This is a genomic window from Corynebacterium sp. KPL2680 (genome assembly GCF_040225675.1).
GTDB classification, from domain to species: domain Bacteria; phylum Actinomycetota; class Actinomycetes; order Mycobacteriales; family Mycobacteriaceae; genus Corynebacterium; species Corynebacterium rhinophilum.
In genome coordinates, this window is record NZ_JBEHFM010000001.1 from 169,919 (window position 1) to 271,547 (window position 101,629).

Annotated in this window: 98 protein-coding genes, 4 tRNA genes and 4 pseudogenes; 37 read left to right on the forward strand and 69 right to left on the reverse strand. The window is 58.7% G+C overall.

Translation table 11 applies throughout. The features are described 5' to 3' along the window. Window positions 1-235: 235 nt before the first annotated feature. From rplO to rpsH, 6 genes are read right to left on the reverse strand one after another with little or no spacing between them, the layout of a single operon-like run. Complete coding sequence (rplO, locus tag ABRP66_RS00820) at window positions 236-682, reverse strand: 50S ribosomal protein L15 (RefSeq protein ID WP_284770192.1); 447 nt, start codon at window positions 680-682, stop codon at window positions 236-238. A gap of 3 nt (window positions 683-685) precedes the next feature. Then, window positions 686-871 (reverse strand): 50S ribosomal protein L30, encoded by a 186-nt coding sequence (gene rpmD, locus ABRP66_RS00825; protein ID WP_005276997.1) that lies wholly within the window; start codon window positions 869-871, stop codon window positions 686-688. Between the two features lie 3 nt (window positions 872-874). Continuing rightward, the gene (gene rpsE, locus ABRP66_RS00830) at window positions 875-1,498 is read right to left on the reverse strand and encodes a 30S ribosomal protein S5 (protein WP_005276995.1); all 624 of its coding nucleotides are present in this window, start codon (window positions 1,496-1,498) and stop codon (window positions 875-877) included. Between the two features lie 40 nt (window positions 1,499-1,538). Next, entirely contained in the window at window positions 1,539-1,940 is a 402-nt protein-coding gene (rplR, locus tag ABRP66_RS00835) for a 50S ribosomal protein L18 (RefSeq protein ID WP_023016753.1), read from the reverse strand. Between the two features lie 3 nt (window positions 1,941-1,943). After that, window positions 1,944-2,480 (reverse strand): 50S ribosomal protein L6, encoded by a 537-nt coding sequence (rplF, locus tag ABRP66_RS00840; protein WP_005276991.1) that lies wholly within the window; start codon window positions 2,478-2,480, stop codon window positions 1,944-1,946. A 15-nt stretch (window positions 2,481-2,495) separates the two neighbouring features. Continuing rightward, window positions 2,496-2,879: a 30S ribosomal protein S8 gene (rpsH, locus tag ABRP66_RS00845; RefSeq protein WP_005276990.1), complete on the reverse strand. Its 384-nt coding sequence runs from the start codon at window positions 2,877-2,879 to the stop codon at window positions 2,496-2,498. A 453-nt stretch (window positions 2,880-3,332) separates the two neighbouring features. On the opposite strand from rpsH, the gene fdhD reads away from it, so the two are divergent. Both fdhD and ABRP66_RS00855 read left to right on the forward strand, forming a co-directional pair. Further along, window positions 3,333-4,151, forward strand: a complete 819-nt coding sequence (fdhD, locus tag ABRP66_RS00850; protein WP_349838174.1) for a formate dehydrogenase accessory sulfurtransferase FdhD — start codon at window positions 3,333-3,335, stop codon at window positions 4,149-4,151. Further along, entirely contained in the window at window positions 4,148-4,690 is a 543-nt protein-coding gene (locus ABRP66_RS00855) for a hypothetical protein (RefSeq protein ID WP_349838176.1), read from the forward strand. The genes fdhD and ABRP66_RS00855 overlap by 4 nt, the downstream gene beginning before the upstream one ends. An 18-nt stretch (window positions 4,691-4,708) precedes the next feature. Here the strand turns inward: ABRP66_RS00855 and ABRP66_RS00860 are convergent, their stop codons facing one another. After that, window positions 4,709-5,071, reverse strand: coding sequence for a hypothetical protein (locus tag ABRP66_RS00860; protein ID WP_284849838.1), 363 nt, complete (start codon window positions 5,069-5,071; stop codon window positions 4,709-4,711). A 406-nt stretch (window positions 5,072-5,477) separates the two neighbouring features. Between ABRP66_RS00860 and ABRP66_RS00865 the strand changes: the two genes are divergently transcribed. From ABRP66_RS00865 to ABRP66_RS00875, 3 genes are read left to right on the forward strand one after another with little or no spacing between them, the layout of a single operon-like run. Beyond that, window positions 5,478-6,971 carry a pyridoxal phosphate-dependent decarboxylase family protein gene (locus tag ABRP66_RS00865; protein ID WP_284770195.1) on the forward strand — a complete coding sequence of 498 codons (1,494 nt, stop codon included), beginning with the start codon at window positions 5,478-5,480 and terminating at the stop codon, window positions 6,969-6,971. A gap of 36 nt (window positions 6,972-7,007) precedes the next feature. Beyond that, window positions 7,008-8,357 carry a lysine N(6)-hydroxylase/L-ornithine N(5)-oxygenase family protein gene (locus ABRP66_RS00870; RefSeq protein ID WP_284770196.1) on the forward strand — a complete coding sequence of 450 codons (1,350 nt, stop codon included), beginning with the start codon at window positions 7,008-7,010 and terminating at the stop codon, window positions 8,355-8,357. After that, window positions 8,357-10,825, forward strand: a complete 2,469-nt coding sequence (locus ABRP66_RS00875) for a GNAT family N-acetyltransferase (protein WP_284770197.1) — start codon at window positions 8,357-8,359, stop codon at window positions 10,823-10,825. Before ABRP66_RS00870 ends, ABRP66_RS00875 begins: the two co-directional genes overlap by 1 nt. A gap of 55 nt (window positions 10,826-10,880) precedes the next feature. Here ABRP66_RS00875 and ABRP66_RS00880 read toward each other — a convergent pair. The 4 genes and pseudogenes from ABRP66_RS00880 to ABRP66_RS00895 form a co-directional block, all read right to left on the reverse strand. Further along, window positions 10,881-11,663, reverse strand: a pseudogene (locus tag ABRP66_RS00880) (formate/nitrite transporter family protein). Between the two features lie 126 nt (window positions 11,664-11,789). Further along, window positions 11,790-12,134, reverse strand: a pseudogene (rplE, locus tag ABRP66_RS00885) (50S ribosomal protein L5); the annotation flags it as partial. Beyond that, a complete protein-coding gene (locus tag ABRP66_RS00890; protein ID WP_410757419.1) occupies window positions 12,115-12,420 on the reverse strand; it encodes an iron chelate uptake ABC transporter family permease subunit in 306 nt (101 codons plus the stop codon). The gene ABRP66_RS00890 and the pseudogene rplE (ABRP66_RS00885), both read right to left, overlap by 20 nt. Window positions 12,421-12,495: 75 nt before the next feature. Beyond that, window positions 12,496-13,443, reverse strand: a complete 948-nt coding sequence (locus ABRP66_RS00895; protein WP_284781916.1) for an ABC transporter substrate-binding protein — start codon at window positions 13,441-13,443, stop codon at window positions 12,496-12,498. A gap of 128 nt (window positions 13,444-13,571) precedes the next feature. Between ABRP66_RS00895 and ABRP66_RS00900 the strand changes: the two genes are divergently transcribed. From ABRP66_RS00900 to ABRP66_RS00915, 4 genes are all read left to right on the forward strand, one after another. After that, window positions 13,572-14,366, forward strand: coding sequence for a siderophore-interacting protein (locus ABRP66_RS00900; RefSeq protein ID WP_284849836.1), 795 nt, complete (start codon window positions 13,572-13,574; stop codon window positions 14,364-14,366). A 165-nt stretch (window positions 14,367-14,531) separates the two neighbouring features. Further along, on the forward strand, window positions 14,532-14,681 hold the full coding sequence (locus ABRP66_RS00905) for a hypothetical protein (RefSeq protein ID WP_284771294.1): 150 nt from the start codon (window positions 14,532-14,534) through the stop codon (window positions 14,679-14,681). A 485-nt stretch (window positions 14,682-15,166) separates the two neighbouring features. Continuing rightward, window positions 15,167-18,655 (forward strand): choice-of-anchor M domain-containing protein, encoded by a 3,489-nt coding sequence (locus ABRP66_RS00910; RefSeq protein ID WP_284781919.1) that lies wholly within the window; start codon window positions 15,167-15,169, stop codon window positions 18,653-18,655. A gap of 304 nt (window positions 18,656-18,959) precedes the next feature. Continuing rightward, window positions 18,960-19,535, forward strand: coding sequence for a hypothetical protein (locus ABRP66_RS00915; protein WP_284771292.1), 576 nt, complete (start codon window positions 18,960-18,962; stop codon window positions 19,533-19,535). Window positions 19,536-20,233: 698 nt separating this feature from the next. On the opposite strand, the gene rplE (ABRP66_RS00920) is transcribed toward ABRP66_RS00915, so the two are convergent. From rplE (ABRP66_RS00920) to rplN, 3 genes are read right to left on the reverse strand one after another with little or no spacing between them, the layout of a single operon-like run. Further along, window positions 20,234-20,785 carry a 50S ribosomal protein L5 gene (gene rplE, locus ABRP66_RS00920; protein ID WP_349838177.1) on the reverse strand — a complete coding sequence of 184 codons (552 nt, stop codon included), beginning with the start codon at window positions 20,783-20,785 and terminating at the stop codon, window positions 20,234-20,236. A gap of 2 nt (window positions 20,786-20,787) precedes the next feature. Continuing rightward, window positions 20,788-21,102, reverse strand: a complete 315-nt coding sequence (gene rplX, locus ABRP66_RS00925; protein ID WP_005276967.1) for a 50S ribosomal protein L24 — start codon at window positions 21,100-21,102, stop codon at window positions 20,788-20,790. Window positions 21,103-21,106: 4 nt separating this feature from the next. Further along, complete coding sequence (rplN, locus tag ABRP66_RS00930) at window positions 21,107-21,475, reverse strand: 50S ribosomal protein L14 (protein ID WP_121910625.1); 369 nt, start codon at window positions 21,473-21,475, stop codon at window positions 21,107-21,109. Window positions 21,476-21,878: 403 nt separating this feature from the next. Between rplN and ABRP66_RS11685 the strand changes: the two genes are divergently transcribed. Further along, entirely contained in the window at window positions 21,879-22,115 is a 237-nt protein-coding gene (locus tag ABRP66_RS11685; protein ID WP_410755986.1) for an ABC transporter permease family protein, read from the forward strand. A gap of 4 nt (window positions 22,116-22,119) precedes the next feature. Continuing rightward, a pseudogene (locus ABRP66_RS11690) lies at window positions 22,120-22,482 on the forward strand (ABC transporter permease subunit); the annotation flags it as partial. 66 nt (window positions 22,483-22,548) lie between these two features. Here the strand turns inward: ABRP66_RS11690 and ABRP66_RS00940 are convergent. Together ABRP66_RS00940 and ABRP66_RS00945 are read right to left on the reverse strand one after the other, a co-directional pair. After that, on the reverse strand, window positions 22,549-24,576 hold the full coding sequence (locus ABRP66_RS00940) for a sucrose-specific PTS transporter subunit IIBC (protein ID WP_349838178.1): 2,028 nt from the start codon (window positions 24,574-24,576) through the stop codon (window positions 22,549-22,551). A gap of 123 nt (window positions 24,577-24,699) precedes the next feature. Then, window positions 24,700-25,908 (reverse strand): glycoside hydrolase family 32 protein, encoded by a 1,209-nt coding sequence (locus ABRP66_RS00945; RefSeq protein WP_284852593.1) that lies wholly within the window; start codon window positions 25,906-25,908, stop codon window positions 24,700-24,702. A 20-nt stretch (window positions 25,909-25,928) separates the two neighbouring features. Between ABRP66_RS00945 and ABRP66_RS00950 the strand changes: the two genes are divergently transcribed. Both ABRP66_RS00950 and ABRP66_RS00955 read left to right on the forward strand, forming a co-directional pair. Further along, window positions 25,929-26,813 (forward strand): carbohydrate kinase family protein, encoded by an 885-nt coding sequence (locus ABRP66_RS00950; RefSeq protein WP_284852594.1) that lies wholly within the window; start codon window positions 25,929-25,931, stop codon window positions 26,811-26,813. Next, on the forward strand, window positions 26,810-27,205 hold the full coding sequence (locus tag ABRP66_RS00955; RefSeq protein ID WP_284771288.1) for a multidrug transporter: 396 nt from the start codon (window positions 26,810-26,812) through the stop codon (window positions 27,203-27,205). The genes ABRP66_RS00950 and ABRP66_RS00955 overlap by 4 nt, the downstream gene beginning before the upstream one ends. Window positions 27,206-27,247: 42 nt before the next feature. On the opposite strand, the gene ABRP66_RS00960 is transcribed toward ABRP66_RS00955, so the two are convergent. The 4 genes from ABRP66_RS00960 to ABRP66_RS00975 form a co-directional block, all read right to left on the reverse strand. Further along, on the reverse strand, window positions 27,248-28,075 hold the full coding sequence (locus tag ABRP66_RS00960; RefSeq protein WP_284771295.1) for an ABC transporter ATP-binding protein: 828 nt from the start codon (window positions 28,073-28,075) through the stop codon (window positions 27,248-27,250). A gap of 84 nt (window positions 28,076-28,159) precedes the next feature. Beyond that, entirely contained in the window at window positions 28,160-29,194 is a 1,035-nt protein-coding gene (locus ABRP66_RS00965; protein ID WP_284852595.1) for a FecCD family ABC transporter permease, read from the reverse strand. Then, window positions 29,191-30,195 (reverse strand): FecCD family ABC transporter permease, encoded by a 1,005-nt coding sequence (locus tag ABRP66_RS00970; RefSeq protein WP_284781924.1) that lies wholly within the window; start codon window positions 30,193-30,195, stop codon window positions 29,191-29,193. Before ABRP66_RS00970 ends, ABRP66_RS00965 begins: the two co-directional genes overlap by 4 nt. Before the next feature lie 75 nt (window positions 30,196-30,270). Next, the gene (locus tag ABRP66_RS00975; RefSeq protein ID WP_284781916.1) at window positions 30,271-31,218 is read right to left on the reverse strand and encodes an ABC transporter substrate-binding protein; all 948 of its coding nucleotides are present in this window, start codon (window positions 31,216-31,218) and stop codon (window positions 30,271-30,273) included. Window positions 31,219-31,346: 128 nt separating this feature from the next. Between ABRP66_RS00975 and ABRP66_RS00980 the strand changes: the two genes are divergently transcribed. Further along, window positions 31,347-32,141 (forward strand): siderophore-interacting protein, encoded by a 795-nt coding sequence (locus ABRP66_RS00980; protein WP_284849836.1) that lies wholly within the window; start codon window positions 31,347-31,349, stop codon window positions 32,139-32,141. A gap of 71 nt (window positions 32,142-32,212) precedes the next feature. Here the strand turns inward: ABRP66_RS00980 and rpsQ are convergent, their stop codons facing one another. From rpsQ to rpsJ, 11 genes are read right to left on the reverse strand one after another with little or no spacing between them, the layout of a single operon-like run. Then, the gene (gene rpsQ, locus ABRP66_RS00985; protein ID WP_023025182.1) at window positions 32,213-32,521 is read right to left on the reverse strand and encodes a 30S ribosomal protein S17; all 309 of its coding nucleotides are present in this window, start codon (window positions 32,519-32,521) and stop codon (window positions 32,213-32,215) included. Window positions 32,522-32,523: 2 nt separating this feature from the next. Beyond that, complete coding sequence (gene rpmC, locus ABRP66_RS00990) at window positions 32,524-32,754, reverse strand: 50S ribosomal protein L29 (protein ID WP_005276944.1); 231 nt, start codon at window positions 32,752-32,754, stop codon at window positions 32,524-32,526. Then, window positions 32,754-33,170: a 50S ribosomal protein L16 gene (gene rplP, locus ABRP66_RS00995; protein ID WP_005276943.1), complete on the reverse strand. Its 417-nt coding sequence runs from the start codon at window positions 33,168-33,170 to the stop codon at window positions 32,754-32,756. The genes rpmC and rplP overlap by 1 nt, the downstream gene beginning before the upstream one ends. A gap of 3 nt (window positions 33,171-33,173) precedes the next feature. After that, window positions 33,174-33,920, reverse strand: coding sequence for a 30S ribosomal protein S3 (rpsC, locus tag ABRP66_RS01000; protein ID WP_005276941.1), 747 nt, complete (start codon window positions 33,918-33,920; stop codon window positions 33,174-33,176). Further along, window positions 33,920-34,282 (reverse strand): 50S ribosomal protein L22, encoded by a 363-nt coding sequence (gene rplV / locus ABRP66_RS01005; protein WP_005276938.1) that lies wholly within the window; start codon window positions 34,280-34,282, stop codon window positions 33,920-33,922. The genes rpsC and rplV overlap by 1 nt, the downstream gene beginning before the upstream one ends. 3 nt (window positions 34,283-34,285) lie before the next feature. Continuing rightward, on the reverse strand, window positions 34,286-34,564 hold the full coding sequence (gene rpsS / locus ABRP66_RS01010) for a 30S ribosomal protein S19 (protein WP_005276936.1): 279 nt from the start codon (window positions 34,562-34,564) through the stop codon (window positions 34,286-34,288). Between the two features lie 13 nt (window positions 34,565-34,577). Next, a complete protein-coding gene (gene rplB / locus ABRP66_RS01015) occupies window positions 34,578-35,414 on the reverse strand; it encodes a 50S ribosomal protein L2 (protein WP_005276935.1) in 837 nt (278 codons plus the stop codon). 35 nt (window positions 35,415-35,449) lie between these two features. Continuing rightward, window positions 35,450-35,752, reverse strand: coding sequence for a 50S ribosomal protein L23 (gene rplW, locus ABRP66_RS01020; RefSeq protein WP_005276934.1), 303 nt, complete (start codon window positions 35,750-35,752; stop codon window positions 35,450-35,452). Further along, on the reverse strand, window positions 35,752-36,405 hold the full coding sequence (gene rplD / locus ABRP66_RS01025; protein ID WP_239269115.1) for a 50S ribosomal protein L4: 654 nt from the start codon (window positions 36,403-36,405) through the stop codon (window positions 35,752-35,754). Before rplD ends, rplW begins: the two co-directional genes overlap by 1 nt. Next, the gene (rplC, locus tag ABRP66_RS01030; protein WP_284781928.1) at window positions 36,402-37,058 is read right to left on the reverse strand and encodes a 50S ribosomal protein L3; all 657 of its coding nucleotides are present in this window, start codon (window positions 37,056-37,058) and stop codon (window positions 36,402-36,404) included. The genes rplD and rplC overlap by 4 nt, the downstream gene beginning before the upstream one ends. Before the next feature lie 23 nt (window positions 37,059-37,081). Then, window positions 37,082-37,387 (reverse strand): 30S ribosomal protein S10, encoded by a 306-nt coding sequence (rpsJ, locus tag ABRP66_RS01035; protein ID WP_003848085.1) that lies wholly within the window; start codon window positions 37,385-37,387, stop codon window positions 37,082-37,084. 711 nt (window positions 37,388-38,098) lie between these two features. Between rpsJ and ABRP66_RS01040 the strand changes: the two genes are divergently transcribed. From ABRP66_RS01040 to amaP, 6 genes are read left to right on the forward strand one after another with little or no spacing between them, the layout of a single operon-like run. Then, the gene (locus tag ABRP66_RS01040) at window positions 38,099-38,578 is read left to right on the forward strand and encodes an Asp23/Gls24 family envelope stress response protein (RefSeq protein ID WP_005276899.1); all 480 of its coding nucleotides are present in this window, start codon (window positions 38,099-38,101) and stop codon (window positions 38,576-38,578) included. A gap of 5 nt (window positions 38,579-38,583) precedes the next feature. Then, on the forward strand, window positions 38,584-38,931 hold the full coding sequence (locus ABRP66_RS01045; protein ID WP_284781929.1) for a Rossmann-fold NAD(P)-binding domain-containing protein: 348 nt from the start codon (window positions 38,584-38,586) through the stop codon (window positions 38,929-38,931). Window positions 38,932-38,933: 2 nt separating this feature from the next. Beyond that, the gene (locus ABRP66_RS01050) at window positions 38,934-39,128 is read left to right on the forward strand and encodes a hypothetical protein (protein WP_023025176.1); all 195 of its coding nucleotides are present in this window, start codon (window positions 38,934-38,936) and stop codon (window positions 39,126-39,128) included. Next, window positions 39,128-40,258, forward strand: a complete 1,131-nt coding sequence (locus ABRP66_RS01055; RefSeq protein ID WP_284852526.1) for an Asp23/Gls24 family envelope stress response protein — start codon at window positions 39,128-39,130, stop codon at window positions 40,256-40,258. The genes ABRP66_RS01050 and ABRP66_RS01055 overlap by 1 nt, the downstream gene beginning before the upstream one ends. Further along, a complete protein-coding gene (locus ABRP66_RS01060) occupies window positions 40,251-40,817 on the forward strand; it encodes a DUF6286 domain-containing protein (RefSeq protein ID WP_284770914.1) in 567 nt (188 codons plus the stop codon). Before ABRP66_RS01055 ends, ABRP66_RS01060 begins: the two co-directional genes overlap by 8 nt. Continuing rightward, complete coding sequence (amaP, locus tag ABRP66_RS01065) at window positions 40,810-41,385, forward strand: alkaline shock response membrane anchor protein AmaP (protein ID WP_284770913.1); 576 nt, start codon at window positions 40,810-40,812, stop codon at window positions 41,383-41,385. Before ABRP66_RS01060 ends, amaP begins: the two co-directional genes overlap by 8 nt. Here the strand turns inward: amaP and ABRP66_RS01070 are convergent. Further along, window positions 41,374-42,072: a hypothetical protein gene (locus ABRP66_RS01070; RefSeq protein ID WP_284852525.1), complete on the reverse strand. Its 699-nt coding sequence runs from the start codon at window positions 42,070-42,072 to the stop codon at window positions 41,374-41,376. The genes amaP and ABRP66_RS01070 overlap by 12 nt on opposite strands. 347 nt (window positions 42,073-42,419) lie before the next feature. On the opposite strand from ABRP66_RS01070, the gene ABRP66_RS01075 reads away from it, so the two are divergent. The 4 genes from ABRP66_RS01075 (at window position 42,420) to ABRP66_RS01090 (ending at window position 48,123) form a co-directional block, all read left to right on the forward strand. Next, the gene (locus ABRP66_RS01075) at window positions 42,420-43,403 is read left to right on the forward strand and encodes an ABC transporter permease (protein ID WP_349838183.1); all 984 of its coding nucleotides are present in this window, start codon (window positions 42,420-42,422) and stop codon (window positions 43,401-43,403) included. After that, complete coding sequence (locus ABRP66_RS01080; protein WP_502879899.1) at window positions 43,404-44,396, forward strand: ABC transporter permease; 993 nt, start codon at window positions 43,404-43,406, stop codon at window positions 44,394-44,396. It begins immediately after the preceding gene. Beyond that, window positions 44,393-46,276, forward strand: coding sequence for an ABC transporter ATP-binding protein (locus ABRP66_RS01085; RefSeq protein ID WP_284864779.1), 1,884 nt, complete (start codon window positions 44,393-44,395; stop codon window positions 46,274-46,276). The genes ABRP66_RS01080 and ABRP66_RS01085 overlap by 4 nt, the downstream gene beginning before the upstream one ends. Window positions 46,277-46,422: 146 nt before the next feature. Continuing rightward, entirely contained in the window at window positions 46,423-48,123 is a 1,701-nt protein-coding gene (locus tag ABRP66_RS01090; RefSeq protein ID WP_349838185.1) for an ABC transporter family substrate-binding protein, read from the forward strand. Between the two features lie 542 nt (window positions 48,124-48,665). Here the strand turns inward: ABRP66_RS01090 and tuf are convergent. The 15 genes from tuf to rplJ form a co-directional block, all read right to left on the reverse strand. Then, on the reverse strand, window positions 48,666-49,856 hold the full coding sequence (tuf, locus tag ABRP66_RS01095) for an elongation factor Tu (protein WP_005276884.1): 1,191 nt from the start codon (window positions 49,854-49,856) through the stop codon (window positions 48,666-48,668). A gap of 390 nt (window positions 49,857-50,246) precedes the next feature. Continuing rightward, window positions 50,247-52,376, reverse strand: a complete 2,130-nt coding sequence (fusA, locus tag ABRP66_RS01100) for an elongation factor G (RefSeq protein ID WP_023016729.1) — start codon at window positions 52,374-52,376, stop codon at window positions 50,247-50,249. Between the two features lie 318 nt (window positions 52,377-52,694). Then, entirely contained in the window at window positions 52,695-53,162 is a 468-nt protein-coding gene (gene rpsG / locus ABRP66_RS01105) for a 30S ribosomal protein S7 (protein ID WP_023025169.1), read from the reverse strand. 6 nt (window positions 53,163-53,168) lie between these two features. Next, window positions 53,169-53,540 (reverse strand): 30S ribosomal protein S12, encoded by a 372-nt coding sequence (rpsL, locus tag ABRP66_RS01110; RefSeq protein ID WP_005276879.1) that lies wholly within the window; start codon window positions 53,538-53,540, stop codon window positions 53,169-53,171. A 263-nt stretch (window positions 53,541-53,803) separates the two neighbouring features. Continuing rightward, window positions 53,804-54,355, reverse strand: coding sequence for a nucleoside/nucleotide kinase family protein (locus ABRP66_RS01115; RefSeq protein WP_284851476.1), 552 nt, complete (start codon window positions 54,353-54,355; stop codon window positions 53,804-53,806). A 26-nt stretch (window positions 54,356-54,381) separates the two neighbouring features. Continuing rightward, on the reverse strand, window positions 54,382-55,152 hold the full coding sequence (locus ABRP66_RS01120; protein ID WP_284852522.1) for an energy-coupling factor transporter transmembrane component T family protein: 771 nt from the start codon (window positions 55,150-55,152) through the stop codon (window positions 54,382-54,384). Then, window positions 55,145-56,572: an ABC transporter ATP-binding protein gene (locus ABRP66_RS01125; protein ID WP_284852521.1), complete on the reverse strand. Its 1,428-nt coding sequence runs from the start codon at window positions 56,570-56,572 to the stop codon at window positions 55,145-55,147. The genes ABRP66_RS01120 and ABRP66_RS01125 overlap by 8 nt, the downstream gene beginning before the upstream one ends. A gap of 13 nt (window positions 56,573-56,585) precedes the next feature. After that, a complete protein-coding gene (locus ABRP66_RS01130) occupies window positions 56,586-57,200 on the reverse strand; it encodes an ECF transporter S component (protein ID WP_284770904.1) in 615 nt (204 codons plus the stop codon). A gap of 363 nt (window positions 57,201-57,563) precedes the next feature. Further along, window positions 57,564-61,559 carry a DNA-directed RNA polymerase subunit beta' gene (locus tag ABRP66_RS01135; RefSeq protein ID WP_349838188.1) on the reverse strand — a complete coding sequence of 1,332 codons (3,996 nt, stop codon included), beginning with the start codon at window positions 61,557-61,559 and terminating at the stop codon, window positions 57,564-57,566. Between the two features lie 132 nt (window positions 61,560-61,691). Beyond that, window positions 61,692-65,186, reverse strand: a complete 3,495-nt coding sequence (gene rpoB / locus ABRP66_RS01140) for a DNA-directed RNA polymerase subunit beta (RefSeq protein WP_284852519.1) — start codon at window positions 65,184-65,186, stop codon at window positions 61,692-61,694. A gap of 376 nt (window positions 65,187-65,562) precedes the next feature. Then, window positions 65,563-66,576 carry a cell envelope lipid trafficking protein PgfA gene (gene pgfA / locus ABRP66_RS01145; protein WP_284864782.1) on the reverse strand — a complete coding sequence of 338 codons (1,014 nt, stop codon included), beginning with the start codon at window positions 66,574-66,576 and terminating at the stop codon, window positions 65,563-65,565. 76 nt (window positions 66,577-66,652) lie between these two features. Next, window positions 66,653-66,988: a HigA family addiction module antitoxin gene (locus tag ABRP66_RS01150; protein WP_284864783.1), complete on the reverse strand. Its 336-nt coding sequence runs from the start codon at window positions 66,986-66,988 to the stop codon at window positions 66,653-66,655. After that, complete coding sequence (locus ABRP66_RS01155) at window positions 66,963-67,241, reverse strand: type II toxin-antitoxin system RelE/ParE family toxin (RefSeq protein ID WP_284642670.1); 279 nt, start codon at window positions 67,239-67,241, stop codon at window positions 66,963-66,965. The genes ABRP66_RS01150 and ABRP66_RS01155 overlap by 26 nt, the downstream gene beginning before the upstream one ends. Before the next feature lie 173 nt (window positions 67,242-67,414). Beyond that, on the reverse strand, window positions 67,415-67,804 hold the full coding sequence (gene rplL, locus ABRP66_RS01160; RefSeq protein ID WP_005276856.1) for a 50S ribosomal protein L7/L12: 390 nt from the start codon (window positions 67,802-67,804) through the stop codon (window positions 67,415-67,417). Between the two features lie 88 nt (window positions 67,805-67,892). Next, entirely contained in the window at window positions 67,893-68,414 is a 522-nt protein-coding gene (gene rplJ, locus ABRP66_RS01165; protein WP_023025159.1) for a 50S ribosomal protein L10, read from the reverse strand. A gap of 286 nt (window positions 68,415-68,700) precedes the next feature. On the opposite strand from rplJ, the gene ABRP66_RS01170 reads away from it, so the two are divergent. Further along, entirely contained in the window at window positions 68,701-70,041 is a 1,341-nt protein-coding gene (locus tag ABRP66_RS01170) for a cryptochrome/photolyase family protein (RefSeq protein ID WP_349838190.1), read from the forward strand. Between the two features lie 110 nt (window positions 70,042-70,151). On the opposite strand, the gene rplA is transcribed toward ABRP66_RS01170, so the two are convergent. From rplA to ABRP66_RS01205, 7 genes are all read right to left on the reverse strand, one after another. Further along, window positions 70,152-70,856 carry a 50S ribosomal protein L1 gene (gene rplA / locus ABRP66_RS01175; RefSeq protein ID WP_284770898.1) on the reverse strand — a complete coding sequence of 235 codons (705 nt, stop codon included), beginning with the start codon at window positions 70,854-70,856 and terminating at the stop codon, window positions 70,152-70,154. Between the two features lie 68 nt (window positions 70,857-70,924). Next, window positions 70,925-71,368 (reverse strand): 50S ribosomal protein L11, encoded by a 444-nt coding sequence (rplK, locus tag ABRP66_RS01180; protein WP_023016714.1) that lies wholly within the window; start codon window positions 71,366-71,368, stop codon window positions 70,925-70,927. Between the two features lie 170 nt (window positions 71,369-71,538). After that, on the reverse strand, window positions 71,539-72,426 hold the full coding sequence (gene nusG, locus ABRP66_RS01185; protein ID WP_349838192.1) for a transcription termination/antitermination protein NusG: 888 nt from the start codon (window positions 72,424-72,426) through the stop codon (window positions 71,539-71,541). Between the two features lie 130 nt (window positions 72,427-72,556). Beyond that, on the reverse strand, window positions 72,557-72,889 hold the full coding sequence (secE, locus tag ABRP66_RS01190) for a preprotein translocase subunit SecE (protein WP_284770896.1): 333 nt from the start codon (window positions 72,887-72,889) through the stop codon (window positions 72,557-72,559). 173 nt (window positions 72,890-73,062) lie between these two features. Further along, a tRNA-Trp gene (locus tag ABRP66_RS01195) sits at window positions 73,063-73,135 on the reverse strand. Window positions 73,136-73,272: 137 nt separating this feature from the next. Continuing rightward, window positions 73,273-73,344, reverse strand: a tRNA-Met gene (locus ABRP66_RS01200). 48 nt (window positions 73,345-73,392) lie between these two features. Beyond that, window positions 73,393-73,468 (reverse strand) — tRNA-Thr (locus ABRP66_RS01205). Window positions 73,469-73,642: 174 nt separating this feature from the next. Between ABRP66_RS01205 and ABRP66_RS01210 the strand changes: the two genes are divergently transcribed. The 5 genes from ABRP66_RS01210 to ABRP66_RS01230 all read left to right on the forward strand — a co-directional run bounded on the left by ABRP66_RS01210 (window position 73,643) and on the right by ABRP66_RS01230 (window position 79,053). Continuing rightward, window positions 73,643-74,599 (forward strand): sugar-binding transcriptional regulator, encoded by a 957-nt coding sequence (locus ABRP66_RS01210; RefSeq protein ID WP_349838193.1) that lies wholly within the window; start codon window positions 73,643-73,645, stop codon window positions 74,597-74,599. 92 nt (window positions 74,600-74,691) lie between these two features. After that, complete coding sequence (deoD, locus tag ABRP66_RS01215) at window positions 74,692-75,417, forward strand: purine-nucleoside phosphorylase (RefSeq protein ID WP_349838195.1); 726 nt, start codon at window positions 74,692-74,694, stop codon at window positions 75,415-75,417. A gap of 28 nt (window positions 75,418-75,445) precedes the next feature. After that, a complete protein-coding gene (locus tag ABRP66_RS01220; protein WP_349838197.1) occupies window positions 75,446-76,801 on the forward strand; it encodes an MFS transporter in 1,356 nt (451 codons plus the stop codon). An 11-nt stretch (window positions 76,802-76,812) separates the two neighbouring features. Continuing rightward, complete coding sequence (gene deoC / locus ABRP66_RS01225; protein WP_349838199.1) at window positions 76,813-77,472, forward strand: deoxyribose-phosphate aldolase; 660 nt, start codon at window positions 76,813-76,815, stop codon at window positions 77,470-77,472. Window positions 77,473-77,475: 3 nt separating this feature from the next. Beyond that, entirely contained in the window at window positions 77,476-79,053 is a 1,578-nt protein-coding gene (locus tag ABRP66_RS01230) for a phospho-sugar mutase (protein ID WP_349838201.1), read from the forward strand. Window position 79,054: 1 nt separating this feature from the next. Here the strand turns inward: ABRP66_RS01230 and ABRP66_RS01235 are convergent, their stop codons facing one another. From ABRP66_RS01235 to ABRP66_RS01250, 4 genes are all read right to left on the reverse strand, one after another. Further along, window positions 79,055-79,351, reverse strand: a complete 297-nt coding sequence (locus tag ABRP66_RS01235) for a hypothetical protein (RefSeq protein ID WP_349838203.1) — start codon at window positions 79,349-79,351, stop codon at window positions 79,055-79,057. A 231-nt stretch (window positions 79,352-79,582) separates the two neighbouring features. Beyond that, window positions 79,583-80,026 carry a hypothetical protein gene (locus ABRP66_RS01240; RefSeq protein WP_349838204.1) on the reverse strand — a complete coding sequence of 148 codons (444 nt, stop codon included), beginning with the start codon at window positions 80,024-80,026 and terminating at the stop codon, window positions 79,583-79,585. Window positions 80,027-80,196: 170 nt separating this feature from the next. Then, window positions 80,197-80,278, reverse strand: a tRNA-Tyr gene (locus tag ABRP66_RS01245). Between the two features lie 110 nt (window positions 80,279-80,388). Continuing rightward, entirely contained in the window at window positions 80,389-81,393 is a 1,005-nt protein-coding gene (locus tag ABRP66_RS01250) for a polyprenyl synthetase family protein (protein WP_349838205.1), read from the reverse strand. A 98-nt stretch (window positions 81,394-81,491) separates the two neighbouring features. On the opposite strand from ABRP66_RS01250, the gene ABRP66_RS01255 reads away from it, so the two are divergent. Next, window positions 81,492-82,760: a geranylgeranyl reductase family protein gene (locus tag ABRP66_RS01255; protein ID WP_349838206.1), complete on the forward strand. Its 1,269-nt coding sequence runs from the start codon at window positions 81,492-81,494 to the stop codon at window positions 82,758-82,760. 13 nt (window positions 82,761-82,773) lie between these two features. Here ABRP66_RS01255 and ABRP66_RS01260 read toward each other — a convergent pair whose 3' ends face one another. The 6 genes from ABRP66_RS01260 to ABRP66_RS01285 all read right to left on the reverse strand — a co-directional run bounded on the left by ABRP66_RS01260 (window position 82,774) and on the right by ABRP66_RS01285 (window position 90,137). After that, on the reverse strand, window positions 82,774-83,478 hold the full coding sequence (locus tag ABRP66_RS01260; RefSeq protein ID WP_284897144.1) for a demethylmenaquinone methyltransferase: 705 nt from the start codon (window positions 83,476-83,478) through the stop codon (window positions 82,774-82,776). A gap of 11 nt (window positions 83,479-83,489) precedes the next feature. Then, the gene (locus ABRP66_RS01265; RefSeq protein WP_349838207.1) at window positions 83,490-84,689 is read right to left on the reverse strand and encodes a glycosyltransferase family 4 protein; all 1,200 of its coding nucleotides are present in this window, start codon (window positions 84,687-84,689) and stop codon (window positions 83,490-83,492) included. Between the two features lie 67 nt (window positions 84,690-84,756). Further along, entirely contained in the window at window positions 84,757-85,200 is a 444-nt protein-coding gene (locus ABRP66_RS01270) for a DUF3592 domain-containing protein (RefSeq protein ID WP_284770885.1), read from the reverse strand. After that, window positions 85,201-86,823: a 2-succinyl-5-enolpyruvyl-6-hydroxy-3-cyclohexene-1-carboxylic-acid synthase gene (gene menD / locus ABRP66_RS01275; protein ID WP_349838208.1), complete on the reverse strand. Its 1,623-nt coding sequence runs from the start codon at window positions 86,821-86,823 to the stop codon at window positions 85,201-85,203. Between the two features lie 82 nt (window positions 86,824-86,905). After that, window positions 86,906-87,646, reverse strand: a complete 741-nt coding sequence (locus ABRP66_RS01280; RefSeq protein WP_349838209.1) for a hypothetical protein — start codon at window positions 87,644-87,646, stop codon at window positions 86,906-86,908. A 76-nt stretch (window positions 87,647-87,722) separates the two neighbouring features. Next, window positions 87,723-90,137, reverse strand: a complete 2,415-nt coding sequence (locus ABRP66_RS01285) for an excinuclease ABC subunit UvrA (protein ID WP_284611572.1) — start codon at window positions 90,135-90,137, stop codon at window positions 87,723-87,725. Window positions 90,138-90,399: 262 nt separating this feature from the next. Here ABRP66_RS01285 and ABRP66_RS01290 point away from each other — a divergent pair, with 262 nt between their 5' ends. The 5 genes from ABRP66_RS01290 to ABRP66_RS01310 all read left to right on the forward strand — a co-directional run bounded on the left by ABRP66_RS01290 (window position 90,400) and on the right by ABRP66_RS01310 (window position 94,871). Next, a complete protein-coding gene (locus ABRP66_RS01290; protein ID WP_237791547.1) occupies window positions 90,400-92,379 on the forward strand; it encodes an FAD/NAD(P)-binding protein in 1,980 nt (659 codons plus the stop codon). A 178-nt stretch (window positions 92,380-92,557) separates the two neighbouring features. Then, window positions 92,558-92,785, forward strand: coding sequence for a transposase (locus ABRP66_RS01295; RefSeq protein ID WP_349838210.1), 228 nt, complete (start codon window positions 92,558-92,560; stop codon window positions 92,783-92,785). Between the two features lie 293 nt (window positions 92,786-93,078). Beyond that, the gene (locus ABRP66_RS01300; RefSeq protein ID WP_349838217.1) at window positions 93,079-93,309 is read left to right on the forward strand and encodes an IS3 family transposase; all 231 of its coding nucleotides are present in this window, start codon (window positions 93,079-93,081) and stop codon (window positions 93,307-93,309) included. A gap of 797 nt (window positions 93,310-94,106) precedes the next feature. Beyond that, a complete protein-coding gene (locus ABRP66_RS01305) occupies window positions 94,107-94,724 on the forward strand; it encodes a hypothetical protein (RefSeq protein WP_023028242.1) in 618 nt (205 codons plus the stop codon). A gap of 12 nt (window positions 94,725-94,736) precedes the next feature. After that, window positions 94,737-94,871 carry a hypothetical protein gene (locus tag ABRP66_RS01310; RefSeq protein WP_023016690.1) on the forward strand — a complete coding sequence of 45 codons (135 nt, stop codon included), beginning with the start codon at window positions 94,737-94,739 and terminating at the stop codon, window positions 94,869-94,871. Window positions 94,872-95,094: 223 nt separating this feature from the next. On the opposite strand, the gene ABRP66_RS01315 is transcribed toward ABRP66_RS01310, so the two are convergent. Together ABRP66_RS01315 and ABRP66_RS01320 are read right to left on the reverse strand one after the other, a co-directional pair. Continuing rightward, entirely contained in the window at window positions 95,095-96,303 is a 1,209-nt protein-coding gene (locus tag ABRP66_RS01315; protein WP_349838211.1) for an IS110 family RNA-guided transposase, read from the reverse strand. A gap of 482 nt (window positions 96,304-96,785) precedes the next feature. Next, window positions 96,786-97,994, reverse strand: a complete 1,209-nt coding sequence (locus tag ABRP66_RS01320) for an IS110 family RNA-guided transposase (RefSeq protein WP_349838212.1) — start codon at window positions 97,992-97,994, stop codon at window positions 96,786-96,788. 202 nt (window positions 97,995-98,196) lie between these two features. On the opposite strand from ABRP66_RS01320, the pseudogene ABRP66_RS01325 reads away from it, so the two are divergent. Continuing rightward, a pseudogene (locus ABRP66_RS01325) lies at window positions 98,197-99,541 on the forward strand (IS256 family transposase). Here ABRP66_RS01325 and ABRP66_RS01330 read toward each other — a convergent pair. The 3 genes from ABRP66_RS01330 to ABRP66_RS01340 all read right to left on the reverse strand — a co-directional run. Beyond that, window positions 99,492-100,100 (reverse strand): ATP-grasp domain-containing protein, encoded by a 609-nt coding sequence (locus tag ABRP66_RS01330; protein ID WP_349837184.1) that lies wholly within the window; start codon window positions 100,098-100,100, stop codon window positions 99,492-99,494. The pseudogene ABRP66_RS01325 and the gene ABRP66_RS01330 sit on opposite strands and share 50 nt — an antisense overlap. Window positions 100,101-100,379: 279 nt before the next feature. After that, a complete protein-coding gene (locus tag ABRP66_RS01335) occupies window positions 100,380-101,291 on the reverse strand; it encodes a DMT family transporter (RefSeq protein WP_234457548.1) in 912 nt (303 codons plus the stop codon). Between the two features lie 75 nt (window positions 101,292-101,366). Beyond that, on the reverse strand, window positions 101,367-101,629 hold a 263-nt coding region (locus ABRP66_RS01340), incomplete at its 5' end, for a hypothetical protein (RefSeq protein WP_349838213.1).

Below are 101,629 nucleotides of genomic sequence, written 5' to 3' on the forward strand. Positions count from 1 at the left end.
ACGGTCCCACAATCACTGAAGGGTGGAACGCTTTCACGAGCGTTCCACCCTTCTTCTATATCTTGAATACGATCTCGAGCTGATTCCACGGCGCGCGCAGGCAACTAATTGGTCTGGGCTACCTGCGCGGTCCTCGCGTTATCCGGCGGAGATGACAGCGGCAGAGATCGACTACACCCCCTCGCCCCGCACGCTAGGTGCGAGGAAAGGGGGTGTAGCTATTCTCTAGTCCAGATTACTTGGTGTTGGCGGAACCGCCAGCAGCCTCAATCTTTTCTACAGCGGACTTGGAGAACTTGTCTGCGGTGACGTTCAACTTAACGTTGATGTCGCCGCTGCCCAGAACCTTGACCGGCTGGTTAGCGCGGACGAGGCCAGCAGCAGCGATGTCAGCGACGGTGATGTCGCCGCCTTCGGCAAACTTCTCAGCCAAGTCAGCCACGTTAACAACCTGGTACTCAACGTGGTTCGGGTTCTTGAATCCCTTGAGCTTAGGCAGACGCATGTGGATGGGCATCTGTCCACCCTCGAAAGCAGCGGGAACCTGCTTACGAGCGCCGGTACCCTTGGTACCGCGACCAGCGGTCTTACCCTTGGATGCCTCACCGCGGCCGACGCGGGTCTTGGGCTTATTTGCTCCTGCGGTTGGGCGCAGGTCGTGCAGCTTGATGATATCAGCCATGGTTTACTCCCCTGCCACTTCTTCGACGGTGACCAGGTGGCGAACCTTGTGAACCATGCCGCGAATGATCGGAGTGTCCTGCTTAACAACGGACTGACCGATGCGCTTGAGGCCCAGGGCCTCAATGTTCTTGCGGTGGTTCGGCTTGGTGCCCACCAGTCCCTTTACCTGTGTAATCTTCAGAGCCATTGTTTATGCCTCCTGACCTGCGCGCTTGCGCAGCATACGGGCCGGGGTGACCTCTTCGATGGACTTGCCACGGCGTGCGGCAACCTCTTCGGGGCGGACCAGCTGCTTGAGGCCGTCCACGGTAGCGCGGACGACGTTGAGTGCATTGTCGGAGCCCAGGGACTTCGACAGAATGTCCTGCACGCCAGCGCATTCGAGCACCGGACGAGCAGCACCGCCGGCGATGACACCAGTACCAGGAGCGGCAGGCTTCATCATGACGATGCCCGCTGCGTCGCGACCCTCTACCGGGTGGGTGATGGTGCCGGCAACCATAGGTACGCGGAAGAAGTTCTTGCGAGCCTCTTCTGCACCCTTCTGGATTGCAGCCGGAACTTCCTTAGCCTTGCCGTAGCCAACGCCTACCTGGCCCTGGCCGTCACCAACGACGACGAGAGCGGTGAAGGACATGTTGCGGCCACCCTTAACGGTCTTGGAGACGCGGTTGATGGTCACAACGCGCTCGATGTACTTATCGCGCTCGTTGTCCTGCTGGTTACGACGATCGTTGCGACGGCCGTTGCCGCCGCGGTTGTTCTTGTTGTTCTCGGCGGAGCGTCCGCCGTCACGCTGTTCACGGTCCGACATTACGCGATCCTTCCGTTGATGTTTCCGTTGACGATGATCATTAGAACTTCAGACCACCTTCACGTGCGGCGTCTGCCAGCGCAGCGACGCGGCCGTGGTACTTGTAGCCTGCGCGGTCAAAGACGACCTGCTCAATGCCAGCGGCCTTGGCGCGCTCAGCAATCAGTTCGCCCACCTTGGCAGCCTTTGCCTTCTTATCGCCCTCGAGTGCACGGATGTCCGCTTCCATGGAGGATGCGGAAGCCAGGGTGTGGCCTGCCAGGTCATCGATGACCTGGACGTGCATGTGGCGCGAAGAGCGGTGAAGGACCAAGCGCGGGGACTCAGGGGTGCCACGCAGGGTCTTACGGATACGGAAGTGGCGGCGTGCGCGTGCTTCGCGACGACGAGAAGAAATGTCCTTGCCGACTGGAGTGCGCTTCGTGTTTTCAGTGTTTGCCATTGCTTACTTACCCGTCTTTCCGACCTTGCGACGGATCTGCTCGCCTTCGTAGCGAATACCCTTGCCCTTATAAGGATCGTCCTTACGCAGGCGACGGATATTAGCGGCGATCTGTCCGACTAGTTGCTTGTCAATACCGGTAATGGACAGCTTGGTGTTGCCGTCCACTGCGAAGGTGATTCCCTCCGGAGCCTTGATGAGGATCGGGTGGGAATAGCCCAGGCTGAATTCCAGGTCCTGGCCCTTTTGCTGCACACGGTAGCCGACACCAAAGATTTCCATCTTGATGGTGAAGCCCTCGGTCACGCCGATGACGGCGCTGTTGAGCAGCGAGCGGGACAGGCCGTGCAGTGCACGGTGCTTGCGGTGATCATCAGGGCGGGAAACGGTCAAGATGCCGTCTTCCACGTTGATGGTGATCGGATCCGGAACGTTTACGCTCTGGGTACCCTTAGGACCCTTGACCTCAACGTCTTGGCCGTTGATGTTGATTTCGACGCCGTTTGGTACGGCGATCGGTGCTAGACCGACTCGAGACATGTGTCAAACCTCCCTTTACCAGACGTAGGCGAGAACTTCTCCGCCTACGCCCTTCTCCTCAGCCTGACGGTCAGTCAGCACACCGTGGGACGTGGAAATGATAGCCACGCCCAGGCCGCCCAAGACCTGTGGCAGTTCGGTGGACTTTGCATACACACGCAGACCCGGCTTAGACACGCGACGCAGACCAGACAGGGAACGCTCGCGGTTGTTGTACTTCAGCTCGAGGGACAGAGTGTGGCCCTCAACGGTGTAGTCAGCGATGTAGCCTTCCTGCTTCAAGATGTCAGCAATGTTTGCCTTCAACTTGGAGGTAGGCATCGACACGACGTCGTGGTGTGCGTTACTTGCGTTACGCACGCGCGACAGCATGTCGGCAATAGGATCAGTCATAGTCATATGAGTGACCGTGTACCTTTCTCGTTGCGGTTCCCGTGCTCACCAAAGCGTTTTCCGTGTGATTTCGGGCTACTCACGCTCCTCACGGTCAATACCGCAAGGCGCTCGCCACCCTTTGATTCAGACAACGGTCCGCTGTAGCCGGCGAGGGGCCTACAACAAAGTTGATGTTCAATTCTTTTTCGGCTCTGCGTTTTGCCAGTTCAACACGCAAATACAATAAACTTTGCGTGCATACCGGGTGAACCGCAGGCACGCCGAAATATCCTACGGTATATCCTGCGGTTTTCCAAATAGAACCCCGACATTCATTATTGTCGAATACAGCGCCACATGATTGAGGAATAGTTAGATGAGTACCGATAACGATGGTTCGATCCGCACCGCCCACCAGTGGCGTGAAGAAGCCGCGCAACTATTAAAACTCGAACCACACGAGGAAGCGTTGAAATAATGGCCAGACGCAAGAATGCTACCTTTGCTGTCACTAAGGTCCGCCTGGGTGAACACGCGCAGGTTGATACCCGCGCCGATACCGTTGCTGGCGAGGAACCGCTTGAGATTCGCGTGGGCGGACAGACCATCACCACCACCATGCGCACCCCAGGCCACGATATCGAGCTGGCACACGGGTTCCTCCACTCCGAGGGGCATATCGCTGCGCTTTCCGATGTCACCACAGCCCGCTACTGTTCAGGTGCCACCGCCCAAGGCATGAATACCTATAACCTACTGGACCTAGATCTGGTGAAGAATACGCCGCTGAGTTTGAGCGATCTCCGCCTGACTACGACGACGTCTGCCTGCGGCGTATGCGGTACATCATCCATTGCGGCGCTGACAAAGCAGTCGCGCTACCCCATCCCGCAGATCCCTGTAGATCCACAGCTGGTAGTCCAGTTGCCAGAGAAGCTACGGGCCGCCCAGAAGGAATTCCGCAAAACCGGCGGAATCCACGCTGCCGGCGCGTTTACCCTCGCGGGCGAACCGGTAGTCATCCGCGAAGACGTCGGCCGCCACAACGCCGCGGACAAGGTCATCGGCCACCTGCTCATGGAGGGCTTGCTTCCGGCCAGCGATCTCATCCTCGTGATGAGCTCGCGCGCCAGCTTCGAGCTCGTGCAGAAGGCTGCGATGGCGGGCTTCGGCCAGCTCGTGGCGGTATCGGCAGCCTCCTCGCTCGCCGTGGACACTGCCCGCAAAACCGGCATGGCGCTCGTCGGCTTCGCACGCGGCGACCGCTTCAACCTCTACTCGGGAGACCTGAAATGAGCCTTATCGATTTCCTCGTCAACGTCGAGCTGGACACCCCGCGCCCCGACTACCGCGCGCTGCTCATCACCGCACGCAACGTCACTTCCCCGGCTGCCGACACCCCCGCCGCCCCGTCAGCGTTCCAGCCCCATGTCGCCGCGTGGCGCACGGCGTGGCAGAACGCCGGGCTCGATCCCGCGCTTTTTGAGCTGGGCGCCCAGCCTTCCGATGCCCCCGTGGTTGCCCTCGGCAACGCCGTCGCCCGCCGTTTCGAGCTGCCGATCACGACGTTTGCCCTCGATGGCTTCGAGGGCCCAGTGCGCATCGAGGTAGGAACCGCTACCGTGCGCGATGCCGCGGGTAGTGCCGCGCGGCGCTTCCGGCCCGAGCACCGAGTCCAGCCCACGCCGGAGATCACCAGCGTGCTCTATATCCTCGAGGCTCTGGATCCGCTCACGGACGACGATTTGTGCCTGGCGGCCGATGACATCCTCGACGCCCTGCGCACGGCGAACCCTGATGTCGAGGTCGCCCAGCGCATCCTGCGCCCCGAATAACTCCGCGCCGAGTAAGCGCTAGTGTGCAGCGCGCACGTCGAGGAACCCGCGCAGCAGCGCATTGCGGCGGCGGGTGCCGGACTCGAAGGTCTCGGCGTCGTTGCCGTAGGCGGCATCGACTTGCGCGTACACCTCGTCGAGATGCGACATGTCGGGCACTCCGGCGACAAGCTCGGTGTCCCAAGCTCCCGCGATATGTTCGATAATCGACTTGATGCCCTCGGGGCCGCCGCCCAAGCGGTTGGACTCGAACGGGCCTGTGGCCGCGTCGGCGAGTTCTGCGCGCACGTCCGTCATGCGCACCTGCCACCCCGCGTCGACGAAGCGCTGGGCAAACGAGAAACCGATCAGGCCGCCACCTACAAGCAATGCTGTCTTCATGTTTTCTAGCCTAAGCCTCTTGGCTCGCGGCCACACGGTTTGCTGTATGGCCACCGCCACACAAAAGGTCTACAAGAATTAATTTATCCCGCCTCAGCCTTGCCCGGAGCGAAAGACGCGTTTTTACACCCCGACCTCGCCCCGCCCTGCGCCCGCAACTAACCCGTAGAAAATGCACCGCACGCCCATTCTTTGCACTCACCCCTGTGCCACTCCTGCTACGCCCGAGACCTCGGCTGTCGACCCCGCGCACTGCGCATCAGACCAGCGCTTTCACACCCTTCCCCGAGCCGGTGCAGCAAACACATCCCGCCGTGACCACGGATAACAGCAGCATGCCCGCGCGCAGCACCACTTTTCATTAGATACTTTTACCGTAGCCTAACTTATGTTAGCGTCTCCTAACATGCACAAAATTCGTCAGGAGAGACCGGCCCCGTTCGTCGATTCCTTCGTAGGAGCCGATCCGACTGCATTAAACACAATCATCCACCACAGCCAGCACACCCTCACGCAGTATCTCGCCGAGGGCGACGCGCCACGCTCCGGTCGCAACGCCCATGAGACAGCAGCGGCCGTCACACGCGTTGACCTCGAGCACCCAATTGGTACATTTGACGCCGCGTTGGCTGAGCTTCGCGAACTCTGGCTCGACCACGCCGTGTGGTACCACCACCCGCGCTACATCGCCCACCTCAACTGTCCGATCACCGCCACCGCCGTGGGCGCGGACCTGCTCGCCACCACAGTTAACACCGCGGTCGAAAGCTGGGATCAGGCCTCGAGTGCCGCCGCAATCGAAGGCCACCTCCTCGAGTTCTTCGCGCGCAAGCTGCGCTGGCCGCAAGACCCGCATTCCCGCACCCGCGGGGTCTTTACCTCCGGTGGTACGCAATCCAACCTGCAGGCGCTCTATATTGCGCGCGAAAAGGCGCTGGGCGCCCAGGGCGTGCAGGGACTTTCCCAGTTGCGCCTCTACACCAGCAGCCACGCCCACTACTCCGTGCTGCGCGCTGCCCACCTCCTTGGGCTTGCGGATACCGCCGTCATCACTATCGACTCGGATGCCGCACACCGACTCGACCCGGCTGATCTCGCCCGGCGCATCGCGGCCGACGTGGCGGACGGCTACACGCCGATGGCCGTCGTGGCCACCGCTGGGGCAACCGACCGCGGCACCATCGATCCGCTAGAGACCATCGCCAAGGTCTGCCTCCACGCTGGGGTGCACTTGCATGTCGACGCCGCGTACGGGGGTATCCTGCTGCTCTCGCCCACGCAGCGACACCGTCTGCGCGGCATCGACGCAGCCGATAGCGTCACCGTCGACTTCCACAAGGGCTACTTCCAGCCGGTGGCCTGCAGCGCGATTCTCTTGCGCGATCCCGCTGACTGCGCCCTCGTGTCGTGGCACGCGGACTACCTCAACCCCGAAGACGCCACCGACCACAATCTCGCGGACTTCTCGCTCCAAACCACGCGTCGCTTCGACGCGCTCAAGCTCTGGATGACGCTGCGCACCCACGGCGCCGACGCCCTCGGGGAGGCCTTCGACGCCTGCTGCGCCGCGGCCCGCGATGCCGCCCGGCGCGTCGACGCCCATCCACGCTTTGCACTGCGCGCCACACCGGAGCTTTCCACGGTGCTGTTTACGCCTGCCGATGCCCCCGCCAGCCTCGTCCAGATCGTCCGCCAGCGCTTGCTCGAGCGGGGCGACGTAATTATCGCGACCACCACCTTCGAAGGCGCGCCGTGCTGGAAGTTCACCATTCTCGATCCGCAGCTGCGTGGCACAGATATCGACGCGATCCTCGGGCTCATCGAGCGCGAGATGAACGCCGTCGACCAAGCCAACGCTCAACCGAGCCCCAGCGTTCTCGCGGTACAACCCGCGCGCTAGACCACGACCCACAGAAACTTAAAACAGGAGTTTGTCATGTCTTCTTCCACCACCGCCCGCACTGCCGCCGTCGCTGATGCCGAATCTAGCATTAAGCCCTATGATCTGGTGGGCATCGGGATCGGGCCGTTCAACCTGGGCTTGGCGGCGCTGAGCCAGCCGCTGGTTGACGGCGGCGTGCTGCGCGCGGCGTTCTTCGATTCGCGCGCGGAATTTTGCTGGCACCCCGGGATGATGATTCCTGGGACGACGATCCAGGTTCCGTTCATGGCCGATCTGGTCACCCTCGCCGATCCCACGAGCCCGTACAGTTTCCTCAACTACTGCAAGCAGCAAGGGCGCATCCACCAGTTCTACATCAAGGAGGATTTCAACCCGCTGCGCGAGGAATACTCCGATTACTGCGCCTGGGTCTCCCAGCAGCTGAGCACGCTCGAGTGGAACTCCACGGTGACGTCGGTGCGCCGCGTCGACGATCTGTGGGAGGTCACCGTCAACGGGCCGCGGGGCACCTGCACGGTGCTCAGCCGCAACGTCGTGGTCGGAGTGGGCACCACGCCGTTTATCCCCGGCGAGCTGCGGGCTGCGCCGGAAGCCGGGCTCGCCGTGCACTCGGCGGACTATCTTGAGCACAAGAAGGAGTTGCTCGCCCAGGAGTCCGTCACCCTCATCGGGTCGGGGCAGTCCGCGGCCGAGATTTACGCCGATCTCATGGAACCTGCCGCGTACCGGGGCACGCGGCTGGACTGGGTCACCCGCTCGGGGCGCTTCTTCCCCATGGAATACACCAAGCTCACCCTCGAGATGACTAGCCCCGAGTACGCGCAGTTCTTCCGCGGCCTGGACGCCGCGACGCGCGACCGGCTCAACCGCGAGCAGCGCAATCTTTACAAGGGAATCTCCGGCCAGCTCGTCAATCACATCTACGACACCTACTACCGGTTGTCCATCACGAAGGGCCTGCCGCGCCCATTCGCCTCGACGCTCCTGGCCGGCTGGAGCGCGGCACTGTGCGACACAGACGCGTCCGCCCCGTTCCAGCTGACGTTGACCCACGGCGAGACCGGCGAAACCCGCACGCACGCGACAAACGCGCTGGTGCTCGCCACCGGCTACAAGGCCCCGCTCTTCCCCAGCTTCCTGGAGACCGCACGCGAAGAAGTCCAGTTCGACACGGCCGGGCGCCTGGCCATCGATCCCGGATTCGCCATCGACGCCGCCCAGTCGCTCTTCGTCCAAAACGCCGAGGAACACCTTCATTCGCTCATCGCGCCCGACCTCGGGATGGGACCGTGGAGGAACTCCATTATTCTCAAGGCCATCACCGGCCGCGAGTACTATCCCATCGAGCGTTCCGTCGCCTTCCAGACCTTCGGGGGTCAGTAATGCTCAATACCGAACGTGACGACATCTTCACTCCCCACGGCACGGTGCGCCTTCGCCCGCTCACCCCCGCCGACACCGAGCTTGTCCACGGGTGGCTCACCGATCCTCACTGCGCATTCTGGGGTATGCAACAGGCCAGCGTCAACGACGTCGCCGTCGAATACGACCGGCTCCGCGCCTCCCCGCACGAAGAAGCCTGGATCCTCGAGCTGCACCCGCACCCTGCCGCCCCGCACAGACCGATGGGCATCGTCGAGGACTACGACCCGCGCCGCGTGGTGCTGGACTCGGTGTTGGCCGAGGCTGCTAGCTCGGAGGCTGCTGGTATCAGGGAGTTGACGCTGGAAGAGCCACTACGCGGACTGCACTTCCTCGTCGCCCCGCCGGCCGGTGCCCACGTTTCTGGGCTAACCAGTAGCCTTTTCGCCGCGGTCATCCGCTGGCTCATCGATTGCCGGGGTTTCCGCGAACTCCTCGTGGAGCCCGACGTAGCCAATGGCGCGATTCACCGCAAGAACGCCGAGGCCGGCTTCCTCGATGTTCCGGGACTTAACGAGATCCGCCTGCTCCAAGGCGGGCACACGAAGACGGCACGGGTGCAGCGTTGTACCGCCTCAGACTTCTATTCCTCAGCGGCTGCCGCGCGCGCCTCGCTGTCGCCGGTGGCGAATGCGCTGTGCGCGGCCGAGACCGCTGAGCGCCAGCTCATCGCCAAGGCCATCCGCGAATTTAGCCATGAAAGACTGCTGACGCCAAGCTTTCACCCGGACTCCGAACGATGGTCGGTCCACTTTGGGCCGCGGGAGCTGAGCTTTTCGGCCCACCAGTACGGGCTGGCGCATCTCGAAGTCGTCCCCGAAAGCATCGAAGCTGCCGATGCCGCCCCGCTGCACCTGGCCGAGCTCATCGCCGGGGCCGCAGAACAGCTGGGCATACAACCGGGGTTCCTGCACACCTACATCGAGGAGATTCAGGCGACCCTCGTCGGCCGTGCCCGCGCCCTCGCGACGCGCCCCGCCGCGCAAAGCTTGCGCGCACCGCAGCTCGCCGCCAGCGCCCAGGAGCGTGCGAATGCCCAGGCGGACTATCTCGTGACCGCTGAGTCAGCAATGTATGAGGGGCACCCCGGGTTCCTCGCGAATTCGGGGCGCGGCGGGATGAGCCTTACCGAGCTGCGCGCCTACGCGCCGGAGGCGGGAGCCGACATACACATCGTGTGGCTCGCCGCCAAGCGGGAGCACTGCGTGGTGGCGGCATCAGAAGACGTCGCGGACCTAGCCGGGTTCTTCGCCGAGCAGCTCGGGGACCTCGGTCCGCGCTATGAACAGGCGCTCGCAGAATTGGGCTGCGCACCGGATGACTATGTGCCGCTGCCGCTGCACCCGTGGCAGTGGGACAATTGCATCTCCACGATCTTTTTTGACCAGCTCATTTCCCGGGATCTGGTGTACATCGGCACCAGCAGCGACCTATTCCGTCCCCAGCAGTCGCTGCGGACGTTCTTCAACCACTCGCGCCCGGCGCTGCCGTATGTCAAGACGGCCGTGGGCATTCGCAACATGGGGTTCGTCCGCGGGCTCTCGCCGGCGTACATGGAAACCACGCCCGCCATCAACGATTGGTTAGCCCAACAGCTCAATGTCGATCCGGAATTCCGGGCCCGCAACGTGCGTCTGCTCAAAGAAATCGTCGCCGTGGGCTACCGCGGCGACACCTACCACCGCCACCCGCTGCCCGCGGGCTCAACAAGCGAGCGTGAGAAAATGCTCTCCGCGCTGTGGCGCGACTCGCCCATGCCGCAGCTATCCGCCACGAGCGTGGCCGTGACTCTGGCGGGCTGCCTCTACGTCGACCCGGCAGGCGAGTCACTCGCCGCCGAGTGGATCGCACAATCGGGTCTGCCGCCGCAAGAATGGCTGCGCCGGCTGCTCGACGTGTACCTTGTCCCAGTCCTCCACGCGCTCGCCCAGTACGGAATCGTGTTCATGCCGCACAGCGAGAACGTGATCCTCGAGCTCGACAACGGCGCGCCCGTCGGCGCGTTCTTCAAGGACCTAGGAGAAGAGGCCGCGGTCGTCGACGCCCGCGTGGACGTGCCTGCGGGACTGGAGCGCCTGCAGGTCGATCACGGCGACTTCACCGGCGCCCAGCGCGCGCTATCTATCCACACCGACGTCCTCGACGGCGTGCTGCGCCACCTCGCCGCGCTCTTCGACCGGAAGGGATTGCTCACTGAGACCGAGTTTTGGCTCAGCTGCCGTGCAGTCGTGCTGGATTACGAACGCCGCTTCCCCGGCACGCTAGAGAAACTCCCGGTGCTCGCGTCGCAGTTCAAGCACTCCTGCCTCAACCGCTTGCAGTTGCGCAACCCGCTATCGATGGTAAACCTGGGCGACCAGGAGTCCTCGCTCATCTACGCCGGGGACATGGACAACCCGTTGCATTCTTCAGAATCGACGGCGCGATAAGTAAAGGCCAACCCCGCTCGTGCGGGGTTGGCCTTCTCGCGTACTACGCCGCAGCCTAGTCGCGGTATGCCTCCGGGCCCTTGTTGAGCCAGGCGTACACGCCGCCGATGAGGAAGCCGCCGCCAATGACGTTGCCCACCCAAACGATGACCCAGTTGGTCAGCACCGCGCCGAGCGTGAAGTGCTCCGGGAACGCGCCCGCGTCAAAGAACGTGAGGCACACTAGGCAGAAGTTCGCGATGACGTGCTCGAGGCCCATGCCCACGAACGCCGCGATGAACGGGACGATGACGATGAACTTCGAGATGATCTCCTTGGCGAAGATGCCACCCACGATGGACATGTTGACCACGAAGTTGGCCAGGATGCCCTCGACGAGCATGCCCGCCGGCCCCTTCGCCAGCTTGGCGTCGGTGAGCGTGACGATGATGTGATCGACCGGCAGGTTGCCGAACTTCGCGGAGACCCCAACGCGGCGGCGAGGTTCGCCGCACCCACGAGGTTGAACACCGTGGTCACGATAATGAGCCAGAATGCCTTTGCCCATGTCACCTGCTTATTGGCGGCTCCGTAGACCATGAACAGCATGTTGCCGGTCGCAAGGTCAGCGCCCAAGATGATGATGGCAAACAGGCCGAGGCCGAAGAGGAAGGCGAAGGCGACGCTGCCCAAGCCTTCGAAGTTCTTTTCCACCGCTTGTGCCACGGCGCAGGCAAAGGCCGTGCCGATGAGCAGGTACACGCCACAGGATGGCGCGCACGATAAAGCGCGACGGCGACTGGTCAAGCAGAGCGGTTTTCTTCGTGACCGCGGCGGCCACGGACTCATTGAGGGACATGCAGACAATCCTTGAAAGAGGAGCAAAATCGACCCATACATGGTACCCCACGCATGCGAAAACCCCAGCCTGCGGTGCCCGAAAGGGGGCATCGGAAAGCTGGGGCTTAAGGCCGTAAGCGAGTGCTTACTTGAACGGGAAGCCGAGCTCGCGCAGGAGCTTGCGGCCCTCCTCGTCGTTGGTAGCGGTGGTAACGACGGTGATGTCCATACCACGGGGACGATCGATCTTGTCAATGTCGGTCTCGTAGAACATAGACTGCTCGGACAGGCCGAAGGTGTAGTTGACATGGCCGTCGAACTGCTGATCAGAGAGACCGCGGAAGTCACGAATACGTGGCAGCGCGATGGTCAGCAGGCGGTCCAGGAACTCCCACATACGGTCGCCGCGCAGGGTAACGCGTGCGCCGATGGGCATGCGCTCACGAAGCTTGAAGTTCGCGATGGACTTCTTAGCACGACGCAGCTGCGGTAATACCGATAAATCCGGGGTCCGCTAGCGGGTTCCTGGTCCACGATTGCGCCAAGACACCGGCGACGGCAAGGGCCGCGCCGGCGAAATAGGCCAAGAAGGTGCGCGGCATGCGCAGGTTCCACACGATATCGCGAATATCCTGCTCCCCCGCTCCGCGCAGCGCGGCGATGACCTCATCGGGCGGAATCGAACGCGAACCTAGCGCCAAGGACGCCACCGCCAGCACGAGGCTGGCGAGGATGAGGGCAACAAGAAACGGCGTGCCGCCCCTTCCCCGCGTCATTACTGGTGTGACTGCGGGGCCTTCCGTTGTGGAACCCGTCTGGATAATCGGTCCGCCCTTCGTGGTTGCTGACAATTACAGCTTCTCTTCAAACTTATCCATTGCCCACGGAATGGTCACTGGGTTCGGCATGCTCATGGCGTTGCCGGTATCCGTGTCCAGGTAGCGCACACGCCCATCCTTGACAATATCCAGGCCCTGGAAGGTCTTATCCTTCTTCAAGACATCCGCGGAGCCGTTGTAGTCCAAGACGAAGAGGTGATCAACCTGGTTGAGCTTCGCGTAGTTTTCCGGGGCAATGTCAACGAAGAAGCTGCTGCCATCGCCCTGCAGCTCATCCGGGATCTCCATGCCTAGATCCTCGATGAACTGTCCGCGCCCGTCCTCATCGGTGTACAGGCCAATCTTGCCGTCATAAGGCATGACGATGGCCGCGGACTTGCCCTGCAATTCGGTGTGCTCGCGGCGGAATTCCTCGAAAGCCTTCTCGGTATCAGCGATAAGCTTATCGCCTTCGTCTTCCTTGTCAACGGCGTCCGCGATGGCCTCTACCTGGTCTTCCCAGGGAACCTGCCAGTCTTCATACCCATCCGGCTTGACGGTGGTTGCCGCGATCTCTTCCAAGGATTCCTTCGTGCGCGCATCCACTGCCTGGTTCACCGCAATGATCTTGGTGGGGTCTGCAGCGGTGATCTGCTCAAAGGTCTCCGCGGTAAAGCCCGTTGCGGTGTTGTAGATGACCTCCGGCTTTGCATCGCCCAGAAGCTTCTTTGCCCACGGGCCAACGCCGGAAGGATCGCCATCGCCCTCAGCGCCCCACGGCGCCACCGTCACGGGAGTAATACCCAGGGCGAGCAGCGTATCGGCATCACCCAAGCCCAGGCTAGCCACCCGCTCCTCGCTGGCTGCATCGGTGGACTGCGTGCTCTCATCGCCCTCACCGCGCGAGCAACCGGCTAATGCGACGGCTCCGACGGACAGCAGTGCCACAACACCCATGGTACGGCGCCCAAAAATCTTCATGAGGCTAGCCCTTTCAATCAAGGAGGAAAATAACGTTGCTCATCTTAGACGCCGGCCCAGTGCATAGGCAAGGCTTAGCTTTGCAGGAGTATGTTGGGTGCATGAACTCCTCCCTACAATCGTCGCCGATGCCTGAACACCAACTGATTCCCGTAACCCTGACTGCCAATAAACAGATCCGCCCGCGCCTGCACCGTTTGACGTTTCACGCCGAGGCCTTCCGGACGTATCAGCTCGCCGGCCCTGATGAATTCTTTGGCCTCGTCATGCCGCAAGCCGGGCAAGAATTCTCACCCTTCCCCGTCGACGGGGTCAATATCCGGGCAGCCGTTGCCGCTATAGGCGAAGAAACTAGGCCCGATCTGCGCTGGTACACCATTCGCGCGCTCCACCCTGAGGACGCCACAGTCGATGTCGACGTGGTGACCCACGGCGATTCCGGGCCCGGCTCGCGATGGATTCGGAACGCGCAGCCCGGCGATACAGCGGGGTTCTTTACCTGCAACGAGCTGTGGCAGCCAACCGAAGCACCACAACTATTGGTCGCCGATGCCTCCGCACTGCCGGCCCTGCGACATATCCTTGCCTACCAAGAAGGCCGTGACCCGGCGATGCTCGCCCGTACCGACGTTATGGCCGTGGTAACTAGCGATGACGAGATAGAACCTGGGCTCGCGGCCAGGTGGAAAACGAGCGTGCGCAGTCTGAGCGCCCTTCGCACCGAGCCGCACCAGGAAGCGGAATCTGTTGTTGCCGCGCTGAAAGCAGATTATGCCGGTGCGCCGGCACCAGGCTACGTGTGGGTCTCCGGCGAAGGGGACTTGGCGAAGAAGGTTCGGGGCCTCGCGGTGAAAGACTGGGGCCTTTCTTCAGACGACGTCACCTGGGTGCCCTACTGGTTCTATGGAAGAGCCCGGCCGTAAAGAAGAACTTGAGTTCAGAGGGTCGTTGCAACGATTCCCATCATCAGCACGATCGATCGCAGCCTCAATACGCCCGAACGCAGCATCAGCTCGCCTCAAGGACTAGATACTAACGAAGTTTCTGCAGAAAATGCTCCCGTAATCGAACCGTCTGCAGGTGTAGAAATGTTTATCCTTGCCATTGACGTCCATGCGCAATTTGCCGCGGGCGCATGCCGGGTAGTCGATGGCGCTATAGACCCCGACACCATGGACAAGGCCTGCACTTATACTGCCGCAGACCGCCCCTACTCCCTGCCCGGAACAAATGCCTAAGATATCGTCGTTATCGCTGGGCACACCGGCGCCGCCGTACCTGCCGGTTCCAATAATCTCTACGATGGGTCAACTAACGGGCACAAGGTCACCATCGGCGACAAGCTATGTGTGCGCACTGGAAACTCTGCCCAGAACTGGCTCATCTATACCGCAACCGATCTCTATGACTCCGGTAAACAAGGCCTAGCCGGGGACTCAAGCGTATGGGGACACGAGGGAACTACCCGCACCGCAGACGACAGAGCTTCACTGCTCAGCAACACTGCGGTCACTCGCCCGCCTTTCGCTTATCCGCTCCTTTGCCTCAGCCTTACACCGTCCCCGCTTCCGCAACCGGAGGTGGGAAATTTCTATATCTTCTTTCCCAGCTCTCGGGCAAAGGCTCACTATTTTTCAACAGTGTTAACGATAACTGTTTGCAATAGTGTAATATTCGCCCCAGCTGTATAAAAGTTCACTGCACTTAACCTTGGGAGAACCTTATGCCCTTGCCCAACTCATTAACCCGCCTTGCCACCATAGTCGTGGCCTTGGCGCTCGCGTTATTCTACGCTCCCTTCGCCCTCGCTAAGGAAGCCCCCCTTGTCCGCACCCAAACGCACGTGGATTCCCCGCACGCGGTGTGGAAGGACGGAAACTTCAAACTCATGTCCAATAGTGCGGGCCTAGTCCCCATCGAGGACACGATCAACTGGGTCAGCCACGGCCGCGTCGATGGAGGCTTGGGGGCCTATGCCTGGCGCGTTCCTGATGACCCGCGCTTCGAGTTTCTCAATGCCGAGAAAAACCAGCTCATGTACTACGGCGGCCCCGCGGTCGGCTTTCCCAAAAACACCATGCCCATCTGGGCTGGGTTCGGTGCCGCCGCAGATCTTCCCACCGATCAATTCCGCGATAAATCCTTCAACATGGAAATCGTTGATTTCAAGGGCCCCGGCCGCATGGAATTGTTTACCTACAGCGACGAGAACTATCCCCTCAACCGCCTCTGGTCCTCTCACGACCCAGGATTCCGTACCACCTGGGTTAATGCAGGCACGCATACGCATAACGCCACGACGTTTACCCGTCCTGGCCACTACGAAGTAACCTACCGCGCTTCGGCTCGAAAGAAGGATGGCACCTTCATCCACTCCGAGCCACAAACCCTGGTATGGCAGGTAGGCGGCACCAACCCCGCCGAGCGCACGATTACCGACCTTGAAGCTGCCTTTAACGACGCCAAGTCTGAAGGCTCCGCAGGCGAAGATTCCGAGTCCAACACCCCTATGTTTAAGATGGCGCCCTCCACGGCTGATACCAAGGGTGCGAAGGAAGGCATCCTCACCACGCTCTCCCTCGATACCGGCAATGCCAAGGACTCCGGCCGCGCCGTATTCACCATCAACGGCCACTATCTAGCCGAGCGCAAGGTAGAAGGCGGTAAGGCTTCGTGGGATGAAATGATTGGTGATGAAGAATCCAACTTCCAAGCCATCTTCATTCCCGACAATAATTCCCCAAGCCCACGCTGGGTATCCGAACCCATAAAGTTCTGGACCAGCACCGACGGGGAAAAAGACGGTAAAGATGCGGAAGCTTACACAACGAAAAGCGGCGAGCTTCCTACCCCAGAGATGGAAGAGTTAGAGCCGTTTGAGACCGATCCCCTTGAGATCACGAGCCCAAATATCACCGTTTCCACCAGTAAAGTGTACGGCGAGGACGACCGTAATATCGACATCACCGTAGCTCCCGAGGATGACCGTACCACGGTGCGCGTTACCGGCGGCTTCTACAAAGTAAATGGCGAACCGATGACTAGCCTGCCGCAGAACGCTGTTGCAGATTGCGAAATCGGCTTTACTTCTGGGCCGGGGCTAAGGACGAGCAAGCAACTCATCGAGGGCTGTAAGCAGCCCGGCTACCAGCTCATGCTACGCATCGTTCCTGATTCGCGCTCCAATGCCGGCGGCGCCACGCTATTTAGCCATACCCATAAAGACGCTTATAAGCCGGTAGCTGAGACCACCGTCTCGTTCCCGGAGGCTTCCGCTTCCGGGGATGCACCGGAACAAGAAGGATCGGAGAAGCCAGAAGACTCCAACGCACCAGAGAAGCCGCAGGACTCGGAAGAAGCAGAAGAGTCAGAGGGTTCCGCCCCAACCGAAGAGTCTTCCCCTGAGGCACCTTCCACGACCCCAAAGCCTTCGGTTCCCAGTGTCCCCAAGCCCAAACCGCAGGGCCCGAAGGATAAGGACGCCCCCAACAAGGAGCTCAATCTGCACCGGGGTCACGTCGATATCGCCCCTATCCACGAGGATGGTGAGCTACACCTGGGCATCAAGGACGAGACGAACCTCTACCACATTGGTGCAATCTGGCGTAAGCCATCCGATGTCTTTTTCAGCGTTCCCAAGCAGGTCAAGACCACCTTGGACAAAGACATCCCCCACTTTGGAAAGAAAGGCAGCGCTGCCTACGTCCTGCCAGAGACACAGCGCACCGGCGTGGTGTGGCCTGGGATAAGCACCGAAGATGCCTACCAGGACACCAAGAAGAATTACACCTTTACCTTTACCCCCGTCAAAGCCCCGAAGGACGGCGAATGGTTGGCATACCTGGCTGATCAAACCGGCCTGGACCAGCGCCTTGCCGGCAGCGATGGTACGCATTCCTATACCACCGAAGGCCCAGACCACATGCACCTTAACTGGGCATTCAACAAGCCCGGTACGTATGAAGTTGGTGTCACGGTAGCCGAAAAAGACGGCAAAACCGCGAAAAAGGCCGTTCTGCGTTTCAAGGTAGCTAGCGAGGATTCATCATCTGCTACCCCACCAACTAAGGGAAACGACAATGCGTCTGAAGGCGGATCCAACGACAGTACCGATGGCACGACCGAGAACGATGCCGGAAGCTCCGCCGATAACGGCACGGAAAGCACCGCGCCGTCGAAAGAACGAAACCCAGAGACAACGGAACCTGCTCCCAGCGCAACACCGTCCCAGAAGCGCGAGATTACCAAGGGCCACATCGACTTCGGGCCAAAGGTTGTGGACAATAAGCTCGGCTTCTATGTCAACGAAGACGACCGCCACAACGTGCCTGAAGACGTAGCGCTACGCGTTCACGATACGCAACGCGTGCCGGTCGCTGACTCTCTGGCTAAGACCCTGTCCTTTACCGGAATGGTAAAGACTGGCTCGACGATTTACCACCTGCCATTACAACAGGATCACAATGCTGTGTGGCCGGGATGGGACACGATCAAGGTCGGGCAAGACTACCGTGACGCTGCTATCGAGGTTCGCCCCAAGTCGGCACCTACGGACGGAAAATGGTGGGCCGGCCACACTGCCTCCCTGAATACACCGGAACGAACCTTGGCCGATAGCAACGGTACCCATACGATTAAGGGCGTTGAGGACGGGCCTTTCCATGTCCACGCGCACTGGATTTTTACAGAACCAGGCCGCTATGAGATGGACATGCGTGCCGTCAACCACAACGGCGACAAACTCACCGACTGGCACACCGTTACCTTCCTCGTGGGTGATTCAACCACCCAGCCCGGCGGAAAAGGCGCTGCCGAAGAAGGCGATAAGGAAGAGGGCAAGCCCGCAGACTCCTCGAAGAATAAGCAACCAGGTGCTACCAAACCGGATAACGGCCCGAATAGCACCGGCACTACTAAGCCGGGATCCGATAAGTCCAAGGCCTCTAACTCATCTGGATCAAATGCGGGCGCCAAGGCGGCCAAGGGCAATAGCGCTGGGAAGTCAGAAGGCTCCAGCAAATCCACTACCGCTAAGGGCGCAACGAACGGGGGCTCTGGACCTGGCTCCGGATCCGGCGGAGGTTCCTCCAACTCCCACAAAGGTTCGCTGGCTTCCACGGGTGCCAATGTCGGTTGGGTACTCGTGCTCGCTGCAGTCTTTATTGGCGCCGGCATAGCCCTGATGAAAAAGCGCTCCAAGAACAGTCAGTAGCCCTTTGACTCCAGAGGCCGTTGCACCACCCCATTGCGACGGCCTCTCAATTGGAACTGATCCACGACCTTAAAAACCAATAAGCATCAACCTATACCGCAGATCTGAGCCTTGAAAAGGGTCGAGTACCAGCTCGGGCCGGGCTCATTTTGCGTTTTAAAGTGGTTATTTACACCACAAGCCTTTAAATCTCTCCCCGAATAGGGGTGGAAGCTAAACTGAAGCGCTGCATTGACATAGTTCAATGGGATAGCCTGGGTTTTACCAAGCTTCCTGATTCATCCCCAATTAACGAAGAAACATTATGCGAAGTAAATTTAGCTCAATCGCCTTGTCCGCACTTTTGATCACCAGTGGAGCTATAGCTCCAGCCACTGCTCAGGAACCTTCCGCCGTCACGTCCGAAAACTATGTTGAATTGTTCAACTTTGGAGATGAGTATTCTCACGACCCTCATAAACGGCGATCCCAACTAAAGCGTGATGATTTCCAAAAAACATCTGAAGTAGTCCTCTACGGAAGAAAGGTGGAAACCTACAAAAAGGTTTTCCCGGAAGGAATTTCTGTCGAGTACGACGTACTGGGCGATCCTGTGAAAGCTTCACCGGCTTCATTCGTAAGGTTCGAATGGGACTGGGGTCCCCGTATTTACATGACGGGCGAGGAGTTTTGGAGCCTTGGTGCTTCTGGGTTCGCAGGTACTGTCTGCGGGCTCTTAGGAAAGTCAGTAAAGTTCGGCACCGCATGTAGCGTTGCTGCAACCGCAGCGTGGAATAAATTGACTGCTAAGCGAAAATGGGCCCATGACGATCAATGTTATGACCTAAGCCAATTCATGAACATTGGATGGGAGAAAGCTCCCCGTGAGAAGTGCGATTAGCTTTGTTTAGTCGCATATCGAAATCTATTTTACTTCCTGCCAGCATTCTTGTATCCACTTGTGTAGCGGGTTTTTTCTGGGGAGAATTAAGGCTTTTCCCTCTTGTTATGGCAGTAATATACATGGCCCTGCACTACGCCTTTATACGTAGAGATTCTTACCCAAGATCGGAATCTGGGGCTTTTATCGTCGGATTTGTACTATCCATTTTTGGTGGATTAATGAATGCTTCAAACTACACATTCGCCGTTGGGCTAATGATAGCTTCGACGTTCCTTATGTTTTTAAAGCTTAATAAGGAGGACACGACCGGACCAAGAAAGTGAAGTGTCTGGCCGTATAGCCTTTACCATGGCCACTGATATTCCCATCTACTTCTGCCACCCAGGACCGCCGTGGGAACGCGGCAGCAACGAAAACACCAACGGCAGGCTCAGAAGAAACCTTGCCAAAACAGTGACCTGTCCATCTACAGCGCCGAGAACCTAGAGATGATCGCCACCAATCACAAACCATGCAAAGCACTCAACTGGCGCACATCAGCCGAAGTCCTGACCAACGCCCTGACACAAACCGGTAGTATCACACCCAAGTAACCGTCATCGTTGCAATGACCCCTAGAATCCACAGATGACAACAAAATTAAAAGGTCCCAACTCCTTCCATGGAGTTGGGACCTTTTAGCGCTCTATCTCTATTTACTTGAACGGGAGGCCGAGCTCGCGCAGAAGCTTACGGCCCTCCTCGTCGTTGGTAGCGCTGGTAACGACGGTGATGTCCATACCACGGGGACGATCGATCTTGTCAATGTCGATTTCGTAGAACATAGACTGCTCGGACAGGCCGAAGGTGTAGTTACCGTGGCCGTCAAACTGCTGGTCAGACAGACCGCGGAAGTCACGAATACGTGGCAGCGCGATGGTCAACAGGCGGTCCAGGAACTCCCACATACGGTCGCCACGTAGGGTAACGCGTGCGCCGATGGGCATGCCTTCGCGCAGCTTGAAGTTCGCGATGGACTTCTTAGCACGACGCAGCTGTGGCTTCTGACCGGTGATAGCGGTCAGGTCCTCGAGAGCACCATTGATAACCTTGGAGTCACGAGCGGCTTCGCCAACACCCATGTTGACTACGACCTTGGTGACGCCAGGGATCTGCATGACGTTGTCATACTTGAACTCTTCATTCAGGTTTTTGCGGATTTCCTCGCGGTAGCGAGTCTTCAGACGCGGGGTGTAGTTCTCGCTCATTTTTAGATGTCCTTCCCGTTGCTACGCGCGATGCGGACTTTTTTGCCGTTCTCGTCGAAACGGTAGCCCACGCGGGTCGGGTTACCCTCAGAGTCAACGATCGCTACGTTGGACACGTGGATCGGGGCTTCTTGGGTAACAATTCCGCCGGACTCGGCGCCACGCTCAGTAGCGGAGTTTGCGACGTGCTTCTTGATGCGGTTAACGCCCTCAACGAGGACCTTTTCGCGCTTCGGGTACGCCTCGATGACTTTGCCCTTCGCACCCTTATCTGGGCCCGAAATGACAATCACCATATCTCCCTTATGGATCTTCATAAGATTAGATCACCTCCGGTGCTAGAGAAACGATCTTCATGAAACGCTTATCACGGAGTTCACGAGCAACCGGGCCGAAGATACGGGTACCGCGAGGTTCGCTATCGCCCTTCAGAATAACTGCAGCATTCTCATCAAAGCGGATGTAGGAGCCGTCCGGACGACGGGTTTCCTTCTTCGCGCGGACGATAACTGCCTTAACTACATCGCCTTCTTTTACGCTGCCGCCTGGAACAGCGTCCTTGACGGTGGCGACAATTACGTCGCCGATGCCAGCGAAGCGTCGGACTGAGCCACCGAGAACGCGGATGCACAAAAGTTCACGTGCACCAGAGTTGTCGGCGACGCGCAGACGCGATTCCTGCTGAATCACTATGGGTCTCCTGACCTGGATTGATGTGCGACAAGATTTCCGTCCTTGCCACACGCGGTCTACAAACTTGCTGTGCGCGAACTTTTACAACGAACACCGTACGGCGTCGATGGGTCTCGGACCGGCGATTCGGAAACGCACCACTGCGGACCGACCAGCTCTCGCAACTAACATATTGAACCACATGAACTAGCTACTTCCAAAACACAAAAAGCAGGGTTTTCACTTCACAGCGGTTGCGTCCTTTAGCGGGGTGCATCTGTAGCCCGTGGTAAACCTCGTACTCTTTGAATCCAGCCTTTCCTCTGCCCCTCAGCAACCCCTGACTCAGCAGTTGGTAAAGACCGTGCTTCCACGGCATCTTCCAGCGGCAGGGTCAGCTCAATGCAGAAGTAGTGAACTAATGGACTTAACCGAAATTTTCGATACCAAGGTTTCTATCGATCAGTATCTAGAGGCCGGCTGGCAAACCCTTTATATGGTGGGCATTTCCCTCTTCCTGGGGACAATAGGCGGAGTTACCCTGGGAATCATCCTGGCCCTTGCTCACCCGCAAGGCATGTACCCCAACCGTGTGCTGTTCAGGATCACAGACTTCCTAGTCAATACGGTGCGCTGGTGCCGCTTACCATCTTCATAGCGCCTTCATAGCGCCGTTTATGGCTCGCCTCATCGAGCAATCGGTGCTGGAAGTTGGTGAAGGCATCCTAGAAGCAGCGGAATCCATGGGCGCTTCCCTATGGCAAACCATCCGCTATTTCTTGCTGCCGGAGGCTAGGGCTTCGATAATCTTGGCACTGACTACATCCACCATCACCTTGATTTCTGCCGCCGCGATGGCGGGCACCATCGGTGGTGGAGGCGTCGGTGACTTGGCGGTCTCCTATGGTTATCAGCAATTCGACACCGTAGCCATTATCTTCACCGTGATTATCCTCATCGTGGTGGTACAAGCAATCCAAGGCTTGGGCAATGCGCTCGCCCGTCGGGCGCGCAACGGCGCCTAATGAATACCAACAAGTAAAAAGGCTGGGGTTTATCCCCAGCCTTTCTTGTATCAGAAACCCCAGCCCTTAAGACGTAGCTTCCCTCGCAGAAGTCTCCGCAGTCTCCTGCCCAGCCTTTGGGTCAACGGTAAATAGGTCAGTTCCAGAACCGATGAGCTCGCCCTCGCGGAAAGCCTCGGTGGGAATAACGGGGCCGGTCTTCTTGGCGTTGGACACAACGATTGGCGTCGTTACCGGCAGTCCCGCTTCCTTAATGGCCTCGATATCGAATTCAGCCAGGACCTCGCCTTGCTTGACGGTATCGCCCTTATTGACGTGTGAGGTGAAGTGTTCGCCCTTGAGGTTTACCGTATCGAAGCCAATGTGCATAAGGATGTCGATCGGCCCCACCTCTGGGTCTTCCACGCGCAGGGCGTAGGCGTGGTGGGAGGGGAAGGTCACGGTGATGGTGCCATCGGCAGGCGCGACGAGCTTGCCGACGGTCGGTTCGATCGCAACGCCTTTACCCAGCTTGCCCCCGGCGAACATGGGGTCCTCAACTTTAGATAGGGGCACGGCATTTCCCTCTAGCGGGGAAAAGATCGTCGCGGCATCCTCGGCCGCGGAAGTACTGGCAGCAGACTCTTCAGCGGCCTCGGCAGCCAAAGCCTGCGCGGCGGGCGGATTGATCTCATCAGGGTCAATGGTGCCATTGCGATGGATGAGCACGCGCCCGTATAGGTAAGCCCCGATGAAGGCTACGGCGAAGGCGATGACACCACACAACAAGAAGGTCGGGACAAAGCGGGGAACGGAGACGAAGCCAATGAAGCCGGCGGCACCGAGGGCATCCGCAAGCACGCCAAAAATGGCGATGAACGTAGAGGCGATGGCTGATGCCGCCATACCGATATAAAACGGCCAACGCAGGCGCAGGTTAACACCGAAGATCGCGGGCTCAGTAATACCAAACAGCGCCGAGATACCGGAGGCACCGGCCAAGCCCTTGAGCTTTTCGGAACGCGCCAGGAAGTACACGGCCAAGGCCACACCACCCTGGGCGATATTGGCCATCGAGGCAATGGGGAAGATGAAGGAACCGCCCTCATTCCACAGCATCGTCTCAATGGGCGGGAAGGATTGGTGTAGACCGGTAATGACGATCGGTGAATAAACCAGACCGAAAAGGAAGCCGGCCACAGGACCTGCAAGGTCATACAGGTTGGCCAGCCCCATGCCCAACCATTCACCGGCGGTACGCAAGATTGGACCCAGTCCCATAAAGGTAATAAAGCCGGTCACCAGCAGGGTAAGCAGGGGCGTGAGCATGAAGTCCACGGTGCCCTTGAGGTGCTTGTGTAGGAACTTTTCAATCGTCGCCAAAATCCAGGCGATGACCAAAATAGGCAAGATGGACCCCTGGTAGCCGGCCTGGGCAACGTCTAAGCCAAAGATATCCCAGTAGGGCATCTCGCCATTTTCAATAGCCTCAGCAACGTTATAGCCGCTAACCAAATCTGGCATGACCATCGCCATGGCCATGCCCGCACCGAGGAATTCATTACCGCCAAAGCGCTTAGTAGCAGTAAAGCCCACGAGGATAGGAAGGAAGGCAAAGGGGGCGGATGCCAGGAGGTTGACCAGCCCGGCAAACCCTTCCCACGAGGGATACATTTCGATGACTGATTGATCCCCAAATAGTCCCGGCGCGGTCAGCACATTATTTAATGCCATCAATAGACCGCCGCCGAGCAGGATTGGGATTAGCGGAACAAAGATATCGGCCAAGACCTTGACCGCACGGGAGAACCAGTTCCCTGATTCCGCGGCAATATCCTTGAGGCGATCGGTGGACACGGCGACGTCCTTGGAAATGGACTTGGTCATTTCCTGAAAGACGATATTGACATCGCCCGGGCCCACGATGACCTGGAACATGCCACCGGCTTCGAAGGTGCCCTTCAGATCTGGATCGTTGTCTAGCGCTGCGGTATCTACCCTGTCCGAATCATCCAAGACCATGCGCAAGCGCGTGGCGCAGTGGGCAAGGGCAATAATATTATCTTCGCCGCCTAATGCCTTGAGGGTGCGGGCGGCGACCTCTTTATGCTCCATGGACCAACCTTTGTTATTTAGGTCACATTAAATGACCGAATGTGATTGACTACTTCCTATTTAAGTCTGTTTGTACCTAAATGTCCACAAAGCAAAAGCTGTCGGCCCTAGTTCCGCAGGGTCTTAGTCCAGCGGCTCCCATGCCTGCCAGGGAGCATCGCCAAAGACCGCGAAAGCCGCGGCGATGCGCCCGCCACCGGCAAAGACTTCTACGGCGCAGCCATCAGCAATCAACCGCATTTCTCCATCGGGGCACGCGATCGGCTCGCCACCATTGAAAGAGATGGTGCCACCGCCTTGCACCACGCGGAACGCTTCGTTGCCAGTGGCATCGACAAGCGCATATGCCCCCTCCCCCGTGACATCAATGGTCGAGCCAAAGCCCTCCCTGCCGCGGGTTTCCGGCAGTGCAGACCACAGCGGTTCTTGGCACAGGTAGTTATCCTCCAGCCACAGCCGCCGCGGAATAGTCAAGGTATGCACCCACCCCTGCGTTGGAGTCTCATCATGAGCGGGCATGCCTATCCAGCCCAGCAGGATGTTTTCCTCGGTTGCCTGCGGCGCATAGAACTGCGTGCCGTGATCCAGCAGGGTAAAGCCGCGCTCAACGTGGAAATTAAGCCCATCCAAGGTCCCGACGACGTAGCCGCAACGGTCCGTCTCATCCTGTGGACAGAAAATGAGCACGTGCTTATCCCCAAAGGTCAGCAGGTTGGGGCACTCCCACATATAGCCACCGGGAAGCTGCGCGGGATCATCAAAAACAAGCTCTCCCTGGAAATCCCACTGCTTTAAATCCCGCGAGTAATACAGCACGATGGTTCCGCGTTCATCTTCCGTTTGCGCACCAATGACCATGCGCCATCCCTCCCCAGCGCGAGAAATATGGGGATCGCGGAAGTGGCCGGTATATCCCTCCGGGGAATCAGCAATAAGCGGGTTAGCGGCATCGCGGACATAAATCCCGCCTTCCGGCCCGGAGGGGTCCATGACCCGCACGCGATTCTGTGAGGGGATGCGGCGCCCGGCTTCTTTCAGGTTTCCGGTATAAAAAAGCCACACGTCAGTGCCGTCAACCACGGCCCCGCCGGAGTAGCACCCATCCTTGTCATAGGGCAGGTCAGGATAGAGCGCATCGGGGTAATGTCGCCACGGAGCGGGCGCGGACACCGTCGTGGTGGCGTGACCCCAGCCAGTCCGCTTGGGCTCGTGCGGAAAGACAGGGTCATGCTGGTAATACGCGTGCAGAATATCGCCATCCACAAAAAGGCCATTGGGGTCATTGAGGCGGCCCAGTGGCGGGGCGAGGTGAAAGTTCGGTCGGTGGTTCATGTCCCCGATACTATGGAACTATGACTATTCATGTGTGCGGCGAAGGCCTCGTGGACTTGGTTCCGGTATCCCCCGGCCGCTTGAATGACCTCACCCCGGCGTTGGGCGGCGGCCCCTTCAACGTGGCCATCGCCGCGGCACGCTTGGGCGCGGACGTGGAGTTCCAATCACGGATTTCTACCGATGGGTTTGGCCAGGAATTATTCCGGCGCCTTGAGGAAGAAGGCGTCGAGACCGCCCACGTGCAGCGCGGCGAGGAACCGACCACCCTGGCGGTGACCACCATCGCGGATAACGGCACGGCCTCCTATAACTTTTATGTGGAAGGCACTGCGGATCGCTTCGTTGAACCCAAACTAGTTCCGGCAGATATTGCCTGCTTCGGCACCGTTTCCTTGGCCTTGGAGCCGGGTGCTTCCCGCTACGCGCAGCTGCTCAAGGACTTCGCCGCACAGGGAACGCTCGTGGCCCTAGATCCCAATATCCGGCCCTTTTATGCCACCGAGGCGCATAAGAAATTCCTGACGGATTTGCTGCCTCACATCTCGGTGCTGAAGTTATCGGATGAAGAGGTGGACTTTTTAGGCGAAGACTTCACCCACCAGGTACCCATCGTGGTCACCACCCGCGGCGGCGATGGAATTAGCGTCAGGGCTGGGGATATTTCCCTCGACGTTCCCGCAGCCGCGGTTGAGGTCACCGATACCATCGGCGCCGGCGACACCATCATGGCAGCCCTTTTGACGCAACTGGATGAACGCGACCTCGATGCGGACAAGGCCGCAGCACTAAGCGCCGAACAGTGGCGCGATATCCTCCACTTCGCCGCCACCGCGGCCGGCATCACCGTCTCCCGCACCGGCGCCAATCCCCCACTGCGCAAGGAAGTAGAGTCTGCCCTATGAGCTACACCAAGCGCACGATGTGGATACACCTGGGGTTATTCCTCTTAGCGTTCCTCGCCTTCATCCTCCCCGTTGTCGTCGGCACCGCAGCCCTGCTCCCGCTGTGGCTCTCGGGTGGATTAAGCATCGCCCTGGCAGCGGCCGCGCTTATCGATGCCGCCTTTAAGTTCTTCGCTCCCGCTTCCCCACGCAGTCTCAAGCTGCTCTCCGGAATCGCCGGCATCGTGCTGCTGGTGGGCTGGGGAATCTGGATCTACATCTACGGCAATATGGCGGAGGTAGGCACGGGAACCTACCGCATTGGCAATTTCCTCCTCAGCGTCGGCTGCGTGCTCAGCCTCTTCATCATCGCGATTTCGGTTTTGGATATCCGCCGGTTGGCGCGGCAGTAGCCGATCTGAGCAACACGCTCCCCGCGCTTAGCGGGGGAGCGCTTACTTGTCGCTGGGGAGGACGCGGCGAGGGACGATAATGGGGGCATCACCAAGCGGATCGTCCCAGGCCTCCACCTCGATGCCATAGGCCTGCGCCAAGACCTTGGGGGCCAGCGCTTGCTTAGGTGCGCCGCGCGCGATGATATCGCCAGCTTTCATTACCACCATGGAATCGGAGTAGTGGCCCGCCAGCATGAGATCGTGCAGGACCACAACCACCGTTTTGCCGGCGCGCGCCTGTGTTCGAGCCAGCTCCAGCATGCTCATGGCGTGGGCGGGGTCGAGGAAGGTCGTGGGTTCATCGAGAAGCAGCACCGGCGTATCTTGCGCCAACGCTAGCGCTAGCCAGACGCGTTGGCGCTGCCCACCCGATAGGGAGGCGATATCGCGCTCGAGGAAGTCCACAATGTCCGTGGCTTCGCAGGCGTGGGCGATGATCTCTCGGTCCGTAGGAGAAAGACCGCGCATCCTGCCCTGATAGGGGTGGCGCCCGCGCGCGACCAACTCGCCCACCCGCAATCCATCGGGGGCCACGGGGTGCTGTGGCAGCAGCGCCACCTGCTGCGCGGCTTCCTTCGCGTTCATCGCATGCAGGTCGGCGTCCCCGACCATAACGCTGCCCTGCCGCGGGGCCAGGATTTTAGACAGCGTCTTGAGCAGCGTGGACTTGCCGCAGCCATTGGGCCCGATGAGCGTGGTGACCTCACCGGCGCGTGCATGCAGATCGACGCCGGCGAGAATATCCTCGCCGTCCTTATATCCCGCATGGATGCCGGTGGCCTGGAGGCTGCACCGGCGCTTCGAGCGCGTGGGCTGATTATCCGTCATATCTTTTCCTTCATCCACGTACGAGTGTGTAGGACTTTGTGGTTGCTTCGCTCGCCCAATCCTCGCTGTGGCGCGCCACAGCGATTACGTGCGCCGGGCCGCATTCCACACCAATCCCACCAGGGCGCAGCCGCCGATGACCGAGGAGACCGCACCCACCGGGGCGTTGACCGGAATCGCGCCGGCGATAACGGCGCACACGGTGAGCAGCGCCGCGCCCGCGGCTGCCGATGCCACCGGCGATGGCGTGGGTGTGCGCGCCACCATCCGCGCCAGGTGCGGGGCCAGCAGGGCGATAAATCCAATGGGACCAACCACCGAGACCACCACCGCGCAGATCCCGGTAGCAGCAATGAGCAGCAGGGCGCGCTGGCGGGAGATATTCACGCCCAGGGTGGTCGCAGAAGAATCATCGTGGGCGAGCAGCGGCAGCTCCCGCGCACACCAGATGCCTATGGCGAGAAACGGCGCTAATGCCACGAGTAAGGGCACGATGACCTCCATGCGCACGAACCCGGTCGAGCCCGCCAGCCACGTTTGCGCCTCGGCCGCGCGCTGGATCTGCGCGCTGCGCATCAAATACGCCACGACGGCTTGAAACATCAGCGATAAGGCAATGCCGACGATGACGATGCGGTTGCTCGTGCCGATGCCACCCAGGACGGCGAGGAGGATGACGACGAGGAGGGCTCCGATCATCGCCAAGCATGCCCGCCACCAGAAGTCCGGGATGCCGTCTGCGAAACCGGGGCGCGAATGCACGGTGCCCAGCACTACCAGGACCGATGCGCCGCCGGTCACGCCCAGGATATCTGGCGATGCCAGCGGGTTGCGGGCCATGGTCTGCGTCCATGAGCCAGCCACGCCGAGGGCGGCGCCGACGATGACGGTGGCGATGGCAACAGGCAGGCGTAAGTCCCAGACCACCCTGATGTGGCTCTCGCTGCCGCCGCCGGTGAGCACATCGAGGACCTGCCGCGGGCTCAACTCCAAAGGCCCTTGCCCCAGCAACACCAGGTAGGCGCCAAAGGCGATAAGGCCGAATACCAGCGTCGATGCGAGCACGCGGACGTGCCTGCGACGCTGCTGCGCTTGCAGGGTACTGCTTATTGTTGTCATGCGTTATCGCCCCACGCTCTGCCCACGCCGCGGTGAGCGCCCCAAATGAGGAAAGGCGCGCCCACGATGGCAAGAACGATGGACATCTCTAGCTCCGAGTTACCCACAATGAGGCGGCCGATGATGTCGGCGGCAAGCACGGCGCAACTGCCCAGGAGCGCGGAGGGCAGGATCATCGTGGCAACGCTGGGGCCGACCACCCGCCGCACGATGTGGGGAATGGCGAAGCCAACGAAAGCGATGGGACCCGTTGCCGCCGTCGCGCTGCCGGCCAACACCACGACGCTTAGTGCCGCGCCCACCCGCGCGGTAGTGGGGGATCCGCCCAAGGCGAGCGAGGACTCTTCCCCCATGGCCAATAGGTCAAGCGGCCTGGCCGCCATTGCCGCGCACGCCAGGCCGATGAGCAGGCCAATACCCGCAATGGCGACGTCTTCTGGGCCGCGCCCAAAGGTCGAGCCGATGGTCCAGCGCCGCATGCTATCGAGGACGTCCGTGGAATACAGGCCGATGATCACCGCTCCCGATCCCAGAGCGGCGGAGACGCCAGCGCCGACCAGAATGAGCGTTAGCGGATCCTGAAACCGCCGGGAGACGGCCAGGACCAGCAGCGTGGTAATGCCCGCGCCGACAAGCGCGAAGGAGGTGCGCATGCCGGTGGTGGTAGCAATGCCAATGGCCGTGCCTAGGGCAACGAAGAACGACGCGCCTGCGGTAATACCGATAAATCCGGGGTCCGCTAGCGGGTTCCTGGTCCACGATTGCGCCAAGACACCGGCGACGGCAAGGGCCGCGCCGGCGAAATAGGCCAAGAAGGTGCGCGGCATGCGCAGGTTCCACACGATATCGCGAATATCCTGCTCCCCCGCTCCGCGCAGCGCGGCGATGACCTCATCGGGCGGAATCGAACGCGAACCTAGCGCCAAGGACGCCACCGCCAGCACGAGGCTGGCGAGGATGAGGGCAACAAGAAACGGCGTGCCGCCCCTTCCCCGCGTCATTACTGGTGTGACTGCGGGGCCTTCCGTTGTGGAACCCGTCTGGATAATCGGTCCGCCCTTCGTGGTTGCTGACAATTACAGCTTCTCTTCAAACTTATCCATTGCCCACGGAATGGTCACTGGGTTCGGCATGCTCATGGCGTTGCCGGTATCCGTGTCCAGGTAGCGCACACGCCCATCCTTGACAATATCCAGGCCCTGGAAGGTCTTATCCTTCTTCAAGACATCCGCGGAGCCGTTGTAGTCCAAGACGAAGAGGTGATCAACCTGGTTGAGCTTCGCGTAGTTTTCCGGGGCAATGTCAACGAAGAAGCTGCTGCCATCGCCCTGCAGCTCATCCGGGATCTCCATGCCTAGATCCTCGATGAACTGTCCGCGCCCGTCCTCATCGGTGTACAGGCCAATCTTGCCGTCATAAGGCATGACGATGGCCGCGGACTTGCCCTGCAATTCGGTGTGCTCGCGGCGGAATTCCTCGAAAGCCTTCTCGGTATCAGCGATAAGCTTATCGCCTTCGTCTTCCTTGTCAACGGCGTCCGCGATGGCCTCTACCTGGTCTTCCCAGGGAACCTGCCAGTCTTCATACCCATCCGGCTTGACGGTGGTTGCCGCGATCTCTTCCAAGGATTCCTTCGTGCGCGCATCCACTGCCTGGTTCACCGCAATGATCTTGGTGGGGTCTGCAGCGGTGATCTGCTCAAAGGTCTCCGCGGTAAAGCCCGTTGCGGTGTTGTAGATGACCTCCGGCTTTGCATCGCCCAGAAGCTTCTTTGCCCACGGGCCAACGCCGGAAGGATCGCCATCGCCCTCAGCGCCCCACGGCGCCACCGTCACGGGAGTAATACCCAGGGCGAGCAGCGTATCGGCATCACCCAAGCCCAGGCTAGCCACCCGCTCCTCGCTGGCTGCATCGGTGGACTGCGTGCTCTCATCGCCCTCACCGCGCGAGCAACCGGCTAATGCGACGGCTCCGACGGACAGCAGTGCCACAACACCCATGGTACGGCGCCCAAAAATCTTCATGAGGCTAGCCCTTTCAATCAAGGAGGAAAATAACGTTGCTCATCTTAGACGCCGGCCCAGTGCATAGGCAAGGCTTAGCTTTGCAGGAGTATGTTGGGTGCATGAACTCCTCCCTACAATCGTCGCCGATGCCTGAACACCAACTGATTCCCGTAACCCTGACTGCCAATAAACAGATCCGCCCGCGCCTGCACCGTTTGACGTTTCACGCCGAGGCCTTCCGGACGTATCAGCTCGCCGGCCCTGATGAATTCTTTGGCCTCGTCATGCCGCAAGCCGGGCAAGAATTCTCACCCTTCCCCGTCGACGGGGTCAATATCCGGGCAGCCGTTGCCGCTATAGGCGAAGAAACTAGGCCCGATCTGCGCTGGTACACCATTCGCGCGCTCCACCCTGAGGACGCCACAGTCGATGTCGACGTGGTGACCCACGGCGATTCCGGGCCCGGCTCGCGATGGATTCGGAACGCGCAGCCCGGCGATACAGCGGGGTTCTTTACCTGCAACGAGCTGTGGCAGCCAACCGAAGCACCACAACTATTGGTCGCCGATGCCTCCGCACTGCCGGCCCTGCGACATATCCTTGCCTACCAAGAAGGCCGTGACCCGGCGATGCTCGCCCGTACCGACGTTATGGCCGTGGTAACTAGCGATGACGAGATAGAACCTGGGCTCGCGGCCAGGTGGAAAACGAGCGTGCGCAGTCTGAGCGCCCTTCGCACCGAGCCGCACCAGGAAGCGGAATCTGTTGTTGCCGCGCTGAAAGCAGATTATGCCGGTGCGCCGGCACCAGGCTACGTGTGGGTCTCCGGCGAAGGGGACTTGGCGAAGAAGGTTCGGGGCCTCGCGGTGAAAGACTGGGGCCTTTCTTCAGACGACGTCACCTGGGTGCCCTACTGGTTCTATGGAAGAGCCCGGCCTTAAGAACTCTGAAACAGCGAAAAGCCCCTGTATCGAACCAAATGGTCCGGTACAGGGGCTGCGCTGGCTAGGGTTTACTTAGCCTTCTCGATGATCTTTACGAGACGGAAGTGCTTGTCCTTGGACAGCGGGCGGGTCTCAGCGATACGTACGAGATCGCCTACGCCTGCGGTTTCTTCCTCATCGTGCGCCTTAACCTTCTTGTTAGAGCGCATAATCTTGCCGTACAGAGCGTGCTGCTTGCGGTCTTCCAACTCGACGACAATGGTCTTGGACATCTTGTCCGAGACGACGTAGCCGGTGCGGACCTTAGGAGCACCCTTGACCTTCTCCTTCTTCGGAGTTGGTCCCTTCTTGGATTCAGTCACGTTAGCCTCACTCATGATTAAGCCTCAGCTCCCGGAGCGACAGACAGGCCCAGCTCGCGCTCGCGCAGAACGGTGTAGATGCGGGCAATGTCGCGCTTAACCGTGCCGATGCGGCGGTTGTTGGTCAGCTGGCCGGTGGCCTTCTGGAAACGAAGGTTGAACAGTTCTTCCTTCGCATCCTTCAGACGGGTTTCCAGCTCTGCGTTGTCGAGCTCACGGAACTCGTGGGCGGGGGTACCGGTTGCCATTAGAACTGGTCCTCCTTCTTGATGATGCGGACCTTGCAAGGAAGCTTCTGGCCAGCGCGGCGCAGAGCCTCGATTGCAACAGCCTCAGTTGGGTAGCTCATCTCGAAAAGTACGCGGCCAGGCTTCACGTTAGCCACCCACTTCTCAACCGGGCCCTTACCGGAACCCATACGAACACCGAGCGGCTTCTGGGTCAACGGACGGTCCGGGAAGATGTTGATCCACACCTTGCCACCACGCTTAACGTGGCGGTTGATGGCAATACGTGCGGCCTCAATCTGACGGTTGGTGATGTACGCAGGCTCCAGTGCCTGGATTGCGTAATCGCCGAAGTTAATGCGGTTTCCGCCCTTGGACACGCCACGACGGCTCGGGCGGTGCTGACGGCGGTACTTAACACGCTTAGGAATCAGCATGGATTAGCCCTCCTGCTTCTGCTGTGCACGCTGGCGGCGCTGGCCACCGCGACGGGAGCGACCATTGCGGTCACCACGGCCACGGCCCTGTGCCGGAGCGTTCAGTTCGGACTCGCGTACGCCACCGACGACGTCACCCTTGTAGATCCACACCTTGATGCCGATGCGGCCGAAGGTGGTGTGGGCCTCTGCGGTGCCGTAGTCGATCTCGGCGCGAAGAGTGTGCAGCGGAACGCGGCCCTCGTGGTAGCGCTCAACGCGGGACATTTCTGCACCGCCCAGGCGCCCGGACAGCAGAATCTTGATGCCCTTAACCTGTGGCTGGCGCATAGCGGACTGGATAGCCTTGCGCATTGCACGACGGAATGCGACGCGGTTAACCAGCTGCTCCGCGATGGAGTGAGCAACCAGGGTTGCGTTTGCGTCTACCTGCTTGACCTCGAGGATGTTGAGGGCAACCATCTTGCCGGTGAGCTTTTCCAGCTCGCGGCGGATGCGGTCAGCCTCAGCACCGCGGCGGCCAATCACGATGCCCGGACGGGCGGTGTGAATGTCCACGCGGACGCGGTCACGGGTGCGCTCGATAACGATGTCGGCGATGCCGGCGCGCTCGAGGCCCTTGTTGAGGTAGTTACGAATCTTGATGTCTTCGGCTACGTAGTTCGCGTAGTCCTTATCCGCGAACCAGTGGGTCTTCCAGTCGGAAGTGATGCCCAAACGTAGGCCGTGAGGATGGATCTTCTGGCCCATTACTTGGCCCCTTCCTGCTGGCTTTCGACAACCACGGTGATGTGGCTGGTGCGCTTACGAATCATGAATGCACGACCCTGTGCACGCGGCTGGAAACGACGCATGGTCGGCCCCTCGTTGGCGTATGCCTCGGAGATGACCAGGGTGCGTGGGTCGAGGCCGAAGTTGTTCTCAGCGTTAGCGGCTGCGGAAGCAACGACCTTTGCAACTGGCTTGGAAGCACCCTGCGGTGCGTACTTCAGGATTGCCAAAGCTTCGCTTACGGACTTGCCGCGGACCAGATCGAGCACACGACGTGCCTTCATCGGGGTAACGCGGACGTAGCGGGCCGTGGCGGATGCGGAGGTGATGGTCTCACTCATCGCTTATCGACGTCCCTTCTTGTCATCCTTGACGTGACCCTTAAAGGTCTTGGTTGGTGCAAACTCGCCCAACTTGTGGCCGACCATGGAGTCCTCGATGAAGACCGGCACATGCTTGCGGCCGTCGTGGACGGCGAAGGTGTGTCCGATGAAATCGGGGAGAATGGTCGAGCGGCGAGACCAGGTCTTGATGACCTGCTTGGTGCCTGCATCGTTTTGAGCATCCACCTTGTTGAGGAGGTGCTCATCGACGAACGGGCCTTTCTTAAGGCTGCGTGGCATTGTTTACCTCCTCTTAGCGCTTCTTGTTCGGGCGACGGCGGCGCACGATCATGTTGTTGGAGTAACGGTTCGGGTTGCGGGTGCGACCCTCCTTGTGACCCCATGGGGACACTGGGTGGCGACCACCGGAGGTCTTACCCTCACCACCACCGTGTGGGTGGTCAACCGGGTTCATAACGACACCACGGACGGTCGGGCGAACGCCCTTCCAACGCATGCGGCCGGCCTTGCCCCAGCGGATGTTCATCTGCTCGGCGTTGCCAACTTCACCAACCGTTGCGCGGCAACGGATGTCCACGCGGCGGATTTCAGAAGACGGCATACGCAGAACGGCGTACTTGCCTTCCTTACCCAGCAGCTGGATGGAAGCACCAGCAGAGCGAGCCAGCTTAGCGCCAGCGCCCGGCTTGAGCTCAACAGCGTGGATGGTCGAACCGGTCGGGATGTTGCGTAGCGGCAGGTTGTTGCCCACCTTGATATCTGCGTTCGGTCCGGACTCGACAACAGCACCCTGCTTCAGGCCCTTCGGCGCGATGATGTAGCGCTTCTCGCCATCTACGTAGTGCAGCAATGCAATGTTTGCGGTGCGGTTCGGGTCGTACTCGATGTGAGCGACCTTTGCCGGAATGCCGTCCTTGTCGTTACGACGGAAGTCGATCAGACGGTAACGGCGCTTGTGGCCACCGCCGATGTGGCGGGTGGTGATGCGGCCGTAGTTATTACGACCACCGGTTTTGCTCAGCGGGCGCAGCAGGGACTTCTCCGGAGTCGAGCGAGTGATCTCGTCGAACTCAGATACGGAGGATGCGCGGCGACCCGGAGTTGTCGGCTTGTACTTACGAATAGCCATAATTCTTCCTTTTCCTTTCGGCTCTCCGGTGGCGCTTAAGCGCCTGCGCCGAAGACGTCGATGGAGTCGCTGCCTTCACGGAGCGTCACGTATGCGCGCTTGGTGGACTTACGCTGACCGAAACCGGTGCGGGTGCGCTTGCGCTTACCTGCACGGTTTACGGTATTCACGGAGTCGACCTTCACGTCAAAGATCTGCTCGACGGCATCTTTAATCTGGGACTTGTTGGAGTCTGGGGAGACGAAGAACGTGTAGACGTTCTGCTCCATCAGACCGTAGGACTTCTCAGATACAACCGGGGCGATGATGACATCGCGCGGGTTAGAAATCTTAGCCATTAGTTCTCCTCCTTATCCGCGCCGGTAGCGCGAGTGATGAAGGTGTGTAGCGCCTCAACGGAGAACACAACGTCATCGGAGTAGAGAACGTCGTAGGTGTTGAGCTGACCGGCGTCCAAGATCTGAACGTTCGGCAGGTTATTAGCGCTACGACGGGCGTTGATGTCCTCGCGGCCGATAACCAGCAGCACGTTGTCGCGCTCGGTCAGGGACTCGAGGAAAGCCTTGGCCGCCTTGGTGGACGGCTTCTGGCCTGGAACCAACTCTTCGATGACATGGATGCGCTCGTTGCGAGCACGGTCAGACAACGCACCGAAGAGAGCAGCCTTGATCATCTTCTTAGGGGTGCGCTGTGCGTAGCTACGTGGCTGCGGGCCGTGGACGGTGCCACCGCCGGTGTAATGCGGCGCACGGATGGAACCCTGGCGCGCACGACCGGTACCCTTCTGGCGGAAAGGCTTGCGACCACCACCGCGGACAGCGCCGCGGGTCTTGGTGGCGTGGGTGCCCTGACGAGCAGCAGCAAGCTGTGCGTTGACAACCTGGTGCATCAAAGCAACGGATGCCTCGGTGTCAAAGATTTCAGCCGGCAGGTCCACGGAGCCATTGGTCTTACCTTCGGAGGTGTGGACGTCTAGCTTGAGGTTGCTCATGCGTGTGCACCGCCCTTCACTGCGGTCTTAACGGTGACGAGGCCACCGCGCGCACCAGGGATAGCACCCTTGATGAGCAGCAGGTTGGACTCGACATCGACTTTCTGAATCTTCAGGTTTTGGGTCGTCACGCGGTCGTGGCCCATGCGGCCAGCCATGCGCTTGCCCTTGAAGACGCGGCCCGGGGTAGCAGCGCCACCGATACCACCAACGCGGCGGTGAGCGGCCTGGTTACCGTGAGCTGCGCCCTGACCCTGGAAGCCGTGGCGCTTCATAGCACCAGCGTAGCCGTGGCCCTTGGTCTGGCCGGTGACGTCAACGAAGGTGATGTCTTCGAAGATGTCTACCTTGACCTCTTGGCCAACCTCGTATGCGGAGGTGTCATCCATGCGGATTTCCGCAACGTGACGACGTGGGGTTACGCCAGCCTTCTTGAAGTGACCACCCTCAGGCTTGTTTGCCTTGCGTGGGTCAATCTCGCCAAAGGCGATTTGGATGGCACTGTAGCCATCGGTTTCGGGGGTGCGAATCTGGGTGACAACGCATGGCCCTGCTTCAACGACGGTAACCGGAACAACGCGGTTGTCATCGTCGAAGACCTGGGTCATGCCGAGCTTCTTGCCCAGAATGCCCTTGATCTCGTTTTCACTCATTATTAGTTCTCCACCAAAGTCGCTTACTGGATGTTCACGTCGACGCTTGCCGGAAGATCGATGCGCATCAAAGCATCAACGGTCTTCGGGGTCGGGTCGAGAATATCGATCAGGCGCTTGTGCGTGCGCATCTCGAAGTGCTCGCGAGAGTCCTTGTACTTGTGCGGAGAACGAATAACTGCGTACACGTTCTTCTCGGTTGGGAGCGGCACTGGGCCAACTACACGAGCACCCGTACGGGTAACGGTCTCGACGATCTTCTTTGCAGAAGCGTCGATTGCCTCGTGGTCATAGGCCTTCAGCCGAATGCGGATCTTTTGTCCCGCCACGCTTATCCTCTTCCTCGCTTCCCCACTTTCACATTCCCGGCGTTTCCGGGGCGTGAAGCGGTGGGAAATTGCTTCTCGATTTCTCTATAACGTTGTCCGGGCCTGGGGCCTGACACAACGCCAGTGGTCTGACTGTCATGACAACCAAGAGATACAGCACATGGCAAATGCCAGTCTGCAGTGCTCCTGACGGGGTACAAGACCCGTAGTCAAAGTATTGTGAAGAGGACGGTTTTCACGCATTACACGTGGAGAGTGTCCTATTCGCTAACTGCCGCTGTTTATTTGCCATGCCCCTTCTCCGGTCCATCGTCTCGGGGTGCCTCTGCTCTAGCGCGGACCTAGCCCGATCGGATGACCTTCCAGTCTGTGTTTCAGGAAAATCCTGAGACACGGTGACAACGAAGGTGTCATGTTCGCTTTACCAGCTCAGCGTCTCCCCGATGCGCACCGTATTTAAGACGGTCCGTTACCGGTTCGCACTGCCCTGTTAAAGCAACCTAAGTATTTAAGCACGATGGGCTGGTGTTTTTCAAACCATCCCGGCAATAGTGCCAATAATCACGTTTTGGTAAAAATTGTTGTCACAGACCCCACGAGTGGTTAGCCGGTAGGTACGCTCAAGGAAGGATTTTGAACCGCTGGTTCTTGATCCTTCAATTTCATATTGCGACCATGCAAGTCAATATTTAAGGAAAGGCCTTAAAGACCATGTCTGAGAACAACACTCCTGCAAAGCACTCTGAGAACAACGTTGCCGCTTCTGAAGAGCGCGAGGTAAACAACAACCTGGAGACTCAGTACGGCACCACCACCATTGATGACGTCGTTGTTTCCAAGATCGCTGGCATTGCAGCCCGCGAAGTTTCCGGTGTTGACTCCCTTGGTGGCGGCGGCGCTCGCATGATGGGCACCATCCGCGAGTCCTTCGGCGCATCCGAGGACGTACGCCAGGGTGTTGACGTAGAGGTAGAAAACGGCTCCGCAAAGATCGAGATTGCCATCACCGCTGAGTACGGTGTTGCTATCCACGAGCTGGCTGAGGCAATCCGCCGCAACATCATGAACGCTGTCGAGCGCATGACCGGCCTGACCGTAGAGCGCGTTGACGTTGTTGTTCACAACGTCAAGCTGCCGAAGGAAGACTCCGAGTCTGAAGAGCAGGCTGCACTGAACCAGGGCCAGGCATAAGAACAATGCCTGAACCCCGAGCACAATTTGAGCTCGAGGTAAGCCACGCTCACGCAATTGCGGAAGCGGTGCAAAAGCTCAACGGTGTCGCGGGCCTTGACGGCGGATCCTACGGCTCGGTGAGCCTACTCTTCCCGGGCGAAAGGGTTACCGGCATGCGCCGGCCCGATCCCCGCGACGATCGCCACCTGCAAATCAACGTCCGTGTTGATATCAGTGCGCAGCCTGATCTGTACCGCCTAGCGGAAGAAGTCCGCTCGGCAGCCCGCAAGGCATGTACGGAGCTAGAACGCGTCGACGTTGAGTTTTCTGACGCCGTAGATGGCTTATCCGCTGCTCCCTCGAAGGATTAGATATGAAAAATTACACCACATTGGGCATTGTTATCGGCCTGCTACTTGCCTTCTTTTTGTACTTAGGTTGGGGTTGGACGCTGCTCGCCGTGCTGCTTGCTGCCGTCGGTGGCCTCTTGGGTTCCCACTTTGATGGCCGCATCGACCTCAGCGCCGTGTGGAATGGCCTCATCGGCAAGGAGAAAGGCCAAGGCTAATGTCAGAAGGTTCCACTCAGGGCCACACGCGTTTCTCGCTGCGGACCATGGAACGAATCGTGACCGCCGCAATTGCTAGCGTGCCTGGCACAAAAGATTTAGATGCCAAGCTTGCTGGCATTGGCGGACGCGGTTATCCACGGGTTTCGGTACAGATGGACCCAGAGCGTGAGGTCGCCGCCGTGAGCGCGACCATCGCGGTGGTGTGGCCATCTCCGGTTACCGCAGTCGCGGAAAGTACGCGTGCCGCCATTTCAGAGGCTATTGCTGCCCATACCGGCTATTCCACCACCCGCGTTAATGTCACCGTCGGTGAATCGATTCCGGGTACTCGCGTTACCGCAGAACAGCTTGCGCAGCGTCCTGCCGCTTCAGCTTTTACCCCTGAGGTCACACCTTCTACCGTGACCCAGCCTGTTACTCAGGACTCGGTCGAAGTGCGAAGCATCGAGACTCCGGAAGAAGCCGCAGTCCGCAATGTCGACACCCCGCAAGAGGCGGAAATCCGCGAAATTTCTTCTGGAAAGGAAGTTGCGGTTCGCGGAGTATCGGCGCCCTCTGGTGACACGCCAGTGCGCTCTGTCGATACGCCGCGGGAGGCACCGGTGCGCAGCATTTCCGCTGACCTTCCGGATCATCAGCTGCTAGAAATTAGCGCTCCGGAAGGTCACGAACTACGCCGTATCGTCGAACCGCGCCCAGAGCACGTACGCAGCGTTCGCGCTCCGCGCCCTGGCAGGTTGCTTCCGAGCGGACAGGTACGCCCCTTTGTCAAAAAGGCAAAGGTCTCTGTCCCCCGTCCGCAGCCTTTGCGTAAAATCGAGATCAACAATACTGAACAGAAAAAGCGCGTTCGCGTTGCCCGCCCGGCTCCCCTGCGTAAGGTGCAGCCGCCGCGCCCGCAGCCACTGCGCAAGATCGAGATCGATAATTCCCGTAGCGAGCAGCGCGTGCGAACCGCTAGACCCGCGTCACTGCGCAAGGTTCAGGCCCCGCGCCAGGAACCGCTGAAGCGCATCGAGGTATCGCCAGCTAGCCAGCGCCCGTTGCACGTCTATGCGCCACGGCCTGAGCCGCTGCGTGCTATTTCCATTACCCCGTACCACGAGCAAGGAGGCAATAATGGCTGAAATGAATTTGCCTGAGCATTTCGGGCAGCAGCCCAAGGCGTCTCCTGCAGTTCGCACGTGGACCGTAATCCTGGGTTTTGTGCTGCTTGTCATTGGCGTTGTGGGGGTACGCGAAACCTGGCTTGTCGGCGCGGACGCTAATGCCCAATCGTGGGTCCAGCCGGTCCTCGATCTTATTGCCACCGAGCAATTAGAGACGTGGATGATCTGGGCGGGCGTGGGTTCCATCGTGGTTGGTCTCATCTTTGTATTCGCTGCGGTAAAGACCCGTCGCAATACCCACACTCAGATCACTTCTGAGTCCGCTTCCATGTGGATGCGGCCAGTTGATGTCGCACGATTGAGCTCTGCTGCAGCACGCCGTGTTCCGGGAGTCGCTTCCGCGCAGACTTCGGCTGATACCAAGAGCGCGAAGGTCACCGTCAATGGCGATGAGCAAGACTCCGATTTGCCTGGGCGCGTGGAAAAGGCTGTCAACAGCGCTTTAGAGGTCCTTGCAGACCCACCAAAGGTCACCGTAGCCGTAGAGAAGATTCCGGAGATGGATAATCATGTCTAAAAAGCTTGCTACCTTTGACCGAATCCTCCTCGGCCTGCTCGGAATTATCCTCATCGCGCTAGGCGTATGGCCAATCCTCATTAACTTCAATGTGGAATTTGCTGAGTACTTGGCCGAGTGGGTAGACCACGATACGTGGCGCACTTTAAGCGAAAATAGTTGGTGGGTCTGGGTCTTGGCTGGTGCCTCTGCCCTGCTGCTCATCATTGGCTTGTGGCTCATCGTCGTGAACCTGCGTCACCGCCGGTTTAATAATGTGGACTCCGCAGCCTCCAATGAACAAGGCGCAATCTCTGCATCCATGAACGCCATCGCCACCGCGGTGGCCAAGGATCTGGACTCGCGAGATGGTGTGGAACGCGTGGACCGCTTGGTTGCGTACGACCGCGCCCGCCCAACACTGCAGTACACGGTGGTTGCTAACCCAGATACGCCGCTGGAGCGCTTGACCAACGCTGTGGAAACTAATGAACGCGACTTCCGTGAGGCTTTCCCGAATGCTGACCTGGATACCAGCTATAAGCTGCACTTCACCAAGGTTAAGCCGATGAAGGATTTAGCTGAATAAGGGGTTTGGGGTCTCTGCAGCAAGGACCTCAACCACCTTACCGAGCCGCGCATAATCGCCGCCCTCGAGGAGTACTTCCAGCTCCTCGCCAGGGCGGCATTTTTCTATCCTTTTCCACGCATAATCGCGGGCCACCACCCGCCGATTTTCCTTATGAAAGAGATGCAATCCGTGGTCCAGAACTGCAACCGCGTCCTCGAATCGAAGAACATAGACAAAATCTCCCAACTCGTAGCGTTTAAGACCGCTGAGTTCTGGTAGCTGTTCAGACAGCCGCATGATACTGGAGACGATTCCAAGGCGGTGTTCAAAGCCCTCAGTATCCGTAACCACGAAGGGCCGGCCAGGCCCTGTTGGCCTAATCGCACTATATGCCCACACCACCGGCTGTGTATTCGCGCGGCGAACAATGATGCGGGAGGCATCGGCGGTGATGCGGCAGGTGGGGGCATCGCTAAACACGAGCCACTCACCTGTGCCCACGCGACCATCCTCAAGGGGCAATAACGGCGGATGAACTTCGGCCTGCCGCTCCAACTCAGCGACCAACTCCGCGTCGCTCACGCCCCAGCCGATGCCCCGGTTGGCCAATAAGGCAAAAAGCGTAGGCAGGCTCAAATCGGGTTGCCCCTCCCACGCCTTGCGCAGCGCTGCCAAGGTCGGGTCAATGCGAGTGGGATCTTCCATAAGCAACTAGCCTACCGAGCCCATCCGCCCTAATACAGCCGCGGAGGATCACCCCACTCGGGCCGATTGGTTACCCCCGTTGTCACTTATTTTCAGTTAATCGTTTCTTATAACTGTTGAACAATTTAGGTTTTTAAATCTGCAGCTGAATCCCATTTTTCTTTTTAGCACCCTAAGTGTCTACACTGAAAAAATACCTATTGGTTGATTGGCGATGTACATCACGGGGCTATGTGAATTGTGCCCTTGCTTATATCTTATTAGATTGGTCACATACAACGACTCCATCGTTGGCTTCATATTTATTCGCACTGTTTCCTGCTTAACCGCGCACGGAGAATTTCCCCATGACAAAGTATTTGATCAAAAAGATCTTGGGCTGGTTACTCATGATCTTTTTAGCCACTAACTTGGCTTATTTCTTGGCAGCCTCGTTTTTGGACCCGCGTTCGAACTACACCGAGCGCCGTCCACCACTTTCGGATGAGGAAATCAATAACCTCCTCGAGCCCTACAACCTCAGCCCAGAAACCCCACTTTTGGAGCGCTGGTGGACCTGGCTGACCAACATCATCACGAAGTGGGATTGGGGTCAGTCCCCGGTCGGTGAGATGGTGAACGAGGAGATCAGCTACCGCATTTGGGTGTCCGCGCAGCTACTCTTGCTTGCGACCATCCTGTCCATCGTTATTGGTGTAGCGGTTGGTGTATACACCGCCTCCCGCCAGTACAAGACCGGTGACCGCGTGTGGCAGGGAATTTCCATCATTGCGATGAACACCCACGTGGTTGTTGCTTCCATCGCCGTCGTGTGGGCCGCGCTGGAAATCAACGATCTGACCGGCAAAAAGATCTTCTACGTCGTCGGTTCCAAGTCCCTAGGGGTCGAGGGATTCTTCCCCAAGCTCCTAGATTCCGCACAGCACCTCATCCTGCCCACGATTTCCCTGGTGATCATCAGCTACGCCAGCTACCACATGACCCAGCGCACGCTATTGCTCGATAACCTCGATGCGGATTATGTCCGCACCGCACGCGCAAAGGGACTTACCCGCCAGCAGGCCATCCGCAAGCACGCACTGCGCACCTCCATCATCCCGGTGGCCACCTCCGTCGCATTCTCCGTGCCCGGCATTTTCACCGGTGCCGTGATGACGGAGCGCATCTTCGGCTGGAACGGTATGGGCCAGTACTTCATCCAGACCATCAGTAAGAACGACATCAATGGCGCGGTAGCCGTGGCGGCATTCGGTGCCGCGATGACGGCCGTGTCTGCCGTTCTGGCAGACCTCGTTGTTGTCGCCTTGGATCCACGAGTAAGGGTGAGCTAAATGACAAATCCCAAAGAACCAAAGATGTCCAAGAAACAGCCCCGCGGCGAGGTTTCTACGCGCACCGAGGTCGTCTCTGAGGATCCGTTAAGCAATGAGGAAGCCGAGCGCATGGCCACGTTGCCGGAGGTCCCCCGCGGTACTTCCCGGTACAAGCTGTATATTCGCCGCTTCTTCCGCAACAAGCTAGCCACCGTTGGCGTCATCATCCTGGGCTTTCTCATCTTTGCCGCCCTTTTTGGCAATTTCTTTGCCCAGTGGGACTACACGGAACCGGACTTCCTCGCCCTATCTGAGCCACCGAGCCCCGAGCACTGGTTTGGTACCAACGATTCCGGCAATGACCTCTATGCCCAAACCATCCACGGCCTGGGCAGGTCCCTGACCATTGCAATCGTGGTGTCCTTCGCCACGCTGGTCATTTCGGCCTTCGTCGGCTGCGCCGCAGCCCTGTGGGGCGGACTTGCAGAAAAGGCCGTCCTCGCGGTTATCCACTTCCTGCTTTCCATCCCAACCTTCCTGCTCATCGCCCTTGTGGTGGCAGGCTCCGGCGGTGACTGGAAGCTTCTGATGGTCGTCCTTATCGCCTCCGGCTGGATGTACCAGGCCCGCGTGATTTGGTCCCTAGCACTTACCGTCCGCGAGCAGGACTATGTCCGCGCTGCAAGCTACATGGGTGTATCCAAGATGCGCACCATCGTCCGCCACGTCATTCCAAACATTGGTTCGCTGCTTATCATCCAGTTCGTCTTCGGCGTTGTGGGCACCGTGGGCTCTGAGACCGCACTGTCCTTCCTGGGCTTGGGCGTGAAGCTTCCCGATGTCTCCCTCGGTACCTTGCTGCAGGGCGGTACTGCCTCCCTGCAATCCGCCCCATGGCAGTTCTACTTCCCCGCCGCTACCTTGACGCTGCTGACCGTCTCCATGGCATTTATTGGCGATGGTCTGCGCGACGCACTCGATCCCAACTCCAATTCCGGAGGTAAACTATGACTTCGCCTATCTTGTCCGTCAATGACTTACGCGTCAGCTTTCCTTCTGAAGCAGGTACCGTCTCTGCGGTGCGCGGTGTGAGCTTTGATTTGCACCCCGGCCGCACCCTGGGCATCGTCGGCGAATCCGGTTCCGGTAAGTCCGTGACTTCCATGTCCATCATGGGTCTACTGCCGGAATACGCCAAGGTTGAAGGATCCGTGAAATTCGAGGACCGCGAACTCCTCGGGCTTTCTGATAAGGAAATGTCGAGCATCCGCGGCAATGGCATCGGCATGATCTTCCAGGATCCGCTCTCCGCGCTGACCCCGGTCTTCGATATTGGCTCGCAGCTGGTAGAGGCCATTCAGGCCCACCAGGACATCGGCAAGAAAGAAGCCCTGAAGCAAGCCACCGAGCTGCTGGATCTGGTGGGCATCCCCGAGCCCCACCTGCGCCTGAAGTCCTTCCCGCACGAGTTTTCCGGCGGTATGCGCCAGCGCGTGGTCATCGCCATTGCGATTGCGAATAACCCGCGCGTGCTCATCGCGGATGAGCCGACGACGGCCCTCGACGTCACCATCCAGGCGCAAATCCTGGACGTCATCCGTCTGGCGCAGCGCGAAACCGGCGCCGCCACCATCATGATTACCCACGATATGGGCGTGGTGGCAGAAACCGCTGACGATGTCATGGTCATGTACGCCGGCCAACCGGTAGAACACGGCGATGTCGATACCATCTTCTCCAACCCCCGCATGCCCTACACTGTAGGACTACTTGGTTCTACGCCGCGCCCTGATTCCTCGGCCTCGGAACCTCTGACCCCCATTGAGGGCAACCCACCGGTCTTGGTGAACCTAAAGGATCGCTGCCAATTCGCCCCGCGCTGCCCCGTAGCGCAGGAGGCTTGCCTGTCCGGCGAGCCGAAGCTGCTTCCGCTCAAGGATGAATCCGTATCCCACCGCAGCGCTTGCCTCCGCGCGCCGGAGATCCACGACCGCAAGATCGACGGCGAGCTGATGTTCAAGCCGCCGCAGCTTGCCGATGACATCTTGGCCGACGTTCCCCGCGCGGATCGCAAGACCACCCTCGCCGTGAACGACTTGCGTAAGCAGTTCCCGCTAACCAAGGGCGCTTTGATTAAGCGCAAGGTAGGCACCGTCAAGGCCGTTGACGGCCTCACCTTCGATATCCGCGAAGGCGAGTGCATGGCCATCGTCGGCGAATCTGGCTGCGGTAAGACCACCACGTTGCTGGAGATCATGGATCTGGACCCTGAAAACGGTGCCGTTGTCCTCAATGGCAAGGATGCCAATGGCATGAGTGGGTCCGAGCGCCGCGAGGCCCGCAAAGACATCCAGATCGTCTTCCAGGACCCAATGAGCTCGCTGAACCCCCGCCTGACCGTACGCGAAGTCATTGCGGAGCCGCTCAACTCGCTGGGCTTTGATGGCGATGTCGATGCCCGCGTGAACGAGCTCATGGGACTGGTCGGCCTCGACTCCTCGCAGCTGGACCGCTTCCCTAGCCACTTCTCCGGCGGCCAGCGCCAGCGCATCGGCTTGGCACGCGCCCTAGCCACGCGCCCTTCGGTCCTTGTGCTGGATGAGCCAGTCTCCGCCTTGGACGTGTCCATCCAAGCGGGTGTCATTAACCTCCTCGAGGACCTCAAGCGAAAGCTGGGCCTGTCCTATCTCTTCGTCGCCCACGATCTTTCCGTCGTGCGCCACCTTTCGGACCGCGTTGCGGTGATGTACAAGGGCAAGTTCGTCGAGTCCGGCTCGACGGATGAGATTTTCGATAACCCGCAGGATGACTACACCAAGAAGCTTCTGGATGCCATCCCGAATCCGGATCCCAAGGTTGCCCGCGCACGCAGGGAAAAGTCCCGGGCCTAGCTCCCTCGAGCCCCGCACTCTTTCCATAAAGTGATTGCGGACACAAATATAAATCTTGTAAAGTAATTCACATGGTTGCAGTAGACGGTTACCTATTCGACCGTCTATGCCAACTTCGTCTTCATCTCACGCAAGGAGTAATCCCCATGAAAAAGTTCGGTCGCTTCCGTATAGCAACGGTTGCCACTCTCTCCGCCACGGCGCTCGCACTCACCGCCTGCTCGGGTTCTGGTGACGGTGGCGACTCCTCCAACAAGGCTGTCGGCGGTCTCGAAATCGACGTCAAACCGTCCGGTGACTACAACGAAAAAGAACGCGATGAGATTAAGGACGGCGGTGAGCTCACCCTCTCCCTTGGGGAGCTGACCGAGCAGCAGAACCGTTTACACGCCAACATGACCACCGATACCAGCACCGTATGGGGCTGGTACAACCCGCAAATGGCGCTTTATGACGGCGAGGGTAACTACACCCCAAACCCCGCGTACCTGGATTCGGTAGACGAGTCCACCGAGGGCGATAAGACCGTCGTGACCTACGACATCAACGATGACGCCACCTTCAACGATGGCACCCCCATTGACTGGACCGCTTTCGAGAACACCTGGCGCTTCAACAACGGCAAGGACATGGACGTCCAGGTCAATTCCACCGACGGTTACGAGCTAATCGAATCCGTGGAAAAGGGTGAGAACGACAAGGAAGCCGTGGTCACCTTCGAGAGCCCATACCCATGGTGGCAGGGACTTTTCAACGACATCCTGCACCCAGCGATCGATACCGCCGAGAAATTTGACCAGGAATACTTGGGCAAGCTCAACCCACAGTACGGCGCGGGCCCATTCAAGGTGGAAAACTCCGACTTCCGCGGCGGCACCGTGTCCTTCGTGCCTAACGAAAAGTGGTGGGGTGATGAGCCGAAGCTGGACAAGGTCAGCTACCGCGCGATGGAGTCCCAGGCAACCATCAACGCTTTCCAGGCTGGCGAAATCGACGCCGCCGGCGTGGGCAGCAAGAACAACCTCACCATCGCCGCCGACATGGGCGATTCCATCGACGTCCGCGCAGCCACCCGCCCGGCCAACGTCCTATTCACCTTGAATTCCAAGGCCCCACAGCTGGCTGATAAAGATGTTCGCCACGCAGTATTTGCAGCCATCGACCGCGACCAGCTCGCAGAGATCCGCTACAACGGCCTGGGCTATGAAGAGGAAATGCCTGGCTCCCTGACCCTGTACCCAACCCAGGAAGACTACAAGGACAACCTTTCTGAGGTTCTCGAGTACGACGTTGAAGAGGCCAAGAGCCTGCTGGAGGACGCCGGCTACTCTGAGGGCGATGATGGCTACTACGCCAAGGACGGCGACAAGCTGTCTCTGCGCTACGTTCTTATCGGCGATGACGAGGTCTCCAAGTCCACCGCTACCGCCGTCCAGAAGATGCTGAAGGACGCTGGCATTGAGCTGAAGATTGAGGAGCGCCCAAGCTCTGACTTCTCCAAGATCAGCAACGAGCGCGACTTTGACCTCTTCCTCTCCGGTATCGCCGCAAGTGACCCATTCGGCCCGGCATTCTTCGGTCAGACCTACGCCAGCGACTCCACCCTCAACAAGTCCGGCACTGGTACCGAGGAATTCGATAAGAAGATTGAAGAGATGCAGAAGCTGCCGACCCGCGATGAGCAGATCGAGCGCATCAACGAGCTCGAGTCCGAAGCCTTCGCGGAATACGGACTGCTTCCGTTCGCCAACGGCCCCCAGATGGTCGGTCTGAAGAAGGGCATCGCCAACATGGGCGCCCCTGGATTCGCCGTCATCCCTAAGGAAAACATCGGCTGGGAGAAGTAATAACTACTTCCCTTACTAGGTAAAGGCCTTCCACTACCTGCCTGCAGGTAGTGGAAGGCCTTCCTTTGTGTTTGGGTATGCTTGGACCCTGCAAACCCCAAACAGGACCCAACGTAAGGAAAACAAACTCGCTGCCCACACGAGAACAGCGAGACAGGCTCGCGTTGGCGGCCCGTTAGCCGTTTGCGCAGACCGTCCGGCAGCTTATAGGACTCGCTACTACACGGATGCCCTAGAGCCACCACATTGCGACTCCTACCTAAGGGCGGCCCGCGCCTATGGCGCTTACAGCTAAAAGCCTCCGAGATGGCCTCTACCCTGGCACAGCCATATCGCTGCATTCAGGCCTCTAACGGCGTAAGTAGGCCTCAGACTGGTCCTACAGTTACCTCGGGAGTGCAGCAAACAGCCGCTAAAGCACCAGCACTGCCCGTAGGCAACGATCTTCCAATTCAAGGCGAGTAGGGATCAAAAAAGTCCGCCACACCGGTATGCGGTGCAGCGGACTCTTAAAGCTCTACTGAGCGGTTACGAAGCCTCGATTAGTCGAGAACCTTGGTAACGCGGCCAGCGCCGACGGTGCGGGAGCCCTCGCGGATAGCGAAGCGCAGGCCCTCGTCCATAGCAACAGGCTGGATGAGCTCAACGGACATCTCAACGTTGTCGCCAGGCATAACCATCTCGGTGCCCTCAGGCAGGTTCACAACACCGGTAACGTCGGTGGTGCGGAAGTAGAACTGAGGACGGTAGTTGTTCATGAACGGGGTGTGGCGGCCGCCCTCTTCCTTCTTCAGGACGTAGACGGAACCCTCGAACTTGGTGTGAGGGGTGTAAGCGCCCGGCTTGATAACAACCTGGCCACGCTCAACGTCCTCACGCTTGGTACCACGCAGAAGCAGACCACAGTTGTCGCCAGCCTCGGTGTAGTCCATCATCTTGCGGAACATCTCGATACCGGTAACGGTGGTGTTCTGGGACTTCTCCTGGATACCGATAATCTCAACGTCCTCGTTGACGTTCAGACGACCGCGCTCAACACGGCCGGTAACAACGGTACCGCGGCCGGTAATGGTGAAGATGTCCTCGATAGGCATCAGGAACGGCTGGTCGGTAGCGCGCTCCGGGTCAGGGATGGAGTTGTCGCAGGCATCCATCAGGTCAACAATGGACTGTACCCACTTCTCGTCACCCTCGAGTGCCTTCAGAGCGGAGATGTGAACGATAGGAGCTTCCTCATCGTAGTCCTGCTCTGCGAGCAGCTCGGAGATCTCCATCTCCACGAGCTCGATGATTTCCTCATCGTCAACCATGTCGCACTTGTTCAGTGCAACGAGGATGTAAGGAACGCCAACCTGGCGAGCAAGCAGAACGTGCTCACGGGTCTGCGGCATCGGGCCATCGGTTGCAGCAACAACCAGGATAGCGCCGTCCATCTGAGCTGCGCCGGTAATCATGTTCTTGATGTAGTCGGCGTGGCCCGGGGCGTCAACGTGTGCGTAGTGACGCTTCGGGGTGGAGTACTCCACGTGGGAGATGTTAATGGTAATACCGCGCTCCTTCTCCTCAGGAGCCTTGTCGATCATGTCGAAAGCGAATGCCTGGTTCTCCTCAGGGTACTGGTCAGCCAGAACCTTGGTGATCGCTGCGGTGGTGGTGGTCTTGCCGTGGTCGACGTGTCCGATGGTGCCGATGTTCACATGCGGCTTCGTACGCTCGAACTTCTCCTTTGCCACTGTATGTCCTCCTGGACTATATGGTGGCTACGACCTTCGCAGCCACGTGGTTGACAGTTGTCATTGGCACCTGACCCATTGTCTGGGACAAAGCGCTAATGACGCTTTCTTTACGTGCCAGTTACACGATCCTAGATTTATCCCGCGGTTTTTTCAAACCGCCATTATAGGAGGTAACCCCGCGTATCTTCGCGGCCATTTCCCTCAACAAGAGTCTCAAATAAAGGATCCTGGGAGGGTAACGGCCGGCTCAATTCACAACCAATGGTGTTAGCTGCAAACTCAGCCCGCCGCTACCCTGGCCCAGTTGCCACATTCAGCGGTGAGGCTGGCATCTACTGGCAGAGACTACCAGCCCTTAACCACCGCTGAACGGGCGGGGCGTCGCTATTAGTTCGCGCCGCCGGTGCGCTCTTCGATGATCTCCTGAGCCACGGAGGAAGGAACCTCAGCGTAGGAGTCGAAGACCATGGTGAAGTTAGCGCGGCCTGCGGTGGAAGAACGCAGGTCACCGATGTAGCCGAACATCTCAGACAGCGGAACCTTGGCCTTGACGACCTTGGCGCCGGAGCGGTCTTCCATGGCGAAGACCTGGCCACGACGGGAGGAGATGTCACCGTTAACGGTACCCATGTACTCCTCAGGGGTAACAACCTCAACGGCCATCATTGGCTCCAGCAGAACCGGCTTTGCCTTGGCCATAGCTTCCTTGAATACCTGGGAGCCGGCCAGCTTGAAGGCCATCTCCGAGGAGTCAACGTCGTGGTAAGCGCCGTCTTCGAGCGTTGCCTTGATGTTGACCATCGGGAAGCCAGCCAGGTAGCCGTATTGCATAGCGTCCTGGATACCAGCATCGACGGAAGGAATGTATTCCTTCGGCACGCGGCCACCGGTCACGGCGTTCTCGAAAGCGTAGGTTGCAGACTCGCCCTCTTCCAAGGTCTCTGGGTCCGGGTTGTACGGCTCGATGGTGCAGATAACCTTTGCGAACTGGCCGGAACCACCGGTCTGCTTCTTGTGGGTGTAGTCGATGGACTCCACCTTGCGGCGGATGGTCTCGCGGTAAGCAACCTGTGGGTTACCGATGTTTGCCTCGACCTTGAACTCGCGCTTCATGCGGTCAACAAGAACGTCGAGGTGGAGCTCGCCCATACCGCCGATGACGGTCTGGCCGGTTTCATCATCCAGCTCAACGGTGAAGGTTGGGTCCTCAGCAGCAAGTTTCTGGATGGCGTTACCCAGCTTCTCTTGGTCGGCCTTGGTCTTCGGCTCGATGGAGACCTTGATAACCGGATCCGGGAAGTCCATGGACTCAAGAATGATCTGGTCGTTCTTGTCACACAGGGTGTCACCGGTAGTGGTTTCCTTCAGACCAACAACGGCGTAGATGTTGCCGGCGTCAGCCTGCTCCACCGGGTTCTCCTTGTTGGCGTGCATCTGGAAGAGCTTACCGATGCGCTCCTTCTTGCCCTTGGTGGAGTTCATGACCTCGGTACCAGGGGTGACCTGGCCGGAGTACACGCGCACGAAGTTGAGCTGACCAAAGAACGGGTGAGCTGCAATCTTGAAGGACAGCGCGGAGAAGGAAGACTCAACGGAAGGCTTACGGGTAAGCTGCTGGTCCTCATCGCCCACGGCGTGGCCGATAACCTCGCCCACGTCCAGTGGGTTAGGCAGGAAGTCCACGACAGCGTCCAGCAGTGGCTGGACACCCTTGTTGCGGTAAGCGGTACCGCAGTAAACCGGATAAATCTCAGAGTTGATGGTCAGCTTACGGATGCCGGCCTTCAGCTCGTCGATGGAAAGCTCTTCGCCGCCGAAGTACTTCTCCATGAGTTCTTCGTCAGACTCTGCAACGGCCTCAACCAGCTGCTCGCGGTACTGCTCAGCCTTTTCCTTGAGGTCCTCAGGGATCTCCTCGTAGGTTGGCTCAGCACCGGTCTCGACCTTGCCGCGCCAGGTGATGGCCTGCATGTTCAGCAGGTCAACGACGCCGTCGAAGTCATCCTCAGCACCGATAGGCAGCTGCATAACGAGCGGCTTAGCGCCCAGGCGCTCAACGATCGTGTCAACGGTGTAGTAGAAGTCTGCGCCCAGCTTGTCCATCTTGTTGACGAAGCAGATACGCGGAACGTCGTACTTAGCAGCCTGGCGCCACACCTGCTCGGACTGTGGCTCCACACCTTCCTTACCGTCGAAGACGGCGACGGCGCCATCGAGGACACGCAGGGAGCGCTCAACCTCAACGGTGAAGTCAACGTGACCCGGGGTGTCAATGATGTTGATCTGGTTGTTGTTCCAGAAACAGGTCACGGCAGCGGAGGTAATGGTGATGCCGCGTTCCTTCTCCTGTGCCATCCAGTCAGTGGTGGATGCACCGTCGTGGGTCTCGCCCACCTTACGGTTGATACCGGTGTAGAAGAGAATACGCTCGGTAGTGGTCGTCTTACCAGCATCGATGTGGGCCATGATGCCAATGTTGCGGACCTTGTTCAGATCCTTGAGCACTTCTTGTGCCACGTTTATACCCCAACTTAATAGTCGTCGACGCCGTGACCAGAAACCTGGCTAAGACGCCTGCATGGATAAGTTCTTGAAAAGTTTGCCATTGAGTGGCCGTGCTAGGTGCCCAGTGGCTCCTAGACTTCCATCGCTTCAGTGTACTGGACATAAAGCGAATGCGCTGGACTAGGCCAGCTGCGCTGGTCTAAATCACACCCGGTGCCACCAAAATGGCCCAAGCAAGAGATATGAAGTTTTGTGTCGCCGCCGGGAAACCCGGAAATCAGCGCGAAACTCGTTTCTCGTTGCTTAGGCCATTGATGAAGGTGCTGAAAATTACCAGCGGTAGTGAGCGAAGGCGCGGTTAGCCTCAGCCATCTTGTGGGTATCCTCGCGGCGCTTCACGGAAGCGCCGAGGCCGTTGGAGGCATCCAGGATCTCGTTGGAGAGACGCTCGATCATGGAGTTCTCGCGACGCTGGCGGGTGAAAGTCACCATCCAACGCAGTGCCAGGGTGTTGGCACGGTCCGGGCGAACCTCGACCGGCACCTGGTAGGTAGCGCCACCCACGCGGCGGGAGCGAACCTCGAGGTCTGGGCGGATGTTGCCCAGGGCCTTTTCCAGGGTGCCAACCGGGTCGGTGCCGGTCTTCTCGCGGCAAGCCTCAAGCGCGCCGTAAACGATGCGCTCTGCGGTGGACTTCTTGCCGTCCTGGAGGATCTTGTTGACGAGCATGGTTACCTGCTCGGAGTTGTATACCGGGTCCTTTACTACAGGACGCTTCGGAGCAGCATTCTTACGCATTGTTTATTACTGTCCCTTCTTTGCGCCGTAACGGGAACGAGCCTGCTTACGGTCCTTGACACCCTGGGCATCCAGGGAGCCGCGGATGATCTTGTAACGAACACCTGGAAGGTCCTTCACACGGCCGCCGCGAACGAGGACCATGGAGTGCTCCTGCAGATTGTGGCCCTCACCTGGGATGTAGGCCGAAACCTCGATACCGCTGGTAAGGCGCACACGAGCAACCTTACGAAGAGCGGAGTTCGGCTTCTTCGGGGTGGTGGTGTACACGCGGGTGCACACGCCACGACGCTGCGGGGAACCCTTCAGCGCAGCGGTAGAAACCTCTTTGCGCTTGGTCTGGCGGCCCTTGCGGACCAGCTGTTGAATAGTTGGCATTAAACAGTCTTTCTGTCGAATTGCACCACTTCTTAAGAAGGGAACCAAACATGCGAAAATAGGCGCTCTTTCCCGGGGCGCTTCCGCATGTCCAGAACTCTTCTCAAGGCTGGCGCCTTGTTAAGGATCAGACTTTTCACCATGTTCTTTGCGCGCCATATTCAAACAGGGTGCACAATACATAGTGAACTAGAGATAAGACTAGCAAAGCCAGCGCTATGAATACAAAACAGGGAATGTATCCTGCCGACGGCGCGGAGGAGCTACTCCCACTCCCACGTCAGGTCCGGCTCTGCGGCCTTATCAGAAAAGTAGGATTTCTCCTGCTCTTCCCAGGTGCTAAACCATTTCTCATAGGCCGGCTCGCGGGCAATCGCGCGCTCATAGCGTTGGTCGCGGGGGCCATCGATGCGCACGGTCACCACCGCGCCGCGCTTTTTCGCCGCCGCGATATTATCCGCGGTCACGGAGCCAACGCCTTCAACAATGAGGTCATCACGAACGTCGAGGCTTGCCCAGTCCCCGGGGCAATTGGCCTCCCAATCCCAGCGCCAATAACCAGGGTTCATGGTGCGCAAGACCTGCTCGCCCACCATCTCGGAGCCCTTCTCCAGGCCATGCCAACCGGGATAGAATTCATCGAGGTGAACCACCCGCCAATTAGTGCGATCTGCCAAGGCGGCGGAGGTCCAGGTTTTGCCGGAGCCCGAGGGGCCATCGATAAGCACCGTGATGGGTTTAAACGCACGCTTTCGCGAGGCTGCTAGCTTAACGATGTCCTCCAAGAGGCGCTCTTGTTCGGCATCAATGTCCATAGTGCTTGAATCACTGCTTTCGCGGATTAAAGGCCAAAGAATCTCCAGGCCCCAGTAAGTACCGAAGTTACCACCGGTACACAAGCAAGGGCGAGGCCGCAGGCCATCATCCACCCATCGCGGGCGTGCAACCTGGATTCTCGGGCCCAGGTCCGCTCCCCTCCTCCGGGTGGGGTGCGCCCGAAACCGCGCGCTTCCATCGCCGTCGCGAGCTTGCCGCCGCGGCGCAGGGCAATCACCAACAGGCCAAAGGACATCGTGAGCAAGTGCTTGAAGCGCCCTTCATCCGTGAGCCCACGGGCTCGGCGCGCCATGCCGAGCGATTGCCAATCCGATTTCAAGAGCGTCATCATGCGCACGCCGGCCACGGCGCCGATGACGAAGCGGGAGGGAAGGCGGAGGATCTGCGAGAGGGCATCGCCAAGCTCGGTGGGATCGATATCGCGTGCGAGCACCACCGTTGGTAGCGCGACCGCGAGCACACGCAGCGTGATCGCGATAGCCAAGGTGACCGAATTTTCCGTGACCGTAATAAGCCACCAGCTGAAGTACTCCTCTCCACCGGGCGCACCATAGAGCAGCATGGAAATGCCCGAGAGCGGGGCGATGAGGAATAAGAACCAGCCGGTCTTCCACAAGCGCACCCAGGAGACGCCACACAGCGGCGCCAAGATGAGTGTCAGGCTTAGCGATATCGCCGCCGATACCCAGTCGATAGAGGCAAGCAGCGGCGTGACCCAGACAAACATCAAGAAGATGCGGGTCAGCGGGTTTACATTGCGCAATAAATTAGGCACCGCGCACCTCCACCTCGTAATCGCCCAAGGCTGCCATGAATTGCGGGTCATGGGTAATGGAGGCAATGGTGGTGCCGTCATCGGCCAATTGGCGCAACAGGCCCACTAATTCCACAAAGGTTCCGGGATCCTGGCCAAAGGTCGGCTCGTCCAAAAGCAATACCTCCGGCGCGGTCACCAGCGCCGTTGCTACGGAAAGCCGGCGTTTTTCACCACCGGATAGCGTAAATGGATTGGCCTTCAGCAAATGCCCCAAGCGCAGCGATTCCACCAGTTGCGCGATGCGTTTTTCTGGGGGATCAACGCGCATGACTTTGGGCGCGACCCGCAGTTCTTCTTCCACGCTGCGCGAGACAAATTGATGTTCCGGATTTTGGAATACGAAGCCAATGCGGTCAGCCAATTCGCGGGATTTCCAGCGGGAAGGAGCGCCCTTCACGCCGCGGCGGATGAAATCAGCAACCCCGATTTCCCCGGACTCGGCAGGCAATAGGCCGGCCATTGTCATCAGCCACGTGGATTTTCCCACGCCATTGCGCCCGGTGATGACGGTCGACGCCCCCGCCGGCAGGGATATAGACCGCGGCGGCCCATAGCGGGTTACCAAGTCCTTGCTCCACAGCGCCGCAGTGGACTCTGCGAGCGCATCGCTTCCCAGCGACCGCGCCCGCGGGAGACCGGTGACCTGGCGCTTGCGGGCGACGTCAGCAAAGGGGCCATCAGAAATAATGCGCCCATCCTTCAGCTCTACCGCGCGGTCCAGCACGCTTTCCCACGCCGCATGCTGATGCTCGACTACCACCAAGGTGGCACCGGTGTGCTCCACCAGCTTGCCGACGGCCCGCACCACGTCCTGCGCGCCTTCCGGATCCAGGTTAGCGGTCGGCTCATCCAATAGGACCACGCCCGCGCCCATGGCGATAACCCCGGCGAGCGCCAAGCGTTGCTTTTGCCCGCCGGACAGATGCTCGGTGAGAAAATCCAGATCCACATACGGGCCAACTAGGTCTTGAGCCTGTTGCACCCTGCGCCAGATCTCCTCGCGCGGATACGCCAGGTTCTCGCAGCCAAAGGCGATATCATCGCCCACGCGCGCGGAAATGACCTGCGAATCCGGATCCTGGAGGACAAGCCCCACCGGAATGGTCCGCCCCGGCTCTTCCACCGTGCCCGCAGAATCCTCCAAGGTAATCTCGCCGGTGCGCGTGCCTTCCTCATCGGAGCCCAAGACACCTGCCATCGCCGCCAATAGCGTCGACTTTCCGGAACCGGAGTCCCCGCAAAGCAGGATCTTCTCACCGGGTTCGAGGACGAGGTCTATGTCCTGCAGCGCCGGTTGGGAGCGCCCAGCGTGGGTCCACCCATAGCCGCGAGCCGAGATTTTTGTGGCATTTCCCTTGAAGTGTGAAAAATCAGTCACAGCGGTCTAAGCCCTAAGCGCGCTGTTCGCGGCCTACTGCAAAGCGGTCAAGGGCACCGGTCTTAGCCAATGCCTTCACCAGGTAAAAGCCCAGGGCGCCGGCCAAGATAGCACCGGAAATGGTCAACGTGACCAAGTAGATCACATTGAACTCGAAGGACTTCGCGAGGTTACCGGAGGTAAACAGCTCTAGGACGAAGGCACCCCAGCCTGCTGCCATACCGGCCAGGATGGTAACGCCAAGGTTGAACTGGCGGTACATGAAGATAGCGAGAATGATTTCCACACCAATCCCCTGCGCCAGGCCCGAGTACAGGGTGCTAATGCCCCACTGCGAACCCAAGACGGCAGACACGGTAGCGGCGAGAACCTCCACGTACACCGCTGCACCCGGCTTGCGGATGACCAATCCGCCCAGGATGCCGCCAAGCAGCCAGATGCCGGTGGCCAAGCCTCCAAGACCCGGCGTAAGAGCATCCATGGCCTCGTACCAGGCATAGCCCACGGCATTCCAGCCCAAGAATACGAAACCACAGGCAACACCTAAGACGGATGCCACCACAATATCCACCACGCGCCAGTCCAAGTTGCGCTTTGGTGTTGCGGCCCCAGCAGTATTAGCAGTCATTTTTTCTCCCTCTCGCCGGAATTACCCGGATCAGGTTCAACGGTTCACCGCGTCATATCGCAGTATCTCAGCCTTCATTTCTGTGCCTCTGCGGCTTGTGCGCCCGCGGACCCACAGATTCTGAAAGCTCCCGTGTAATGGTGTAAATCAAGTAGTCCAAGGCCCATATTTTACTTATCTGGGCCACAGGCTTTACTCATACTAGCAGGCACGCATAGGGGTCCCCGCAACCGATTCGGCGGCCGGATTGGCGTGCGCAACCGCCACAATCAACCCCAACGACAAGAGCCCCCGCTTACCGTTACACACGGAAGCAGGGGCTCTGACTGGACGCGGTACCGCGGGGCACACGCGCTCTAGGACTTAGAAGGTGAAGTCCTCATCTAGCGGGACGGAAGCGCCGGTGAATTCACCGAAGCCATCATCGCCGTAGATGGAATCGCCGTAAGTCGGAATCGAGTATGCGGCGTTGCGCGCAGCCTCGGTCGGCTTGACGGAGATATTGCGGTAGCGCGAGATACCGGTACCGGCCGGGATCAGCTTACCGATGATGACGTTCTCCTTGAGACCGATGAGCTTATCGGAGCGCTTGTTAATAGCGGCATCGGTAAGCACACGCGTGGTCTCCTGGAACGAAGCTGCGGACAGCCAAGACTCGGTAGCCAAGGAGGCCTTGGTAATACCCATGATCTCCGAGCGCAGCTGTGCCGGCTCGCCGCCTTCTGCGACCTGTGCAGCGTTCATCTGCTTGGCCTCAGAAAGGTCGATCAGGTTACCCGGCAGCAGCTCCGTGGTACCGGCGTCGATGACGGTACCGCGGCGCAGCATCTGGCGGATGATGATCTCGATGTGCTTGTCGTGGATAGCCACACCCTGGGTGCGGTACACGGCCTGCACCTCGTTGATGAGGTGCTGCTCCACGCCGCGACGGCCCAGAACCTCGAGCACGTCGTGCGGGTCAGCCGCACCACGCATCAACCGGTCACCGGTCTCAACGTGGTCGCCGTCCCGCAAGGAACGCTCGATCATCGCATCCGGGTTGGACTCCATCGGGCGACGCACCTGGGCCAGACCCTGGCGCTTGGACAGCTTCTCGTAAACCACGTCATCAGAGCCGTCATCCGGGGTAATGGTCATGGTCCAGAAGTTACCTTCATCGGACAAGGACACGGTGCCGTCCACGGAGGCAATCGGTGCGCGGTTCTTCGGGTTACGGGCCTCGAAGAGCTCCTGCACACGCGGCAGACCACCGGTAATGTCGCCACCGACACCACCCTGGTGGAAGGTACGCATGGTCAGCTGGGTACCAGGCTCACCAATGGACTGTGCAGCCACGATGCCGACGGCCTCGCCGATGTCGACCAACTGGCCGGATGCCATGGACTTGCCGTAGCACTTAGCACAGACACCAGCCGGGGTCTGGCAGGTCAGCACGGAGCGAACCTTGACGTCGGTGACCTTGGCATCGAGAAGCTTCTGCGTAAGCTCCTCGGTCAAGTCTGCACCAGCCTCTGCGACGACTTCGCCGTTCTCATCCTTGACATCGGTGGCAAGCACGCGACCGGAAGCGGAGGTCTCCCACAGCTCGGAGAGGACGACCTTGTCGCCGGAAACCTCGCCGATAGGAACGCGCACGCCCTGGCGGGTGCCACAGTCCTCTTCGCGGACGATGACGTCCTGAGCGACGTCCACCAGACGGCGGGTGAGGTAACCCGAGTCAGCGGTACGCAGCGCGGTATCGGCCAGACCCTTACGGGAACCGTGGGAGTTGTTGAAGTACTCCAGCACGGACAGGCCTTCGCGGAAGGAGGTCTTAATAGGACGGGTGATGTAATCACCGTGCGAGTTCACAACCATGCCCTTCATACCGGCCAGCGTCCAGATCTGACGCATGTTACCGGCAGCACCCGACTTCACAATCATCGGAATTGGGTTGTAATCCGGGTAGATGTTCTCGACGGCCTCACCAACGGTGTCGGTAGCATCCTTCCACAGCTCAACCAGGCGGTCATAACGCTCGCGCTCCGTGAGAACACCCTGCTCCCAGTACTTACGCTCGATGCGCTCTGCTTCCTTCTCATAAGACTCGAGGATCTCGGTCTTATTCGGCAGCACCAGCACGTCAGACATCGTAATGGTCACACCGGAACGGGTTGCCCAGTAGAAGCCAGCGTCCTTCATGTTGTCCAGAACCTGGGCCACGGTGATCATTGGGTACTTGGTGGCCAAGTCATTGACCACGTCACCAATGAGCACCTTGCCGTCGGTGCCGCCGCCCTTGCGGACCATGATGCCCTCAAGGTACGGGTAGTTCCACGGCAGCAGCTCGTTGAACATGATGCGGCCGATGGTGGTGTAGCCCAACCATGCCTGGCCCTTGGACCATCCATCTGGGAAGAGCTCTGCCTCGATGTCCTCTGGCGGACGCAGGTGATCGATGCGGACCTTGATCGGCGCCTGCAGACCAACCGTGCCACGGTCATACGCCATCAGGGCCTCAGCGTAGGAGGAGTAGACGCCGGTTGCCGGGTAGTCCTCGCCAGCCTCGCGGTAGCGACCGTTGCCGCCGATCTCGTCCTCTGCCTTGTCCATGGTGAGGTAGTACAGGCCGGTCACCATGTCCAGACGCGGCATAGCCAGCGGCTTACCGGATGCCGGGGACAGAATGTTGTTGGAAGCCAGCATCAGCACGCGAGCCTCTGCCTGTGCTTCTGCGGATAGCGGCAGGTGAACTGCCATCTGGTCACCGTCGAAGTCGGCGTTGAAGGCCTCACAGGCCAGCGGGTGCAGCTGAATAGCCTTACCCTCAACCAGCTTCGGCTCGAAGGCCTGAATACCCAGGCGGTGCAGCGTAGGCGCACGGTTGAGCATCACAGGGTGCTCAGAAATGGCCTGCTCCAGCACGTCCCACACCTCTGGGCGCTGGCGCTCCACCATGCGCTTTGCAGACTTGATGTTCTGGGCGTAGTCGTTTTCGACCAAGCGCTTCATAACGAAGGGCTTGAACAGCTCGAGTGCCATGAGCTTCGGCAGACCACACTCGTGCAGCTTCAGCTGGGGGCCGACGATAATAACGGAACGACCGGAGTAGTCCACGCGCTTACCCAGCAGGTTCTGCCGGAAACGCCCCTGCTTACCCTTGAGCAAGTCAGACAGAGACTTCAACGGGCGGTTGCCCGGGCCGGTAACCGGACGGCCACGGCGGCCGTTATCGAAGAGCGCGTCCACAGACTCCTGCAGCATGCGCTTCTCGTTATTCACGATGATCTCTGGTGCACCCAGGTCGATCATGCGCTTCAGGCGGTTATTGCGGTTGATAACGCGGCGGTACAGGTCATTCAGGTCCGAGGTGGCGAAGCGGCCACCGTCCAGCTGCACCATCGGGCGCAGCTCAGGCGGGATAACCGGAATTGCGTCCAGCACCATGCCTGCCGGGTCATTGCCGGAGTTCAGGAATGCGGCAACAACCTTGAGGCGCTTAAGCGCGCGCATCTTCTTTTGGCCCTTGCCGTTGTTGATGATCTCACGCAGCTCCTCGGCCTCTGCCTCGAGGTCGAAATTGCGTACCAAGGTCTGGATGGCTTCTGCACCCATGCCGCCGGTGAAGTAATCCTCGTAGCGGTCAACCAGCTCTTCGTAAATGGTCTCATCGATGACCATCTGCTTCGGAGCAAGCTTCAGGAAGGTGTTCCAGATTTCATCCAAGCGCGCGACCTCGCGCTCGCCGCGCTCGCGGAGGTGCTGCATTTCCTTATCGGCAGCGTTCTGTACCTTCTTGCGGGCATCGGCACGCGCACCGACTGCCTCCAGTTCTGCCAAGTCGGACTCGAGCTTGGAAGCGCGCTCTGCGATCTCGGACTCGGTATCGTCCTCAACGTCCTTCTTTTCCAGCAGCATTTCTGCTTCCAGAGTGGACTGGTCGTTGTGGCGAGCCTCTTCATCAACCGAGGTGATGATGTTGGCAGCGAAGTAGATGATGCGCTCAAGGTCCTTCGGAGCCAGGTCCAGCAGGTAGCCTAGGCGGGAAGGAACGCCCTTGAAGTACCAGATGTGGGTTACCGGAGCGGCCAGTTCAATGTGGCCCATGCGCTCACGGCGCACCTTGGACTTGGTGACCTCTACGCCGCAACGCTCACAGATGATGCCCTTGTAACGGACGCGCTTGTACTTACCACAAGCACACTCCCAGTCACGGGTAGGTCCGAAAATGCGCTCGCAGAACAAGCCGTCCTTTTCCGGCTTCAGCGTGCGGTAGTTAATGGTCTCGGGCTTTTTAACCTCGCCCTTAGACCAGCGACGGATATCGTCAGCAGTGGCCAGACCGATCCGGAGCTCGTCGAAGAGATTTACGTCAAACACGTAATGTCTCCCTTTCATCCTCGTCATCTGAGGAATTGATGGCTTTTAATGAATTAATCTTTATTGCCCGCCCGCGGCGGTCCCGGTGTTAGGCACCGGAACCATGCATTCCGCAGTGGACCGAGAATCTATTTAGGCGATGTCTGCGGAAGAGCCCTCATCGCGGGACAAGTTAATGCCAAGCGATGGGCTATCCATGTCATCGTCATCAGAGCCAGACAGCTCCATCGGAGTGCCGTCGGTGGAAAGAACTTCCACGTTCAGGCACAGGGACTGCAGCTCCTTGAGCAACACCTTGAAGGACTCAGGGATGCCCGGATCTGGGATGTTGTCGCCCTTCACGATGGCCTCGTAGACCTTCACGCGGCCCACCACGTCATCGGACTTAATGGTCAAGAGCTCCTGCAGGGTGTAGGCAGCGCCATAAGCCTGCATTGCCCACACCTCCATCTCACCGAAGCGCTGGCCACCGAACTGAGCCTTACCACCCAGTGGCTGCTGGGTAATCATGGAGTAAGGACCAGTGGAACGAGCGTGAATCTTCTCATCGACCAAGTGGTGCAGCTTGAGCATGTACATGTAGCCCACGGAGATGGGGTACTTGTACGGCTCGCCGGAGCGGCCATCGAAAAGCGTGGCCTTACCGTGCTCGTTGACCAGTACGTCGCCGTCGCGGTTCGGGCGGGACGATGCCAACAGGCGCTCGATCTCGTGGTTGGTAGCACCATCGAAGACCGGGGTGGCGGTCAGGGAGTCCGCTGGGACATCGTAAAGCTCTTCCGGCAAGGTCTTGAGAAGCTCGGCGTTAGCCGGATCCTCGGTGTCGACCTTCCAACCAGCGTGAGCCAACCATCCCAAGTGCAGCTCAAGCACCTGGCCGATGTTCATACGACGCGGCACACCGTGGGTGTTCAGCAAGATGTCCACCGGGGTGCCGTCCTCCATGAACGGCATATCCTCTGGCGGCAGAATCTTGCCCACAACACCCTTGTTGCCGTGGCGGCCGGCCATCTTATCGCCGTCCTGGATCTTGCGCTTTTGCGCAACGTAGACGCGGATCATCTCGTTGACGCCAGGTGCCAAGTCGTCATCATCATCGCGGGAGAAGCGAGCAACGCCAATGACCTTGCCCACCTCACCGTGCGGAACCTTCATGGAGGTATCGCGAACCTCGCGGGCCTTCTCACCGAAGATGGCGCGCAACAGGCGCTCTTCCGGAGTCAGCTCGGTCTCACCCTTCGGGGTGACCTTACCCACCAGGATATCGCCGGCACGGACGTCAGCACCGATGCGGATGATGCCGCGCTCGTCGAGGTCGCTCAAGACGTCCTCGGAGACGTTTGGAATCTCGCGGGTGATTTCCTCGGCGCCCAGCTTGGTGTCACGAGCATCGATCTCGTGCTCCTCGATGTGGACGGATGTCAGGATGTCCTCTTCCACGATGCGCTGGTTGAGGATGATGGCGTCCTCGTAGTTGTGGCCTTCCCACGGCATGAACGCAACCAGCAGGTTGCGGCCAAGCGACATCTCGCCGTTGTGGGTACCCGGGCCATCGGCCAAAACCTGGCCGGCCTCTACGCGCTGACCCATGGACACCAGCGGGGTCTGGTTGTAGTTGGTGCCCTGGTTAGTGCGCTCGAACTTGCGCAGGATGTAGGTATCGCGCTGGCCCTCATCGTCCATGATGGTGATGACATCAGCGGTGACGTTTTCCACCACACCGGCCTTTGGCGTGATGACGACGTCGCCAGCGTCATAAGCAGCGCGCTGCTCCATACCGGTACCCACCAGTGGGGCCTCGGAACGAACCAGCGGAACCGCCTGCTTCTGCATGTTCGCACCCATCAAGGCACGGTTAGCATCGTCATGCTCCAAGAACGGAATCATGGCGGTACCAACGGAGACCATCTGGCGCGGGGAAACGTCAACGTAGTCCACACCGGAGGCATCGGTCACTCCGATGTCACCCTCCTTCAAACGGACCTCGATGCGCTCACCGATCAGACGGCCTTCCTCGTCCTGCTCCACCTCGGCCTGAGCAATAGCGAAGCGATCCTCCTCATCAGCGGTGAGGTATTCCACCTGGTCCGTAACCTTGCCGTCAACGACCTTGCGATACGGGGTCTCGATGAAGCCGAAGGAGTTCACGCGGGCGTAGGACGCCAGCGCACCAATCAGGCCAATGTTCGGACCCTCAGGGGTCTCAATCGGGCACATGCGGCCGTAGTGCGAAGCGTGCACGTCTCGCACCTCAATGCCGGCGCGCTCACGGGACAGACCGCCTGGGCCCAGCGCAGACAGGCGGCGCTTGTGGGTCAGGCCGGACAGAGAGTTGTTGTGGTCCATGAACTGCGAGAGCTGCGAGGTACCAAAGAACTCGCGGATAGCAGCAGAGACCGGGCGCACGTTAATCAGGGACGTCGGCGTGATGGACTCGGCGTCCTGGGTGGTCATGCGCTCGCGCACGACGCGCTCCATGCGGGACAGGCCCACGCGGACCTGGTTCTGGATGAGCTCACCTACGGTGCGCAGACGACGGTTACCAAAGTGGTCGATGTCGTCGGTGTTCAGCGAGATCATCTCACCGTTTGGCGCCTTCATCTCACGCTCGCCAACGTGCAGGCGTACCAAGTACTCCAGGGTGACGGCGATGTCTTCTTCCGTCAGGGTCATTAGACCGTCGTGGTCGCCGCCAAGGCCCAGCTTGCGGTTGGCCTTGTAGCGGCCAACCTTGGCAAGGTCATAGCGCTTAGCGCGGAAGAAGGAGTTATCCAACAAGGACTGCGCCAACTCGCGGGTAGGCTGCTCACCTGGGCGCTGCTTGCGGTAGATCTCCAGCAGCGCTTCATCGGTGTTGGAGACACCGTCAGATTCCAGGGTGGACATCATGAGCTCAGAGAAGCTGAAGCGCTCCCTGATCTGCTCCTCGCTCCAACCCAGCGCCTTCAACAGGACGGTTACCGGCTGGCGGCGCTTGCGGTCAATGCGCACGCCGACGGTATCGCGCTTGTCCACGTCGAACTCCAGCCAAGCACCGCGGGAAGGAATGATCTTCACGGAGTGCAGCGGGCGTTCGGTGGACTTATCGATGGAACGATCGAAGTACACGCCCGGGGAACGCACCAGCTGGGAGACGATGACGCGCTCGGTACCGTTCACGATGAAGGTACCCATATCCGTCATGATCGGGAAGTCACCGATGAAGACGGTCTGCGACTTAATCTCTTGGGTGTCGTTATTAATGAACTCTGCGGTCACGTACAGCGGCGCGGAGTAGTTGATGTCCTTTTCTTTACACTCGTCGACGGTGTTTTTCACCGGCTCGAAGCGAGGCTCCGACAAGGACAGGGACATATTGCCCGAGTAGTCCTGAATCGGCGAGAGCTCTTCGAGGATATCCTCAAGGCCACTCGTCACGCGTGCGTCATCGCCGCGCTCAGCCTGCTCACGCTCGCGCCATTCCGGCGAGCCGACGAGCCAAGCAAAGGAATCGAGTTGTACGTCAAGGAGGCCCGGCAGGGCGATAGGCTCGCTAATTTTCGCAAACGAGTATCGCTTCGGGGCTCCGGGGATATTGGCCACTGACTTGGTCTGGCGGGAGACTGCCAAGATGGGTCCTTCCAGCACCTCACGCGGATTGCTACTCGCCCTGGCCGACGAGCAGCAAAACCGCTGGTAATTTTAGCATTCGGTCTGCTGTGGAGTGTCTGGGTTCAGAATGCACAAAATCACCTTGTCAAGTCGGTTTTGCCATCACCAACCCGAAAGGCTAAATGTGCACCGAAGATCCAGATTCCAGCGCAACGAATTAGTGTATAGGAAAAACTCAGGTATGTAAAGACACACCACTCTTAAGGCTTTTTTCATTCCGCGTTCGGGGGCAAGCTCTCGCTCGCCGCTGCGCCAACGCGGCAGTAATGCTGCACCGCGTCTATCGCGGCAACCACAAGCACCGTACCACTAAAAACTCACACAACCGCAACCCGAACCACACTTAAGGCTCTTAGCTGGAACTTTGCCTAGCTATTTGGGTGACGTTTTTCTTTCCGCGACGGCGTACATGCTTGTTTTTACGGTCATATATTCCAAGTGCCCCAATGACCCCAATAAAGGTAAGCAAGATACCGATTCCTAGGGCTACCCAGCGCGCAATCTCCGCCACGTGGTTGCGTGGGAATGATTCTGCTTCCGCGATGAGCGCCGCACGGCTTTCCTCTGAGGTAGAACCGTTAAAGACAAAGGCTCGCTCGCACCCTACCCCCTCGCGGTCCGCGTAGTAGTCATCGATATCCATATCCATGCCCACAACTAGGCCCGTGGCTTGGTCGACGTAGAAGTCTCGGCTGCCCGAGTGCATCAAATAACCAGGTTCTTGACCCCCATCTTCTTTGGGGAAGGAGGTGATATTGCCATCGGCGGCATACAGCTGCGCTACGTTCGTTGGTTCAATTTCCTGGTGATAGCGATACACCGTGCGGCCTTCTATGTCAGTTTCTTCTTCAAAGACCGCGTCCACCGCCTTGCGCAGGGTGGGGTCAAAAACCGGGTAGTTCGTTTTCTCCGCATCCGCTGGGAATTTCAGCCAGTACCCGTCGATGGCCACCTGATCTTCGGGGCTAGCCAAAGTGTGGCTCAGGCTGGCTTCTGCCTCTGCCTCACCGCTCAGGCGGTCGATGGGATAGGTCCACACCTGCGCCTGGCTTAAATCGTCGATGCCCTGACCATCGCCGCGCAGGCGCGTCTCCCCTATGCGCAGCGTCGCGGTATCTTCATCTGAAGGCTCTTGGATGCTCGCATTAATCTGGTAGGTCATCGGCCCAGAATAAGGCGACGTGCCATCCTTGTTGACCACTTGGGAATCCGCGGAGTCATCCTTAAGGGCCCACGTGGTGTTTTTGAGTTCCAACGGCAACCGCGGCGAGAAATCCAAAAACGCCGGCGCCGCTACTCCGGCGGCCACCAGCGCTACGCCGAGGCCAAGTAAAAGGACGGAAAAGATGCGGGACTTGGGCAGCATGGGGGCTAATTCTACAGCGCGAGCACCCAAATCCTAGTTTCTACAGGCGGGCTCGAGCGGACTAAACTTAAGATTCCTACGCCGTGTGCTTGTCCCACGCGATAATGCCGCTCGTATCCGTCGTGCGACGAGCGCACCAAAGGTCATATTCTTCTTGCAACCCCAACCAGAATTCGGCGGAATTGCCAAAATACGCCGAAAGACGCAAAGCCATATCCGCGCTCAATCCAATTCGTCCACGGACGAGCTTTGAAATCTGGGATTTGCTGCTAAAAACGTCCTTCGCCAAGCGATATTGAGTAATACCTAAAGGCGTTAAAAACTCTTCGCTTAATACCTCACCTGGGTGCGGCACAGGGACTATGTCCAGTGCTCCTTCAGACCCATTAGTGGTAATCGATGAAGTCAACATCGATAGCTCCCTTCTCTGTCCACCGGAAAATTATCCTCCACTGTGCATTTACTCGAATCGAATAAAAGCCTTCGAACTGACCTCTAAGCTTTTCCAGGTGATTCGCTGGCGGAACTCTTAAATCAGAAACTGTCGCAGATCGATCAATCATGATCAACTTCCGGCGTAATACTTTCCGCAATTCAGGAGGTACGTACTTGGGCGATTTACCATTAATGTGAAACAGCTCTAAGCTATCTCTCCTAAATTCCACAATCCTATAGTGTCACACTTTGAAACTTGAGTCTACCGCTGAGACAATCATTATTAGAGTCGTCGCAACGACCCACTAAGCTCAAGGAACCCGCAAAACGGGAGAAACCCCCATCTCCCACCGCGTATAGCGCGGTAAGAGTGGGGGCTTCGAAAGCGTGAAGCTCAGTTAAATTACTTGAGCTCGACGGAAGCGCCAGCCTCTTCCAGCTTGGTCTTAGCAGCCTCAGCGTCGTCCTTGGAAGCGCCTTCGATGATGGCCTTAGGTGCACCCTCAACCATTTCCTTAGCTTCCTTCAGGCCCAGGCCGGAGACGAGCTCGCGGACAGCCTTAATAACGCCGATCTTCTTAGCGCCAGCGTCGGTCAGAACGACGTCGAACTCGGTCTGCTCCTCAGCAGCGGAAGCGCCGCCCTCAGCCGGAGCGCCCGGTGCAGCAGCGGCAACCGGTGCAGCAGCCTCAACGTCGAAGACGTCCTCGAATTCCTTAACGAACTCAGACAGTTCGATGAGGGTCATTTCCTTGAAAGCTTCAATGAGCTCGTCCTTGGTGAGCTTAGCCATGATGGCAAGTCCTTTCTGTGTTGTGTGCTTGTTCCCCGGTGATGAGGTAGCAAGCACGGTGTTTTATGTGTGCGTCTGTTGTGACGACTTAAGCTTCTGCTTCCTTCTTGTCCTGCAGAGCAACAACGGTGCGAACCGCCTTGGTTGCAGGAGCGTTGAAGACAGCGGCTGCCTTCGCCATAGAACCCTTCATAGCGCCAGCCAGCTTTGCGAGGGTGGTCTCGCGGTTGTCCAGCTTGGCGATGGCCTGAACCTGCTCCGCAGACAATGCGTCGCCGTCCATGTAGCCACCCTTGATGACGAGTGCCTTGTTGTCATCAGCAAACTTGGTGATGACCTTCGCAGCATCTACTGCCTCACCCTTGATGAACGCAATTGCGGTCGGGCCAGTCAGCAAATCATCAAGACCTTCGATGCCAGCTTCGTTGGCAGCGATCTTGAAGAGGGTGTTCTTGGCGACGGAGTAGTCAACGTCAAAGCCCAGGTTGTTACGCAGCTCCTGCAGCTGGGATACGGTCAGGCCGCGGTACTCAGTCAAAACGACGGAGCTAGAATCGGCCAGCTTCTCCTTCAGCTCTGCCAAGTCTGCAGTGTTCTTTGGGTTTGCCATTGTCTCTCGCCTCCTTCCAAAACATCTCTTTTATTTTCCGCCGGGGCCTTCCAAAAAGAAAAGCCCCGTGCAAGAGCACAGGGCGTGCGACATGGGAAATGCCGCGGAATGCGCAAAGTGTCTCCTGCGTGGGCCGCCTCCATGGGGGAGAACTTTCAATCCTTAATGGATGACCAACGGTCTTCGGTGAACTTTGACTCGGCCACCAGGCCGTTCAAACTTCACAAGTGATACTACCGTACTTTCCTCGTATTCCCAAATTGCCCAGCCGCGTAGGCTATCTACTATGACTTCCCTCATGTGGTTTCGCGATGACCTGCGCTTATCCGATAACCAGGCTCTCACCCGCGCAGCGCAAGCCGCCACCGATGATAAAGACGGTTCAAAGCCAGAGTTAGTGGCCATAGTTCTCGATGAGCCCGCCTACCCCGGGACCCGACCCCTCGGTGGTGCCAGCAATTGGTGGCGGGAGCGCTCGCTTTATGCCCTTGCGCAGGACCTCGCAACCTGCGGGGTGAAGCTTCTCCGCGCTACCGGGGATGCCCGCGCCGTCATTCCCCGCACCGCCCGGGAGATTGGCGCCGATACCGTCACCTGGACCCGCCGCTACCACGGCCCGCTGCGCGAAGTCGACGCCACAGTAAAAGCAGCGCTCGCAGATTCCGGAATTAACGCCACCTCCTACCCCGGTTTCACCCTCGTGGAGCCATGGGAGGTAACTAATGGCCAGGGCAAGCCTTATAAGGTCTTTACTCCCTTTGGGGCCGCCGCGCGGTCCCAACTCGCTGATGACGAACCGCTGCCCGTGCCGGAATTGCTGTCGCGGCGGGAGATGGGGGCATCGGCAAGCAGCAGCTGGCCCGATCCCAGCGCCGCTGAACCGAAGTGGGCTGCGTCGCTCGCCCAGTATTGGACGCCAGGGGAGGCAGGTGCGCGCGAACGCCTAGCCCAGCTCGACTTAACTCACTATGCCAGAGAACGCGATATACCCGCGCACAACGCCACCTCTCTGCTATCGCCGCACCTGCGCTTTGGCGAGGTATCCCCACGCGAAGTTTGGCTGGCCGCCGCCGAGGAACCCGACGCGGAGAAGTTCCACTCCGAGTTGCTGTGGCGCGACTTTGCCTGGCACCGGCTCTACCACCTGCCCGATCTGGCCACCCGCAACGTGCGGCAACAGTTCGACCGCTTCGACTGGTCCTGGGATGACCCGCGGCTGAGGGATTGGCAGGACGGGACGACGGGTATACCACTTGTCGATGCCGGTATGCGCGAACTCTGGAAAACCGGATACATGCACAATCGCGTGCGCATGGTGGTGGGATCGTTTCTCACCAAGAACCTGGGAATCCATTGGCGCCTAGGCGAGGAATGGTTTTGGGACACCCTGGTGGATGCCGATGCCGCGTCCAACCCATTTAACTGGCAATGGGTGGCCGGCTGCGGCGATGATGCCGCGCCCTTCTTCCGCATCTTCAACCCTGAAACCCAGGCACAGCGCTTCGACCCCGAAGGCGCCTATATCCGCTGCTGGGCTCCCACGCTATCCACCCCACCCATCGTGGATCTCAGGCAGTCGCGCCAGGCGGCCCTAGATGCCTACGCCGAGATCAAAGGCGCAGACTAACGCTCAATACCTAGACTTTTCGTTCACACCGCAAGGCCTGTTGAACGATGCAAAAGACCCCAAGGAAAATCCTCGGGGTCTTCATTCACGCGCTATGCGCTATCACCGTCTTAGTCGGTGTAGCCCTTCTGCACGGAGCCGTCCACAGGAATGCCTGGGCCGGAGGTGGTGGAGATGGTGGCACGCTTGATGTAGATGCCCTTAGCGGAAGCAGGCTTCAGGCGCTGGATCTCATCCATGAGGGCGCCGTAGTTCTCAGCGAGCTTCTCAGCATCGAAGGAAGCCTTACCAAGGATGGCGTGCAGGTTTGCAGCCTTGTCCACGCGGAAGGAGATCTTACCGCCCTTAACCTCGCTAATTGCCTTAGCAACGTCATTGGTCACGGTACCGGTCTTCGGGTTAGGCATCAGACCACGTGGGCCCAAGACGCGGGCGACGCGGCCAACCTTGGCCATCTGGTCCGGGGTAGCGATGGCAACGTCGAAGTTCAGATTGCCCTCGTTGATCTGCTCGATCAGCTCGGAGGTGCCGACGATGTCAGCGCCAGCTTCCTGGGCTGCGGTAGCCTTTTCGCCCTCTGCGAAGACGGCGACGCGAACGTCCTTACCGGTGCCGTTAGGCAGGGAAACGGTGCCGCGCACCAGCTGGTCAGCCTTGCGTGGGTCAACGCCCAAGCGGAAGACGACGTCAACGGTGGCGTCGAAATTCTTGGAGGAGGTCTCCTTGGCCAACTTTGCGGCCTCGATCGGACGGTACAGGCGGGACTTATCTACTAGTTCCGCAGCGGCCTTATAAGCCTTAGACTTGGTGCTCATTTAACAATTCCTTTTCTGGATTGGCGTGGTATTTGGCGGGCCGAAGCTGGCCCTACCACATAAAGTTTTTACTTCTCCGGTGCGCCATCGATGTTAAGGCCCATGGAGCGGGCGGTACCAGCGATGATGTGTGCGCCGGCCTCGATGTCGCGGGCGTTGAGGTCCTCGAACTTGGTCTGTGCAATTTCCTTGCACTGATCCCAGGTGACGGTGCCGACCTTATCGGTGTGCGGAACACCGGAACCCTTCTGGACGCCAGCGGCCTTCAGCAGCAGCTTGGCTGCCGGCGGGGTCTTCAGCTTGAAGTCGAAGGAGCGGTCTTCGTAGACGGTGATCTCAACAGGAACCACGTTGCCACGCTGGTTCTCGGTAGCGGCGTTATAAGCCTTGCAGAATTCCATGATGTTGACGCCGTGGGCACCCAGTGCCGGGCCAACTGGCGGTGCCGGGTTAGCGGCGCCAGCCTCGATCTGCAGCTTGATGAAGCCAGATACCTTCTTCTTTGGAGCCATCGAATTACCTCTTTCCTGTGGTACCGAACCTGCGTCACGATGAATAACGCGGCCCGTCCGGATGCTCACCTCAGTGGGCCACCGGAGGATGAAACGATTTACGTGTGCGCACGCAAAAGGCGCACGGCGTTCCAGTCTAGAACACCGTGCGCCCTGCACAAAATCATTTTTTAAGAAATGCGCTCGATTTCCGTCGGCGACAACTCCACTGGGGTTTCGCGGCCGAAGATGGAGACTAGGCCCTGTATCTTGCCGGTCTCCGGGTCAATTTCGGAGATGGTGGCGGACACGGCAGCCAGCGGGCCGGACAGGATGGTAACGGCCTCGCCCACCTCGAAGTCGTGGGCGTACTTCTTGGCCACTTCCTTCTCCGGCATTTCAACGACCTGCTCGCCCTCTTGCTCGTTCGCAGCGGCCTCGCCCTTGGTGGCGGGAGCTTCGTTCGGCATGAGGAACTTAGCCACGTCGCGGGTCTTCACCGGCGTCGCGTTGCCTTCATTGCCCACGAAGGAGGTAACGCCGGGGGTTTCGCGGATGACGGACCAGGCGGCATCGTTAAGCTCAGCGCGTACCAGAACGTAGCCCGGCAGCAGCTTGCGCTTTACAATCTTCTTCTTGCCGTCCTTGTTTTCCATGATCTGCTCGATGGGGACGACGACCTCGAAGATGGAGTCTTCCACCTCAAGGGTCTGCGCACGCATGTCGAGGTTTGTGCGCACCTTGTTCTCGTAGCCGGAGTAGCACTGGATGATGTACCACTGGCCCGGCTGTTTCTTCAGCTCGCGGGTGAATTCGCGCAGGCGCTTGCGGTAAGCGGCGTCCTCGGCCTCTTCCTCGGTCTCGGCGGGGGCCTCTGCGGCGGCCTCGGCCTCCGCCGAAGGGGCATCGGCAAGCGCAGCGTCTTCTGCGCCAGCGGTGTCAGCCTCAGCCGGTGCTGCGGCCTCCTCTTGGGCGTCCTCGACTGCGCTGGCGTGCTCTGCAGCCTGCTCCTGCACGTTGGACTGCATGACCTCCTCTAGGGAGGTTCCTGGGTTTTCGACGTTATTTTCGTCGCTCATGAGTGGTACTCCAAAATGTCATCGGCGCGTGTTGTAGAACCAGCCTACCCGCGGCGCGTGTGGGCAAAAAGTATCCCGCCGTTCCGGAGTGCGGAAACAGCGGGATAAAAGTTTGTGGTGGCCATTCTAGCTAATTAGTCAGAATCTTCTCAACTCCGAGGCCAGCCAGGGTATCGACGCCCCAAACAAGCGCGGTGATGACGATCAAGAAGGCGAACGTGATGAGGGTGTACTGCAGCATCTCTCCACGGGTGGGCCAGACCACCTTCTTCATTTCAGAGACAACCTCGCCGGGGAATGCGGCGACGCCGCCACCCGGGCTCTCGGTGCTGTTTTTATCCTCAACGCGGACGACGTTCTTCTTCGCCGAGTCCGTGGAGGTCGTGGAAGCCGCACCAGAAAGCTGGCGCTTACCGGTAGGACGCGGGGCCGCCGAGTCCTTCGGCTGCTGCTCATCGCTCACAGCTAACCCTCCTTGGGAAATGAAATCTTTTTCTAGGCATGAACCTCCGCCCAGACATAACTTTGTCAACCCTAGCAAAAGGTGCACAGGCAGGAAAGCATGCCAGGGCGGGTGAGCCGCATCTGTGACAAAAACATCCCCGCCATCTGGAAAGCAGATGCCGGGGATCCTTGCAGGGGCGACAGGACTCGAACCTGCAACCTACGGTTTTGGAGACCGTTGCGCTACCAATTGCGCCACGCCCCTATTTTATTTTCCGTGACACTAGAAAGTCACGCGCCGATGACCTTACCAGATACCTAATTCCGCACGGAAACCAGGACGCCGTTAAGGCCATAGGCACGGTAGTAAAAAAGCGCCGTAATGGCGCTTTTCTTTCCCGGTAGCGATGGCGAGAATTGAACTCGCGACACAGCGATTATGAGTCGCTTGCTCTACCACTGAGCTACACCGCCATGGTGAACACCTTCATCCTGCAGGAAGATATTTCCTCCAGACATGAATGGAGCCCCCTGACAGAATCGAACTGTCGACCTTTTCCTTACCATGGAAACGCTCTGCCGACTGAGCTAAGGGGGCATATCCCAGCATCAAGCACGTCAATATTTCGTTGTGCTCTCCGTTGCGGACTTCAATAATGTAACCTGACACCTCCACTTTGCACAAATCGCCACGTCAGCGGGCATAAGTGTGGAAATTTCAGACGCTTATACGATGGTGATCCTGCCCGCCTGGTGTGCTTGAATGAAAGACATGCTGGATCATAAAGACTGTCTTTCTATCGACGCCGCGAAGCTCTACTACAACTCCGGGTTCTCGCAGGCGGAGGTGGCGGCTCACCTGGGGATTTCCCGGCCGACGGTCTCCAAGTTACTCACTCATGCCGCCGAGCGCGGCTTTGTCACCGTGAGTATTACCGATCCCCGCGAGCAGTCCGATGAGCTGGTTTCTGCGCTCTGCGAGCGCTTTTCGCTTGCCGATGCCCGCGTCACCGCCACCCCTCCCGGCGGATCCCTGCTCGCGGATTTAGGCAGCGCTGGCGCCGCCCTATTGGAAGAGCTCATTACCGATCACACCTCGGTGGGCTTGTCCTGGGGCGAAACCATGTCCGCGGTGGCCTCCCATTTGCGCAAGCGGCCACTGGAGGGTGTGGACATCATCCAGCTCAAGGGCGGGCATTCTCACTCGGAGCGCTCCACCAAGGATCTGCAGACTATGCAGGCATTTACCCAGGCCTTTAATGCCGAGGCACACCTGCTTCCCCTCCCGGTGATCTTCGATTCCGTCGAGGCCAAAGAGTGGGTCTCCCGCGATAGGCATATTGCCAAGATTTTGCAGATGGGGACATCAGTAAGCGTGGCGGTATTTACCGTCGGCGCGATGAAGAAAGAATCGCTCGCACTTAATTTGGGATATCTCACCGAAAGCGAAGAGGAAGAATTGCTCACCAATGCTGTGGGAGATGTATGCTCGCGCTTTTTCACCACCCAAGGCGACGTTGCCAGCCAGGCGGTGGATGAGCGCACCGTTGGCATTAGCCTGAGCGATTTAGCAACGCGTCCCACCCGCGTCTTAGTAGCCGGCGGTGCTCATAAGGCCGAGGCACTACAGGTCGCCTTGGATATGGGCCTTGCCACCCACCTAGTCACGGATCAAACCACGGCGCACAAACTGGTGAACTCTACAGAGAGTCGCCTTCCTCACCATTAATGCACATTTGTTAATTATTTCATTGACATTGGTGCCGCGGGGGCTAAACTGACTGGTGACACAGTCCACCAGTCCACGTTGAGGAGTACTCCATGTCTCAGACTGAGATTTCCACCCCGCACATCAACCCGCACGGCACCCCCATCGCAGAGACCGTTTTGCTGCCCGGCGATCCCCTCCGCGCCAAATTCATCGCGGATACCTTCTTGGAAGATGTCGTCCAATTCAATGAAATCCGCAACATGCTGGGCTTTACCGGCACCTACAACGGCAAGCCCATCTCCGTTATGGGCACCGGTATGGGAATTCCCTCTATCGGTATCTACTCCTGGGAATCGATCCATAAGTTCGGTGCGAAAAAGCTCATCCGCGTCGGCTCCATCGGTGCTATGCAAGAAGACATCGAATTGCACGATGTCATCGTGGCATCTTCTGCTTCTACCGATTCCAACTTCCTGTCACAGTATGACCTGCCGGGCACCTACGCCCCCACCGCATCTTGGAAGCTACTCAAGGCGCTGGTAGATGAGGCCGAGCGCCAGGAGACCCCGATCCACGTGGGCAATATCCTAAGTTCTGACATGTTCTACCACATGGATAAGACCGTCAACGGCCGCTGGGCGCACATGGGCGTGCTTGGTGTGGAAATGGAATCCGCCGCACTCTATGCCACCGCCGCCGAGGCCGGTGTCGACGCCTTGGGCCTATTCACCGTCTCAGACAATGTGGTCAACGGCACCCAGCTTTCTGCCGAGGACCGCCAGAGTGCATTCCACACCATGATGAAACTCGCCTTGCCGCTTAACGCAGTCGACTAAGCTCCTCTTCCCACAAAGGACAACTTCCATGCTGAAAAAAGTTAAGGCCATGCCGGGGGATCGCACCCAGGTTAACCCCAAGGCGGCCGTCCCTATCCTCCTTTTCGTCTTCGTCTTCTCTCTCATCATTGACAATGGATTCAAGACGATGACCATGCCGATCGCGGAAGCGCTGGAGATCTCCGATAAGACCGCTTCGCTGCAGGCCTCGCTGGCCGGCGTCATCATTGGTATCGGTGCCGTCGTCTACGCCGCCTTGGCGGACTCCATCTCTATTCGGAAGCTCATGCTGACCGGTATCGGGTTTGTGGCCGTGGGTTCCATCCTGGCTTTCATTTTCTCCGGTTCGTGGGCCATGGTGTTGACTGGGCGTTTGATTCAGACCACCGGTTTGGCCGCCGCTGAGACGCTCTATGTCATCTACGTGACCAAGCACTTGAGTGAGGATGATCAAAAGACCTACCTCGGCTTTTCCACCGCTGCCTTCCAGGCCGGCCTGCTCATTGGTGCGCTGACCTCTGGGTTCATCTCCACTTACGTGTCCTGGACGGCGATGTTCCTCATCCCACTTATCCTCCTGCTCACCATTCCGCCCATCATTAAAAATGTGCCGGAAGATGAGGCCGTGGAGGGCCACCTGGACGCACTTGGCCTGTTCTTCGTCGCCGTCTTCGCCAGCGCTCTCATCATGTTTATGCAGGATTACGCCTGGTACTGGCTCGTCTTGGCAGCCATTGGCTTAGTCCTGTTCATCGTGCACATCAAGAACGCAAAGAACCCCGTGGTCACCCCGGAATTCTTTACCAATGGACGCTACGTGTGGACCATCGTCATGGTGCTCTTTGTCTATTCCACCCAGCTGGGCTTTATCTTCCTGCTTCCCTATGCAGCCCAAGACATGCACGGCATGAGCCTTGACCGTGCTTCGTTGTTGCTCATTCCTGGCTATGCCTGCGCCGTGCTCGTCGGTATTTTGTCCGGCAAGATCGGCACGGTGCTCTCGTCTCGAGCCACCATCTATACCGCTTTTGCTTTGGTTGCAGGTTCCTTATTCATTGCCGCGCTGTTTGCACAGGTTCACGTGACTGTGCTTGTTATCACCATTATTGCCTTTGCCAGCGGCTTTTCCCTGATGTACGCACCACTGGTCAATACTGCACTGCGCAATATCACCGCAGCCAAGTCCGGTATCGCCATCGGCTTTTATAACCTCACCATCAATATCGCCATCCCGCTGGGCATTGCGTACACCGCCAAGCTGATGGAGTCCACCAGCTACACCACCACCCTGCTCATTCTCACCGTCATCGCTCTCTTCGGTTCCGCGCTGTACATCATTTCGGATCTAAAGATGGCTAAAAACGAACCCGCCCCAGTTTCCTAAAGGAGAAAATCATGACTTCCCAGAACCTCACCCGCTCAGACGTCGCTTCCTACATCGACCACACCCTGCTCAAGCCAGAGGCCACCCCGGAGCAGTTCCGCGCCTTGGTAGAAGAGGCCACCGAGCTTGGCACCTACGCCGTGTGCGTCTCCCCTTCCGCCCTGCCGCTCGAGACCCCGGAGTCCCTCCACGTCGCCACGGTCGTGGGCTTTCCTTCCGGCGCCGTCAAGCCGGAAATCAAGGCCGCTGAGGCAACCCGCGCGGTTGCCGATGGCGCCGAGGAAGTAGACATGGTCATCAATATCCCGCTGGCCATCGAAGGCCGCGCCGAGGAGCTGCAAGCAGAAATCCAGGCCGTGCGCGATGCCATCCCAGGCAAGGTGCTCAAGGTCATCATCGAGTCTGCCGCGCTTTCCGATGCCGCCATTGTCCTCGCCTGCCAGGCCGCCGCTGCCGCTCAGGCGGACTTTGTAAAGACCTCCACAGGTTTCCACCCCGCCGGCGGTGCCTCCACCCAAGCAGTCAAGCTCATGCGCGAGACCGTAGGCGACAAGCTGGGCGTGAAGGCCTCCGGCGGCATCCGTACCGCCGAGGATGCCCTCGCCATGATCGAGGCCGGCGCCAGCCGCCTGGGACTGTCCTCCTCCGCCAAGATCCTCGAGGAGCTTTAAGCCATGTCTGTGGATAAGACCTTCGATATCGACTACGCCCGCACTTGGGCCAAACACGATCCGGATGCGGACACCGCCCGTCAGGTGCTCACGTGGATCGAGGAAGATAACTCCGAAGAACTCGCCGCCGCCTTCGCGGGCCCACTGAACTTTGGTACCGCGGGCCTGCGCGCCGCCGTGGGCGCGGGCGAATCCCGCATGAACCGCGCCGTGGTCATCCGCACCACCTACGGTCTTATTACCTGGCTCAAGCAGCAAGTCGATACCCCGGTCGTCGTCATCGGCTGCGATGCCCGCCACGGATCCGCGCAGTTCCAGCGCGATGCCGCGCAGGTTATCTCCGCCGCTGGCGGAAAGGCCTTAGTCCTGCCTGCTCAGAATCCGACCCCGCTGACCGCCTTCACGGTGCGTTCCTTAGGCGCGGACGCCGGCATTATGGTTACCGCCTCCCACAACCCGCCTGCCGATAATGGCTACAAGGTGTATCTGGGTGGCCGCGTTGCCACCGGCCCGGGCGAGGGCGTGCAGCTCATCTCCCCAGCCGATAAGGAAATCGCCGCCGCCATCGCTAAGGCCCCCTATGCCGATGAGGTCCCGCTCACCTCCGATCACATCGAGGACGTCGATACCCGCGCGGAGTACCTCGACCGCGCCGCCACGTTGGTCGGTGAAAATACCGATATCACCATCGCTCTGACCGCCATGCACGGCGTGGGTGCCGAACTGGGTAAGGAACTGCTGTCTCGCTGTGGTTTTAATGTCTCGCTGGTGCCGGAACAGGCCGCTCCTGACCCAGATTTCCCCACGGTGTCCTTCCCCAACCCGGAAGAGCCTGGCGCACTGGACCTTGGCATTCAGCATGCCGAGAAAATCGGTGCCGATATCCTTATCGCTCACGACCCCGACGCCGATCGCTGCGCCGCCGCCCTGCCCACCGATGGCACCTGGCGCCAGCTCAGTGGCGATGAGACCGGTGCCTTGCTTGGCGATTACCTTGCTCGCCGCGGCGCTACCGGCAACTTCGCCAACTCCCTCGTATCGTCCCGCCTGCTCGGGCGCATCGCCGCGCACTACGGCCTCGGCCACGAGGAAACCCTGACCGGTTTCAAGTGGATCGCCCGCACCCCGGAGCTGGCTTTCGGCTACGAAGAAGCTATTGGTTTCTGCCCCGATCCCAACGCAGTGCGCGATAAGGACGGCATCTCTACCTCCGTGGTGCTCGCCAGCCTCGCTGCCGAATGCAAGGCCGCTGGAAGCAGCCTCCTAGGCCGCTTGGATGATATCTACGCCACGGTCGGCGCCCTGCACACGCAGCCTCTGACCTTCCGCGTCGAGGACTTGAGCCTGATTACCCAAGCAATGGACAAGGTCTCTGCTACCCCGCCGACCGAGCTCGCCGGCTCCCCAGTGTCCAAGGTGGAAAAGTTCGCCCAAGGCTCGAAGCTCTTCACCGAGAACGATGACCGCGTCATCGTTCGCCCCTCCGGCACCGAGCCCAAGCTCAAGTGCTACCTAGAGTCCCCCGACGCCGGTCGCCTCGATGCCATCGCGGCCGATCTGCGCGATTACTTTGGGCTCTAAGCTACTCTTGCAAAAGCCAAGCAGTAAGCTCTTGTACTGCTTGGCTTTTGCCTCCTGTATAATTCTTCTCTAGTTCTAAGGCAACCGATTCAAAGATTTTCTCAGAAAGTGCCTTAGCCCTATCCGCAGTAATTTGTCCGCGAAGATCATCTAGTGGAACAGCAATGGCACCATCTCTGCTCGGCCTTATCCAATAAGACCGCATATCCGCAGCGTACATTTTGGGAAACGTACCCGAGATTTGGGATTCAAGCACTACATTGCCAAAAAATAGTGTTGCTAGCCGCCTTTCTTCCATGCCCTTCATCGTATGCGAAAATAAAACGCTGGAAGACTCCTCTCTCCCAAGATGAGACGGTGCCTGATACTTCTCAATGGGCACGAAAAGCCGATTCAAAAAGCATTAGACGAGCCAAACCGACTACTTGAACAAGCACAAGAGATGTTCAATATTCCGATACTCCGGGATCTGGGTTTATCGATTGCTAAGAGATCAAGAGTAGAGAATTCCCTCAACAGCAAATATCAACTATTTAATGGTGATATGACACGTGCCATCGGTACCAGAGCGACCTTTGGCAACGATTTCAGCACGGTCCAAATCCCCGTTATAGGTACTGGCTCCAGTTTGGATACTAGTTGTTGTGCTGGACAGTTCAACGCTATCCTCCTGCACAACTTCGTCGCCATTCATATATTTGATGGTTAATTCATCACCGGGTTGACCTCCATAGTGAATGTGGGGCGTATTCTTCTCGTTATCCATTTTCACCACTTGCGGATCGCACTCCCCTTCAGCCGTAACATTCCCAAGTATTGGAGCGTCTGAGGGACGGGGCTCAAAACTCTCCAGAGAAGTATCGCCATTATTCGGTGCCTCAGATTCTGCAGAGGGCTCAGGGTCTTGCACACCACAACCTACGAGCATTAAAGGTAAGCAAACAGTACTGATAGCAAGCTTATTCAACCGCATGCAGACACCTTATCAATCGTTCACGTACTGAAAACTAACCTTATTCTGGGCTATCACGAGCATCTGTTAGTCCTATTCAAGGTGTGCCGCGTCCCATTGAGCTTTCAGATCCGCCTTGCAGGAGAAAACAACGAAGCCCCACAAGCTTGTGCTTGTGGGGCTCTGTGTTGTGCCAGGTAGAAGATTCGAACTTCTGAAGGCAATGCCGGCGGATTTACAGTCCGCTCCCTTTGGCCGCTCGGGCAACCTGGCATGCACTCTGTGGTGCGTGTATGTACTTTACTATGAAGCACCCACCTACCTCCAAATCGCCAGCGCAGCGGGGAGAAATGGGGTGTGTAGGAGGGGGCATCGACAAGCAGCTAGCCCACGCGGCGAACGGTGTAGTCCGCAAGCTGGCGCAGCGCTTGGCTAGCGGAATTTTCCGGCAGCACGGAAAGCTGTTCTTCTACGGTGCGTAGGTAGGCGTTAATGTCCTCTAGCGCCCGCTGACGGCCGCCAGACTGGCGCAGGAGCTCAATGGCACGCTCGACCTCAGCATCGGTTTCTAGGGGGCCTGTCAGCAGCTCACGCAGCTGGTCTCCCACCTCGCCGTCCTCTTCCAAGGCGTAGAGGACGGGGAGGGTAAAGACACCCTCGCGCAGGTCGGTGCCCGGAGTCTTTCCGGACTCTTCTGGATCGGAGAAGATATCGATGACATCGTCCACGATCTGGAAGATCATGCCGATGGCACCGCCAATGCGGCTCAACGCAGCAGCGTATTCTGCAGAAGCGCCCGAGTGGTACGCGCCGAGGTAACCGGCAGAGGCGATAAGCACCGCGGTCTTTTCCTGAATAACGGCCATATAGTGGTCCACGGGGTTGGCTTCGCCGGCACCGATGGTCTCGCGCATCTGGCCGGTCACCAGCTCTTCAAAGGTATCCGCAAAGTGGCTTACGGTATGGGTATCTAGTTGGCTCATCAGGCGGGAGGCGTGCGCCAAAAGGGCATCGCCGGCAAGGATGGCCACAGAGTTATTCCACCGGGAGTTGGCGGATTCCACGCCGCGGCGGCGATCCGCCTCATCCATCACATCATCGTGGTACAGGGTGGCAACGTGCACCATCTCCACAACGGTGGCGGACTTAATAACCTCTTCACAGCCCGGTTTGGCGCCGTACTCAGAGGCAAGCAGGGCCATCATTGGGCGAAAGCGCTTGCCGCCTGCCTTGGACAGATGGCTTACCTTGTCCTTCAAGAAGTCCTGGCCGCGGTCAGTTTCACTGCGCAGCTTTTCTTCTACTGCTTCCATGCCCGCGCCAATGCGTTCATTAAGCTGTGGATCACCAAGATCCACGTGAGTGGCATGCGAGTGGCCGTGAGTCATTAAATAGCGTTCCTTGCAATTAAAAGCCAGAGATAATCGTTTATCTACCGTAGTCCAAACCAGCCCCCTTAACACACTTGAGGGGTTGAACTAGTGCAATGATAGTCCCTATGTCGGAACAGATCGATTCCCCCCGCCCTGTCGAAGTCGCCATCATCGGTGCAGGACCCGCAGGAAGTGCTGCGGCTATCCACGCCGCCCGCGCAGGCTATGAGACTGTCCTCATTGATTCAGCCACCTTCCCCCGCGATAAAACCTGCGGCGATGGGCTCACCCCACGGGCAATGCACCAGCTAGACAAGCTTGGCATCACCGTTAACGCCTCCTACCGCAACCGCGGGCTCAAGCTGCACGGCTACGGCGGGGACGTCACCGCCCCGTGGCCGCAGACCTACCCTTCGCAGGCGGGCACTGCCCTGCCGCGCTTTAGGCTCGATGCGCAGCTGGTAGAGGCAGCCACCGCCGCAGGCGCCACGCTCATATCCGGTACCCCCGCAAGCGCCCCGGTGATGGAGGGCAACCGGGTGACCTCGTTTCGCATCGGCGAGCAGATTATTCGGCCGAAATGGCTCATCGTGGCCGATGGCGTGCGTTCTACCTTTGGCAAGCAATTGGGCCGCACCTGGCACCGCGATGAAGTCTATGGCATCGCCGCGCGCTCCTATGCCGCCTCCCCTCAAGCAACCGAGCCGTGGATGCACTCACACGTGGAATTAAAAGATGAAGATGATGCAGTCCAGCCCGGCTACGGGTGGATTTTCCCGTTGGGTGCAGAGCTAGGGCAGGTCAATATCGGCGTCGGCGCGCTATCGACCGCGCAGCGGCCGGCCAAGATTAATACCAAAAAGTTGCTAGAGTTCTACGCCGCCCAGCAGCGCGCGGAGTGGGGCCTTGGGGACATCGAACACGTCACCTCTGCCCTGCTGCCCATGGGCGGGGCGGTCTCTAATGTGGCGGGGGCCAATTGGATGCTCATTGGTGATGCCGCCGCCTGCGTCAACCCCTTAAACGGCGAGGGCATCGACTACGGCCTCGAGACCGCAGCGCTCGCGGTGGGCATGCTCGGGCCGAAGGATTTCACCCTCGCGTGGCCGGCCACCCTGCGCGAGCACTACGGCGAATCCTTCCTGCTTGCGCGCACGGCCGCCCGCCTGTTGACCTACCCGCAATTCCTGCCCGTGGCGGGCCCATTGGCGCTGCGCGGGCCGGTGGGCCGCTTGCTGATGCCCGCCGCAGCCCGCCTTATGGGCAACCTCATCACGGAGGAGGACCGCGATCTTATCGCCCGCCTGTGGCGCATGGCGGGCCGCAGCGTAGGCGCCGTCCGGCGCGATACGCCCCTGTGGGCCTCCACTGCGGCGGTCTAGGGAGCTTCAGGGGTTACTGTGGGGCATCGGCAAGCGGCTTCGTCGCCGAGTGCAAGGCGACGATGCCCAAAGAAAGGTTTTGCCAGCCCGCATCGGCCCAGCCGTTGCGGTTGATGGCCGCCGCCAGTTCCTCTTGGCCAGGCCAAGCGCGGATGGATTCCGCGAGGTAAATATAGGCGTCCGGGTTGGAGGAGACCACGCGCGCAACCGGAGGCAGCAGGCGCATGAGGTATTCCTTGTACACGGTGCCGAATACCGGGACGATGGGGGTGGAAAATTCCGCCACCGCCAGGCGCCCGCCCGGCTTGGTCACGCGCGCCATTTCCCGCAGCCCCAGCTCGTAATCGTGGATATTGCGCAGGCCATAGGAAATGGTGACGGCGTCAAACGTATTATCCGCAAAAGGCAATTTCATGCCATCGCCGGCCACCTTGGGCACGTCGCGCTCGCTTCCGGCGGCGAGCATACCGCGCGAAAAATCACAGGCTACACACCACGCGCCGGATTTGGACAGCTCTTCTGTGGATACCGCGGTTCCGGCCGCGAGGTCGAGGACCTTTTCCCCCGGCTGCAGGTTAAGGCGCTCGCGGGTGCGCTTGCGCCAGCGCTTGTCCTGCCCAAAGGACAAGACGGTATTGGTGAGGTCGTATTTTTCGCCGACGGCGTCAAACATGCGCGCGACGTCGAAGGGCTTTTTATCCAGATCTGCCTTAGACACAAATGCCTAGTCTAGGCTACGCGCGCCCCAAGGGCACGAGCCGCCCACCGCGGCAGCTCCGGGCGCTGCCCCAAAATGGTCAGCGGCACCCGGCGGGTATCTTCTAACACCTCTTCGTAATAACCCACCAGCTGCTCGCACAGCGCGGTCCACGTCTTCGAAGAAATGGAGGCGCGGGCATTATCCCGCAACTCCGCATGTATCTCCGGGTTGAGGAGCGCATCGACGGCATTGGGCAGGTCCTCAACAAAGCTATCTACGTCTAAAAGCAGGCCGTTATAGCCTTCCTGGATAAGGTCCACGGGCCCGCCTGCCCGCGGGCCGATGGTGGGCACCCCAGAGGCTTGGGCCTCCTGGATGGACTGGCAGAAGGTTTCAAATTCCCCGGCGTGCACAAAGACATCCAGCGAGGCATAGGCCTGGGCCAGTTCGTCACCGCTCAGCGCGCCGGTAAACACGGCGTTAGGAAGCTGCGCCTCCAATAGCGGGCGCTCGGGGCCATCGCCGACGATGACCAGCTGAATATCCTCGCGGTCATTGAGCGCGGACAAGCGGTGCACGCCCTTTTCCGCGGCCAAGCGGCCGACGAAGCCGACGATGTTCTTCTTTCCACTGCGGTCCCAGCTGCGGCGCAGGGATGCAGAGCGCTTTTCGGGATGGAATAGCTCGGCATTGACGCCGCGGCCCCAGTGGCGCACGTGCTTGATGTGGTGTTTTTCCAAGTCCCGGATGGTTAGCGAGGACGGTGCCAGGGTCATCTGGCAGGAATTGTGGATGGTACGCAGCCACTCCCACACGCCATAGGCCAATGCGGAGGCGTGGTACTTGGTGGCGAACCCGGCGACATCGGTTTGATAGAGCGCCACTGCCGGAATGCGCTGTTGGCGGGCCGAAAATGCGCCCGCTGCACCCAACACAAACGGGCTGGCTAGGTGGATGATATCGGGCTTGAACTTCCGCAGCGCGTCATCCACGGCCGTGGTAGGCACGCCCACCGGCAGCGAATCCACCAGCGGCACGCGCACGGTGGGCACGCGGTAGATGGGAAAGCCCAAATAATCGGGGATTTCTTCTTGGCCCTCGCGGGCACCGGGGGCGATGACAATCGCATCGTGTCCGGTTTCGTGCAGGTGCTCCAAAACGCGCAGCACCGAGTTTGTCACGCCATTGACATTGGGAAGGAACGATTCGGCCACGATTGCAACTCGCATGCCACCATAATGGCTTATTTTTCTCGGCCTTTGGTGAATCCAATGAAAAATCTAGGTAAATTATTTTTCAGCGGGATTTTTCAGCGCGGCGGGTGGTCAGGTTAATAAGCCGCCACAACCCCACTGCGCCAAGCGTCGACACGATGGCCACGGACAGCGCCGGTATGACCGCCAAGGTCCACTCGCGGCCTTCTACCTTCACCAAATCCGGGTTATCTTCGGCGTACTGCACCCATACCTGCTGTCCCTCGCCCAGGTCGGTGGGATAGAGCAATCCTTGCCGCGGGGCATGGTAGATCCCGTCACTATCTTGAAAATCCACGGTGGTGCGCAGCACGCCGACGTCCTTGACCGTTGCCAAGGCCCGGTTAGGCTGTGCGGAAATGGCGCGGTCATTGAGGAATGGCCCCACCACGAGGCCCACCGAGCCCACGATCAGCGCCACATAAATGGCCAACACGAGCTGGTGCAGCCGGCGCCGAAAAACCGCGGGCGTATAGCGCGGGGCCACTTACTGGCCCACCTTCTGCGTGAGCTTATCCTGCAGCGTCCGGCGCGTGGCACGGGTGGTCTGCGCCTCCACGATAGTGATGCCCGTGGAGTATTCCTTGAGCTCTGCCAGGGTATCCAGCAGCTCCTGCGGGGTGGTCACCAGGCGGTAGTCTGCGTCATAAGCCTCTGCCAGCTTGTCGATGCCCACCCCATGCGGCGTTCCAAAGGCCGGCTCGAAGGCATCGCGAAGCGCGGGCGCGCCTTGTTCCAGGGTTTCAAAAATGCCGCCGCCATTGTCATTGGCCACCACGATGGTGAGGTTTTCCGGCCGCGGCTGGTCCTCCGGGATCAACAGACCATTGGCATCGTGCAGGAAGGTCACATCCCCTACCAAAGCCATCACGCGTGGGGCGCGCCAATTGGTGGGATCCAGCGATTGCGTGGCCAGGGCGACGCCAATGGCTTGGGACACTGTGCCATCGATGCCGGCCACCCCGCGCGGGGCGTAGGTATCCACGCCGTCAAAGGGCATACCGATGAAGGAGGCATCGCGCACCGGATTCGAGGCGCCGAGGACCACCGCGTCATTGACCGCAAGCGTATCGCCTACCGCCGCCGCTACGTGCAGTCCGGTAAACCCGAGCTCTTCTTCCTCCAATGTTGCGCGCACGGCCTCGCTGGCCATGTCGGTCGCGCCCTCGCAAATCTTGAGCCACTCGCGGCTTGGCTCCCCGGTGACCTTGACGGTGGTGCCAAGGCGCGCGTTATCCCCGCGCTGGTTGGTAAAGTCCGCCGTGCGCGAGAGCACCACGAGCTCGATATCCGGGTCATTCATCAGCGCGAGCACCCCGCGGTGCAGCGTGGGGTGGCCCACCACGATGACCTGCTCAACCTTGGTATTGACTACGTAGTCATTGGCGGAGACCTGCGCCTTGCGGAAAATGTGCGCCGCGGCCGGGTGCACGGGGTGGAAGGGCCCCGGCGCGGAGGGCTCCGCGATGGTCGGCACGTCTTCTAAGCCCTCAACCTCCCAGGCCTCATCGCCGGCGATGACGAGGGTATTTTTGCTCAAGTCCACCGCGACCTCGCCGTGGTCATAAAACCGCGGGGTAGCCGCGCGAGTGCCATCGCCACCTACAGGTTCCGGCAGGCTATCTCCTACCAGCGGCGCGTCAAAGGCGATATTGATGTGCACCTGAAGATCGCGCTCAAACCGCTCCGCAAGGGCGGCAATATCTTTTTGCTCGTTGACCTGGGTGGTATCCGCATAGACGCCGAAGATGCCGTCTTGCACGATGGTTTGGGAAGCACCGGTGCCGATCAACCGCTCTGGGCGGTCGGCGCTAATAATGGCGAGCGGGGTATGCGAATAGTGCGCTTCAACCACCGCGGGCAGCGTATTGGCCACGGCCGTGCCGGAAGTCATCACCACCCCGACGTGGCGGTGCTGCACGCGCGCCATGCCTAAGGCGGTAAACGCAGCGCCGCGCTCATCAATGCGCGTATGCACCCGGATATCCTCGCGCGCCAAGAGCGCTAGGGACAGCGGTGCGTTGCGGGATCCCGGGCACAGCACCACATCAGTAAGGTGGCGCGCCAATTGGGCGGCTACCTGTTCAGCCAGCTGCATCGATTCATTCATGCTGCCAGATTTTACCTACTGCGGCGCGGCGGCCGGCAATCGGCAATCCCGCCGCACCGTACCGCGCCGCCGCTACTATGTGTTAGCCCTGCTGCTGGTTGCCACTATTGCCAAGGAGATCCCGCAAGAGGCGTTCTACGTCGAGGTCATTGCCTTCTTCCAGGCGGTCCTGGATTTCCGGTGGCAGCTCGGAAGGAATATCTTCGGGGAGCTCGTCTTGCAGGTTTGGCAGATTGCGCAAGCGCTCAGAAATGCCAGGGCCCGCATCCTCGGTTTCGGTCACCGTAGTGGGCACCTGCGTGGTCGTGGTTTCCGTCACCGGTTCTGGCGCGGGCTTATCGGCATCGCTCGCGGCATTGCGCCACAAGAAAAACAGGGCGCCCGCCGCCAAGATGGCAACCACGGCGATGGCGGCAAAGACACCGGCCATCCCGCCGTTTTTCTTCTTTCCCCTGCCGCGCTGGTCCGGGTCATAGTCCGACGGCACCGGCTCATATTGCTGCTGGCCATACTGTTGTTGGCCGTACTGCTGCTGGTCATACTGCCCGCCGGGCTGCTGGTAGTTTTGTTGGTAATTCTGCTGGTAGTCGGCGCTTGCATCGAATTGCCGCGTCTCATTCTGCGGCTGCTGCGCACCTGGGAAATACTGCTGCGGGCGCTGGTTGCGGGCATCACCGGCCGCGCTATCTGGAACGCGGCCTATCTGGCGCGTGGCATCCTCGGCCGGGCCAGACCACTGGCGGGTCTCGTCAGTGCCGCGGTCATCATTATGAGAGCCTTTTCGGCCATTGGAACCGTTTTCACCAAAGCCATTATTTGTCATGCCTACCAGATGTACATCATTTTCCTGTGAGTTCCCAGGGAATCTCCCAGATGCCAGCGTTGAACCAGGGAGGATGCTAGCTCTGGCGCTGACGTGCCCGCAGCGCCCTACCGGTCGCGGTATCTTCCGCGGCCAGCTGGCTTGGGGTGGCATCGGCGATAATCTGCCCGCCGTCTGCACCGGCGCCAGGGCCCATCTCAATGATGCGGTCCGCGCTCGCCAGAACGTTGAGATCGTGTTCGATGACGATCACGGTATGCCCGGCATCGACAAGCTTGTGCAACTCCGCATTGAGCAGGGCAATATCGGCCGGGTGCAGGCCGGTGGTGGGCTCATCCAGCATGTAGACCGTGTGCCCGCGCCGCGAATTGCGGGAGCGCTGCAGCTCCGTGGCGAGCTTGATGCGCTGCGCCTCACCGCCGGAAAGCTCCGGCGCGCCTTGTCCTAAGCGGAGGTAGCCCAGGCCCACGGCCTGCAGCGTGGCGATGGCGCGGTGAATCTTTGGTTCCTCGGCAAAGAACTCGGCGGCCTCATCCACGGTGAGCTCCAGCACCTCTGCGATGCTGCGCCCGTGCCAGGTCACCTCGAGGGTCTCATCGTTGAAGCGGGCACCGCCGCATTGCGGGCAGGTGGTATAGGAACCCGGCAAAAAGACCAGCTCTACCTCGATTTTTCCGGCGCCACCACAGGTGGGGCACTGGCCCTGCTTTACGTTGTAGGAAAAGCGCGAGACCGTCCACTTGCGCTCCTTGGCCTCCGGGGTGGAGGCAAAGAGCTTGCGCACGTTATCGAAAAGGCCGGTATAGGTGGCCAGCGTGGAACGCGGGGTGCGGCCAATGGGCTTTTGGGAAATCTGCACCAGCCGGGAGACCTTATCCAGGCCCTCTACCCCGGCAAGCGAGAACTCGTGGCCACCCTCATCTGCGTCATCTTTATCCTCATCGGCCACGGCGGTGGCAGATTCCTTGAGGGTTTCTGCCAACACGGTGCTCACCAGCGTCGACTTGCCCGACCCCGAGACCCCGGCCACAGCGGTAAATTGCCCCAGCCCGAAATCAACATCGAGCCCGTCGATGCTGCGCGCGGAAATGCCGCGCAGGCGGAGGTGGTTGGAGGGGGTACGGGGGGCATCGGCAAGCGCGAGCTCTCGCTGCGCCAAGGCGCGGGCGGTGGGGGTATCGGCGTCGTAGTCCTCGACCGGGCCGGAATAGACCACCTTGCCGCCGCCCTCGCCGGCGTAGGGGCCAACGTCCACGAGCCAATCCGCCTGGGCCACCAGGTCCATATCGTGTTCCACGAGCAGCACCGAATTACCGGCGTCAATAAACCGGCGGCACATCTCCAACACCGCCCCGCGCTCATCGGGGTGCAGGCCGGCAGACGGCTCATCGAGCACATACGCCACGCCGAAGAGGCCGGAACGCAGCTGGGCGGCGAGCCGGATGCGCTGCAATTCACCCGCCGAAAGGCTCTGGGTGGGACGGTCTAGGCTCAGGTGCGCCAGCCCCAGCTCCAGGGCGGAGGTTAGCGCCGGAAGCACCTGCTTGAGCAGCAGATCCTCCGCGGAATTCTCCTCCGGCTCCTGCGCGCTGAGCACCTCATAGACCTGGTCCAGCGGCAGCGCGCCCAGCTTGTCGATGCTCATTCCCGCATACGTCACCTTGAGCGCCCGCGGGTTCAACCGCCGGCCGTGGCAGGTATCGCACTCGCGGGATTCCATGAAGGACAACGTGCGCTTGCGCAGCGATTCCGATTGGGTCTCCTGCAGCGTCTTGGTGAGGTAGCTGGCCACCGAACGCCACGTGCCTTCATAATTGCGCTGAATCTGGTCCGCACCGCGCAGCGGTTTTACGGTGACCACGGGGCGTTCTTCGGTAAATAGGATCCAGTCGCGGTCTTCCTGCGGCAGGTCTTGCCAGGGCGAATCCAGGTCATAGCCCAAGTTCATGAGGATATCGTGAAAATTCTTGCCCGCCCACGCACCGGGCCAAGCCTTAATGGCGCCTTCCTCAATGGACAAGGTGGGATCGGGCACCATCGATTGCTCGGTGGGCTCGTGCACCACGCCCGCACCTTGGCACTGCGGGCACATGCCCTCTGGGGTATTCGGCGAAAATGCATCCGAGTAGAGCCCCTCAGGGTTATCCCCGGCGCGCGAGTACAACAAGCGCACGCTATTAGATAGCGCGGAGACCGTGCCCACCGTGGAGCGCGCCCCGCCGCCGGAGGTGGATTGCTGCAACGCCACCGTGGGCGGCAAGCCCTCCACCTGGCTTACCTGTGGGTCCACCGCGGAGCTAATGAGCCGGCGCGCAAACGGCGCCACCGATTCCAGGTAGCGGCGCTGCCCTTCCCCGTGGATCGTGCCAAAGGCCAGAGAGGATTTTCCGGAACCGGATACTCCCGTCACCGCCACGAGTTGGCCACGCGGCATATCCACATCGACATTGCGCAGGTTGTGTAAGTGGGCATCGCGAACCTTAATTGTCATGTCCGCGATCTTACCCGCGCACCAGCTTCCTAAGGCAACGCTTCGGCCCGCCACCCCCGCCGCGCATTGCCTACCGATCTGTCTACCGCTCCGCCTGCCAAGAATTAATTTCACGCCCGCCCGGAGTGTTCCGGCTGGCGAGCGCGCCCTGCCGCCACCGAGCCACAGGCGGTGCATATTTAGCCAGCGCCCCAACTGATAGACTTCATTGTCTATTATGACGATTCCGCTTGGTCTATAAGCTAGAAGGTAGGGCTCCGCGTTGACCGATAACACTTCATCCATCGCGCTGATTGGACTTGGCCCCCGCGGCATTTCCGTCCTGGAGCGCCTCGTGGCACAACTCAATACTGTGTCTCACCCGCCAGAAAAGCTGACGCTACATCTCATCGATGATGCCCAGCACGGCGGCGGCAAGATTTGGGATATCAACCAGCCCAAGTACCTGTGCATGAATACCTTCGCACACGGCATGACGCTGTTTTCTGAACCCGGCTCCACTGTGGAGGCTCCGGTGGTTGAAGGCCCCACCATCTACGAGTGGATCCGCCTGACGCTTGGCGATGCCAACGTGCCCGCCGGCGCCCGCGATTACGCCGCTGCCCACCCGCTCGATCCACAGGTGCTTGAGGAATTCGGCCGCGCAGAGCTGGAGAAATTGCGTCCCGAATCCTATTTGCCGCGCGCGCTCTACGGCCACTACATCCTGTGGGTCTTCCGCTCGGTCCTGCAGGACGTGCCGGAGTGGGTTGAGGTCAAGCAACACCACGCCCGCGTGGTGGATATTGAATCCCGCGATGGCGCGGATATTTTGCACCTCAACAACGACACCACCGTTGAGGCCGGCTCCACCTTGGCGGTCACGGGCTGGCAAAACCAGGGTTATACCGAAAACGAGCGGTGGATCCTTAAGACCTTGGAAGATAACCCCAGCCTGCGCTGGATTCGCGCTGATAATCCCATTGACCAGGGCGTTGACTCCATCGAGGACAATGAGAAAGTCCTCGTGCGCGGGCTTGGCATGGGCTTTTTCGATATCCTCATCCTGTCTACCGTGGGCCGCGGCGGTAAGTTCGTTGAGGATTCCTCCAAGCCTTGGGGCATGCGCTATGAGGCCACCGGCACCGAGCCCACCTTTGCGGCTGCTTCCCGGCGCGGCTATCCCTTCCTGCCGCAATCCGATGAAGGCTCCCTGCCACCGGCCGCGGAAATCCCGCGCCTGAAGAAGGTCGTCGCCGAGCTATCCCACCGCACGGGCGCGCGCTCCATCAACTATGACACCGAGGTGTGGCCGGCGGTTGCCCGCGATGCCTACCAGGCCTATATCGATTCCCTCGCCCGCGTCGAGCCGGAGAGCCTGCGCTCCTCCCGCGAGGAGATCATCGCTGCCCTCGATGCCACTCCGGTGGATGCGGGCGTGGCCTATAACGGCCTGGCTCAGCTCGATGAGGTCATTGCGCACCACACCACCAAGGATTTCAGCCTGTTGCGCTGGATGCACCTGCTCACGGAGGATTTTTCCAACCAGCAGGAGCTCACCGAGCACATCGTGCAGAGCCTGTGCGAGGACCTGGCAGAGGCCCAGAAGGGCCCGGATAGCCCGGTGCGCGCCGCCTTGTGGTCGGTCGGTTTCTCCCGCAAACCCACCCAGGTACTGGGCGCCGAGGGCCGCTATACCCTGGAGTCGCGCCACCACATGTTCGATAAGGCCATTTCCTTGGGTCAGACCACGTGCTCCGGCCCGCCGCCCTTCCGCACGCAGCAATTGCTGGCGCTTGTCGATGCCGGCATTGTCAGCTTCGTCGGCGGCAATCCCGTCTTGGGTACGAATGCCGACGCCGGCGAATGGACCATCAGCTCCAGCGCCTCTGGCGGCAAGCGCATTCCGGGCACGACGCTTCTCGATGCCTGGGTGCACAAGCCCGATATCCGCCGCACCCCGCACGATTCCTTCATGCACTCCCTCGTGGAATCCGGCCGCGTGCGCGCGTTTACGGAAACCGCCAGCGACGGCATCGAGGTACCTACCGGCTCGCCTGCCGAGGACCCCGATACCCGCCAGGTCCACAACGCCGACGGCACCGTGGATGAGCGCCTACACCTCGTAGGAATCCCCGCCCACGCCGAGTACCCAGATACCACCCTGGCCCCGCCCATTCCGGGCACGGATTCGTGGTTCATCCAGGAAGCCGATAAGGCCGCCGTGCACGCGGCCCAGGTAGCCCTCGCGGGGCAAGCGTAGCTATCAGCGAGGGGGCAGGCAACCGCCTGCCCATTACGCTGTTAGCAGTTCCGTTCGGAGGAGCCCAGGATTCATACTCCTAGCCCCATGCTGGGGCAGGTTATGTTTATCTGCGTTCGGACCTGACCCCCATTTGGTGGACACCCGATTAGTGCGGATTTTGTGTCCGTAAGAGAGGATGTTCATTGTGAGTCAACAACGCCAGAAATACACACCTGAGTATCGACGTGAAGCCGCGAACCTGGTAATCGAATCGCAGCGCCCAATTGCTCATGTAGCCAAAGAAATTGGTGTCGCACCAGGTCTTTTAGGCCGATGGGTAAAAAATGAGCGTCAACGCCTAAGGCTCCTCCGATGGATTAAGCGAGGCGGATCTTCGTGCGGAGAATACTCGTCTGCGTCGTGAGCTGGCAGAAGCCAAGATGGATAACGAGTTTTTGTCACAAGCGACAGCCTTCTTCGCTTTAAGGCAACGCGAGCAGAAAAGTTCGAATTGATGCAGCCAGAGCAAGGCGAACTACAGCATCAAACGCATGGCACGCCTTTTGAAGGTATCTCGGTCTGGATACTACACATGGGCCCATATACAGCAGCAACGCTTATCCGGAAAAGATGATCGTGCATCATTTTACGATGATGTCGACCGCAAGATTCATCAGATCTGAAAAAGACTCCGACGAGGTCTATGGTGCCCTGTGAATCACCGCAGAACTAGGTGAGCGCTACCAGATCAGTGTGAATCGCAAGACTGTAGCCAAGCGGATGCGCATGATGGGCATTGAAGGGATTTCACCGCGTGCTTTCGTTCCAGTGACAACGATCCAAGCCAAGCGCAAGTCCACGCTTCCTGACCTGGTCAAGCGCATGTTTGATACTGGTGAGCTCAACCGGGTGCGGATGTCAGATATTTATCTACCTGCGCACCGATGAAGGATGGTTGTACTTGTGCGTGATCCGAGACGGCCACTCCCGTCGTGTGCTGGGCTAGGCTATGAATAGCGCCCAAGATACGCGCCTAGTCAAAGGAGCACTGCGAATAGCACATGCGCTGCGCGGTGACGTTGCTGATGGTCTCGTGTTTCACGCTGACCGCGGAACGCAATGTACCAGCGAACAACTCTGGGAGGTATGCCGCAACCTAGGTGTTGCTCAGACGGTGGGGCGTACCGGGGTGTGTTTCGATAACGCGATGGCTGAGTCGTTCTGGTCGACGCTTAAAACTTAAGTTCTACGACCGGAAGCGCTGGCCACCCGCGATGCTGCGCGTCAGACTGTGGCTTACTGGATTGAAGTCGTCTACAACCGTCGACGCCGACACTGAAGCCCTCGGGATGGTCAGCCCCATCGATTTCGAGAACCACACCAGCCTAACCACCAGCAGAAAAGAAATAGCTACCTAACCACGAGGTAGCTCCACTACGTGTCCACGATTTGCGGGCAACCCCAATCAGGTGTCCACCAAATGGGGTCAGGTCCCGTCGAGACATAGATATAGCCCACCCGCTGCCCACATGAACCGGAATCTTTACTCGCCGACATCACACTCACTACTTTCTGCAAATCTAAAGTCTAGATCCCACTATGCAAGTGTAAAACAATGGCCGAAGTGGCCCTATTTTACAGCAAACATTCTGCCCCAAACCGGCGTAACAATAGGGTGTACCTTGTTCTTCACAAGCCTGACTCATTAATTTCAAAACTATGATAATTAACATAGGCATTAATCTATGTATCCAGGTGTAAAGCGCGCTATCCTAAAAGTGCTGGAAACAGCGACATCATCTTTCCCCAAGGAGTATAAAATGCATAAAGTAGCGAAAGGCCTAGCGGCAGCTTTTATTGCTGTATCTATGTCGACAGCTCAAACACCAGCGATGGCAGTCCAAGCCCCACCATCACAAACGTTCACAGAAACACGTGCAGTAAGTCAAAATCCTGCCGAAACTCCCGCTTTCCTCGGCGGCGAGCTTCATGGACTCACAACTCAAACACTGTCAGTTGATGAATACGGTGAAGTTACCGCAACCATCAATAATGACACCGGAGAAGTGACTACTACTTACCCTGACGGTTCAGCCAAAACAATCACCGCAGAGGAAAGCGCACAAGCACTTCGAGCTCGTCTTAATGAAGCAAGCCCAGAACAGATCGCCGGCCTACAGGCTTCCATGGAAGAGCGCATCTCCAAAGAACAGGTATGCCCTTACGTTGTTGGCCTAGTCGGTGCAGGACATGCTGCATCTTGGGGCAAAGTACTAGCTCTAGCAGCTGTCAACCCCGCGATTGCTGGACTAGCATTTGCAGGTGAAACCGTATTCTGGACATGGGTATCTACCCACTGCTAAAAGGAGAACCTCATGCCACTGTGGATCATCGCAATTGTAGTTTTTGCTGGGGGCAGCATTGGCTATGCCCTTGGTCTAAAAAAGCGAATGGAAGATAATCCAAAGCTCCAAGGAAAAGGCCTTCGAGTTTTGTTTTCAAATAAGTAGAATATTACATTCGCTCCGGTTCGTCACTCATCCGAGTAGGCGAACCGGATTTTTATCAGACTTAACACGTCAAATAGGGGGGGTGTTCCTATATAGTTTGTCAATCTCGCGGGTGGGGTGGACGGGGGCGGATCCCTAACTCGGGATTTTTAGGTGTGTTGTTTTGCGCGCGACTGGTAGCCGACTGGGATTTTTCCCAGTCGGCTTGTTTCGTTGTTAGGGGTTAGGCTGCTGCGGCTTCCTTTGCTGGGGCGGGGTCGCGGTAATACTCGTGGTTGCGCATCATGGCGTAGAGGACGTTGAGTCGTCTGCGGGCAAGTGCTACGACTGCGGCGTTGTGTCTTTTGCCTTCCTTGCGCTTTCGTTCATAGAATTGCCGTGAACGCTCGTGGAATCTGATGGATGCAAAAGATGATTGCCATAGGGCGTTCTTTAGTTTTTTGTTGCCGGCTCTATTCAGCGAGTTCGACATTATTGAAGTGCCTGACTGGTTTGTCCGGGGCGATAGCCCAGCATATGAGGCCAAGTGTCCAGGTGTTGGAAAGTCAGACATATCCCCGACAGTCATGAGGATTTGTGCTGCTGTTTTCGGGCCGATTCCTGGCATGGATAGCAGGATTTGTGTGTGGGGAATGTCGTCGATGAGGTCGATGACTTCCTTTTCGATGTCCTTGCGGTGATCAAGCTTGGCAAGTGCGTCTTTTGCTGACATTGCCACGCCCATTTCTGCATAGTGTGCACCGGCAATGGATACTGTTTGTTCGGCAATGGCAGCGAATATCGCATCGATAACTGGCTCGGGATTACGCGCTTTATGGCGGCGGGCGAAAGCTATAGTTTTTGTTTTACCGAGGCGTTTGATTTTCGTTGGCCCGCCGTAGCGGGCAAGCAGATGAAGGACCCATTTACGGTGGATTATCTGACCGCGAATGGCCTGCTCGAATTGCGGGTAGCAGCCGACAAGTGCACTCCGAATCTGGTTGATGAGCCTTGTGTATGAGCGTGCTAAGTCTTCGTCGATACCATTGAGGACCTTAAGCTGACAGAAAGCCTTGTCAACGCGGTCGACACTGCGAAGGGATTCTGGAAGGTTCTTTCCAGCATGGGCAATGATGAAGGCATCCCGGATATCAGTTTTGGCGTTTCCGGCATGGATGCGTGAGAGCTGACGCATAGCCAAGCCGGGAAGATAGCGCACATCAATTCCAAGGTCTTGGGCTACCGCGACAGTAAGCCGACCAATGTTATTAGGCTGGTCAACAACGACAAGGACCTTGTTGTTACCAGAGCAGAAATCCGAAAAGAGCGCGCGTAAGGACTGCTCGTTTTGATTGATCCGTTTGGACAGGACCTGGGCGCCGTCGATATCTAAGACGCAAGCGTGGTGAAAGTATTTTCCAACATCCATTCCGATGACATAGTCGTAGACCATGCCAGACCTCCTAGCGAGTTTAATGAGTATGGGACTTCTTTCATCGCTGGTGGTCGGACATACTTCACGCTGGCATCCACATTACTTTGAGATCTCACACACTTGATGTGGGTCAGGTTCCTATTAGCAGTTTGGAGTATGTCACTGCCTTCGGCGGCATCACCCCCCCGGATCATTGTCAGACAGGGACGAAAATAAGCCATACCGAAGCCAGCGACTAGTTCCACTGCTCCTGAAAAAGAAAAGCAAAAGGAACGCAGACAAACATAACCTGCCCCTGCACAGGGGCAGAGTTACGAATCCTGGGTAAACTCAAGCGGAACTGATAACAACGTAATGGGTGTTCCTATATAGTTTGTCAACCTCGCGGGTGGATTAGCCGGGGTTGATTTTTCAGCCGGGGTTGTTTGGCCGTGTTGTTTTCGGGCATGACAGCTAGCCGACTGGGATTTTACCCGGTCGGCTGTCTTTGCTCTTAGTGTCTAGGCTGCTAGGTCTTCCTGTAATGGTGCGGGATCGTGGTAGCACTCGTGGTTGCGCATCATGGCGTAGAGGACGGTGAGTCGTCTGCGGGCTAGTGCTACGACTGCGGCGTTATGTCTCTTGCCTTCACGGCGCTTTCGTTCATAGAATTGCCGGGAACGCTCGTGGAATCTGATGGATGCAAAAGATGATTGCCATAGGGCGTTCTTTAATTTTTTATTGTCGGCTCTATTCAGTGAGTTCGACATGATCGAGGTTCCGGATTGATTCGTTCGGGGCGATAAACCAGCGTAAGAGGCTAGGTGCCCAGCTGACGGAAAGTCGGACATATCGCCCGCGGTCATGAGAATTTGTGCTGCCGTCTTTGGTCCGATTCCCGGCATGGATAGCAGGATTTGAGTGTGGGGGATGTCGTTGATGAGCCTGATGACTTCCTTGTCGATTTGTTTGCGGTGCTCGAGCTTTAAAAGCGCGTCCTTCGCCGACATTGCTACGCCCATTTCTGCATAGTGTGCACCTGCAATAGTGACTGTTTGCTCAGAGATAGCAGCGAATATGGCATCGAGGACAGGTTCGGGGTTGCGTGCCTTATAGCGTCGAGCAAAGGCAGCTGCCTTGGCCTTACCTAAGCGTTTTATCTTGGTGGGCCCGCCGTAGCGTGCAAGTAGGTGTAGAACCCACTTGCGGTGGATTATCTGACCGCGAAGGGCTTGTTCGAATTGCGGGTAGCAGCCTACTAGCGCACTTCGAATCTGGTTGATGAGCCTTGTGTATGAGCGTGCTAAGTCTTCGTCGATACCGTTGAGGACCTTCAATTGGAGGAAGGCTTCTTCGACGCGGTCGACACTGCGAAGGGATTCTGGAAGGTTCTTTGCAGCGTGGGCGATGATATAGGCGTCCCGGATATCAGTTTTGGCATTACCAGCGTGGATGCGTGAGAGTTGACGCATAGCCAAACCAGGAAGGTAGCGCACGTCGATTCCGATATCTTGAGCAACCGCGACAGTAAGCCGACCAATGTTATTTGGCTGGTCTACGACGACAAGGACCTTGTGGTCGTGTGCGCTGAACGTTGAAAAGAGTGTGCGCAGGGATTTTTCGTTTTGGTTGATGCGCTTAGATAGCACCTGGGCGCCGTCGATATCTAAGACGCAGGCGTGGTGGAAGTATTTGCCAACATCCATGCCGATGACATAGTCGTAGGTCATGCCAGACCTCCTAGCGAGTTTAATGAGTATGGGACTTCTTTCATCGCTGGTGGTCGGACATACTTCACGCTGGCATCCACATTACTTTGAGACCTCGCACATTCTGTGCGGGTCAGGTTCCTATTAGCAGTCTGGAGTATGTCACGAGAGTGTCTAATGGTTTGTGTGTAGGTTCCCAACCTGCATAAGGAGATAAGCCAGAATGACTAGTGTGGCACGACGAGATCCGGCTGATAAGGCCAAGATTGATGCGATTGAAAAGAAGCTTCTTGCTAACCCTGAAATCGCGAAACTTATTGATGAGCTAGGCACGTCCACCACGGATGCTAATGACCTGGTTCGCGGTATGTTGCAAGCTTCAATTACCCGCGGGCTGAACGCGGAAATGGATACTCACCTGGGCTATGCATCCGGTGATAGAGCAGCTAAAGCTAGTGCTGGAACGGATAATTATCGCAATGGGACGTATCCGAAAACCGTAGATTCTAATTACGGTCCAGTAAGCATTGATGTTCCACGAGATAGAAACGGCACGTTTTTCTCCTACGATGGTGCCCAAAGGCTCGAGGAGATTGACCGACGTTGATGACATGATTGTCAGCTTGTATGCCGGTGGGATGACCATTCGGGATATCCAGCATCACATGGCTACTGCCCTGCGGGTAGATATTTCTCATGAAACAATCTCTGCAGTAACTGATGCCGTCGGCGATGAGGTTATGGTCTGGCAAAACCGCCAGCTAGATGAGTTCTACCCCGTTATCTTCCTGGATGCGTTACGCATTAAAGTCCGCGATGGTGGCCGAGTGGTCAACAAATCCGCGTACATGGCAATTGGTGTGGATCTTGACGGTATTAAGCACATTTTGGGCCTATGGATTGCCAAAGAAGAAGGCGCTTCATTTTGGGCGCAGGTATGTGCCAATCTTTCTAACCGTGGGGTCAAAGACGTCTTTATTGTCTGCTGTGACGGGCTGAAAGGCTTGCCAGAAGCAGTAGAGGCAACCTGGCCGCACTCTATGGTGCAAACCTGTATCGTGCACCTGATTCGCGCAGCTAACCGATGGGTAGCCTACGGGGATCGCCGAGGCGTATCGGCCGCGTTGAAAAAGATTTACACCGCTGCAGACGAATCCACAGCTCAGGTTGCTTTAGACGAATTTGAAGCCTCTGAATTAGGAGAAAAGTATCCCCGCTCAGTCAAGGTCTGGCGGGATGCTTGGGCGCGTTTCGTACCGTTTCTGCAGTTCCCGCCAGCAGCCAGGAAGGTAATCTATACGACGAATTCGATTGAATCATTCAACAATGAACTGCGTAAAGCTACCCGCAACAGGGTGCAGTTCACCAACGATGAATCAGCGCTGAAAACGCTGTGGTTGATGATCTGCAATATTGAAGACAGACGAGCTGCCAAGAGGGCGAAGCAGGGCAAACGGGCCTCAGCGACAGCCGGCAGACTCGTGGAAGGAGCACGAGTATCCGGCTGGAAACAAGCCATCAACCAAATGGCCGTGGCCTTTCCCGACCGCTTCGACAAATACCTATAGTCCGACCCCACACACAAACAACTTGACACGCTCTACAGCGACCGTTGTATTCAATAAGTACCCACTGCCCCTTAGACCACCTCAGTTCCACGTGGGAGGCTCCGAAGTTTACTTCCAGAGCGTCAAGGAGCGATAAGGTATATTCCACGGCACCGGAATAGTGGTTGTCCTCCGGTCCTACTGTGATAGCTGAATATATGTGGGGAGCTCCAGATTCCTCCGTAAGTCCGTATCGGAAAACTTCGGTCACAATATGACGCCCTTCGGCTGTCACCGTGTTCACAAAATATTGAGGTCCGTCTACGTACTCCTGAAGAACCACGGAGGGTGATTTTTCTCCTAGCAAAGTCGTAGAATTTTGAATGGTAGTAATCGCCTGAAGAGTCTCGGGTTCTGTTTTGCAGAAATAGACATGGTCACTGCCCCCGCTTCCCACAGGCTTGACAACACAATCCTTGACCAGGGACGGGTCTAGATAAAGGCTGTCTTGTGCAGAAGCGGAGGATAGGGTAACAGACCTTGGGGCACGCAGTCCATATTGGTGAGCAACTTCAATCATTCCTTGCTTATGGCGACGGTGCCAGATCTTCTCTCTACCGTTATGCGGTAGTCCTAACTCAGCTGAAACCCACTCAGCTATGGATACTCCTGATTCGCTTCCCGGCACAACAAGGTCAAATTTTTCTTGGCTACATTCCCGGAGTAGGGCCAGGGCCCATGGATCGGAAATGCTCCCGTCTTCGTTAGCTGAGATGACATACGGCGGGTTAGCAGTAGCAACCTCTACGTCCCTTTTTGGCGCAGGGTTGCCACCAGATCGGCGCCACTTGAAGAATCATCAACTACTAATATTTTCATTTTTCCGTGTTCCCCACATTGCTTGGCTTATGGTTATTGCCACAATGAGCATCAACAAAGTTAACTGAATTGGTTCGACTTGAGAGCCCAATGCCACCTCGGTAGCCATCACCACGGCCGGAAGGGCCGCGATGATCAGTGCCGAGATGAAAGGCGGCGCTAAGGTAATTCCCCACTGCAAGAGCAGGATAGGAAAAGTAATGCACATCACCGATAGCAGGACGATTGACAGGGTAGAGCCTCGAAGCATCTCCGCTTCCACGGAAAAGAAAGCCACGAGACCGCTAATAATCCAAGCTAAGTGAAACCTCACTGCTGCAATCGTGAGAACGCTGTTCCCTTGTTCAGTAGCCCAGCGCGAGGAGTAAAGCACTCCTACCGCAGAAATTCCTGCGCCTACAGCTAGAGCGAAACCCAGATAAGACTGGGGTGAACTGCTTCCCGTTCCTAGGAAGAAAAAACATAGAGCCAGAACCACTACTGCAGTTGTTGACACCAATGAACTGCTGAGCCTTCTGGCCGACCAAGTCATTATTACTGCGACAATAAAAGGGCCGACTCCTGTTTCGATGACACTTGCTGCAGTGGACTGCATCAAAGTAGTGGAAACATAGAATAAGCAGAAAGCGCCCGCAGTAAACAGATTGAGGCTTGCTGCAGTTATCATTTTCATGGGGGGATGCGGTGTTTCCGTAGCTCGGTATTTTCTACGATAAAACGCTAAATAGACCACTGTGGAGATAATCGCCGCGATAAGAAACGCTGAAAACGTAGTAAAAGTAGATAGCTCTGGGTCTACTTGGGCTCCGACTATCGCAGTGCCGATTCCTTGCCATAGGACAGCTAGGGCTACGATAACCGCCCCTACACCTGGTTTATTGGACTGGATCATAAAACCTTACCCTCAAAATCCGTAAAGTTAACTTAATAGGTGCTGTTGCAAAGTTGGGCGGAGAGCAGCGAAGACTCAGTTTCTCATTCCCTGATGGCCGCTGCGTGTGGGCGTTGTTAGGCCATCTCGAAGATGAAGTGCCCCGAGTTTTGTTCCTAGGCATTTGCCTTGATTTCTATTATTCCCTGTTGCGGGGTCTTCTTCCAAAATTCGGTTTCCACCTCGGCTGGGGTTGGTCTGGGCTGGATTAAATAGACCATGTGGTTTGATCGTGTCTTCCGTGACAGCCCCTTGTTGGGCAGGAAGACTGATAATCATGAAGAAGTTTTCAAAACACA

Bases quoted from the DNA above. Each gene is read 5' to 3' on its own strand.
- rpsE (WP_005276995.1), bottom strand. From the start codon at position 1,498: ATGTCGGACCGTGAACAGCGTGACGGCGGACGCTCCGCCGAGAACAAC.
- ABRP66_RS01115 (WP_284851476.1), bottom strand. From the start codon at position 54,355: ATGGACATTGATGCCGAACAAGAGCGCCTCTTGGAGGACATCGTTAAG.
- ABRP66_RS01335 (WP_234457548.1), bottom strand. From the start codon at position 101,291: ATGATCCAGTCCAATAAACCAGGTGTAGGGGCGGTTATCGTAGCCCTA.
- ABRP66_RS01150 (WP_284864783.1), bottom strand. From the start codon at position 66,988: ATGTTGACTTCATCGATTACCACTAATGGGTCTGAAGGAGCACTGGAC.
- rplK (WP_023016714.1), bottom strand. From the start codon at position 71,368: ATGGCTCCAAAGAAGAAGGTATCTGGCTTCATCAAGCTGCAGATCGAG.
- ABRP66_RS00855 (WP_349838176.1), top strand. From the start codon at position 4,148: ATGAGCCTTATCGATTTCCTCGTCAACGTCGAGCTGGACACCCCGCGC.
- ABRP66_RS00895 (WP_284781916.1), bottom strand. From the start codon at position 13,443: ATGAAGATTTTTGGGCGCCGTACCATGGGTGTTGTGGCACTGCTGTCC.
- rplC (WP_284781928.1), bottom strand. From the start codon at position 37,058: ATGAGTGAAAACGAGATCAAGGGCATTCTGGGCAAGAAGCTCGGCATG.
- ABRP66_RS01060 (WP_284770914.1), top strand. From the start codon at position 40,251: ATGGCTGAAATGAATTTGCCTGAGCATTTCGGGCAGCAGCCCAAGGCG.
- ABRP66_RS01250 (WP_349838205.1), bottom strand. From the start codon at position 81,393: ATGACTCACGGCCACTCGCATGCCACTCACGTGGATCTTGGTGATCCA.
- ABRP66_RS11685 (WP_410755986.1), top strand. From the start codon at position 21,879: ATGGACTTAACCGAAATTTTCGATACCAAGGTTTCTATCGATCAGTAT.
- rpsL (WP_005276879.1), bottom strand. From the start codon at position 53,540: ATGCCAACTATTCAACAGCTGGTCCGCAAGGGCCGCCAGACCAAGCGC.
- ABRP66_RS00955 (WP_284771288.1), top strand. From the start codon at position 26,810: ATGAGCTACACCAAGCGCACGATGTGGATACACCTGGGGTTATTCCTC.
- ABRP66_RS01310 (WP_023016690.1), top strand. From the start codon at position 94,737: ATGCCACTGTGGATCATCGCAATTGTAGTTTTTGCTGGGGGCAGCATT.
- fdhD (WP_349838174.1), top strand. From the start codon at position 3,333: ATGGCCAGACGCAAGAATGCTACCTTTGCTGTCACTAAGGTCCGCCTG.
- ABRP66_RS01170 (WP_349838190.1), top strand. From the start codon at position 68,701: ATGACTTCCCTCATGTGGTTTCGCGATGACCTGCGCTTATCCGATAAC.
- ABRP66_RS00905 (WP_284771294.1), top strand. From the start codon at position 14,532: ATGTTTATCCTTGCCATTGACGTCCATGCGCAATTTGCCGCGGGCGCA.
- ABRP66_RS01235 (WP_349838203.1), bottom strand. From the start codon at position 79,351: ATGGAAGAAAGGCGGCTAGCAACACTATTTTTTGGCAATGTAGTGCTT.
- rplF (WP_005276991.1), bottom strand. From the start codon at position 2,480: ATGTCTCGAGTCGGTCTAGCACCGATCGCCGTACCAAACGGCGTCGAA.
- ABRP66_RS01050 (WP_023025176.1), top strand. From the start codon at position 38,934: ATGAAAAATTACACCACATTGGGCATTGTTATCGGCCTGCTACTTGCC.
- ABRP66_RS00890 (WP_410757419.1), bottom strand. From the start codon at position 12,420: ATGACGCGGGGAAGGGGCGGCACGCCGTTTCTTGTTGCCCTCATCCTC.
- ABRP66_RS01040 (WP_005276899.1), top strand. From the start codon at position 38,099: ATGTCTGAGAACAACACTCCTGCAAAGCACTCTGAGAACAACGTTGCC.
- ABRP66_RS01090 (WP_349838185.1), top strand. From the start codon at position 46,423: ATGAAAAAGTTCGGTCGCTTCCGTATAGCAACGGTTGCCACTCTCTCC.
- rplE (WP_349838177.1), bottom strand. From the start codon at position 20,785: ATGAGCGAGAACTACACCCCGCGTCTGAAGACTCGCTACCGCGAGGAA.
- ABRP66_RS00940 (WP_349838178.1), bottom strand. From the start codon at position 24,576: ATGGAGCATAAAGAGGTCGCCGCCCGCACCCTCAAGGCATTAGGCGGC.
- ABRP66_RS01210 (WP_349838193.1), top strand. From the start codon at position 73,643: ATGCTGGATCATAAAGACTGTCTTTCTATCGACGCCGCGAAGCTCTAC.
- ABRP66_RS01130 (WP_284770904.1), bottom strand. From the start codon at position 57,200: ATGACTGCTAATACTGCTGGGGCCGCAACACCAAAGCGCAACTTGGAC.
- amaP (WP_284770913.1), top strand. From the start codon at position 40,810: ATGTCTAAAAAGCTTGCTACCTTTGACCGAATCCTCCTCGGCCTGCTC.
- ABRP66_RS01080 (WP_502879899.1), top strand. From the start codon at position 43,404: ATGACAAATCCCAAAGAACCAAAGATGTCCAAGAAACAGCCCCGCGGC.
- ABRP66_RS01075 (WP_349838183.1), top strand. From the start codon at position 42,420: ATGACAAAGTATTTGATCAAAAAGATCTTGGGCTGGTTACTCATGATC.
- rplB (WP_005276935.1), bottom strand. From the start codon at position 35,414: ATGGCTATTCGTAAGTACAAGCCGACAACTCCGGGTCGCCGCGCATCC.
- rplR (WP_023016753.1), bottom strand. From the start codon at position 1,940: ATGGCAAACACTGAAAACACGAAGCGCACTCCAGTCGGCAAGGACATT.
- ABRP66_RS00945 (WP_284852593.1), bottom strand. From the start codon at position 25,908: ATGAACCACCGACCGAACTTTCACCTCGCCCCGCCACTGGGCCGCCTC.
- ABRP66_RS00980 (WP_284849836.1), top strand. From the start codon at position 31,347: ATGCCTGAACACCAACTGATTCCCGTAACCCTGACTGCCAATAAACAG.
- ABRP66_RS00915 (WP_284771292.1), top strand. From the start codon at position 18,960: ATGCGAAGTAAATTTAGCTCAATCGCCTTGTCCGCACTTTTGATCACC.
- rplJ (WP_023025159.1), bottom strand. From the start codon at position 68,414: ATGGCAAACCCAAAGAACACTGCAGACTTGGCAGAGCTGAAGGAGAAG.
- ABRP66_RS00970 (WP_284781924.1), bottom strand. From the start codon at position 30,195: ATGACGCGGGGAAGGGGCGGCACGCCGTTTCTTGTTGCCCTCATCCTC.
- ABRP66_RS01055 (WP_284852526.1), top strand. From the start codon at position 39,128: ATGTCAGAAGGTTCCACTCAGGGCCACACGCGTTTCTCGCTGCGGACC.
- ABRP66_RS01315 (WP_349838211.1), bottom strand. From the start codon at position 96,303: ATGGTCTACGACTATGTCATCGGAATGGATGTTGGAAAATACTTTCAC.
- ABRP66_RS00960 (WP_284771295.1), bottom strand. From the start codon at position 28,075: ATGACGGATAATCAGCCCACGCGCTCGAAGCGCCGGTGCAGCCTCCAG.
- menD (WP_349838208.1), bottom strand. From the start codon at position 86,823: ATGAATGAATCGATGCAGCTGGCTGAACAGGTAGCCGCCCAATTGGCG.
- ABRP66_RS01265 (WP_349838207.1), bottom strand. From the start codon at position 84,689: ATGCGAGTTGCAATCGTGGCCGAATCGTTCCTTCCCAATGTCAATGGC.
- rpmC (WP_005276944.1), bottom strand. From the start codon at position 32,754: ATGGCAACCGGTACCCCCGCCCACGAGTTCCGTGAGCTCGACAACGCA.
- rplD (WP_239269115.1), bottom strand. From the start codon at position 36,405: ATGAGCAACCTCAAGCTAGACGTCCACACCTCCGAAGGTAAGACCAAT.
- rpsC (WP_005276941.1), bottom strand. From the start codon at position 33,920: ATGGGCCAGAAGATCCATCCTCACGGCCTACGTTTGGGCATCACTTCC.
- rpsQ (WP_023025182.1), bottom strand. From the start codon at position 32,521: ATGAGTGAGGCTAACGTGACTGAATCCAAGAAGGGACCAACTCCGAAG.
- ABRP66_RS01220 (WP_349838197.1), top strand. From the start codon at position 75,446: ATGCTGAAAAAAGTTAAGGCCATGCCGGGGGATCGCACCCAGGTTAAC.
- ABRP66_RS00975 (WP_284781916.1), bottom strand. From the start codon at position 31,218: ATGAAGATTTTTGGGCGCCGTACCATGGGTGTTGTGGCACTGCTGTCC.
- ABRP66_RS00950 (WP_284852594.1), top strand. From the start codon at position 25,929: ATGACTATTCATGTGTGCGGCGAAGGCCTCGTGGACTTGGTTCCGGTA.
- nusG (WP_349838192.1), bottom strand. From the start codon at position 72,426: ATGAGCGACGAAAATAACGTCGAAAACCCAGGAACCTCCCTAGAGGAG.
- rplX (WP_005276967.1), bottom strand. From the start codon at position 21,102: ATGAAGATCCATAAGGGAGATATGGTGATTGTCATTTCGGGCCCAGAT.
- ABRP66_RS01230 (WP_349838201.1), top strand. From the start codon at position 77,476: ATGTCTGTGGATAAGACCTTCGATATCGACTACGCCCGCACTTGGGCC.
- ABRP66_RS01280 (WP_349838209.1), bottom strand. From the start codon at position 87,646: ATGACAAATAATGGCTTTGGTGAAAACGGTTCCAATGGCCGAAAAGGC.
- ABRP66_RS01085 (WP_284864779.1), top strand. From the start codon at position 44,393: ATGACTTCGCCTATCTTGTCCGTCAATGACTTACGCGTCAGCTTTCCT.
- ABRP66_RS00900 (WP_284849836.1), top strand. From the start codon at position 13,572: ATGCCTGAACACCAACTGATTCCCGTAACCCTGACTGCCAATAAACAG.
- deoD (WP_349838195.1), top strand. From the start codon at position 74,692: ATGTCTCAGACTGAGATTTCCACCCCGCACATCAACCCGCACGGCACC.
- ABRP66_RS01240 (WP_349838204.1), bottom strand. From the start codon at position 80,026: ATGCGGTTGAATAAGCTTGCTATCAGTACTGTTTGCTTACCTTTAATG.
- rpsH (WP_005276990.1), bottom strand. From the start codon at position 2,879: ATGACTATGACTGATCCTATTGCCGACATGCTGTCGCGCGTGCGTAAC.
- ABRP66_RS01330 (WP_349837184.1), bottom strand. From the start codon at position 100,100: ATGATTGAAGTTGCTCACCAATATGGACTGCGTGCCCCAAGGTCTGTT.
- ABRP66_RS00875 (WP_284770197.1), top strand. From the start codon at position 8,357: ATGCTCAATACCGAACGTGACGACATCTTCACTCCCCACGGCACGGTG.
- ABRP66_RS01320 (WP_349838212.1), bottom strand. From the start codon at position 97,994: ATGACCTACGACTATGTCATCGGCATGGATGTTGGCAAATACTTCCAC.
- ABRP66_RS00910 (WP_284781919.1), top strand. From the start codon at position 15,167: ATGCCCTTGCCCAACTCATTAACCCGCCTTGCCACCATAGTCGTGGCC.
- rpmD (WP_005276997.1), bottom strand. From the start codon at position 871: ATGGCTCTGAAGATTACACAGGTAAAGGGACTGGTGGGCACCAAGCCG.
- ABRP66_RS01255 (WP_349838206.1), top strand. From the start codon at position 81,492: ATGATAGTCCCTATGTCGGAACAGATCGATTCCCCCCGCCCTGTCGAA.
- ABRP66_RS01285 (WP_284611572.1), bottom strand. From the start codon at position 90,137: ATGACAATTAAGGTTCGCGATGCCCACTTACACAACCTGCGCAATGTC.
- rplL (WP_005276856.1), bottom strand. From the start codon at position 67,804: ATGGCTAAGCTCACCAAGGACGAGCTCATTGAAGCTTTCAAGGAAATG.
- rplO (WP_284770192.1), bottom strand. From the start codon at position 682: ATGGCTGATATCATCAAGCTGCACGACCTGCGCCCAACCGCAGGAGCA.
- deoC (WP_349838199.1), top strand. From the start codon at position 76,813: ATGACTTCCCAGAACCTCACCCGCTCAGACGTCGCTTCCTACATCGAC.
- ABRP66_RS01305 (WP_023028242.1), top strand. From the start codon at position 94,107: ATGTATCCAGGTGTAAAGCGCGCTATCCTAAAAGTGCTGGAAACAGCG.
- ABRP66_RS00965 (WP_284852595.1), bottom strand. From the start codon at position 29,194: ATGACAACAATAAGCAGTACCCTGCAAGCGCAGCAGCGTCGCAGGCAC.
- rplP (WP_005276943.1), bottom strand. From the start codon at position 33,170: ATGCTGATTCCTAAGCGTGTTAAGTACCGCCGTCAGCACCGCCCGAGC.
- ABRP66_RS00870 (WP_284770196.1), top strand. From the start codon at position 7,008: ATGTCTTCTTCCACCACCGCCCGCACTGCCGCCGTCGCTGATGCCGAA.
- pgfA (WP_284864782.1), bottom strand. From the start codon at position 66,576: ATGCTGCCCAAGTCCCGCATCTTTTCCGTCCTTTTACTTGGCCTCGGC.
- ABRP66_RS01295 (WP_349838210.1), top strand. From the start codon at position 92,558: ATGTTCATTGTGAGTCAACAACGCCAGAAATACACACCTGAGTATCGA.
- rplA (WP_284770898.1), bottom strand. From the start codon at position 70,856: ATGAGCACCAAGTCTAAGGCTTATAAGGCCGCTGCGGAACTAGTAGAT.
- ABRP66_RS00865 (WP_284770195.1), top strand. From the start codon at position 5,478: ATGCACAAAATTCGTCAGGAGAGACCGGCCCCGTTCGTCGATTCCTTC.
- ABRP66_RS00860 (WP_284849838.1), bottom strand. From the start codon at position 5,071: ATGAAGACAGCATTGCTTGTAGGTGGCGGCCTGATCGGTTTCTCGTTT.
- rpsS (WP_005276936.1), bottom strand. From the start codon at position 34,564: ATGCCACGCAGCCTTAAGAAAGGCCCGTTCGTCGATGAGCACCTCCTC.
- rplV (WP_005276938.1), bottom strand. From the start codon at position 34,282: ATGAGTGAGACCATCACCTCCGCATCCGCCACGGCCCGCTACGTCCGC.
- ABRP66_RS01045 (WP_284781929.1), top strand. From the start codon at position 38,584: ATGCCTGAACCCCGAGCACAATTTGAGCTCGAGGTAAGCCACGCTCAC.
- rplW (WP_005276934.1), bottom strand. From the start codon at position 35,752: ATGGCTAAGATTTCTAACCCGCGCGATGTCATCATCGCCCCGGTTGTA.
- rpsG (WP_023025169.1), bottom strand. From the start codon at position 53,162: ATGCGTAAGAATGCTGCTCCGAAGCGTCCTGTAGTAAAGGACCCGGTA.
- ABRP66_RS01070 (WP_284852525.1), bottom strand. From the start codon at position 42,072: ATGGAAGATCCCACTCGCATTGACCCGACCTTGGCAGCGCTGCGCAAG.